Consider the following 115,343-nt stretch of genomic DNA (forward strand, 5'->3'; position numbering starts at 1 on the left):
CCAAACCCGGCCAATGCGATGTCTTTGACGATGTAATCCGTGCCCATTGGCAACTCCATTCTGGCTCAGCCTCAACTTGGCCACGCACTTAACACCGCAACGCTTTACAAGCAATGAAACCACCCAGAGCAGAGGGTTGCCCCGGACCAAATGCCACGCAATTCAGGATTTGCACGCTGGGTGCCAAGCGGCTAGGCACAGGTAAAACCTCTGTAAGAGCCGGACCCGACCGATGCCTCCAAAACCTGCCCGCGCCTGGCAACGCATGCTGTCAGGGCGCCGACTGGATCTTCTGGATCCCACGCCCGTCGACATTGAAATCGAGGATATCGCCCATGGGCTGGCCTTTGTGGCGCGCTGGAACGGGCAAACCAAGGGTGATTTCGCCTATTCGGTGGCCGAACATTCGCTGCTGGTCGAGAGCTTGTTCACCCGTCTTTATCCCAAGGCGCCCGTTAAATGGCGCCTGGCCGCGCTGCTGCATGATGCCCCGGAATATGTGATAGGCGACATGATATCCCCGGTGAAGGCAGCAGTCGGTCCCGGGTATGAAGATCTGGATCAGCGGCTGACTACGGCCATCCATGTCCGTTTCGGCCTGCCCGCCGCCCTGCCAAAAACCATCAAGTCCAAGATCAAGCGCGCCGACAAGATCAGCGCATGGATGGAGGCGGTGCAGATCGCCGGGTTTTCGGAGACGGAGGCCAACAAGTTCTTTGGCCGCATCGACCCGCAGATCACGGGCGATCTGTCTATCGACCTGCGCCCGCCGGTCGAGGTGCGCCGTGATTTTGTCAGCCGCCATGCAGATTTGCTGGCGCAGCTTTAGGCCACTACCTCAGGCGTTGGCGGTTTTGGCCGCCCGCCTGGCCCGACGGGCGCGGCGCATTTCGCGGATCCGCTGCTGTTTGAATTCGGGCGATTCCACGAAACGGTCGCTGCCGCCAAGCCCCTTTTCGACAAGGATCTGTTGCCGCTGATCGTCGCTCAGCACCGGCCAAGTCGCATCAGCAGAGATGAATCCATGCGTGGCAAGAGCCCGGCCGATCACCGAATGGTCGATCTCGCCAAAGCTGTTGCGGCTCGACTTTGGCTTGTTGACCGGCACCCATTCAGTGCGAAGCGCGCCAATCACCAGCGGATTGCATTTGCAGAAATGCGCTACATTCATCGCCAGCAGATTATTGGCGCCGGACTGGCGCCGCAGGATCATCGCAACCTTCTGATCGGGGCGCCCCACCATGGCAAAGAGATGCAGTGCCGAACCATCCGCCGCGATCACCTGCCGCGCCGCCTTGTAGCGGGCCAGTTGCTCGGTCAGGCTGTGGTCCTGCGGGTGGAAGATCTCATAGCCTTCGGCCTGAAGCAGCTCTTCCATCTGCTCTTCGCCCAGAAGACCGCCCTTGCTGAGGCCCAGTTTCGAACGGGAGATATAGAGCTTTTCAGGGCCTTCAGGGGTCACATCCCGGGCAAAGCGGCTGTGCACCGCATTGCGGAACTTGCGGGTGCCCCGGGTGATATGGCCAAGGCCAAACCCCTGCCCTGGCACCACCAGTTCCTCAACCCGGGTCGGTTCAGCCGCAACCCGGATTGGCAGGCCGGGTGCAAAAAGATTGATGAACTCGCGCTGAAAGCCGCGCGTTTCATCGCCCACGGCAGGGCGTTTGGGGATGAACAAGATGCCGTCCACCGGCTGATCCAGATGCGGCAGCGCCCAGAGCCGAGACGAGCTTTCCACCAGAAAATGCCCGAAATGCGCCCAGAGCACCCCGCCCCAGAGCCAGCGCCCCGGCAGGGTTGCGTTGACCTCACTCGGCGGGTCGGGCTGCACGGTGATCGGGCGGTATTTGCGCCAGAGCGCGGCCTTGGCGCAGTAATCACCAGAAGCGGTCAGAACACCGGCCTTTTGCACCAGCGCACTGTCGACCGGCGGGATCACGCAGGCATCGCGCAGGGTCTCAATCTCCTCGGACCAGCCCCCTTCGGGCAACGGCTGATCTTCGGGTCCGGCGCCATGCTCTGTCATGTGTGGTCCTCGCCTGGGGGTTGCCTTTACTTGGGGCTGCGTTTGGCAAGGATCCGCTGCAAGGTCCGCCGGTGCATGTTCAGCCGCCGAGCGGTTTCGGACACGTTGCGGTCGCAGAGTTCATAGATGCGCTGAATATGCTCCCAGCGCACGCGGTCCGCGCTCATCGGGTTTTCCGGTGGCGGCGGCAGTTCATCCGCCGACGCCAAGAGCGCATTGGTGATATCGGTCGCATCCGCCGGTTTTGACAGGTAATCGGTGGCGCCGATCTTCACCGCAGCAACGGCGGTGGCAATGGCGCCATATCCGGTCAGCACCACAACCCGGCTGTCGGGACGTTTTTCTCGGATCACCTCGACCACATCCAGACCGTTGCCATCCTCCAGCCGCAGATCGACAACCGCATAGGCTGGGGGCCGGGCGGTGGCGATGGCGCTGCCGGCGGCGACGGATCCGGCGGTCTCAATCTCGAAACCGCGCTTTTCCATCGCTTTGGCCAGGCGGCGCAGAAACGGTTCATCATCATCGACCAACAAGAGCGATTTGTCGGGTCCGATGTCCCTTTGCGTCGCTTCGACCATGCCCGCTCCTCCGCGTTCGTTCAGCAAATTTTTGTTTTGGATATTAAACGCCGGGTGGCAAAGGTCAAATGCCAGACACCGTTACATGTTATCAATGAAACAGCCGATCTTGTCTGCCACCTGCTCGGGCGTCTCATCGCGGCGGAAGAATTCGACAAACCCGTCTTCCGGCAGCACCAGATAGGCAAAGGTGGAGTGATCGACCAGGTAATAGTCCTCATCCCCGTCCTGTTTCTTGTAATAGGTCTTGTAGGCCTGGCTGGCCGCCTTGACCTGCTCGGCCGACCCGGTGAGACCGATCATCTTTTCATGCATGTTGTAGGCAAAATCGCCAACCACCCCGGGGGTGTCGCGGTCCGGGTCGATCGAGATGAACACCGGTGTCACGCTGTAACCGCGTTCATCCAGCACATCGATGGCCTCGGCGTTGCGGGACACATCCAGCGGGCAGACGTCGGGGCAGAAGGTGTAGCCAAAGTACAGCAGCGATGGTTCGGTAATGACATCCTTGTCGGTGACCGTCTCACCCTTGGAATTGACCAGTTCGAACGGCCCGCCAATGGTATCGGCGCCACCGGCAATCTTGCTGCTGCGACACTGGGCGAATTTGTCATCGCTGTCCCCTGGGCGGGTCAGGAACCAGGTGCCGCCGGCAAGAGCAGCAATGAACAGGGCAGCAAGAAGGGCATATAGGCGGGTCATGTGATCACACTTTGCGAACGGGAAGGGTTGTTGATCGTTTCGGGCGCGAGACCTATCAAGAAACTCAGCCGATGCAACTGCACACGGCGTCACACCGCCGATCGGCGCGGGAACGTGATAATGCGCCGCAGATCAGGAGGCCCAGATGAGCGAGACCCAATTCGGCCTGATGCATGGCCAAGAACGCAGCCACTGGATCCGTTTGCGGACCCTGATCCTGCTGCGCTGGGTGGCCATCGCCGGGCAGATCATTGCGATCCTGGTGGCGCAGTACATGTACAATCTGCAACTGGTGCTGCCGCTATGTTTTCTGGCGGTCGGCATCGCGGTCACCGGAAATCTTGTCGCCACCCTGATGTTCCCCGAGAACAAGCGCCTATCGGAATTCGAAAACTTCCTGATGGTTCTGTTCGATCTGATGCAGCTGGCGTTTTTGTTGAGCCTGACCGGCGGTCTGCACAATCCCTTTGCCCTGCTGGTTCTGGCGCCGGTGACGATTTCCGCTGCCATGATGGGGCTGCGCTCAACCCTGATCATTGGCGGTACTGCCATCATGCTGGTGACTCTGATGGCAGAATTCCATATTCCCCTGCGCACCGAACAGGGGTTCCTGCTGCGGGTTCCGGATGTCTTTGTCTTTGGCAATTGGACCGCCATCGTCATCGCCATCCTGTTTATCGGGTTCTACTCCTTCCGGATCAGCACCGAGATCCGCAGCATGTCGGACGCGCTTTCTGCCACCCAACTGGCCCTGTCGCGTGAGCAAAAGCTGACCGACCTTGGCGGCGTGGTCGCTGCCGCCGCGCATGAACTTGGCACACCGCTGGCCACCATAAAACTGGCCAGTGCCGAACTGTTGGATGAATTGGACGACCGCCCCGACCTGCGCGAAGACGCCGCCCTGATCCGGGAACAGGCGGACCGCTGCCGCGATATCCTGCGCAGCATGGGCCGGGCCGGCAAGGACGACTTGCATCTGCGCCAGGCGCCGCTCTCGACCGTCATCCACGAGGCAGCCGAACCGCATATGGACCGCGGCACGACGGTCGTGTTTCACGAAGCCCCGCTGGAGGACGGCAGCCTGCAGCAACCCACCATCCTGCGCAAACCCGAGATCATCCACGGTCTGCGCAATCTGGTACAGAACGCGGTGGATTTCGCAGGCAGCACCGTCTGGATCGACGCCGCCTGGGACGACGAAAAAATCGAAGTCAGGATCAGCGACGACGGGCGCGGGTTCCCCTCTCAGATGCTGGGCCGGATCGGCGATCCCTTCATGAAACGGCGGCGCAGTGGATCTGATCGGCGCAAACGCCCCGGTTACGAAGGCATGGGGCTGGGGCTGTTCATTGCCAAAACCCTGCTGGAACGCAGCGGCGCCAACCTGCGGTTTACCAATGGATCGGCCCCGCTTCCCGGACTAATACTGCCAAAAGAACGCCGGGGTGCCATCGTCGAAGTCTCATGGCCGCGTGACAAAGTCGACGCGCTCAAGGGCGAAAATGCCGTTCCAACCGGGAAAAACCAGAGAATTGAAATTTAACTGTTCACTTTTTAGCAACCAATTAAACTTCATTTAACCATTTTTAAGCAACCATTGATAAAGCGATACGCGAGCAAGGCAGGACAACATGCAGAACATCGTTTCAATCGAATGGCTAATCTTGGCAACCCTCTGCGCCGCCACAGCCGCGGCCGCTGTGTGGTGGCTGTCTCCCGGCGCGCGCTCCAAATCGCTGGAGCAGGATCTGCTGTCCAGCGACGGGCGTACTGATGCGGTCTTCCTGTTTGACGACACCAACCTGATCGGCTGGTCCTCGGGCGCGCGCAAATTCATTGGCGAACACGCCGAGGCGTTCAGCTGGAACATGCTGCGCGACCAGCTGGCGCGCAATTACCCCGGCCTGCCGCAATCGCCCGGATTTCTGAAAGATGTCGGTCCCCTTGTCCTGTCGGGTACCGAATCCGCCGAAAGCCGCGAAGCGCATTGTGAATGGATCGACGGTATTACCCGCGTGCAGCTGCGCCGCTCGACTCTGGAAGAGCAGAACAGGTCGCAAGATCAGGAACTGACCACCCTGCGCGCAGCCGTGCATCAGGCCCCTTATCCGGTCTGGCTGCAATCGGATGAAGGCGCGATCACCTGGTCCAACCTGGCCTATGACAACCTTACCCATAAAATCCGCGGTCGCGACGTGGATGTGTCGGTGCCCCTGTTCACCGATCTTGAAGAACCCAAATCCAGCGGCAAACCGGAACGGATTTCCATCCCGCTGCCCGACAGCAACAAGCAGCTGTGGTACAATATCTCGACCACTCAAACCGAAGCCGGCTGGCTGTGTCACGCTGTTGATGTGAATGCGGTGGTGGATGCCGAAATCGCCCAGCGCAACTTTGTGCAGACTCTGGCAAAAACCTTTGCCCAGCTGTCCATTGGTCTGGCCATCTTTGATCGCAACCGTCAGCTGGTGCTGTTCAACCCTGTGCTGATCGACCTGACCGCGCTGCCGCCCGATTTCCTCAGCTCCCGTCCCAACCTGATGAGCTTTTTCGACCGTCTGCGCGACCAGCGTATGATGCCTGAGCCCAAGAATTACTCCAGCTGGCGCCACCAGTTCGAAGACCTGCTCGAGGCCGCTGCTGAAGGCCGGTACAAGGAAACATGGTCGCTGCCCTCGGGTTCGGTCTATTCGGTCTCTGGCCGCCCGCATCCCGATGGTGCCATTGCCTTCCTGTTCGAGGACATCACCGCCGAAGTGACCCTGACCCGTCAGTTCCGCTCTGAGCTGGAAATGGGCCAGTCGATCATGGACCAGATGGACGAAGCCATCGCCGTCTTTGCCAATGATGGCAGCATGACTTTCTCGAACGCAGCCTATCATCAGATGTGGAAAATGGACCCAGACGCCAGCTTTGCCAAAGTGTCGATCATGGATGCCAGCCGCGTCTGGCAGGACACCTGCGCCCCGACCCCGGCCTGGGGAGAGATCCGCGATTTCGTCGCAGCCAGCGATGCGCGCGACCCCTGGTGGGCAAATGTGAAACTGCGCGACGGCGCGCCGCTGATGTGCAAGGTCACCGGCATCCAGAACGGCGCCACCATGGTCAGCTTCTGCAATCCGCAGACCAGCCTGCCCTGCGCCGAACAGGAACGCTTTGCCATCTCTGATCACAGCTGAGCAGGGCAGCAAGCCGGGCACCCCCAAAGGCAATCCCGCTTGCAGCGCATGACGCCTGACGCCATTGTGGCGCCATGATCAAAAGTCCTCATTCCTGCACTCTGGCTTCGGCCGAAGACACCGCTGATCTGGCACAGAAAATCGCCGGGGCCCTCTGCCCGGGCGATTGCCTGCTTCTGGAAGGTCCCATCGGCGCCGGCAAGACGCATTTCGCCCGCCACCTGATCCAGTCGTTGCAGGACATCCCCGAAGATGTCCCCTCTCCCACCTTCACGTTGGTCCAGACCTACGAGGTCCCGGCGGGTGAGCTGTGGCATGCGGATCTTTACCGCCTGTCGTCGCTTGATGAGGTCGAAGAACTGGGGCTGCTCGCCGCCTTTGACACCGCGATCACCCTGGTCGAATGGCCCGACCGACTGGAGGAGCTGGCGCCGCAGCACGCTTTGCACCTGACATTTGCACTGGACCCCGATAGCGAAGATGCCCGTCTGCTGACCCTGCGGTGGAGCGATGACAGATGGCAGCCCCTGATGGAGCAAGTTTTTTCATGACAGACCGAACAGAGCTGATCTCCGCCTTTTTGTCGGGCGCCGGATACGGCAGCTGGGAACGCCGCCCGTTGGCCGGCGATGCCTCGATGCGCCGCTATGAACGGCTGATCGGCCCACACGGCGGCTCTGCGGTGCTGATGGATGCCCCGGCAGAGAAGGGCGAGGATATCCGCCCCTTCGTTCAGATCGCCGAATACCTGCACGAACAGGGCGTGAGCGCGCCCGAAATTCTGGCTGAGGACGCAGAACACGGCTTCCTGCTGATTGAGGACCTCGGCGACGGGCTGTTCAGCAGCGTGATCGAACAGGATCCCAGTCAGGAAATGTCCCTCTACCGGGCCGCAACCGATCTTCTGATTGCGCTGCATCAGGCACCGCTGCCCGATCTGGAGCCGCTTGGTCCGCGTGTCATGGCGGAAATGGCCAGCCTTGTGATGACAACCTACCGAAGCGGCATTACAGGGCAGGAGGACAGCGTGCTGACCAATCGGTTCGAGGATCAGTTCGAAGACATCCTGCGCCACAGCGTCAAGGGCGATGCCGTCTTTGTGCACCGGGATTTTCATGCCCAGAACCTGCTGTGGCTGCCAGATCGGGACGGAATCGCCCGCGTCGGCGTCATCGATTTTCAGGACGCCCGCACCGGTCATCCGGCCTATGATCTGGTCTCGCTTCTGCAGGACGCCCGCCGCGATGTGCCCGCCGGAGTCGAGATGCAGATGATCGATCACTACATTGAGGTCACCGGGGTCGATCCCTCCGGGTTCCGCACCGCCTATACGGTGATCGGCGTGCAGCGAAACCTGCGCATCCTTGGCATTTTTGCGCGGCTGTCGCAGGAAGGCGGCAAGCCGCAGTATCTGGATCTGATCCCGCGCGTCTGGGGCCATGTCATGCGCGGGTTGGAGCACCCCGCCCTTGCGCCGCTGGCGGATTGGCTGCGCAGTGATCTACCCCCACCCAGCCCCGAAAACCTGGACAGGCTGCGATAATGGCGGCGCTATCCCCCGAAGCCGTAATGATCTACGCGGCCGGCTTTGGCACCCGGATGAAGGCGCTGACCCGGGATCTGCCGAAACCGATGATCCCGGTTGCCGGGCGACCCCTGATCGACCACACGCTGGATCTGGCCCACGCGGTGCAGCCCGCGCGGATCGTGGTCAACACCCACTACAAGGCAGAGATCCTGCAGGAGCACCTGAAACCGCAAGGCGTTCTGATCAGCGATGAACAGCCGGAGATCCTGGATACCGGCGGCGGGCTGCGCCATGCGCTGCCCCTCTTGGGCGATGGTCCCGTTTACACCTCGAATTCCGATGTGATCTGGGCCGGGCCGAACCCCTTTGAAATGCTGCGCGACGCCTGGGATCCGGCGCAGATGGATGGCCTGATGCTTTGCGTGCCGCTGGCGCGCGCTGTGGGGCGGCAGGGCGGCGGTGATTTCTCGGCCGATGCGGCCGGGCGCATTTCATGGGGCGGCGATCTGGTCTGGGGCGGTGTGCAGATCCTCAAGACAGACGGATTGCAGAGCATCAACGAGGCCTCCTTTTCCACCCGCCTGCTATGGAACCCGATGATCGAGGAAAAACGGCTGTACGCCCTCGAATATCCCGGCCACTGGTGCGATGTGGGACACCCCGAAGGCATCACCCTGGCGGAGCAATTGCTGGCACATGACGATGTTTGAACCACAGGACAAACCGCGCCTGTTCGCCCTGCCCTGCGGTGTCGATTTCCCGCGGGCGCTGGTCAACGGCCTAATCGCGCGCAGCGCTGGCCTCCCGCCCGAGGCGCTGGCCCGCGCCGAGGTGATCGTCAACACCGCCCGCATGCAGCGCCGGGTGCGCGACCTGTTTGACGTCGGCCCCACCCTACTGCTGCCACGCCTGTCGCTGCTGACCGATCTGGCACAGCGCGCCACCCTGCACGGCCTGCCGCCTGCTCTGCCCACGCTCAGGCGCCGGTTGGAACTATCGCAGCTGATCGCGAAACTGCTGGACGCGCAGCCGGATCTCGCGGCGCGGGCCTCGCTTTTTGATCTCTCCGACAGTCTGGCGGCGTTGATCGATGAAATGCAGGGCGAAGGCGTCAGCACCGACACCATCCGCAATCTTGATGTCTCGGACATGTCCGGGCATTGGGCGCGCGCGCAGGCCTTCATCGGGATCGCAGATGATTTTGTTGACCGCCACGACGATGCCATGGACAAGGAAGCCCGCCAGCGGCAGGTGGTTCTGAACCTAATCGACCAGTGGCAGAGCGCACCGCCGCAACACCCGGTGATCCTGGCCGGCTCCACCGGCTCGCGCGGTACCACGCTGATGCTGATGGAAGCCATCGCTCGCCTGCCGCAGGGGGCGGTGATCCTGCCGGGGTTCGATTTCGACCAGCCCGATCACGTCTGGTCCGGCCTTGATGATCCGCTGATCTCCGAAGACCACCCGCAGTACCGGTTCTACCGGCTGATGAAGGATCTGGAGCTCACGCCGCGTGACGTGGACCCCTGGACAGATGAAACCCCGCCCTATCCGGCCCGCAACCGGCTGGTGTCGCTGGCGCTGCGCCCTGCCCCCGTCACCGACGCCTGGATGAGCGAAGGACCCAAGCTGACCGATATCGACCGCGCTGCCGAGACCATCACCCTTGTCGAAGCGCCAAGCCCCAGATCCGAGGCGCTCACCATCGCTTTGCGTCTGCGGCAGGCCGCCGAGGATGGCCAGACCGCGGCGCTGATCACCCCCGACCGGATGCTGACGCGGCAGGTGTCGGCAGCGCTGGACCGCTGGGACATCCTGCCGGATGATTCCGCCGGTCAGCCGCTGCAACTTTCTCCGCCGGGCCGTTTCCTGCGCCACGTGGCCGAGCTGTTCTACCACGTGCTGACGCCGGACATGCTGCTGACGCTGCTGAAACACCCGCTGACCCATGACGGGCCAGAGGCTGCGCGCGGCGAACACCTGCGCCATACCCGCGATTTCGAACTCGAGCTGCGCCGCAATGGCCCGCCCTTCCCCGATGCAGACAGTTTTGCCGCCTTTGACGCCACGCGCGATCTGATCCCCGGCTGGATCGACTGGCTGACGACACAATTTGCCGATCAGGTCACCCCGGGCAACCTGTCCCTGACGGATTGGATCACCCGCCTGCGCGCCCGCGCCGAAGGCATTGCCTCTGGCAGTCAGCTGGGCGGCAGCGGCACGCTCTGGGACAAGAAAGCCGGCCAAAAGGCGCTGAAGGTGATCACCGATCTGGAAGAGAACGCGCAATTCGGCGGCGAGATGAGCGCCCGCGACTTTGCCGATCTTCTGGGCGCGCTGCTGGCGCAGGAAGAAGTGCGCGACCGCGACGCGCCTTATGGGTCGATCATGATCTGGGGTACGCTAGAGGCCCGTGTTCAAGGCGCCGATCTGGTCATTCTGGCCGGCCTCAACGAGGGTAGCTGGCCCGAGGCCGCCAGCCCCGATCCCTGGCTGAACCGCCAGCTGCGCAATCAGGCCGGTCTGTTGCTGCCCGAACGCCGCATCGGTCTCTCTGCGCATGACTTCCAGCAGGCCGTGGCCGCGCCTGAGGTCTGGTTGACCCGTGCCAAACGCTCGGAAGAGGCAGATACCGTACCCTCGCGCTGGCTCAACCGGATGATGAACCTGTTGCGCGGCCTGCCGGAACAAGGCGGGCGCGCCGCGCTGGAAGCAATGCGCGCACGCGGGCAGACATGGTTGGATTGGTCAACAGCGCTGGAGGTCCCGCTGCCGAGCGAGCCGGCCAGCCGCCCTGCCCCGCGCCCGCCGGTTGCCGCCCGTCCGCGACAGCTGTCGGTCACGGAAATCCCGCGCCTGATCCGCGATCCCTATGCGGTTTACGCCAAACATGTGCTGCGCCTGAAGCCGTTGAACCCGCTGATGCGGGAACCGGATGCGCTGCTGCGCGGGATCGTGGTGCACAAGGTGTTTGAGGATTATATCCGCGATAGCCGCGACAACCCGGAGCTGCTGACCCCGGAAGAGCTGATCGCGCGCACCCGCAGCCAATTGCAGGCAGAGGTCCCCTGGCCGGTCGCCCGCAGCCTGTGGCTGGCGCGCATTGTCCGCATTGCCGAAAGCTTTGTCGCGGGGGAACAGACCCGCCGCGCCGCTGCGCGCCCCTCTGGGTTTGAAATCAGCGGAGGAGTTCGCCTTGCGCCGCTCGATTTCCAGATCACCGGACAGGCCGACCGGATCGACGTCGATGAACGCGGTTGTCTGCATATCTTTGACTACAAGACCGGCGACCCACCGACCGACAAACAACAGCGCGCCTTTGACAAACAACTGCTGATCGAAGCCGCCATGGCCGAACAGGGCGCTTTTGAGGACTACGGCGCGGCGCGGGTCGAGCACGCGACCTTCATCGGCCTGAAATCCCCGATCAAGGAAGTGCCCGCGCCGCTGGCGGATGAACCCCCGGCCAAGGTCTGGGCTGAGCTGAAGAAACTGATCGAAGCCTATTTCGACCCCGAACAGGGCTATAGCAGCCGTCGCATGATGCACCGGGACGATTTTGCCGGCGACTACGATCATCTGGCGCGCTTTGGCGAATGGGACCGCAGCGACATGCCAAAGCCGGAGGATCTGACATGACCGCCCCCCGCGATGCAGCATCTGAGGCGCAGTTTCGCGCCGCGCGGCCCGATGCCTCGACATGGCTGGCGGCCAATGCCGGATCGGGCAAGACCAAGGTGCTGACCGACCGGGTGGCGCGGCTGTTGCTGAAAGGCGTGCAGCCGCAGCACATCCTCTGCCTGACCTATACCAAGGCCGCCGCCAGCGAGATGCAGAACCGGTTGTTCCAGCGGTTGGGCGAATGGGCGATGCTGGGCGATGACAGGCTCAGCGCGGCGCTGGAGGATCTGGGCGCCGGCGACGTGGCCCGGGGCGAGGGACTGGAGCAGGCGCGCACGCTCTTTGCCCGCGCGATTGAAACGCCCGGTGGCCTCAAGATCCAGACGATCCACTCTTTCTGTTCCTCGCTGTTGCGCCGTTTCCCGCTGGAGGCTGGCGTCAGCCCGCAATTCGCCGAAATGGAAGACCGCGCCGCCACCCTTTTGCGCGCTGAAATCGTCGAGGACATCGCCAACGGCCCCGAGGCGCATCTGGTCGAGGCGCTGGCCCGGCATGTTGCAGGCAGCGATTTTGACGATCTGACCGCTGCCATCTGCCAGCGCCGCGCCGAATTTGCCCAGCCTCTGGACCGCGCGGGTCTGCTGAAACTGTTCGACCTGCCCGAAGGGTTTGACGCTGCCGCGCTGGAGGCGTTGGTGTTCCTTGGTGGAGAAGATGAGCTGCTGAGCCGCACCCGCGATATGCTGGCAACCGGCGGCACCAACGATCAGAAAGCTGCCGCGAAACTCGCCGGGATCGACACACCGAAGATAGCCGATCTGCCCGTGTTAGAGTCGGTTTTCCTGACTGGCGCCGGCGCCAAAGCGCCCTTCACGGCCAAGGTCGGCAGCTTTCCGACCAAGAAGCTGCAAAAGGACAACCCCGATCTGATGGATCGGCTGGAGCCTTTCATGCTGCGGGTCGAGGACGCCCGTGCCAAACGGCTGGCGCTGGCAGCGGCGCAGAAATCCGAGGACCTGCACGCCTTTGCCTCCGTGTTCCTGCCGGAATACGAGCGGCGCAAACAGCTGCGCGGCTGGCTCGACTTTGATGATCTGATCCTCAAGGCGCGGCTGCTGCTGAACGATCCGGCGGTGGCGGCCTGGGTTCTCTATCGGCTGGATGGCGGCATCGATCACATCCTGGTGGACGAAGCGCAGGACACCAGCCCGGTACAATGGGACGTGATCGAAAAACTGGCGCAGGAATTCACATCAGGGATCGGCGCGCGGTCGGATGTAGAGCGCACGATCTTTGTGGTCGGCGACAAGAAACAATCGATCTATTCCTTTCAGGGCGCCGACCCGGATGCCTTTGACCGCATGCAGGAAGAATTCGGTCGCCGTCTGGCCGAAACCGGCGCGGCGCTTCAGAATGCGGCGCTGGAGTTTTCCTTCCGCTCCTCTGCGGCGATCTTGCGGCTGGTCGATCTGGTTTTCAAGGACAGCCCCCGCGCCGGCTTTCACAAGGACGCGTTGCACCGTGCCTTTAAATCCGATCTGCCGGGGCGCGTGGACCTCTGGCCTGCGGTGGAAAAGCTGGATGATGAGGAAGACCGCGACTGGACCGATCCGGTGGACCGGCCCGGCGCCCGTCATCACACGGTGATCCTGGCCGAACGCATCGCCCGCGAGATCAAGCGGATGATCGACGACAAGGTCACCATCCCCGAGGACGGCCCGACCCGCGGCACCTTTCAGCGCCGCCCGGTACATGCCGGGGATTTCCTGATCCTGGTGCAGCGCCGGTCCGAGCTGTTTTCCGAAATCATCCGCGCCTGCAAGGCCGCCCGCTTGCCCATCGCGGGTGCCGACCGGCTGAAGGTGGGTGCCGAACTGGCGGTCAAGGATATCGCCGCGCTCTTGTCGTTTCTGGCAACGCCCGAGGATAGCCTGTCGCTGGCCGCCGCGCTGAAATCACCGCTTTTTGGCTGGTCGGAACAGATGCTGTTCGACCTTGCCCACCGGCGCAAAGGCGGCAACCATCTGTGGGCAGCGCTGCGTGATCGGGCCACGGAATATCCCGAAACGATGCAGGTGATCGACGATCTGCGCAGCCAGACCGATTTTCTGCGCCCCTATGATCTGATCGAGCGGATCCTGACCCGTCACAGGGGCCGCCAGCGGCTGCTGGGCCGCCTTGGCCCAGAGGCAGAGGACGGCATCAACGCGCTCCTGTCCCAAGCGCTGGCCTATGAACGCACCGATATTCCAAGCCTTACCGGGTTTCTGGTCTGGATGCAGACCGACGATCTTGAGATCAAGCGCCAGATGGGCGCCGCCGGGGATATGATCCGGGTGATGTCGGTGCATGGCTCCAAGGGGCTGGAGGCGCCGATCGTGATCCTGCCAGATACCGCCAAACGCAAGCCGCCCAGCGATGCCGAGATCATCGTGGCCGAAGGCGCGCCGCTGTGGCGCGTGCCCAAGGACCAAATGCCCGCCGCCATGCTCACCGCGCGCGAGGCCGCGCAGGAGAAACAGCAGAACGAAAGACTGCGCCTATTGTATGTGGCGTTAACGCGGGCAGAGAAGTGGCTGATCGTCGCCAGTGCCGGGGAGCTGTCGAAAGAGGGTGACAGCTGGTACCAGATGGTCGAACGGGCTCTGAATGACGGCGGCGCCGCCGAAACGGACCTGCCCGGTGGGCCGGGCCTACGGCTGCAGCATGGCGATTGGGACGGGCTGGAGTTTGTCGACCACGACGCCCCCGAGCCAAAGAAAGTGACCCTGCCGCAGGTCTTTACACAGCCTGCCCCGGCCTATGTCGCGCCGGAACCGACGCTCAGCCCATCGGACCTGGGCGGCGCCAAGGCGCTGCCTGGCGATCAGGGTCTGGACGAGGAGGCTGCCAAGGCGCGCGGCACCAACCTGCACCTGCTGCTGGAACATCTGCCCGCACAGCCAGAGGACCGCTGGCCGGATCTGGCCCGGGCGCTGCTGGCGGGATGCGAGGACCAAGGGGAACTGCTGCAGGAGGCAAGCGCCGTATTGCGCAATCCCGATCTCGCGCATGTCTTTGCCCCCGGCACCCTGTCCGAAGTGGCCGTGACGGCCGATCTGGATGGCATCCGCCTGCACGGGGTGATCGACCGGCTGATCGTGGAATCTGACCGGGTTCTGGCGGTGGATTTCAAATCAAACGCAACCGTTCCGCAATCGGTAACCGAATGTCCCGACGGGCTGCTGCGGCAAATGGGCGCCTATGCGCTGGCGCTGGGGCGCATCTACCCCGGCAAAACCATCGAAACGGCGCTGATATGGACCCGCAACGCAGCCCTGATGCCCCTGCCGCACGAAGTTGTGACGCCGGCCTTCCAGCGTCACGGGGAACCTTGACGAGTCCTTAAGCCCTACCTAGGTTCAGCATCCAGTTGCCACTCATCTCAGGAGACATTTCCATGTCCACCGTAGCCGTCACCGACGAAACCTTTGACGCCGAAGTCAAGAACTCCTCCGTTCCCGTTGTCGTAGACTTCTGGGCCGAATGGTGCGGCCCCTGCAAGCAGATCGGCCCCGCTCTGGAAGAGCTGGCCGCCGAATACGGCGACAAGGTGAAGATCGCCAAGGTCGACGTTGACAGCAACCCGAACGCTGCTGCCGCCATGGGCGTGCGCGGTATCCCGGCGCTGTTCATCTTCAAGGACGGTCAGGTTGTCTCCAACCGCGCCGGCGCCGCACCCAAGGCTGCGCTGCAAAGCTGGATCAACGAAAGCATCTGATCCGCTTGGATCTGAAGCGAGAATTTTTGAAGGGCGCCCCGGTGGCGCCCTTTTTCATGTCGGCCCGCAATAAAACCCGTCCGGTGATCTGCGCCTATTTGGGTGCGCGCGTGAACACCATCTTCTGGTTGGCTAGTTTCTCCTGATCGCCAACCCAAGCGTAGCAGAGCAGCGACGGGTTATGATCCGCCACGGTGATGCGGTGCAGTTGCCCCGGCGGATTGAAGATCAGCGACCCCGGCGCATAGACTCCCTGATCATTCTCCGACACGGCGCCAGAGAGACAGATATAGCTCTCCGAGATGCCATCATGGGAATGGGCCGGATAGGTGCAGCCCGGCGCGAAGAGGACAAGACCCAGGATCACCTCGTCGGTCATCACCGGGCCGGTGGGACCAGCCAGTTCGGCATAGGCATATTTGCGCTCCAACCCGCGCGGTACCTTTTCATAACCGTATTGCCAGACCAGATGCTGCCGCACCGCCTCGATCGCGCGGATAAAGGCGCCGTGGCGTTCCTGCCGTCCGTTGTCGAGCGCCCGCTGCAGATGCGCCGTCACAGGTTTATCAACGCTGGCACCGGCGCGAACCTCGGCATTGGATTTCAGAACCCGGCTGATGCGTTCACGGACCATGCGCTGATGGCTGCGGATCTTGACGCTGCCGCCCGCAGGCAGGCGGCGGTAGAACTCATAGAAATCCCGCAGCAGATAATCCCACTCGGGGCTATCTTTCAGACGCGTGTGTTCTGTCATGTCGGCGCCCTCCTCTGACGGTTGCCCAGCTTGTCTCCGCATGCTGCGGTTCGCTCTAGCGCCACAGCGACGGGATGGAGTCGCAATTGCAGCTCCCGCAGGCACCGGACCCTGAAAGGCGCCCCTTTTCCTTGCCTCCGATCCCCGTCAAAGTGGCCGCAAACAGACAGGAGGACCGTCATGGCCAAAACGCGGGTACTGGTGGAATTCGGCATGGGCACATCCCTGCGCCGCGCCGATTACACCGAAGCGGCAAAACGCGCGATCAGGGATGCCCTGTGGCACAATTCGGTCAACATGGCCGAACTGTTCGATTTCCCGAAGGAAGCCATGATCATCGACGCCGAAATCGGGGTGCAGCAGCCGGACTCCGTGGATGCCGATGCGCTGAAGGAGATCTTTCCCTATGGCCGCCCCGACATCCGCATCACCAAAGGTGGTCTGGATATCGACAAACCGGGTGGCGGTAAGACGGTCATCGCCAATGCCGCCGTCATTGTCTCTTTTGAAATGGAGGCGGTGTGATGACGGAGAAACGTATCATTCTGGAAATGGGCACCGGCAACGATCTTTATGGGCAGGACTACACCAAGGCGGCCCGGCGTGCGGTGCAGGATGCGCTGCATCATTCCTCGATCACCCTGTTTTCCGAACTGGGCATCGATCATTCCGAAATGCGGGTGGAGGTGACCATCGCCGTGCAAAAGCCCGAAGCGGTGGACTGTGATCTGGTGGCCGCCGATCTGCCGCGTGGCCGGGCAAAAGTGCGGGCCGTCTTCGGGGGGCTGGATGTGGCGGGTGTGGATGGCAAGGCGCCGCATGTCATCGCAACGGCTGCGATCGAGGCCTGGCTGCCCGATCTGGCCGGACGCTACAGGTGGTCGGAATAAAAGCCCCCTGAAATGCACAAAGCCGTCCGGGTTCGGACGGCTTTGCTAGCTGTATAAGGTCATGTGAAGGTCTGCCTATCAGATCTTCGAGATGTCTTCGCGGGTCAGACCGATATCGGCCAGCTGGACGTCGGACAGACGGTACAGCGCACGGCGGGTGATGCGGGCTTCACGGGCTTCTGCGAAGGCAGCTTTTGCGTTCAGAACGGTGTCGACGATGCGGAGGACGGCAACCGCACCGAGGGGTGCATGGATATTTGCTGTTGTGGCCATTTTATGGGTCCTGTAACAAAACAACCGGCCCCATGCCGGTGTTAACGCCCATGTAGGAGAGGCGGGTGAGTCTCACAATTGCCCGTTTGACAGCCCCGATCTGCGCCTATTGCATAACAAATGAACAGTTTGTTAACGCCGTGATCCGCTCTTCTAATACAGTGCAAGGGGCGCATCAGCGGGTTTGATAACGGCCGTTGATCGGCACATTTGCCCGGGGCCGAACGCCGATCCATCCTTTGGCATGCTTTGCCGTTTCATCGCCTGGCTTGCAATCATTTGATAACGCATGGTTTTGCCCTGCATCTCTCATAGTTTTCGGGTCAGGAACCCCGTCAACAGCCCCCTGCCCGCCAGATGGATCAACGCAAGTTGAAGGCTAGGCACGGCATTAGATTGGGCAAAGGCAGCCGCAGGTCAGATACCCGGTTGAGCAATAAGGACCCAACGCCCATATATGGCTGCAACAACACTGGAGGCATGCATGGCAGACGATCAATTCCCCGGCTGGCACGGGACCACCATTATCGGTGTCAAGAAAGACGGGCTTGTGGTGATTGCCGGTGATGGGCAGGTGTCGCTGGGCCAGACCGTGATCAAGGGCAGCGCCCGCAAGGTTCGCCGCCTTTCCCCCGGCGGCTATGACGTGGTCGCGGGCTTTGCCGGCTCCACCGCCGATGCCTTTACGCTGCTGGAGCGGCTTGAGGCCAAGCTGGAAGCCACACCGGGCCAACTGGCGCGCGCCAGCGTCGAACTGGCCAAGGACTGGCGCACCGATAAATATCTACAAAAGCTCGAAGCGATGCTGATCGTCAGCGATGGAACGGACCTTCTGGTCATCACTGGCGCCGGCGATGTGCTGGAGCCGGAACATGACGTAGCCGCCATCGGTTCGGGCGGCAATTTCGCCCTCGCGGCGGCCCGCGCGATGATGGACAGTGACAAATCGGCGGAAACCGTGGCCCGCGAATCCATGGCGATCGCCGCCGATATCTGTGTTTATACCAACGGCAGGCTGACCGTCGAAACCATCAGCCCGGAGAAATAGGGTGTCCGGCATCGACCGCGATGATCTGCGCGCCGCCGTGGGATCGGGCCTGCTGAGCGAGGCGCAGGCTGCCTCGCTGCTGGCGCTGGCCGACAGCCGCCGGGGCGCGCGTGAAAACCTAGCCGAAGGCGATGAACCGTTTGAGCTATTCAAGGGCTTCAACGAGATCTTCATCGTCATCGGGCTGCTGATCCTCGCCTCTGGATGGGCTGCGGTCACGGCGGCGATGCTGGCGGGCAGCCTGGGCGGATATCAAAGCAAGACGGTCACCGCCGCGGTGATCGGCGCCGCGGTTCTGTGGGTGCTGTCGGAATATTTCATCCGCCGCCGACGTATGGTGGCGCCGGCCATTGCGCTGTCCGTGCTCTGGGCGGTGAATGCCGGGGCAGGGCTGTCGGCGCAGTTTTCCCAGCCCTTCATGATTGCCCAGACCGATTATTCCAGCATGCAGCTGCCATTCGCGCTAACCACGGTCGCCATCGCCATCTACTGGCTGCGGTTCCGGGTGCCCTTTGCCATGGCCCTGATCGCGCTTGGCGTTTTTGCACTGGCGCTGCTGATGGGGGCGATCCGCATGGGCACCCCAGCCGATATCGGCGATTTCTTCCTACTGTCGGCCAGCGGTCCCTTCGCCTGGATCACGCTGTTGGTGGGGCTTGCGGTCTTTGTCGTGGCGATGGTCTTCGACATGAGCGATCCGCACCGGGTCACCCGGCGCTCAGCGCAGGGGTTCTGGCTGCACGTCGTCGCCGCCCCGGCACTGGTCAATACCATCGCGCTCAGCCTGCTGGAAAACGGCAGCAGCGGCGCGCATCTGCTGCTGCTGGCCGTGCTGTTGGCCTTTGCCTTTGTTGCCATCGTGATCGACCGGCGGTCATTCCTGATTGCCGCGATCGGCTATAGCGTGACCCTGGCCGGAACGGTGTTCGACGGCGAAGGCGCCGCATCGACCATTCTGGTTCTGGGCGTATTCCTTGTGGCGCTGGGGGCCTTCTGGACCCGCATCCGCGCCGCGCTTCTTTCACCCTTGTCCGGGCTGGTGCCGCTTCACCGGCTGCCGCCCTCTCATTGATACGGGAAATCCCATGACTGACCTGACACCCCGCGAAATCGTTTCCGAACTGGACCGGTTCATCATCGGCCAGAAAGACGCCAAACGCGCCGTCGCCGTCGCCCTGCGCAACCGCTGGCGGCGCAAGCAGCTGGGCGATGACCTGCGCGACGAGGTTTACCCCAAGAACATCCTGATGATTGGCCCCACCGGCGTCGGCAAGACCGAGATCAGCCGCCGTCTGGCGAAACTCGCCCGCGCGCCCTTTATCAAGGTCGAAGCCACCAAGTTCACCGAGGTCGGCTATGTTGGCCGTGACGTCGAACAGATCATCCGCGATCTGGTGGACACCGCGATCATGCAAACCCGCGAATTCATGCGCGAAGACGTCAAGGCCAAGGCCCACAAGGCCGCCGAGGAGCGCGTGATCACCGCCATCGCCGGCACCGAGGCCCGCGACAGCACTCGCGAAGTGTTCCGCAAGAAACTGAAATCTGGCGAGCTGGACGACACCGTCATCGAACTGGAGGTCACCGATACCTCGAACCCGATGGGCGGCATGTTCGATATTCCCGGCCAACCCGGCGGCGGCATGGGCGGCATGATGAACCTGGGCGACCTGTTCGGCAAAGCCATGGGCGGGCGCACCGTGAAGAAGCGCCTCACCGTCGCCGAAAGCTATGATGTGCTGATCGGCGAAGAGGCGGACAAGCTGCTGGACGACGAGACGGTCACCCGCGTTGCCCTGGAATCGGTGGAGCAGAACGGCATCGTCTTCCTGGATGAGATCGACAAGGTCTGCGCCCGCTCCGATGCCCGTGGTGGCGACGTCAGCCGCGAAGGCGTGCAGCGCGATCTGCTGCCGCTGATCGAGGGCACCACCGTCAGCACCAAACACGGGCCGGTCAAGACCGACCATATCCTGTTCATCGCTTCCGGCGCTTTCCACATTGCAAAACCGTCAGACCTGCTGCCGGAGTTGCAGGGCCGTCTGCCGATCCGGGTGAACCTGCGCGCACTGAGCGAGCAGGATTTCATCCGCATCCTGACTGAGACAGACAATGCGCTGACCCGCCAGTACACCGCCCTGATGGGCACCGAGGAGGTCGAGGTCACCTTTACCGAAGAGGGTATCGCGGCGCTGGCGAAAATCGCGGCCGAGGTGAACCAGTCGGTGGAAAACATCGGCGCGCGGCGCCTTTACACGGTGATGGAACGGGTGTTCGAAGAGCTGTCCTTTACCGCGCCGGACCGGGGCGGCGAGGCTGTTGTGGTTGATGCTAAATTTGTCTCCAAGAACCTTGGTGAGCTGGGCGGCTCCAACGATCTGAGCCGCTACGTCCTGTAAACAACACCGCCCGGTTGCGGCTGGTTCTGCCAGTTGGAACCGGGCGGTTTCCGGTATATCCAAGGCGTGAAACAGGTTGGATATTTGGCATGTTGTTTTTCCGGAAGGTTTTGTTTCTATCCCTTTTTGCCGCTGCCGCCTGTGGCATTCGGCCGTCGACACCGACCATCCCCGAAGCGCTGGAGATCGGAACGCCAAAGACGATCTTTGCCGCCACGATCCGTGACCCGCTGCCCGAAGGCGGGTTTGGCAATGGAAGGACCGAAGACTATCACCTGCTGGAACTGACCGTTTCTATCCCGCCCAACCACCAGCCCGGGCAGCTGCTGTTTGCCTATGACACACCGGACCCGAAGACCGAGTTCACCATGGCCGCCCGGCGGAAGATCGAAACTCCCGCGGTTTTCATGGATCGGTTGAACAGTGAACTGGCTAAATTTGAACCGGACGAGCGTGACATCACCGTCTTTGTGCATGGGTTCAATTCCACCCAATCCGAAACCGCCTTTCGCGCGGCGCAGCTGACCCATGATACCAAGGTTCCCGGTGCCACCGTGGTCTATTCTTGGCCCAGCCTCGGCAGTCCGCTTGGCTATGCTTATGATGCCGACAGCGTGATGTTTGCCCGCGACGGGCTGGAACGGCTGCTGAAACAACTCAGCAAAAGCAACGCGCGGCGGATCGTTCTGGTGGCGCATTCCATGGGGTCGATGCTGGCGATGGAGACATTGCGCCAGATTGAAATCCGCACACCCGGTTGGTCCGACAGGAACCTTGACGGCGTGGTGCTGATGTCCCCGGATCTGGATCTGGACGTCTTTCGCAGCCAGATGAGCCGCCTCAACCCGGTTCCGCAGCCATTTCTGGTTTTCATTTCCCGCAAGGACAAGATTCTGACCCTGTCGCAACGGCTGCGGGGCACGTCCAGCCGCGCGCGGCTGGGTAATCTGGGATCGACCGATGGTCTGGAGGATTTGCCGATCAGCATCATCGACACCACCGATTACGCCGATTCCGCCAGCTCTGGCCATTTGGTTGCTGGCACTTCGCCCGCGCTCCTCGCGATCCTCAGTTCGGCGCGGCAATCATCGCAAGCGTTTTCACGCAAAGGGTTGATTTTTGATGGGGTGCTGCCGCCACCGATGGTGGAGAAAAAGCAGATTCAGGATCTGTCGCTCATCGATATCACGGACAGCCAGCGATAACCGCGCGACGATCAGCGTCCGCGCCGCAGATAGACGTAATAGGCACCCTCGCCGCCATGGCTGATATGGGCCGGCGTCACCTGCAACACCGCCTGCGACAACGGCGGCAAGGCCAGCCATTGCGGCACCCGGTGACGCAGCACGCCGCGCGGGGTGGGGATCGGTCCCGGCTCATCCCGATCCTTGCCCTTGCCAGTCACGACCAACACCAGCCGCTTCCCCGAGGCCTGCGCCGACAGAATGAACCGGGTCAGGGCAGGGTGCGCTGTATCCACCCGCATGCCATGCAGGTCCAACTTGCCTTCGGGGCGCAGCTTGCCGCGTTTCATCCGTCGAAACGCCTTTTCATCCATCTGCACCGGCGCCGAAGACAGCGATTGCGCCACAGGTTTCTTCAGATCGTGTTTGTTAGGCTTTGACGGCGCGCGACTGCCCAGGCGGAAGGCTTCGATCTGGGGTTCGGAGTGCGGATGCGGTGTCTTTTTCGGCTTGGGCTTGGGCAACGGCAAATCAGGCGGCGTCGTATGACTGCCCGGATGCAGACGCTCCGCGTGTTTGACGACCTTGTGCCAAAGATCGATTTCATCCGATGTCAGTTTGCGCCGGGTCATCAGAAATCTTCCGGTAACATCGCATAGGCGCGTTGAATGGGCAGGAAAACGATCATCCGCCCCGGATCCCGCAGACGGCCGGCCGCCTCGCCGGCGCCATCCCCGGTGCCAAAGAATATATCCGCCCGCTGCGCGCCCTTGATCGCCGATCCGGTATCCTGCGCGATCATCAGGCGGCGCATCGGCTCCGCGCCGTCCTTTTCCACCCAGACCGGCGCCCCCAGCGGCGTGTACTTCGGATCCACCGCGATACTGCGCATCGCCGTGACCGAACGGTTCATCGCCCCCAATGGCCCCTTCGACGGGTGCACTTTTTTCACCTCGCGGAAGAACACATAAGACGGGTTGTGCATCAGCAGCTCATGACCCGCTATGGGATTGCGCCGCACCCAGGCCTTGATCACCTGGGCGCTGACCTGATGCGCCTTGTAGATGCCGCGCCGGACCATTTCAGCGCCAACCGATTTATATGGGTGCCCATTGGCCCCCCCATAGCCGACGCGAACCGAAGCACCATCGGGCATCTTGATCCGGCCGGACCCCTGAATTTGCAGAAAGAACAGCTCAACCGGGTCATCGACCCAGGCGATTTCCAGCCCGCGCCCGTCCATGACACCACTCGTCAGGATATCGCGGCGCGGCAGCCACAGGTTGGTCTGGCGCGCTTCGTTTGGCATTTTGTAGACAGGAAAACGAAACCGGTCCGTCCGATAACGCGACCCCTGCAATTCCGGTTCGAAATAGCCGGTGAACAGGGGATCTGCGCCGTCCTCGATCAGAACCGGGCGAAAGAACAGCTCGAAGAATTGCTTGGCCCCGGCGGGCGTCTGCGATTGCGCCAGCGCGCAAAGGCTTTGCCAATCGGGGTCATCAAGATCGGGACAGGTCCCCAGAAACACCTCAAGCGCCTCTGCGTGGTTGTCGCTGTCCCAGCCGTCCAGCTGTGAGAAATTCAATATGGAATAGGCAGTCTCGCCGGATGCGCCCGAAGCGGTCATGGCAGCACCAATAATGGCTGCTGCCCGGAATGCCGCCCGTAGCGCCCCAATCATGCGTCCGTGGCCACCAGTTGCCAGTTCGGATCGTCGGTGCCCATCGAACGGGCAAAGACCCAGGTATCCTTCTGGCGTTTTACGGCCTTGGGATCGCCTTCGACGATTTCACCTTCGCTGTTGCGCACGACCGAGGTCAATTCAGCCACGAACCGCATGGTGATTTCGGCAGTGCGGGTGCTCTCATCGAACCGCGCATCCGCAAGGGTCGTTTCACGCACCCCGATGAATTCGGCCTCAATGGTCAGGCCCTGATCTTCGCGGTGCGCCACGGCATCGACAAAGCTTTCGTAGACGTCGCCAGCCAGCAGCGGCTCCAGATCGTCGAGTTCGCCGTTTTCAAAGCCCATCAGGATCATCTCATAGGCGCCGCGTGCACCGTGTACGAAGTCCTGCACCTGGAACGACGGCTCTGCCCGCTTCATCGCGGCCAGCGCGTCGGCCTGGGGCGAACCTTCAGCGACGTAATCAGTGATATCCAGATCCGGGCCGCCTTCGATCACTTCGAAGTCGGGGCGGCGTTTTTCTGCCGGAGCCTGCTGCGGCTGGGTGGGCTTTTCGAACCCTTCACGGGTGCCCAGAACGTTTTTCAGGCGCAGGATCAGAAAGACGGCGATGCCGGCCAAAACCAAAATCTGAATCAAGGGCGACTCCATGTGAACCTCGTGCTAGGCATTAGTGCCTTGTTTGAAACCAAAGCGGACTGCTCTTATGTAGGTGACGGGTGGGGCCAAGTCCACCGTTCAGCGCAAGATCCAAGGACCCCAAAATGTATCTTTTTCTGGCCTTTCTGATGGTGCCACTGGTTGAAATCGCCCTGTTTGTACAGGTTGGCGGGATGATCGGACTGTGGCCAACGCTGGCCATCGTGGTGCTGACCGCCATTCTGGGAACCTCGCTTGTGCGCTCGCAGGGGCGGCTGGCCATGGGGCAGTTGCGGTCCTCGTTCCAGACCCTGTCGGACCCGGCTGAACCGCTGGCGCATGGGGCGATGATCCTATTCGCCGGCGCCTTGCTCCTGACGCCCGGGTTTTTCACCGATGCGGTCGGTTTTGCACTGCTGATGCCGCCGGTGCGGCTTGCGATGTTCCGCTACATCAGCAAACGGGTGACCGTCGCACGGTTTGAAATGGGCGCCGGAATGGGACCTGGACAGGCGCGGCCCGGTTCGCACGGCCCCCATGGCCATGCGCAGCATCCCGGGCAACGGCGTCCGGGGCAGCCCGGCGATGTGATCGATGGCGAATACGAAGATGTGACGCCCAGACGCCCCGGGGATGGCCCCTCCGGCTGGGTCAAAGGCCCGGAAGACGGCCCAAAATAGGGCACAGTCAAAGCCTGTTGCGCCACGCTGTTTGCCACGGTTGGACAGACCGTTGAGATACCCGCGCCAAGCTGCTAAGCAATCGGCAAAGATATATTTTCAGGAGTATCTCCATGGCCGAAAACGACACCCCAGAGGGCGCAGCAGCAGCCCCGCAGCAGCCCCAGGTCCAGATGAACATTCTGGGTCAGTTCATCCGCGACATGTCGTTCGAAAACGTGATGGCGCAAAAGGGTGCTGCCGGTGAAGTTCAGCCCGACGTGAACGTTCAGGTCAATCTGGACGCCAAGAAACGCGCGGCGGAACACCAGTACGAAGTTATGACCAAGCTGACCGTCGAGTCCAAAAACAAGGACGGTGGTGAGGTTCTGTTCGTTCTGGAGCTGGAATATGTCGGCGTCTTCAACATCCAGGGTGTTCCGGACGATCAGCTGCACCCCTTCCTGCTGATCGAATGCCCGCGCATGACCTTCCCATTCCTGCGCCGCATCGTGTCCGACGTGACCCGCGACGGTGGCTTCCCGCCGCTGAACCTCGATAACATCGATTTCGTTGCGATCTACCGCAACGAGCTGGCACGCCGTCAGGCCGAAGCCCAGCCGACGCAATAAGTCACGCTATTGCTTTGAAAATTCAAACGCTGTCGGTCAGACCGGCAGCGTTTTTTGTTTGTCGGGACAATATGTCAGGACTGTGCCGAGACCCAAAGTGCGTCTTCGCCCAGTTTTTCCACAAAGGCATCATGGGCAGCTTTTTCCTCGGCCGTCAGGCGCGAGGGCAGGGGGGTCGGCCGTGGTTCCGGGCTCCAATTGCTGTCTACCGCTGCAGTATCCGATCCGCTGCCGCTGCTGGACAGAGCGAAATCGGGCTGGCGGCCGCCGATCAGCTCCAGATAGACCTCGGCCAGAATTTCCGAGTCGAGAAGCGCGCCGTGCAGGGTTCGGTTGGAGTTATCGATGCTGAACCGGCGGCACAGGGCATCCAGTGTTGCCGGTGAGCCGGGAAACCGTTTGCGCGCCATGGCCAGCGTGTCGATCGCCTGTTCCATCGGCAATTGCGGCAGGTTCATCCAGCCCAGTTCCGCGTTCAGGAACTTCATGTCAAAGCTGGCATTGTGGATCACCAGCCGCGCATCACCTACGAAATCCAGAAACCCCTGACCGATCTTGGCGAACACCGGTTTATCGCGCAGCGTGACCGCCCCCGGTGCCGGCGTCTGCGGCGGGCTCAGCAGGTCCGGACCGATGCCGTGCACGCCAAAAGCCTCTTCGGGCATGTCGCGCTCGGGGTTGATGTATTCGTGATAGGTCCTGCCGGTGGGCATGTGATTATAGAGTTCCACCGCACCGATTTCGACGATCCGATCCCCGGAAAACGGATCAAACCCCGTGGTCTCGGTATCCAGAACGATCTCACGCATCTGCCATCTTTCTCCTGGTCTCGGCCAGGATCTGTTCCACCTGCGCGCGGGCGTGCTCCAGCGTGTCAGTCTCGATCACGTAATCGGCGCGGGCGCGTTTCTCTTCGATTGGCATCTGTTTCTGCAGGATCTGCTCGAATTGCTCAACCGTCATTGTGCCACGGTCCAGAACCCGCTGTTTCTGGGTTTCCGCATCCACGGTGACGCAGGCCACCGCGTCCATCGCAGCCTCACCGCCGGTTTCAAACAACAGCGGAATATCGAAGACGAGGATATCGCTGGCAGCAGTACGGCGAAATTCGGCACGATCTTCCCCGACCAGCGGATGCACGATCTTTTCGATCCGGGGCAGGGCAGAGGGGTCGCGGGCAATGATGTCCTTCAGCGCACTCCGATCCACCGCACCGTCGACAATTGCCTCCGGGAATTGCGCCTGCATCGGTGCGACAGCAGCGCCGCCTGGCGCATAAAGACGATGCACCGCCGCATCCGCATCCCAGACCGCGCAGCCCAGTTCGGCAAAGATCTTTGCCGTGGTGCTTTTGCCCATTCCGATGGAGCCGGTGAGACCCAGTTTAAACGTCATGCCAGTGCTGCCGCCCGTGTTTCCTCATCCACTTCGGGCCGTTTGCCAAACCAGCGTTCAAAGCCCGGAACAGCCTGGTGCAGCAGCATGCCGAGACCGTCGACAACGGTGCAACCTGCGTCCTCTGCGGCTTGTAGCATATCTGTTTTCAACGGGGTATAGACCAGATCGGTCACAACGCAGCCCGGGCGCAAACCGTCCATCGGCACCCTCAGGCGCGGCTTCCCTTCCATCCCGAGTGAGGTGGTATTCACCACCAGCGCGGCTTCTTCGACGATATTGCCGGCCAGAACCCAATCCACGACCTTGATACGTTTGCCGAATTCCTTGTGCAGCTTGTCCGCCCGTTCGCGGGTTCGGTTGGTCAGCATGATCTCGGTCACGCCAGCCTCGATCAGCGAGGCAACCACCGCGCGGCAGGCGCCACCGGCGCCCAGAACCACCGCAGGGCCCGCGTCCGGTTTCCAATCCGATGCGCCCTGATGCAGATTGGTGATAAATCCGTAACCATCTGTATTATCAGCCAGAACCGATCCATCTTCGCGGAAGATCAGCGTGTTCGCCGCCCCCATCAGCGTGGCACGATCCGTAACCTTGTCGGCGATTGTCATCACCGTTTCCTTGTGTGGTAAGGTCACATTAGCCCCGACAAAGCCCGCCTTTGGCAGCGCGCGGATCACGGTTTCAAGATCCTGCGGTTCCACGTGCATCGGCACATAATGTCCGGCGATTCCGTATCTGCGGAGCCAATGGTTCTGGATCTGCGGCGAACGTGAATGGGCCACCGGGCATCCAATGACCCCGGCCAGAGGTATCTTCACGGCATTCATTGATCGATAATCCCCTGCAGTCCAAGGTAGTTAATAAGTTCAGTCAGCGGCAGGCCCAAGACATTAAAATAGCTACCATCGATACTGGCGAACAGCCGCACGCCTTCCTCTTCCAGTTTGTAGGCGCCAACGGCGTGGCGGATGCTGTCCCAGTTGCGGTCCACATAATCACGCAGATACTCATCCGAGGCTTTGCGCATCAGCAACCGGACCTGACCAACGTGGCGCCACAATGGTTCTCCATCGCGGTAGATCACCGCCGCGGACAATAGCATATGCCGCTGTCCGCGCATCTCACAAAGCTGCGACAGCGCCTCTTCGGCAGAACGCGGTTTGGACAGAAGTTTTCCCTTGAAATCAAGTACCTGATCGCAGCCGATCACCATCTGACCAGGATGTTTACTGCTGATCTTGCGGGCTTTTGCCTCGGCCAGGGCATCGGCGATATCCCGGGGCGGCGCGCCCTCTGCCAGCAAAGCCGCCTTGATGCTATCTTCATCAAGACGCGGTACATCTGTTTCAAAGGGAATGCCTGCCTGCCGCAGCAGCTGGGCCCTGATACTGGACCCGGAGGCGAGCACGATGTGGGCAGTCATGTGGAAAACCCCGTGGGAAAGCGGTTCGGAAGTTAAGGACGTTTTGTATGGTTTTCCCCAGTTTTGGCAAGCCCACAGGCAAAGCCCGGATTCCATCCCAGTTTCACCCGCATCCATCCCGCGTGGATTGGGATAACTTCAAATCCGGGGATATCCCAGAACTTCACAATCGATCCCTTAGTTATCCCCACGATACTCAAGGTTAAGGATCACTTAACGATCCATAAAACAAAGGTCGTTAAGGATTCTTATACCCTTTCAAGCCGCCAGCTGGTGGAATCTTGTCCACGCTGGGGATAAGGGGAGGAAGCACTCAGTAATCCACGGAAAACAGGGGGCCCTACAAAAACATCATCCTTTAAATCTTTCTTATTTATTTTAGGGTGACCCAAACGAACGGCGGAGAAGACACGCATGGACCTGACAGACTGGATGTACACCCTGTACCCCTATGCAAAGTCGCTCCATATCATGGCCGTGCTCAGCTGGATGGCCGGTCTCTTCTATCTCCCACGTCTGTTCGTGTATCACGTGGAGCAGGCTAAGAAGGTGCCAGAGACGGGTCCGGTGTTCCTGACCATGGAACAGAAGCTCATGAAGGTGATCATGCGCCCTGCGATGCACACCGCCTGGCTCGCCGGCCTTTTCATCGTCTTTACGCCAGGGATGATCGACTGGTCCTATATATGGCCTTGGACCAAAGGCGCCTGTGTAATCGGTATGACGCTGTTTCACACCTGGCTTGTCTGGCGCATCAAGGATTTCGAAGCCGGGCGGAACCGCCTGACGGGAAGACAGTTCAGGATGGCAAACGAAGTGCCGACGCTCCTGATGGTGGTCATCGTCATATCGGTCATTTTCAAGTTCTGAGGCCGATCTTACGCCCCTGACAGGGTCGGGCGTACCACAGTTGTAAGCATTGCCTCAGGCGGCCTCTGAGGCGGTATTTGACTCATCGTGGACATGCCCCTATGTATGGCCCTCAACGGGCCCGTCCGGGCATTCGTGTCTTCCGATTTGATAATGACACCTCTCCCCGATGCCGGGGACGCAAAGGCTGTATGTAGATGACCGTCCAATCCCTGAATCTTTCCGATCTGAAAGCCAAAAGCCCCAAGGACCTTTTGTCCATGGCCGAAGATCTGGAGATCGAAAACGCCTCGACCATGCGCAAGGGCGAGATGATGTTCCAGATCCTGCGTGAACGCGCAGATGAAGGATGGGACATTGCCGGCGACGGCGTTCTGGAAGTTCTGCAAGACGGATTCGGTTTCCTGCGCTCGCCTGAAGCGAACTACCTGCCCGGTCCCGATGATATCTACGTCTCGCCCGACATGATTCGTCAGTATTCTCTGCGCACTGGCGATACCGTCGAAGGGCAGATCAAGGCGCCACTGGAAAATGAACGCTATTTCGCGCTGACCAACGTCACCAAGATCAACTTTGAAGATCCTGAAAAGGCCCGTCACAAGATCGCGTTCGACAACCTGACGCCGCTGTACCCGGATGAGCGGCTGAAAATGGAGGTCGAAGATCCCACGATCAAGGATAAATCCGCCCGTGTGATCGACCTGGTCGCGCCCATCGGTAAAGGTCAGCGCTCCCTGATCGTGGCGCCGCCTCGGACTGGTAAGACCGTGATTTTGCAGAACATTGCGAACTCGATTGAGAAGAACCATCCGGAATGCTACCTGATCGTCCTGCTGATCGACGAACGCCCGGAAGAGGTCACCGACATGCAGCGTTCGGTCAAGGGCGAGGTCGTTTCCTCCACCTTTGACGAGCCGGCAACGCGCCACGTGGCAGTGTCGGAAATGGTCATCGAAAAGGCCAAGCGTCTGGTTGAGCATAAACGAGATGTTGTGATTCTCTTGGACTCGATCACAAGACTTGGTAGAGCCTTTAACACCGTTGTTCCGTCCTCGGGGAAAGTTCTGACCGGCGGTGTCGACGCCAACGCCCTGCAGCGGCCGAAACGCTTCTTCGGTGCTGCCCGGAACATCGAAGAAGGCGGATCGCTGACCATTATCGCAACCGCGCTGATCGACACCGGCAGCCGCATGGACGAGGTCATCTTCGAAGAATTCAAAGGCACCGGTAACTCCGAACTGGTCCTGGATCGTAAAATTGCCGACAAACGCGTCTTCCCGGCGATCGACATTCTCAAGTCGGGCACCCGGAAGGAAGACCTGCTTGTCGACAAGGGGGATCTGGCTAAGACCTTTGTTTTGCGGCGAATTCTCAATCCGATGGGTACCACGGACGCCATTGAATTCCTGCTGTCGAAACTGAAACAAACCAAATCCAACTCTGAATTCTTCGATTCGATGAACACCTAGAACCCGGCGGCTCAGGAAAGGACGGCCACACATGGATACGATCTTTGCGTTGGCCTCTGCTCAGGGGAAGGCCGGGGTATCGGTTATTCGTGTCTCTGGCCCACAGGCGCTGGAGGCGATGAACGCGCTTTGCGAAACTGCGGTGCCGGTTCCTGGACGGGGACTGCGGGTGCTGACGGATGCGGCAGGTGATCCTCTGGATGAGGCGCTGGTACTGAGTTTCGCCGCACCGCATAGCTTTACCGGTGAAAATGTCGTTGAATTTCAGGTGCATGGCAGTACGGCAGTGGTTTCTGCTGTGTTGGATGCGCTTGGCGAAATCGACGGATTGCGTCAGGCAGAACCGGGTGAGTTTACGCGTCGCGCGCTGGAGAACGGACAGCTGGATCTGGCGCAGGTCGAGGGTCTTGCCGATCTGATCGATGCCGAAACCGAGGCGCAGCGCAAACAGGCCCAGGTAGTGCTGTCTGGGGCAATTGGGCAACTGGCCGAACGGTGGCGGAGCGATCTGATCCGGGCAGCCTCTTTGATCGAAGTCACCATTGATTTCGCGGATGAAGAGGTTCCGGTGGACGTTACGCCCGAGGTATCGAGCCTCCTCGCAGGCGTTCAAAAGGATTTGGAAACCGAGGTCGCCGGCGTCAAAATCGCCGAACGCATCCGCTCTGGGTTTGAGGTGGCCATCGTTGGTGCTCCAAACGTCGGGAAGTCGACACTGCTGAATGCGCTTGCGGGACGTGAGGCAGCCATTACGTCGGAATACGCTGGCACCACGCGGGATATTATCGAAGTGAAGATGGATCTTGCTGGCCTTCCGGTCACACTTCTGGATACAGCCGGCCTGCGCGATACCGAGGATCACGTCGAAAGCATTGGTATTGCCTTGGCGCGGAAGAGGGCTGAGAATGCTGATATCCGTGTATTTCTCGCAGAAGCTAGCGAAACGCCTGACGTGGAAATGCAGGACGGAGATATTCGCCTGCTGCCAAAAGCGGATGCTCGGGATGATGCGGAAGATGCAATTTCCGGGAAAACGGGGCAGGGGATCGATAGGCTAGTTGAGCACATTGCGACGGTTTTGAAGTCGCGCTCGGCTCATCCAGGGATCTCCACCCGAAATCGCCACAGGGAGGCTTTGTCTTCCGCGTTGAAGAGCTTACATCAGGCGCAATCGGTTCTCGAGCTGGGACCGGAGCACTATGATCTTGCGGCTGAGGATATGCGATCAGCAATCCGATCGCTTGAACTGTTGGTTGGACGTGTCGGAGTTGAAAATCTCCTGGATGAGATTTTTTCGAGCTTCTGCCTTGGAAAATGAGGAGTGTTTCACGTGAAACATTCAGCCTATGACGTTGTTGTAATCGGCGGTGGTCACGCCGGCACCGAAGCTGCTCATGCGGCGGCTCGGATGGGTGTAAACACCGCGCTGATCACGTTAAAACGCGAAGGCATTGGTGTGATGTCCTGTAACCCGGCTATTGGCGGTTTGGGCAAAGGCCACCTCGTGCGGGAAATTGACGCTCTTGACGGCGTCATGGGGCGTGTTGCCGATCTTGCCGGCATTCAGTTCCGACTCCTGAATCGGCGGAAGGGACCAGCCGTCCAGGGCCCTCGCGCCCAGTCCGACCGAGCAATCTATCGTCGGGAGATGCTCAAGCTTACCGAACAGCAGGACTGTCTCGACGTTATCGAAGGAGAAGCGACCGACTTTATCATGTTCGGCCAATCGGTAACCGGCGTCGTCTTGGCAGATGGATCTCAAATCCCGGCGAAGGCTGTCATTCTTACCTCAGGAACGTTCCTCCGTGGTGTTATTCATATCGGAGATGTGTCGCGACCCGGTGGCCGTATGGGCGACAAGCCGTCGGTCAGCCTGGCAGAGCGTCTCGATAGCTTCGAATTGCCATTGGGACGCCTCAAGACCGGTACGCCGCCTCGGTTGGACGGAACAACGATTCGTTGGGATGAATTGGAATCGCAGCCCGGGGATGATGATCCAACGTTCTTTTCCTTTACAACCACGCAGGTGACCGCAAAACAGGTGTCCTGCGGCATCACGCACACCAACGAAAAGACGCATGAGATCATTCGGGAAAACCTTGAACGATCTGCTATGTACGGCGGTCATATCGAAGGGGTCGGACCGCGGTATTGCCCCTCGATTGAAGATAAGGTCGTCAGGTTTGCCGATAAAACATCGCACCAGATCTTTCTGGAACCAGAGGGCGTCGACGACAACACCGTTTATCCAAACGGGATTTCGACGAGCCTGCCGGTGGATGTGCAAGAGGACTACGTGCATTCGATCTTTGGCCTGGAAGACGCCAAGATTATTCAACCCGGATATGCCATTGAGTACGATTACATTGATCCGCGGGCGCTTACACTGGGTTTGGAACTCAAGGAAGTTTCCGGCTTGTTCTTGGCTGGACAAATTAACGGTACAACCGGATATGAAGAGGCCGCTGCACAGGGCCTGGTCGCAGGCCTCAATGCTGCGCGGCGGAGCAGAGAGGAGGACCCGATTATCTTTGGTCGCTCCGGCAGCTACATTGGGGTTATGGTCGATGACCTGACCACGAACGGCGTGACGGAACCCTACCGGATGTTTACTTCCCGAGCGGAATTCCGTTTGTCCCTTCGGGCCGACAATGCGGATCAACGGCTCACGCCTCTGGCGATTGAGGTTGGCTGCGCGGGGCAGGCCCGCAAAGAAATGTTCCAAAAGAAGATGGAGCGCTTGGATGCTGCGCGTGGTGTTCTGACTAAGTCGGTGTTCACTCCAAAACAGGTTTCCGAGGCTGGTATCCGCGTAAATCAGGATGGCAATAAACGGACCGGCTTGGACGTCCTGGCGTTTCCCGATGTGTCGTTCGAAGATCTTTTTCCTTTGCTACCTGAACTCGCGAACAGCGATACCACAACACGACGTCAGTTGGAGCGTGACGCGCTTTACGCAAATTACATCGACCGGCAGGAGCGGGAGATCGCAGCGCTAAAGCGGGATGAGAGCTACCTAATCCCGAGGGATTTTGAATACATCGGGATCGAAGGTCTTTCCAACGAGTTGCAACAAAAACTGGAGCGAGCCCGGCCTGAAAACCTGGCGCAGGCAGCACGTCTGGATGGGATGACGCCGGCTGCACTGGCCCTGCTTTTGGCAAGGTTGCGGAAGAGTTCCACCCAACGGAGCCGTACTGCATGACGACCGAAGCTTTGTTGGAACGGCTGAATGTTTCACGTGAAACACTCGACCGGCTGAAAATATTCGAACAAGTTTTGCAAAAATGGAATCCGAAGATCAACCTAGTTTCCCGGAACAGCCTGGATGACCTTTGGACCCGTCATATCATCGATTCGGTCCAGGTTTTCCGATGTGTTTCTCCGCCAAACCACTGGGTTGATATGGGAAGTGGCGGCGGCCTTCCAGGTGTTATCGTCGCCATTATGGCGGCAGAGGAATCTCCGAATACCAAGGTTACGCTGATCGAATCGGATCAACGAAAGTCGGCTTTCCTGCGTACGGCGGCACGGGAGTGCGGGGCGAAACTTACAGTAATTTCAAAGCGAATAGAGCAGGCGGACCCGCAAAATGCGGATGTTCTGTCTGCGCGAGCGCTTGCGGATCTGTCGCTCCTACTGGAATTTTCCGAACGCCATCTGAGCCCGACTGGCACCGCCTTGTTCCCAAAAGGTGCAAACTGGAAAAAAGAAGTGGATAACGCGCGGCAACGATGGCGATTCGATTTCGAACCGATTACAAGTTTAACTGAACCCGACGCGGTCGTACTGAAAATAGAGGGAGTTGCTCGTGTCTGACTTATCCCGCCCGGATGGGCCACGTATCATCGCGGTTGCTAATCAAAAGGGTGGAGTAGGTAAGACAACGACGGCAATAAACCTCGCCGCGGCCCTAGTCGAAGGCGGATTGCGCGTCCTGGTCGTTGATTTGGACCCGCAGGGGAATGCATCCACCGGCCTGGGAATTGAGGCCGATGATCGGGATTACACCACCTACGATCTTTTGGTTGATGATGCGCCGCTGTCCGAGGTTATTCGGGCAACTGAGATCGAGGATCTCTGCGTTATTCCGGCGACGGTAGATCTGAGTTCCGCCGATATCGAACTGGTTTCCAACGAAAAGCGCAGCTTCCTATTGCATGACGCCCTGCGACAGACGGCGATGGACGAATACGAATGGGATTACATCCTGATCGATTGCCCGCCTTCGCTGAACCTGCTTACGGTGAATGCCATGGTCGCCGCGCATTCGGTTCTTATCCCGCTGCAAAGTGAGTTCTTCGCGCTTGAGGGGGTATCGCAGTTAATGCTGACGATCCGCGAGGTACGGCAGGCGGCAAACCCAGATCTTAGGATCGAAGGTGTGGTGCTAACGATGTACGACCGTCGCAATAATCTGTCGCAACAGGTTGAACAGGATGCGCGCGACAACCTGGGTGAGCTGGTCTTCCGGACTGTGATTCCCCGGAACGTACGGGTGAGCGAGGCGCCGTCCTATGCGTTGCCGGTCCTGAACTACGATACGAATTCGCTGGGGGCGCGGGCGTACCGGGCACTGGCAGAAGAAATAGTCGCCAATCATCAAAGACTGGCAGCATAAAGGGGAGGGCACCATGACAGAAAAAAAGAACAAACCTCGCGGGTTGGGACGTGGATTGTCGGCGCTGATGGCCGATGTGAACCCGGAACCCGTTAGCACCCAAGCCGAAGCACCCCGCAATGCCGAAGTATTGGTGCCAATCGAGAAGGTTACCGCCAACCCTGATCAGCCCCGTCGGCAGTTTCTTCAAGAAGATCTGGATGACCTGACGGCCTCTATCAAGGAAAAGGGCGTCTTGCAGCCGCTGATCGTGCGTCCGCGCGATGGCGGTATGTACGAGATCGTGGCTGGTGAACGGCGCTGGCGGGCCGCGCAGGCGGCGCAGTTGCATGAGGTTCCGGTTCTGATCCGGGACTATGACGACGTTGAAATGCTCGAAGTCGCCATCATCGAAAACATTCAGAGGTCAGATCTGAATGCGATGGAAGAGGCGCAGAGCTATAAGCAGTTGATGGAAAAGTTCGGCCACACCCAGGAAAAAATGGCTGAGGCGTTGGGCAAGAGCCGTAGCCATATTGCCAACCTTGTGCGGCTTCTTCACTTGCCTTCCGACGTGCAACAGCTTGTTCAGGAACGGAAATTGTCCGCGGGCCACGCGCGGGCGTTAATTACGTCGGACCATGCATCGGAACTGGCCAAGAAGATCGTCAAAGGCGGGCTGTCCGTCCGCGCAACCGAGAATCTGGTGAAAAAGGATGCTGCGGGTACCACAACGAGCGCGTCTCCGAAAAAACCGCGCAAAGAGGTGGAGAAAGACGCGGATACCCGCGCGCTTGAAGGCGATCTATCAGCGATGCTGCGGATGAAGGTTTCGATTGATCACATCGCGGGCGGGGAGAGCGGCTCGGTGACGATCAGTTATGAGACGCTTGATCAGCTTGATGAGCTTTGCAATCTGCTCAGCCGCTAGGGCGCGACCAGATAAAGGTCAGCACGCCTGACAGAACCACCGCCTGAATAATCAGGATGTGGGAGGGGGCGCCCAGCATCAAAGACAACAGAAAGACGGCGGCAATCGATCCGGTTGCCGCCTTTTTTGCGGTTGGTCGGATGGCGCCGTTTTCGCGCCAATCCAGGATCATTGGCCCGAAGATGTTGTGAGAGATGATCCAGTCGTGCAGCCGCTCCGAAGAGTTTGCGAAAAAGAATGTTGCCAGAAGCAAGAAGGGCACGGTGGGGAGCAGGGGAAGGATAACCCCGACGATTGCCAATGCTACGCAACAAATCCCTAGTCCGGCGTAGATATAGCGCATTGGGTCAGTCCACCAAGAGATCGCGAAGGATCGCGTTGAGCACCGCACGTCCCTTGTCTGTGGCATGCAGTCTTTGTCCTGAGATAGAGATCATTCCCATCTTGGCAAGGTCCTGCAGCTTGTCAGCGTTCAGCGGCGTGCCAGAGAGTTGTGCGTAGCGCTCCATATCCAGCCCTTCCCGCAGGCGCATCCCCATCATCAGGCATTCGACAGCTGCATCCTCGCGCTCCAGGGCTTCCCGCAGGTTTTCGCCGGAACCTTTGGAGACCGCCTCCAGCCAGGCACCGGGGGCGCGGTGGGTTTCGGTGGCATAGCGGGTGCCATCCAGCGTGATGCGCCCATGGGCGCCGGGGCCAATGCCCACATAGTCGCCATAACGCCAGTAGATCAGGTTGTGGCGGCTCTCCGCGCCGGGAACCGCATGGTTGGAAACCTCATAGGCGGGCATGCCATGGGCGGCGCAGATGTCCTGTGTCAGCTGGTACATGTCTGCGGCGCTGTCATCGCTGGGCAGGTCCCGCAGCTTGCCCCGGGCATAGCGGTCGCCAAAGGCGGTGCCTTCTTCGATCGTCAGCTGATAGAGCGACAGGTGGTCGATGGACATCGACAGCGCCTCGGTCAGCTCAGCCTGCCAGTCCTGCGGCGTCTGACCTTGACGGGCATAGATCAGGTCGAAACTGACGCGGTCAAAACAATTGCGCGCAATGTCAAAGGCGGATTTGGCCTCGGCCACGGAATGGATACGGCCAAGGCGGCGCAGGTCGGTGTCGTTGAGCGCCTGAATACCCATCGAGATCCGGTTCACTCCGGCGTCGCGATAGCCTGCAAATCGGCCAGCCTCGACCGATCCTGGGTTTGCTTCGAGCGAGATTTCGATGTCATTGGCGAAGGGCCAGATATCCCGTGCGGCCTCGATCACGGCGGCAACGGTGTCTGGATGCATCAGCGAAGGGGTACCGCCACCAAAGAAGATCGAATTCAACACGCGGCCCTGAAGCTGCTCGGACACACGTGCCAGCTCAGATTGATAGGCTTTGACCCAGACGCTTTGGTCTATATTTGCAGTGACGTGGCTGTTGAAATCGCAATAGGGGCATTTGGCCTGACAAAAGGGCCAGTGCACATAGAGGCCAAAGCCCCCATTGCGCCAGTCATCCACGGGATGGGTCATTCCCCGAAACACCCTTTGATGAACTTGGCCACGGCGTTTGCGCGATGGCTGATCTTGTTCTTTTCCCAGCGGTCCATCTCGGCAAAGGTCACGTCAAAGCCATCAGGTATGAACATCGGATCATAGCCAAAACCGGCCTCGCCGCGGATTGGCCAGATCAGATGACCGGGGGCAATACCTTCGAAAACCTCGTCATGGCCATCGGGCCAGGCCAGAACCAGCGTGCAGCGGAACTGCGCGGTACGCGGGTGGGGGGCGTTCTTGGCTTCCAGCTCGTTATGGGCGCGGGTCATGGCCATCATGAAGTCGCGGCCATTGCCGGTTTCCGCCCAGTCTGCGGTATAGACGCCCGGCGCCCCATCTAGGGCGTCGATGGTGATCCCGGAATCATCGGACAGGGCAGGGAGCCCGGTCGCCTTGGCCGCGGCATGCGCCTTGATCCGGGCGTTGCCGACAAAGGTGTCCTCGGTTTCCTCAGGTTCTGGCAGATCCATTTCGGCGGCGCCGACAACGGAGACGCCAAAGGGCTTGAGGAGATGTGCCATCTCCTTAAGCTTGCCTTTGTTATGCGTGGCGATCAACAGCCGATGGCCTTCAAACTTACGGCTCATGCGCAGGCTGCCTTTTGCATTTCTGCCAGTTCGGCGGTGCCTTTTGCGGCCAGATCCATAAGGGAATTCATCTGCTCGCGCGAGAACATCGATCCTTCGGCGGACATCTGCACTTCGATCAGTTTGCCGGATCCGGTCATGATGAAGTTGCCATCGACGCCGGCTTCGGAATCTTCGGGGTAGTCCAGATCCAGAACCGGCTGGCCGGCATAGATCCCGCAGGATACGGCTGCCACTGGATCGACCAGCGGATCGATGCTGACATCGCCGGCCTTCATCAGTTTGTTGACTGCGAGACGCAGGGCTACCCAGCCACCGGTGATCGAGGCGCAGCGGGTGCCGCCGTCGGCTTGCAGCACGTCACAATCGATGCTGATTTGGCGTTCTCCCAAGGCCACGCGGTCCACACCAGCGCGCAGGGCACGGCCGATCAGGCGCTGGATTTCGACGGTACGGCCGCCTTGCTTGCCAGCCGAGGCTTCGCGGCGCATCCGGGTGTTGGTCGCGCGGGGCAGCATGCCGTATTCCGCTGTCACCCAGCCAAGGCCGGATCCCTTGATAAAGGGTGGCACGCGGTCTTCGATGGTGGCGGTGCACAGAACATGGGTGTCGCCAGCCTTGATCAGGCATGATCCCTCGGCATGTTTGGTGAATCCGGTTTCGATGGAAATCGGGCGCATCTCGTTCAGTTGTCGTCCAGAGGGTCGCATGAGTAATCCTTTTTTTGCTGGCCTTCGGATAGCCCTGCCTGCGCGCGGTATGCAAGCATGATTGACCTTTGCGTGTGGGCCTCTTTAATGGCAATCCGGAAAAGCCTTCCTATCTATGTAGCGTGTAACCGCTGAAAATGCTCATGACAGACGCAAACAATATCCTGAAAGACATGAACGACCGGTCGCGGGATGTGTTCCGGGCGGTCGTGGAATCCTATCTGGAAAGCGGCGATCCCGTCGGCAGCCGTACCCTGACCCGGTCGCTGAGCGAAAAGGTCAGCGCGGCGACGGTGCGCAACGTGATGCAGGATCTGGAGTTTCTGGGCCTGCTCGACAGCCCGCATGTCAGCGCCGGACGGGTGCCGACGCAGCTGGGTCTGCGGATGTTCGTCGATGGCCTACTGGAGGTCGAGGATCTGAAGGCGCAGGACCGCGAAAAGATCGATGCCACCCTGGGTCGCAATTCCGGCGATGTGAGCGGTATGCTCGACCGTGTCGGGGCGGCGCTTTCCGGGGTGACACAAGGGGCCTCGTTGGTGCTGACGCCAAAGCATGAGGCTGAGATCCGCCACATCGAATTCGTCTCGCTTGGTCATGACCGGGCGATGGTGGTGCTGGTGTTTTCCGACGGGCACGTGGAAAACCGGCTGTTCACGCCGCCGCCGGGACAGACCCCCAGTTCCATGCGCGAGGCGGCCAATTTCCTGAATGCCCTCGTCGAAGGGCGCACGCTGAGTGACGTGCGCCTCGACATGCAGGAAGAGATCGCCACCCGGCGGCAGGAGATCGACAACTTGGCGCATCAGCTGATCGAAAGCGGTCTGGCTGCCTGGGAAGAAGACGGCAGCGATCAGGCGCGCCTGATCGTGCGGGGGCGTGCGAATCTGCTGGCGGACAATGGCGTCACCGAAGAGCTGGACCTGATCCGTAGCCTGTTCGACGATCTGGAGCGCAAGCAGGATATTGCCGAATTCCTGGAACTCACCGAAGAGGGCGAGGGTGTGCGCATTTTTATTGGCTCGGAGAACAAACTTTTCTCACTTTCGGGTTCCTCTTTGGTGGTGTCTCCTTATATGAACACGGATCGAAAGGTGATTGGCGCGGTGGGGGTGATTGGCCCGACCCGCCTGAACTACGGACGGATTGTGCCCATCGTGGACTATACGGCGCAACTGGTCGGCAAATTGCTGTCAGACCGGAGTTAGAGGTGAAAAATGGCAGAGCCCAAGAACGACGATTTTCTCGACGATATCGCAAATGCCGAAGCAGAAGAGCTGGCGGCACAGACCGAAGAATTTGATGACGCGGCGCTGGAGCTGGATGCCCTGCGGGCGGAACGTGATGAGCTGAAGGACCGGTTCATGCGCGCTCTGGCGGATGCCGAGAATTCGCGCAAGCGGGGCGACAAGGCCCGCCGCGAAGCCGAGCAATATGGTGGCTCGAAGCTGGCCCGTGACATGCTGCCGGTGTTCGACAACATGAAGCGCGCGGTTGAATCGGTAACCGACGAACAAAAAGAGGCGGCCTCGGCCCTGATCGAAGGTGTTGAGCTGACCATGCGGGCGCTGCTGGGCGTGTTTGAAAAGCACGGCATCCGCGTTGTCTCGCCCGCAGTGGGTGACAAGTTTGACCCGCAGGTGCACGAAGCCATGTTCGAAGCCCCGGTGCCCGGCACCAAGGCAGGCGAAATTATTCAGGTTTCCGCCGAAGGTTTCATGCTGCACGACCGCCTGCTGCGGCCGGCGCAGGTCGGGGTCTCCTCGACACCAGCATAAGGTTGCCGGGGTTATTGGTGTAAGTCGCCTCGGACCCTGCATTCAGAATTGAAAAAGGCGACCCTTGCGGGTCGCCTTTTTTGCATTAATACGGCTTTGCATTTACGCAGTAGCGTCTTTCAGACGGTAGAGCGCCTCCAGCGCCTCGCGCGGGGTCAGATCGTCGGGGTGGATACTCTCCAGCAATTCCTCGACAGGTGACGGACCTGCGGCGGGTTTGGGTTGTGGCGGCGGGGCAGCAGCAAAGAGCGGCAGATCGTCGATCTGGATCTTTGCGCCAGCGCCTTCGCGGCTGCCTTGTTCAAGCATATCCAGCACATCGCGCGCCCGTGCCACAACCGAAGCTGGCAGGCCGGCAAGCTGCGCCACCTGCACCCCGTAGGAGCGGTCGGCAGCGCCTTTTTTGACCTCGTGCAGGAAGATCACCTCTCCCTCCCACTCCTTGACGGTGACGGTGGCGTTTTCGACGCCTTCCAGCTTACCGGCCAGTTGGGTCATCTCGTGATAGTGGGTCGCGAACAGGGCGCGGGCCTGGTTCACCTCGTGCAGGTGTTCCAGCGTGGCCCAGGCGATGGACAGCCCATCATAGGTCGCGGTGCCGCGCCCGATTTCATCAAGGATCACCAGAGCACGGTCATCGGCCTGGTTCAGGATTGCGGCGGTTTCCACCATTTCAACCATGAAGGTGGAGCGTCCGCGCGCCAGATCGTCCGAGGCCCCGACACGGCTGAACAGCTGGCTGATCAACCCTATATGCGCGGCTTCGGCGGGAACATAGCTGCCCATCTGCGCCAACAGCGCGATCAGCGCGTTCTGCCGCAGGAAGGTCGATTTACCGGCCATGTTGGGACCGGTCAGCAGCCAGATCGCGGCGCCATCCCCGGCCGAGAGATCACAATCGTTGGCGACGAAGGTATCGCCGCCCTGTTGCCGCAGCGCCTGTTCCACCACCGGATGGCGTCCGCCCTCCACGTGAAACGCGCGGGAGGCGTCCACCTTTGGCCGGGTCCAGTTTTCACCGCGGGCCAGATCGGCCAATGCGGTCACCAGATCCAGCTCTGCCAACCCTTTGGCAGCGGTATTGAGACGCGCAGCGGTGTCCAGAATGGCGGTAGAAAGCCTTTCATAGAGCCGCTTTTCGATCTCCAGTGCTCGGTTCCCTGCATTCAGGATCCTGGTTTCAATCTCGCTCAACTCCACCGTGGTGAAACGCACCTGATTTGCGGTAGTTTGACGGTGTATGTAAGTTTCGGACAGCGGCGCTGACAACATTTTCTCCGCGTGGGTCGCGGTGGTTTCGATGAAATAGCCCAGCACGTTGTTGTGCTTGATCTTCAGCGAGGTGATGCCGGTGTGCTCCGCATATTTCTGCTGCATCCCGGCGATGATCGAGCGTCCCTCATCGCGCAGGGTGCGCGCCTCATCCAGTTCGGGATCATAGCCGGTCGCGATGAACCCGCCGTCACGGGCCAGCAGCGGCGGATCGGCCACCAGGGATGCATCCAGCAGCGATAGAAGATCATCAAAGCCAAGAAGGTCACGAACGGCACCGCCGATCAGTTCGGGAAGATCCTGACCTTCGCACATCTCGGCGATGGTTTCGGCCTGCACCAGCCCGTTGCGGATGGCGGCAAGATCACGCGGACCACCGCGTTCCAGCGCAAGGCGCGACAGGGCGCGGTCCAGATCCGGCGTCTTGCGCAGCGCCGCGCGGATATCCTGCGAAAGCTGCGTCGCCTCGACCGCAAAATCCAGGGCTGCCAATCGCGCGCTGATCACATCCAACGTGCGCGAGGGGCTTGCCATACGTTGTTCCAAAAGACGGGCACCGCCCGGCGTCACGGTCCGGTCCACCACAGACAACAGCGATCCGGCGCGCCCGCCCGACAGGGATCGGGTCAGTTCCAGGCTGGCGCGGGTCGAGGCGTCGATCTGCACCACGCGATCCTGCGCCTCCTGTACCGGGGGCTGCAACAGCGGCAGTTTGCCCTTCTGCGTGATTTCCAGATAGTCGATCAGCGCACCCATGGCCGACACTTCGGCGCGGGTGAAGGTACCGAACCCATCCAGTGCACCGACATTGAACAGGGTACAGATGCGTTTTTCTGCGGCGGTGCTGTCGAAACTTGCCTTGCCGAGCGGGGTGAGCGGGATCTTGTATTCGTCTGCCAGCGGGCGGGTGGCGTCAAAGGACGCGCCATCGGCAACGATCAGTTCCGAGGGTGCCAGTCGCGCCAGTTCCGGCGACAGGCGCACGCGGGCGATGGGCATCACGTGAAACGCGCCGGTGGAAATATCCGCCCAGGCCAGCGCCGCCTCGTCCCGCAACTCGGAATAGGAAACCAGGAAGTTGTGACGTCGCGCTTCGAGCAGGGAATCCTCGGTCAGCGTCCCGGGGGTCACCAGCCGTACCACATCCCGCTTCACTACCGATTTGGAGCCGCGTTTCTTGGCTTCGGCCGGGCTTTCCAGCTGCTCGCCCACGGCGACGCGGAACCCCTTGCGGATCAGGGTCAGCAGATACCCTTCGGCGGCATGCACGGGAACGCCGCACATGGGAATATCCTCGCCGTCGTGTTTGCCCCGTTTGGTCAGGGCGATGTCCAGCGCCTCGGCGGCATTGACCGCGTCGTCAAAGAACATCTCGTAGAAATCGCCCATCCGATAAAAAAGCAACGCATCGGGATGCGCTGCTTTTATCTCAAGATATTGCGCCATCATGGGCGTAACGGTCATGCGAGCTCCCCCGGGGTTATTTGCCCGACATTTACAATGCGGACGGTCCAAGGAAAACCCGATTACCCGGATTTGCAATCTGTTGCTCAGCCCCTTGCGGGGCGGCGTTGATCAGAACAGCACGCCGATTGATTGCGGGCTGTAGTTCGCAATCGACAAAGAGGTGGTGCCCAGCTGCTTTTGCACATCAAGCGCAACCAGCCGCGCCGCGGATTCCTCGATATTGGCATCCACCAGGGCGCCGATCCCCTTCTTTGTGGCATCAGCAAGGTTCTGCACGGTCTTGTTCTCTTCTGCCAGTCCATTGGCCGAGGCCCCAAGTGCAGCGGCACCTTCGATGGCAAAGCGCAGGAAACCGGTAATCTCGCTCAGCGCGGTTTGGGCGCTTGCCTGATCCGTGACCTGGGTGCGGTTGTTGATATCGAACAGCGGGTCGCTTTCGAAATCGACACCATCCACTGTCAGCAATGACAGGTCTGCTCCGGTTGGAATACTAAGGCCGGTTGCGCCATTGCCGTCCACATTTGTGGCCAGCAGGTTGGCACCGTTGAACTGGGAGGAAGAAATGATCGAATTGATTTCCTCCGTCTTCTGGGCCAGCTGCGCTTCGATCTTGGAATAGTCAACAAGGCCGCTGCTTGCCGTAAGTGCCAGTTCCTTCATTTCGATGACAGCTTCGGAAATCCGTTCTGCACCAGCCGAGGCGACGGCGACGGTGGACTCACCCAGCGACAGCGCATCAGAGGTTGCCCGCAGCCCGGAGACATCGGCCTCCATGATCTGGGAAATCGCCCAAAGCGCGGCATTGTCTTTGGCGGTATTCACCTCTTTTCCGGTTGCGACCTCGTTCTGGACGGTTTCCAGCTGCTGTGTCGTCCCTCCTAGCAGGTGTAGCGCCGTGGCAGCGCCGGTGTTGGAGTTGATACTTGTCATATCGTGCATCCCAAATTTACCCTGCCCGCCGGTATTGCGGCGGCGGGTGTGACTTTTTCAGAAATGGTCGTATGCCGTTCTGACATGTGCTGTTCTGGCGCCGGTTTGCGGCCTTATAGCCACGCGTCACACAGAAGCTGTTAAGCATTATTAACGGAATGTAGCACGGATCGGTCGAGATTGTGGCGAAAAGCCGACGGAATCTATCAGGTTTTATTTGAAATATTATTGCTTTTTAGGGGTCGTTTTCTTTCCGGATCGGATTGAGAGGGACGCAGGGCTGGGATAAGACTGTGCCCGATTAGGAGAGGACACCTACAGCCCATGCCCAAAGCGAAGATCACAAACGAAGAGGCGCTTGCCTTCCATCTGGAGCCGACACCCGGCAAATGGGAAATCAATGCGACCGTCCCGATGACCACGCAGCGGGATCTCTCCCTGGCCTATTCCCCCGGTGTTGCGGTGCCATGCGAAGCGATCGCGGCGAATCCGGAAACCGCCTATGATTATACCAACAAGGGCAACCTGGTGGCTGTCATCTCCAACGGGACGGCGGTTTTGGGGCTTGGAAACCTGGGCGCGCTGGGATCGAAACCGGTGATGGAGGGGAAATCTGTCCTGTTCAAACGCTTTGCCGATGTGAACTCGATCGATATTGAGCTCGACACCGAAGATCCGGACAAGTTCATCGACGCGGTCAAGCTGATGGGCCCGACCTTTGGCGGCATCAACCTTGAAGACATCAAGGCGCCCGAGTGTTTCATCATCGAGCAGCGCCTGAAGGAAGAGATGGATATCCCCGTCTTCCATGACGACCAACACGGCACCGCCGTGATCTGTGCGGCGGGCCTGATCAATGCGCTGCATATCTCGGGCAAAAAGATCGAAGACGTGAAAATCGTGCTGAACGGCGCGGGCGCGGCGGGCATCGCCTGTATCGAGCTGCTGAAATCCATGGGCGCGCGGCACGACAATTGCATCGTCTGTGACACCAAGGGTGTGATCTATCAGGGCCGTACCGAAGGTATGAACCAGTGGAAGTCGGCCCATGCGGTCAAGACTGAGCTGCGGACGCTTGAGGAAGCAATGGAAGGCGCCGATGTCTTCCTTGGCGTGTCGGTCAAAGGCGCGGTGACGCAGGAGATGGTTGCCTCCATGGCCGACAACCCTGTGATCTTTGCCATGGCAAACCCGGATCCCGAAATCACCCCGGAAGAGGCACATGAGGTCCGCGTCGACGCCATCGTCGCCACGGGCCGCTCGGACTATCCCAACCAGGTGAACAACGTTCTGGGCTTTCCCTACTTGTTCCGCGGGGCGCTGGACATCAATGCGCGCGCCATCAACGACGAGATGAAGATCGCTTGCGCTCATGCGCTGGCCGCATTGGCGCGCGAGGATGTGCCGGATGAGGTGGCGCTGGCCTATGGCAAATCGCTGACTTTTGGTCGCGATTACATCATCCCGACACCCTTTGATCCACGTCTGATCCACCGGATTCCCCCAGCCGTGGCCAAGGCGGGCATGGACACGGGTGCCGCGCGTCGTCCCATCATCGACATGGAAGCCTATGAGATCAGCCTGAAAAGCCGGATGGACCCGACGGCCTCGATCCTGCGCGGCCTCAACGCCCGCGCGCGCTCGGCCCAGTCGCGGATGATCTTTGCCGAGGGCGACGATCCCCGTGTGCTGCGCGCTGCCGTTACCTATCAGCGGTCCGGCTTTGGCAAGGCGCTAGTCGTTGGCCGTGCCGATGATGTGAAGGCCAAGCTGGAGGCCGCCGGCCTTGGCGATGCGGTGCGCGAACTGGAGGTGGTCAATGCCGCCAACACCCAGCATTTCGACACCTACAAGGATTTCCTGTTCAACCGCCTGCAACGCAAGGGCTTCGACCGTAAGGACATCCACCGTCTGGTGGGCCGTGACCGGCACGTCTTCTCGGCGCTGATGCTGGCGCATGGGCATGGCGATGGTCTGGTCACCGGTGCCACCCGGAAATCCGCGCATGTTCTGGATCAGATCAACCACGTCTTTGATGCCGATGCCAAACACGGCGCGGCCGGAGTAACGGCGCTGCTGCATAAGGGCCGGATCGTGCTGATTGGCGATACGCTGGTGCATGAATGGCCGGATGAGAACGATCTGGCGACGATTGCCGAACGCGCTGCTGGTGTGGCCCGGCACATGGGGCTGGATCCCCGCGTGGCCTTTGTCAGCTTCTCGACCTTTGGTTATCCGGTGTCCGAGCGGGCGGAAAAGATGCATATCGCCCCGGGTGTTCTGGACAAGCGCGGCGTCGATTTTGAATACGAAGGCGAAATGACCGTGGATGTGGCGCTGAATGCCAAGGCGCAGGAGAATTACCCGTTCCAGCGTCTGTCGGGCCCCGCGAATATTCTGATCGTGCCTGCCCGGCACTCGGCCTCCATCTCGGTCAAGCTGATGCAGGAAATGGGCGGTGCCACCGTGGTTGGCCCGATCCTGGCGGGCGTGGATAAGCCGATCCAAATCTGCTCGACCACCTCGACCGCTAATGACGTGCTGAACATGGCGGTTCTGGCTGCCTGCAACATCGGCTAGGCGGTAACGATGGCAATCTGGAACCTGGGCTCGATCAACGCTGACATGGTCTACGCGCTGCCGCATCTACCGGTGGCGGGTGAGACATTGGCAGCCTCGGGTCTGGACCAGTTTCTGGGCGGCAAGGGGGCCAATATGTCGGTCGCCGCCGCCCGGGCCGGTAGCCACGTCTGCCACATCGGTGCTGTCGGCGCTGATGGCAGATGGGCGGTGGACCGCCTGCTGGAGTACGGCGTCGACACCCGCCATATCGCGCAGATCGACACGCCCACGGGCCATGCCATCATTGCCGTGGATCAGGACGGCGAAAACCAGATCATCCTGTTTCCCGGAGCCAACCGCGCGATCAGCCCGGATCAGATCGGTCAGGCCCTGTCGGCTGCCTCTGCCGGGGATATTCTGGTGATGCAGAACGAAACCAACCTGCAGGTCGATGCAGCGCGGATGGGCCGTGATCTGGGGCTGCGGGTGGCCTATGCGGCGGCGCCTTTTGACGCGGCAGCGGTTGCAGCGGTCTTGCCGCATCTGGATCTTTTGTTCCTGAATGCGGTCGAGGCGCGTCAATTGCAGGAGGCCACCGGCAAACCGCCCGAGGCGCTGGGCGTTCAGGACGTGATCGTTACCCTCGGGGCAGAGGGCGCGCGCCATTTCCATGGCACCACAGGCGCGGTGCAGGATATTCCAGCCATGCCGGTCACCCCGGTCGATACCACCGGGGCAGGAGACACCTTTACCGGTTATGTCCTTGCCGGTCTGGATCGCGGAATGCCGATGGCGCAGGCCATGGCGCAAGCCTCCCGCGCGGCGGCCCTGATGGTGACTCGCCATGGCACCGCCGATGTCATTCCTGATCTGAAAAAGGTTCAGGACAGTCGGCTTTGATGCCTCCCCGGACCCGTACTGAGCCCACCGAACGGGTAGAATTCTAACGCCGGTCGATCCGGTTTCTCTTGTTATTCTCGGTGATTTAATCGGGCGATATTCTGGTCTGCCGATGCCTCCACGATCCGTCCGCCAATGGTTCTGAAATCGTAACTTATTCGAATAAATGCTAAATATGGATCCAAGGTTCAGGCGGTTTCCCAATACCCGTAGGTGCGAAAAGATCAACATGTCGTGATTTAAGTATGCAAATTCTTAAGCCTCTCCGCGCTAGGAAAAGACTCTGTTGATAGGAGTTTTTAACGATGTCCCTCAGAATGCGGATTGTTGTTGCGCTGTTGGTCAGTTCTTTGGTTGCGATCGCGATTGTCACTGTGCCTTTGTTCATGGGCCTGGGGACAGTCTCGGATGAGGGAACACTCCGCGAGCTGCGTCAGTTCGAGGCCCGTGTCAGTTCCGAGATCGAAGGGCGCCAGCGGCTCGCCTTGACCACGGCCCAGACCGTGGCTGCCATGTCGGACGTGCAGCGCGCCGTGGCAGAGCAGGACCGAGACACGCTTGACCGGATTTTTGCCCAAAACTTCAAAGGACTGGCAACGAGTGCCGGGATCGCTCAGTTCCAGTTTCACACTCCAGAAGCGCTGTCTCTGTTCCGGGTGCACAAGCCCGAGAAGTTTGGCGATGACCTATCCGGGTTCCGCCATTCCGTTGTTGCCGCGAACAAGACGCAGGCACCAGTTTCAGGCCTTGAACGGGGACGCGCGGGCATCGGTATCCGCGGCATCGCCCCGATCAGCCATGATGGCAGCCACGTGGGCAGCGTCGAAATCGGCCTCAAATTCGACAGCGCCCTGGTTCAAAGCCTGACCGAAGGAGGCGATTCCGCGCTTGAAATCTATCTGTTGCCAGACAGCGATATCAGTTCGTTCTCCAGCACTGGCGAAGAGATCCGCCGACTGACCGGAAGTTACGACGGTCCCGCGCTTCTGGATGCGGCTGCCATTGCAGGTTTTGTGAAAGGCGAGGCGGCAGAGACGTCGGACTATGACCTTGGCGGCCATGCCTATGCGGGCAGCCCGTTTGAAATCCGTGATTTCTCCGGAAATCTGGTTGCCGTGGGCAATGCGCTTGTCCCCTTGGATGCGATCACGGCGATCACCAATACGATCCGCAACACCGGTATCGGCGCGGCCATCGTGGCGATGGTTCTGGCCGGCGCCATGGCGCTGGGTCTGGGGAAATGGCTGTGTGGTCTGCTGAACCGGATCAGCAACCGGATGATTTCCCTGTCCGAGGGCAATCTGAACATCGAGATGACAGGCCTGCCGGACAAAGGCGAAATCGGCGACATGGCCCGCAGTCTGGGCGTTTTCCATGCGGCCCTCGTCCGCCAGCGTGAGATGGAGCAGACTCAAAAGGCACATAGTGAAAATCAGGCCAAGGTCGTTGCCAGCCTCGGCGCGCGTCTGTCGGAACTTTCAAGCGGTGATCTGACAACCCGCATATCCGACCGGTTCCCCGAGGATTACGAACAGCTGCGTCTGGATTTCAACCGGACCGTCGAAAATCTGAACGGCACGGTGACGAAAGTGGTGGAATCCGCCTCCAGCATCCGCAACGGCGCGGCTGAGATCAGCCAATCTTCGGATGATCTGTCACACCGCACCGAGAGCCAGGCCGCAACGCTCGAAGAAACCGCTGCTGCGCTGGATGAGTTGACCGCATCGGTCAAATCCGCTGCCGATGGCGCCCGCAGCGTTGAAAACATCATGAACGAGGCCAAGAAAGAGGCCGAGAACAGCGGCGTCGTGGTTCAGAGCGCGGTTTCGGCGATGACCGAGATCGAGCAGTCCTCGACTCATATCGCCCAGATCATCAGTGTCATCGACGACATCGCTTTCCAGACCAACCTTCTGGCCCTGAATGCGGGGGTCGAGGCCGCCCGTGCTGGCGAAGCAGGCCGAGGCTTTGCAGTGGTCGCCTCCGAAGTGCGGGCTTTGGCGCAGCGGTCCTCCGATGCGGCGATGGAAATCAAGACGCTGATCGGCGATAGCTCAAGACAGGTGGAACGTGGTGTGGATCTGGTTGGCAAGGCCGGGGAGGCGTTGCAGAACATTGTCGAGCGGGTGAACCATATCTCTGGTCTGGTCACCGATATCGCCGAAGGCGCTGTGGAGCAATCCACGGGCCTTGGTGAGATCAACACCGGCGTGGTGCAGCTGGATCAGGTGACTCAGCAGAACGCCGCCATGGTGGAAGAGGCCACCGCAGCAGGGCACATGCTGAACAGCGACGCCACCAAACTGGCCGAACTGGTTGCTCATTTCAAAATCGCAGGCGGTGGCAATATCACGGCAATGCCCAGCACCCCTGAAGCAGCGCCAAGCATGCCAACGGCCCATGGGGATGCGGACTGGGACTTCAGCGACGCGACACCTGCCGCTGCCACGGATGGCAACGCGGCCCTCGACAAGTGGCAGGATTTCTAAAGCCGGAAGCAGGGCTGAATATCAGTCTGAGCCAAGAACAAGACATCACTCAAGGGCGCCCTGTGGGGCGTCTTTGAACATCTGAAACTGTAGGGGGTTCCGACAAAGGATTATGGTGCCCAGGAGAGGACTCGAACCTCCACGTCCATACGGACACTAGCACCTGAAGCTCTTGGTTCGGAGGGCGTCCCTCCTCCCTAAACCTATAAAATCAAACAGATTTTAAAGGCTGCGCGATCCACCATCAAACTGTTGCAGTCTTGCAGGAATATAGCCGAGAGACCCTAACAAGACAAGGTAAGGGTGCGTGTATACCAATAAGTGTACACAAGAATCAGTGGTCACTTCTGCTCCTAAGAAGAAAGACAAAAACAGAATATTTAAAGCAAAAACAACCACTTACCTCACATTGCGGGGTGGCCTTCTCGGTCACAAGTTCAATGATAGTAGCGAGTAACGCCTAAGAGACCCCGGGGGAGGGGGGCATACTGCCCCTTGTGTCTTATTGAACCACACCCAAAGATTTTCTCGTCAACTTTTCAGCTAGAGAACCTTGGGGGAACGGCCCAGAGGGCCGCCCCCTTTTGTTTCGCCCGTTTACTCAAGAACAGGCAGGACACTTCCGGTTGGTAGCCCTTGCCTCCCCAAGCGAAGCTGAGCAACTTTACCTTGACCCGGATTGTCGTTTTCCAACAGCTCCAACTCGACTGCCCGGTGTACGTTCCGGCTTACAACGCTTGGATCAACTCCCATGTAGTTCGCTAGCTCCCGTTGACTGACAGAGAAGCATCCTAGAGGATTACTAGATGCTTGCTCCATCTCACGAAGGGCTTCCACTACTCCTCGAACACCCGAAGAAACCGAGACCTCAAGACCATGTGATAGCGTATCTTCGACCAGATGCCTCACCTGTTCATAGTCCTCAACAGTCGCGACCACCGCTCCGCTTTCATCCCTCTCCCTCCTTTCTGAGCGCAACAGTGCAACAGTCTTGACCAAGGTGATTACCTTCGGGAAATCCCTCAGGATTCTTGGATGCGAAGCAGGAAGCACTGCCCCAACTTCATGGAGGAACGGAATAGCAACTTCCAACGGGTTTTCTCTCATCTCCCGGTACTTATCATGGAAAGGTTGCAACTCCTCGGGCGTTGGCTCCGTTGCCCCTGCGCCTGATGCCTGAGCCAACAGCACCGCTCTGATTTGCTCCGAGCCTTCCTCGATATTGTACGTCAACATTCGAGATTGATCCTCATGATGGATTCTTGTTGCTGTGGTCGTCATGATCAGACCGCAAGGCCCCTCAACAACTGGCAATTCAGCACCCTGTAGCCCGTCACGGGTACTCTGCACCGTGGCATATCGGATCTGTCCCTCGGTCAGCAGTTGCCTAAGGAATGCACGCCCCGTCCCGCCAGACATCCCAGCGGCTTCTTGAATGACCAAGGTCTTATGTCGCAGGTCGAGTTGCTCCCCCATGTAGACTAGAGCCCGTTCCGACATACCCTCAAATTGCTCGTAGGCTTCCGTCTGGACATACCGTTGCGCACATGCGAGACCATATGATTTACCGCTACTGGCTGGCCCCATGATCAAAAGGGAAACCGGCTTATCCTGTAGCGCTGACAGAAGGGACAAGTAGGCCAGAACCGGCAGTTTCGTGTCGCCAATGTAACCATGCTTCCGCAGGCTTCGCTCAAGTTCTTCGATCAATTTTCTCTCCATTTTTCAATGAGTTAAGGGGCGCAGGATCGCAACCCCTACATTAATGATCCCATGAAACAGAGGAGACAAAAACGGAGATGAAATGGCAGGAGTTTTATCCTTTAATCCGTCTCTGAGCGCACAGGTGTGCGTACCATCTGGAAGAATTAAGGACCCAGATCAGTTCAGAACAATGCGCGATAGGCGACGCCAGCTAGAGCGGCAATTGAGAATATGCCCACGAAGAATGCTGCCAGCCCAGCAAATTTCCATTTATCATAGATGTAGACCAGTGCCGCCAGAAAGATGAAGCCGAAGATTAGATCAAGAAACCCAATGCCTTCACCTTGCTCATATCGACCCCATGGCTCTCCATTTAGCGCCCAGTTATCTTGGGCATGGCTGAAGTCAGGGGGCAAAATAACAGTTATTATGGTAATCAGGAGGGCAATACTTGGAACAAAGTTAAGCTGCTCATTTCTTTCATCCTTGCCCTGCACATCTTTCTCCGAGTTTCCCGCCTATGCTACGATATGCGCCCAAAGGCTTCCTCTCTGCTGTCGTCTTCGTCAATTTTAGTATCATGTCCATCGACCGTTTTTTAGCCTAAACCAAAGCCAAGCCGACGCTATGGCGACAATTGCCCCTACTGCCCCGAGGTCGAAAACAAGGGATGCCTTCCACTGGCAAAGATTGCCGAAATTATTGAACGCATGGAGCAACTGTTCTTTTTCCGTCCCGTCGGGCGACGCGCAATCAGCCCGAAAGAAACCGAGAGCTGTACGTCTAGGGAGTAAAAATCCACCAGTAAATAGAAGTTCGTCAAAGAGCCAGATGAAGGCCCCAGTGATAGAAATAGCGGCTAAGACAATACTCTCTCGCTTTCTCAAACTACGCGTCTCCTCACTCGGACAATACTAGAATAGATGCAACCTTAGTAGCTGGTTGACCAAAATGGCTGTCGTGAATGAGGCTCCCGCAAAAATGAAAACCAACCTCCCCAAAATCATGAAGGCTAAAAAGTGAACAAGAAAGAAGCCCCCCGGCCCGGATATCCACAGGATCCAAACCGAAAATGCGGACCACCCCAAGCACAGCTTGGCAAGCCCCCAATAACCTTCAAACCAGTCTGAACCACTCTTCAAGACGCCTCCACCATCACTCACCCCGTATCGCGTTTCAGGAAATATCCATTCATACTGTTTGGGCGGCATGATACCCTTACCCGGAGTTTGTTGAGCGCCTTGACCTCAACATTGGGGTAGCCTTCAAGCTTTGCCTGCGCATCTTCGAAGCTGGCGGCTACATAGAGATCGACCCTTGGCTCATCATCCCAGCCGCATACTCCGACAACCTCCACCCCAGCGGCCTTAATGCTCTCGTCTTCCGGTATGACAAAACACCCATCGCTTCCACCCAAATGTAAGGTAGCACTATCATTCATGAAGACATGCTCCCGCATTCCAACTTCCACAACCGACTGAAAATCCGGCGGCTCCTCACACATCAAGATACTCAGGATCAGTTCCAACATAAGCTTACACAGGCTCAACCCATACTATCATTCATTCTTCCCCAGAGCGCCTCAGCTGCCTGTACTCCACCCTGATAATTTTCTCGATTGATTTAACTTGGATCATTCCCAACCCCTTTTCTGACATCCATTCACTGAGCTGTTTGGCTTGTTCGGAAACCCTACCAGCAAGCTCATCGCGTTCTGCCCTTAAACGCAACTCCGCAAGGATATCCTCCTTGTTTGAGGGTCGGCCCCTCGGTCTTACTGGCGGTGCCTGATCAGGGAACCAGAAGCGTGGCAAGGGCCAGCCCTGCTTAATCGCAAACTCTTCCAACCAGTCTTTTGTAACGTCTGTTTCAGGCGCGGGGAGCGATGTTAAGTCATCGACGTCGCCTACAGGAACAAAACCTTCTGTCCTCCAATTTCTTCCCGGTGCAAGATTTACATGTGCCCTTTGCAGCTCCGCCTCAATCACCTTCTGGGGAAGCCCCACTGTGCGCTCCCGATACCATTCTTGTGCAATGACGTTGATCGGCAGAATCCTCACATTCCTATAAGGGTCGGTTGGCAAATCTTCACTCTCTCCAAGTATTCTCGCTTGCGCTCCAAGTTAAAGCCACGTCCGTAGCGTGTTCCAACGCCTCCAACGCTGCTCCACCCGCCGATGTTGTCGATAAGCTCCAATGGGGCACCAACGTCCCTCAGGCGGTCCCTCATTGTATGCCGGAAACAATGGCAGGTTAGGTGATCGTAGGACTTTGAAAGGTGTTTGTTAAGCGTGTTACTCGCATGGGTAGCGACGAAGCCGGTCTCCTTCTTCCAACGAGGGAAGACAAAAGCCTGCTTACCAGTCCTCTCTTGAAGCATATGCATCGCCTCAAGGGCAGCCCCAATTAGCGGAATCTCCCGCTCAGAGTTTCGTGTCTTGAGCCTCCTCAGCGGGTGGGGAGTGATACGCATTACCGCTTCACCCAAACAAACGTCCTCCCACCGCAAGCCAACGACCTCAGCCAGCCGCGCACCTGTCTCCCCGAGGATCGGCAGAACCAATCTTGTGTCTTTCCCAGACGCCAGAGCCTCTTTGTACATCGAGGCTAGTTGCTCGCTTGAGAATACAGATCTACGGGTGGCGTCTTTGCCTTCGTGCGGGATGTTCAATCGGGCAAAGGGGTTTCGCTTATCCTCTTCCTGTTCATGAAAGCCGAACTCGAACACTGCATGAAGTGACTGGATGCGACGCCTGACTGTTGCACTCTTGTTCCCTTTTTCGAGAAGGGCCTGAACCAGTAGCCTTGCTTCTGCCCTTGTGTACTGAGCGATATCCTTGTTCCCGCAGATATCCAGAAGCGCCGCCACAGCTAGGCGGACAGGACGTTCACAGATATCCCTGAGGGCAAGATACTGTTCGAGACAAGCGGCAAGGTCCATCGACTTTGGTGATAGGCTCTGGGCAAGCCTCTGCACATCAACGGGGACCACGTTGTCAGAAGACCATAGTACATCGAGTTTGGAACTTAGAACACTGCTTGTCTTTGCTGCCTTGTCTTCGTCACGTCCAAGGTTCACTCGAACCAGAGTGCAGCCGAAAGCTTCCGCCACCCCCTTTGGCACCCTGCGATTGTAGTAAAAAGTCTCCCCACGTCTAACCATGTGACGCAATTTGTGTACCATCTGAAACTCCAAGCTTTGAATAAGACTCGGACAACAAACAGCTTTTTGGGGGATTATGGTGCCCAGGAGAGGACTCGAACCTCCACGTCCATACGGACACTAGCACCTGAAGCTAGCGCGTCTACCAATTCCGCCACCTGGGCAGGTGTCGTGCAGCGGCGTATACGCACCGGCGGCGGGAGCGTCAAACGGATTTTTGCATCCGGTGGCAATTTGCAGCCGGATTCCGGGCCCCGCGGCCGGGACCCCGTGAAGGCCGGGGCCTGTGGCGGCGGTAAAGCCAGCGATTTATCATGAAACTGTGGGTCCGGACACGATTTTGCGCCTTGTTTGAAACCCGCTGGCCCGGTAGATCGGGTCAAGAGCTAACTGCAGGAGCCAAAAGATGTCCAAACTGGTCACGATCTATGGCGGATCTGGTTTTGTCGGTCGATACATTGCGCGCCGGATGGCCAAGGAAGGCTGGCGGGTCCGGGTCGCCGTGCGCCGCCCGAACGAGGCGATGCACGTAAAACCCTACGGTGTGCCCGGTCAGGTTGAGCCTGTCTTCTGCAATATCCGCGACGATGCCTCTGTCGCGGCGGTAATGCAGGGCGCGGATGCGGTTGTGAACTGCGTCGGCGTTCTGAACGAGCTGGGCAAGAATACCTTTGATGCCGTCCAGGCCGAAGGCGCGGGCCGCATCGCCCGGATCGCTGCCGGACAGGGTGTCCAGCAGCTGGTACATATCTCTGCCCTTGGCGCCGATGCCGAAAGCGACAGCGAATATGCCCGCAGCAAGGCCGCAGGCGAAGCCGCCGTTCAGGAGGCTTTCCCGGCTGCAGTGATCCTGCGTCCCTCGATCATCTTTGGCACCGAAGATCAGTTCTTCAACCGCTTCGCCTCGATGACACGGCTGTCGCCTGTGCTGCCGATTGCCTGCGGCAAGACCCTGTTCCAGCCGGTCTATGTGGATGATGTGGCGCGCGCCGCCGTTGCCGGTGTGCTGGGCCAGGCCGAGCCGGGTATCTACGAGCTGGGCGGGCCGGAAGTGAAGAGCTTTGCCGCACTGATGCAAGAGATGCTGTCGGTCATCCATCGCCGTCGTTTGGTGCTGTCGCTGCCGCGATTTGTTGCCGGTATCGTGGCTTTCGGGTTTGACGTGCTTCAGGCCGCCAGCTTCCAGCTGATCGAGAACAAGGTGCTGACCCGCGACCAACTGAAGAACCTGCGCCGCGACAATGTGGTGTCCGAGGGCGCCAAAGGGTTCGCCGATCTGGGGATCGAGCCGGAACTGATGGGGCCGATCCTGCCGGATTACCTGTGGAAATTCCGTCCCTCCGGGCAATACGACGTGATGACCGCTTCGGCCCGCAATCTGAAGGGCGACGCCTGATCGCATTGGCGGCAGGTCCATATAAGATCATGAAGCGCGGTCCATCTGGTGCCGCGCTTTTTCTTTGTCTGATCGGTGCAGAGGGATCTCAGCTATAGGCGACGATCAGCAGCACAACGCCCAGAACCACCCGGTAGATCACATAGGGGGTGAAGCTGACCGATCTCAGCAGCCGCATCATCAGGCTAAGGGCTGCAAGGGCCGAGACCAGCGCCAGCACGGCGGCGATGGCGGCGTCGCGCATCAGGGCGGTATTTGCCTCGACCGCGACTTCAGCCCCCAGCAGAACGCCCGAGGCGATAATGGTGGGGATCGACATCAGCATGGCAATCCGTGCGCCCTCGGTGCGGGTATAGCCCAACTGCCGGGCACCGGTGATGGTGATGCCGGACCGCGAGGTGCCGGGGATCAGCGCGATCATTTGCCACAACCCCATGATCAGCGCATCACGCAGGCCCCAGTCTTGTGCGGATTTAAGGCTCGCGCCCTTCTGATCGGCGACATAAAGGACAATGCCAAAGATCAGCATGGTCCAGCCGATGACCGCAGTTGAGCGTAGCGCGTCGCTGAAGCCGGTGAAATGCAGGGCGGCGCCGAACAGGACCGTGGGGATTGTTGCGACGATCAGCCCCAGCGCCAGTCGGGCACCTTCGGTGTCTACATGTCCGCAGGCCAGACGCGGCAACCCCATCAAGCCGGTGCGCACATCTTTCCAGAAATAGATCACCACGGCCGCCAGTGTGCCGAGGTGAACGGCCACGTCGATCACCTGCCCCTGATCGTCCAGCCCGGTCAGCGCAGGCAGCAGAATCAGGTGCCCGGAGGAGGAAATCGGCAGGAATTCGGTGATGCCCTGAATGAGGGCGACCAGGACGAGTTGAAAGAGAGGCATGGCCGGGCGCTCCTGTATCGGACCGGAGGGGTCCTAAGCGGTCAATTTTCTTTAGTAAATTTGCGCCCGGATGGGAAGCGCAGCACTTAGGTCCGATTCGGATCTAAAATCACTGTACTTTTTTGCTCCAGCGGGTATCAGAAAGCGAGAACTGACAAAATAGGTCAGTACAGTTGACTTTTAATCCGCCGCGCTTCGATCTATGACGACCGGAGCAAGCTAAAAATGGAGTCCCCCCGTGGCCAAGCAACCAATGCTCAAATTCGTGCAGATCGAACGCGACATGCCCGAGAAGCGGACCGCGGAAGCGCGCAAGGAAGATTTCGACGAAATCTATGCGGAGTTCGCCCAGGCGAAGGCAGAAGAGCAGGCCAGCCGCTGCAGCCAGTGTGGCGTGCCCTATTGCCAGTCCCATTGTCCGCTGCATAACAACATCCCCGACTGGCTGCGTCTGACCGCGACCGGCCGCTTGGAAGAAGCCTATGCCACCAGCCAGGCGACCAACACCTTCCCCGAGATCTGCGGCCGCATCTGCCCGCAGGACCGCCTGTGCGAAGGCAACTGTGTCATTGAGCAATCCGGCCATGGCACGGTCACCATCGGCGCGGTGGAGAAATACATCACTGACACCGCCTGGGAAAACGGCTGGGTTAAACCCTTTGCGCCGCTTCATGAGCGTAGCGAAAGCGTTGGCATCATCGGTGCCGGCCCCGGTGGTCTGGCAGCTGCGGACATGCTGCGCCGCGCGGGCGTGCAGGTCACCATCTATGACCGCTATGATCGGGCCGGCGGGCTGCTGACCTACGGCATTCCCGGCTTCAAGCTGGAAAAAGACGTGGTGATGCGCCGCAACAAACTGCTCGAAGACAGCGGCGTTACCTTCGTGATGAACTGCAACGTGGGCGAGGACATTTCCTTTGCCGATCTCCGGGCCAAGCATGACGCGGTGATCATTGCCACCGGCGTCTACAAATCCCGCGATCTGGCCATGCCGGGCAGCGGCGCGGCAGGCATCGTCAAGGCGATCGACTTCCTGACCGTTTCCAACAAGCGCAGCTTTGGCGACACGGTTGCCGAATTCGACAGCGGTGAGCTGAATGCCGAAGGCAAGAAGGTCGTCGTGATCGGCGGCGGTGATACCGCGATGGACTGCGTGCGGACCTCGATCCGCGAAGGCGCGACATCGGTGAAATGTCTCTACCGCCGCGACCGTGCCAACATGCCCGGTTCGCAGCGCGAAGTGCAGAACGCCGAGGAAGAAGGCGTCGTCTTCGAATGGCTGTCGGCGCCCAAGGGATTTGCCGATACGGATGGCAAGGTGACTGGCGTGATGGTGCAGAAAATGCGCCTGGGTGCCCCCGATGCCACCGGCCGTCAGGCCCCCGAGGTGATCGAAGGTGCCGACTATGTCGAAGAGGCCGATCTGGTGATCAAGGCGCTGGGCTTTGAACCCGAAGATCTGCCTACCCTCTGGGGCCAGCCCGAATTGCCGGTCACCCGCTGGGGTACCGTCAAGGCCGAGTTCAAATCCGGCGCAACCGATCTGCCCGGCGTCTATGCCGTGGGCGATATCGTGCGCGGTGCGAGCCTGGTGGTCTGGGCCATCAAGGATGGCCGTGACTGTGCCGAGGCGATCCTGGAGCGGTTCAACGCAAAGGCAGCCGTCGCAGCTGAATAACCAAAGACTTCGGTCCCACGCGGATGCGCGCCCCTGAAACAGGCGAGGCGCCCCCGCCAGGCAAAGGAAAATGACATGACGAAATATGATGCAGAATGGGTCCGCGCCGAAGAAGCCAAGCGCAAGTGGATGGCAGAAAACGGTCTCTATTCCGAGGAAGAAGAGCATTCTTCCTGCGGTGTGGGTCTGGTCGTCTCGCAGGATGGCAGCGCCAGCCGCAAGGTGGTCGAAGCCGGTATCAACGCGCTGAAGGCGATCTGGCACCGCGGTGCGGTCGATGCCGATGGCAAGACCGGCGATGGTGCGGGCATCCACGTGCAGATCCCGGTTCCCTTCTTCTATGACCAGATCAAGCGCACCGGCCACGAGCCGCACACCGATCAGCTGATCGCGGTTGGTCAGGTCTTCCTGCCGCGTACCGATTTCGGGGCTCAGGAAACCTGCCGGACCATCGTGGAAACCGAAGTTCTGCGCATGGGCTATTACATCTATGGCTGGCGCCACGTGCCGGTGGATGTGACCTGCCTGGGTGAAAAGGCCAACGCCACCCGCCCCGAGATCGAGCAGATCCTGATCTCCAACTCCAAGGGCGTGGACGAAGACACCTTTGAGCGGGAGCTTTACGTGATCCGTCGCCGGATCGAGAAAGCAGCTGCCGCTGCCGGGATTGGTGGTCTTTATATCGCGTCGCTGTCCTGCCGGTCGATCATCTACAAGGGCATGATGCTCGCCGAACAGGTTGCGGTTTTCTATCCCGACCTGATGGACGAACGCTTTGAATCTGCCTTTGCGATCTATCACCAGCGCTATTCCACCAATACCTTCCCGCAGTGGTGGCTGGCACAGCCGTTCCGCATGCTGGCCCACAATGGTGAGATCAACACGCTGAAGGGCAACGTCAACTGGATGAAGAGCCACGAGATCCGCATGGCCTCCTCCACTTTTGGCGACTACGCCGAGGACATCAAACCGATCATCGCGGGCGGGTCTTCCGACTCGGCGGCGCTGGATTCGGTGTTTGAGGTTCTGGTGCGCGCGGGCCGCTCCGCCCCCATGGCGAAAACCATGCTGGTACCCGAAAGCTGGTCGAAACAGGCGGTCGAACTGCCCGAAGCCTGGCGCGACATGTATTCCTACTGCAACTCCGTGATGGAGCCCTGGGATGGCCCGGCCGCGCTGGCAATGACAGATGGTCGCTGGGTCTGCGCCGGTCTGGACCGTAACGGCCTGCGCCCGATGCGCTATGTCGTCACTGGCGATGGTCTGGTGATCGCGGGGTCCGAAGCGGGCATGGTTCCGATCGACGAAGCCAACGTGGTGGAAAAGGGTGCGCTTGGCCCTGGTCAGATGCTGGCCGTGGACATGAAAAAGGGCAAGCTGTTCCACGACACCGAGATCAAGGACAAGCTGGCCGCCGCGCTGCCGTTCGGCGAGTGGGTTGAAAAGATCAACGATCTGGACGAGTCGCTTGCCACGGTGACGGAAAAGCCGCTGTTCCAGGGCGAAGAACTGCGCCGCCGCCAGATTGCTGCCGGTTACACCATCGAAGAACTGGAACAGATCCTTGCGCCGATGGCTGAGGACGGCAAGGAAACCCTCGCTTCGATGGGCGACGACACCCCGTCGGCGGTTCTCTCCAAGAAATACCGCCCGCTGTCGCATTTCTTCCGTCAGAACTTCAGCCAGGTGACCAACCCGCCGATCGACTCCCTGCGTGAATACCGGGTTATGTCGCTGAAAACGCGGTTCGGGAACCTCAAGAACGTTCTGGATGAGGACAGCAGCCAGACCGAGATCTTCGTTCTGGAAAGCCCCTTTGTCGGCAACGCCCAGTGGGACAAGCTGATGGAGAGCCTCAACGCGCCGCTGGTCGAGATCGACTGTACTTTCGTGGCAGGCAAAGGCTCGCTGAATGCGGCGCTCCAGCGCATTCGCGCCGAGGCTGAAGAGGCAGTGCGCTCCGGCTCTGGCCATATCGTTCTGACCGATCAGCATTCGAATGCGGACAAGGTTGCAATGCCGATGATCCTGGCGACCTCCGCCGTGCATTCGCATCTGACCCGCAAGGGTCTGCGGACCTTCTGTTCGCTGAACGTGCGTTCGGCCGAGTGTATCGACCCGCATTACTTTGCGGTGCTGATCGGCTGTGGCGCCACCGTGGTGAACGCATATCTGGCCGAGGATTCGCTGGCAGACCGTATCGAACGCGGCCTCTTGGACGGCAGCCTGACCGAGAACGTCAGCCGCTACCGCGAAGCCATTGACCAGGGCCTTTTGAAGATCATGGCCAAGATGGGCATCTCGGTGATCTCTTCCTATCGGGGCGGTCTCAACTTCGAGGCCGTAGGCCTGTCCCGCGCCATGTGCGCCGAATACTTCCCGGGTATGACCAGCCGGATTTCCGGCATCGGTGTGTCGGGTATCCAGGTCAAGGCCGAGGAAATCCACGGCACCGCATGGGCAGAGCAGCAGAACGTTCTGCCGATTGGCGGCTTTTACAAGGCGCGTAAATCGGGTGAGACCCACGCCTGGGAAGCCAGCTCGATGCATATGCTGCAGATGGCCTGCAACAAGGCGTCCTACGAGATGTGGAAGCAGTATTCGGCCAAGATGCAAAGCAATCCGCCGATCCATCTGCGTGACCTTCTGGACATCAAGCCGCTGGGCAAGCCGGTTCCGTTGGAGGAAGTGGAAAGCATTACCGCGATCCGTAAACGCTTTGTGACGCCGGGCATGTCGCTGGGGGCGCTGTCGCCCGAGGCGCATAAGACGCTGAACGTCGCAATGAACCGCATCGGCGCCAAATCGGATTCCGGTGAGGGTGGCGAGGATCCGGCACACTTCGTGCCGGAGCCCAATGGCGACAACCCGTCGGCCAAGATCAAACAGGTGGCTTCGGGCCGTTTCGGTGTCACCGCCGAATACCTGAACCAGTGTGAAGAGCTGGAGATCAAGGTCGCTCAAGGTGCCAAGCCGGGTGAAGGTGGTCAGCTGCCGGGGATGAAGGTCACCGACTTGATTGCCCGCCTGCGCCATTCGACCAAGGGCGTGACGCTGATTTCGCCGCCGCCGCACCACGATATCTACTCGATCGAGGATCTGGCGCAGCTGATCTATGACCTGAAACAGATCAACCCGCGCTGCAAGGTGACGGTGAAACTGGTGGCTTCCTCTGGTGTTGGCACCATTGCTGCTGGCGTTGCCAAGGCGAAGGCCGACATCATCCTGATCTCGGGCGCCAATGGCGGCACCGGTGCTTCGCCCGCGACCTCGATCAAATTCGCGGGTCTGCCCTGGGAAATGGGTCTGACCGAAGCGCATCAGGTGCTGGCGATGAACAACCTGCGGGGCCGCGTGACTCTGCGCACCGATGGTGGTCTGCGCACGGGACGCGACATCGTCATGGCCGCGATGATGGGCGCCGAGGAATACGGCATCGGTACCGCCGCGCTGATCGCGATGGGCTGTATCATGGTGCGTCAGTGCCAGTCGAACACCTGCCCGGTGGGCGTCTGCACCCAGGACGAAAGCCTGCGTGACAAGTTCACCGGCAACGCCGACAAGGTGGTGAACCTGATCACCTTCTACGCGCAGGAAGTGCGGGAAATCCTCGCTTCCATCGGTGCGCGCAGCCTGGATGAAGTGGTTGGCCGTGCGGATCTGCTGGCGCAGGTCTCCCGTGGGTCGGCGCATCTCGATGATCTCGACCTCAACCCGCTGCTGATCACCGTCGATGGCTCTGCCAGCATCGTCTACAACCGCGACAAGGACCGCAACGCGGTGCCGGATACGCTGGATGCGGAAATCGTGCGCGATGCGGCGCGGTTCCTGCAGGATGGCGAAAAGATGCAGCTGTCCTATGCGGTGCAGAACACCCACCGCACCGTGGGTACCCGCACGTCGAGCCATATCGTGCGCAACTTCGGCATGCGCAATTCCTTCCAGCCCAACCATCTGACGGTGAAGCTGCAAGGCTCGGCCGGTCAGTCCCTGGGGGCCTTTGCGGCGCCGGGTCTGAAACTGGAAGTGTCCGGTGATGCCAACGACTATGTCGGCAAGGGCCTGTCGGGTGGCATGATCGTCGTGCGTCCGCCGATGGCCTCGCCGCTGGTGGCAAGCGACAACACCATCGTTGGCAACACCGTGCTTTATGGCGCTACGGACGGTTACCTGTTCGCAGCGGGCCGCGCGGGCGAGCGTTTCGGGGTCCGCAACTCGGGCGCCAAGGTGGTGATCGAGGGCTGCGGCTCCAACGGTTGTGAGTATATGACCGGCGGTGTTGCGGTGATCCTGGGTTCGATCGGCGCCAACTTTGGCGCCGGCATGACCGGCGGCATGGCATATCTCTATGACCCCGAGGGCAAGGCCGAGACCATGATGAATATGGAATCTCTGGTCACCTGCCCGGTCACCGTGGCGCATTGGGAAGCGCAGCTGAAAGGCCTGATCGAGCGTCATCTTGAGGAAACCGGAAGCCGCAAGGCCGCGGAGATCCTGCAACACTGGGACATCGAGAAGGGTAATTTCCTGCAGGTTTGCCCCAAGGAAATGCTGAACAAGCTGGCGCATCCGATCTCGGAAGAGCAGGCTGCCGTTCCCGCCGAATAAGCCGAACGAAAACAACGCTATCAAATTGTCCCGCAGGCGACCCGCCTGCGGGGCTTTTTCTTTTTTGGGGAGTGTTTCTCCGAGTCACCCGAGCAGCAAGCCCCGGCGCCTACATCGCCTGACCCCTGCCTGTCCCGGGACAGGACCGGTTCAAGCACAATGGCGGTTTCCCCGCCTGCGGCGCGGAGCCTCCGCAATTCTGCCTGAGCCGTCCCTTTGTCCCGTGCCCGTTTTGGGCATGCGATGAGGGCTCCGGAGCAGCAGGCGGATTTCACGGTGGCAGCCACGGGTGGCTCTGCCGTATAGAGGGGGTATGGCGAAGGCAGCGAAGAAAAAGCCGGGCCCGCGCAGTGCGTCTCTGCTGCGCCGGATGACCTGGCCCTTGAGGTGGGTGCGCAAATGGGTTCTTAGAGCCTTTTTTGCGGCTGCCCTGCTGGCTGTGGCGTTGGTGGCGCTCTATTCGGTGGTGAACCCGCCGATCACCCATACGATCTGGAGCGAACAGCGCAGGCTGGGTGAGGTGGATCGGGAATGGGTCCCGTTTGACCATATCGCACCGGTCATGGCGCGCTCCGTCGTAGCGGCGGAAGATGCGCGGTATTGCCAGCATTGGGGTATTGATGTCACCGCGATCCGTGCGGCACTGGCTGAGGGCGGTCAGCGTGGCGGGTCGACGATTTCCCAGCAGGTGGTGAAGAACGTATTCCTCTGGCAGGGACGCAGCTGGATCCGCAAGGCGCTGGAAACACTGATGACTCCGCTGGTCGAGGCGATCTGGAGCAAGCGGCGCATTCTGGAGGTCTATCTGAACGTCGCGGAGATGGACGAAGGCGTCTTTGGCGTTGAGGCGGCGGCGCGGCAGTATTTCGGCGTCGGCCCTGATGCTTTGTCCGCGCGTCAGGCGGCGCTGATCGCGGCGGTGCTGCCGGATCCCAAGGGTAGATCGGCGTCGCGGCCGTCAAAATTCGTCCGTCAACGGGCGGCACAGATCCGGGATGGGGCGGCCACCATCCGCGCAGATGGACGATCAGCCTGTTTCGAGGATTGAAACTTTTGCCGCAAGCGGGCATTGCTGGTTCTATCCCGCACGCTTCAGGAGACTCCACCCGCCAATGGCACGCCTGTATCATGTCCCGCTCTCACCGTTTTGTCGCAAGGTCCGCTTGTCGCTGGCGGAAAAGAAGATCGAGGTCGAACTGGTCGAAGAACGCTATTGGGAGAAAGATCCCGATTTCCTGCGGCGCAACCCGGCGGCCAAGGTTCCGGTGGTACGTCTTGATGGCAAGATGATGTCGGAAAGCGCGGCGATCTGCGAATACTTGGAGGAAAGCCGCCCCGAACCGTCGCTGATGCCCTCTGATCCCGATGGCCGTTATGAGGTGCGCCGTCTGGTCAGCTGGTTCGATGACAAGTTCCACCACGAGGTGACCTCGAAACTGCTGTATGAGCGGGTCAACAAGAAGGTCACCGGCGAAGGCTATCCCGACAGCCGCAACGTCAAGGCTGGCGCCCGGGCGATCAAGTATCACCTGGATTACATGGCCTGGCTGCTGGACCACCGGCGCTGGCTGGCGGGGGACAGCATGACGCTGGCGGATTTTGCTGCCGCCGCGCATCTGTCATCGCTCGATTATATCTCCGATGTGGATTGGAACCGCTCTGCCGCCGTGAAGGATTGGTATGCCAAGATCAAGTCGCGCCCGGCATTCCGGTCGATCCTGGCTGATCAGATCCCCGGCTTCCGGCCGCCGCCGCATTATGCCGACCTCGATTTTTGATCTGCGCCTGCCGGTGTTGGCATGAGCGCTGCCCTGAAGGAAAAGCTGATCCGCCAGGCGCTGGACGAAGGGTTCGTCGCCTGCCGGATCTGCCGCCCGGGGGATGTGCCCGAGGTGCCCGCGCGGCTGCAGGCCTTTCTGGAGGCGGGGTATCACGGGCAGATGGGCTGGATGGCGGAGCGTAGCCATTGGCGCGGTGATCCGGCGCAGCTGTGGCCCGAGGCGAAATCGGTGATCATGCTCGCCGAAAGCTATACCCCCGACGAAGACCCAATGGCGGTTGTGGACCAGCCTGACCGGGGCGCGGTCTCGGTCTATGCGCGTGGCAAGGATTACCATGATCTGGTCAAGAAACGCCTGAAACGTCTGGCCCGCTGGCTGATTGCCGAGGCGGAGAAGGCGGGCGATCCTGCCGAGGTGAAGGTTTTTGTCGATACTGCGCCGGTGCCGGAAAAGCCGCTGGGGCAGGCGGCCGGGCTGGGCTGGCAAGGTAAACATACCAATCTGGTCAGCCGGGATTGGGGCAACTGGGCCTTCATAGGCTCTGTTTTTACCACGCTGGAGCTGCCGGTCGATGCGCCAGAGCGGGATCATTGCGGGTCTTGCCGATCCTGTCTTGCGGCCTGTCCGACAGATGCCTTTCCCGCGCCCTATCAACTGGATGCACGGCGCTGCATTTCCTATCTGACGATCGAGTACAAAGGCCCGATCGACGAAGAGCTGCGCGGCAAGATGGGCAACCGGATCTATGGCTGTGACGATTGTCTGGCCGCTTGCCCGTGGAACAAATTCGCGGTTGCAGCCAGCGACATGCGTTATGCCGCCCGCGAGGGGCTCAGCGCGCCGCGTCTGGCCGATTTGGCGGCGCTGGACGATACGGCGTTCCGGGCGATGTTCTCGGGCTCGCCGATCAAGCGGATCGGGCGGGATCGGTTTGTGCGCAATGTTCTATATGCCATCGGCAATTCTGGCGATCCCGCCCTTGGCCCGGTGGCGGCGCGGCTGACCGAGGATGCGGATCCCGTGGTCGCCGATGCCGCGCGCTGGGCGGTGCAGCGCATCAAAGGGAGTTGAAGCTTTTCACGCCTGTCGCCTCCGCGGCAGGCACGCGTCCGCCCGCCGCATGGCGGGCGATTAGGTGACATGCCTCAGTTGATCCATTGTTTCAGGCTCAGCCCGAAAAGCTTTAGCGGCCTTTCCAGACCGGATCGCGTTTTTCGGCAAAGGCGCGGGCGCCTTCCATCTGGTCTTCGCTGTCATAGAGCACATCGACCGAGCGCAATTGCCGCTGGGTGATCCGGTTCATCGCGTCCTGGAACTTGGAATCTTCGGCATCGCGCACGATTTCCTTGATCGCCGCATAGACCAGCGGCGGCCCCGAGGCGAGCAGCCGAGCCAGTTCCCAGGCACGGTCCATCAGCTGATCGGCGGCGACGATTTCATTCACCAGACCCCAGCGGTTCGCCTCTTCTGCGTCGAACCAGCGCCCGGTGAGCAAAAGCTCCATGGCGATGTGATAGGGGATGCGTTTGGGCAATTTGATCGAGGCCGCGTCGGCCACTGTTCCCGAGCGGATTTCCGGCAGGGCAAAGGTGGCGTGATCGGCAGCAAGGATCATGTCCGCCGACAGCGCCAGTTCCAGCCCGCCGCCGCAGGCAATGCCGTTCACGGCTGCGATCACCGGCTTGTTCATCTCGCGCATTTCCTGCAGGCCGCCGAAACCGCCAACGCCGTAGTTGCCATCGACGGCATCGCCATCAGCGGCAGCCTTCAGATCCCAGCCGGGACAGAAGAACTTGTCACCGCCACCTGTCACGATGGCCACGCGCAATTCGGGATCATCGCGGAATTCGCGGAACACCTCGCCCATGACAACACTGGTCTTCAGGTCGATGGCGTTGGCCTTTGGTCGGTCCAGCGTCACCTCAAGGATGGCGCCTTCGCGGCGGGTTTTGACGGGGCTCTGTGCGGTATCTGTGTCGGTCATCTCATCCAGTCCTTTCTGCGCATAAGCGCATCCGCCGCGATGGCATCGTCGGCGGTACAAATCAGCGGGTTGATCTCAATCTCTTCCAGTCCTTCGGCGTGGTCCAGCACATAAGAGCCGACCGCGCGAACGGCGCGCAGGATGGCCGCGCGGTTGGCGGCGGGTCTGCCCCGATAGCCGTCGAGCACCTGGGCGATCCGCAGGGAGCTGAGCGCAGCCTCGATGGCCGTGTCGCTGGCGGGCAGCAGCAGCGAGACGCTGTCCTGCATCAATTCGGTCAGGGTGCCACCAGCAGCCAGGGTCAGGACAAAGCCATGTGCAGGATCCTTCACCACGCCGATCAGCAGTTCGGCCACCGCATCCGTGATCATTTCTTCGACCAGGAAGGAGGAGGCAGGCATCTGCTCGGCGGCCGCGCTTACGGCGCCGCCGGACATCAGATTCAGAACCACGGCGCCCGCCTCGGTCTTGTGGGCAACGCCTTCACCTTTCAGCGCTACCGGGTAGCCAATGTCGGCTGCGCTGGCGCGCGCTGCGCCCGGTGTTTTTGCGCGATGGGATTTCGGGATGCGCAGTCCGTAATCCGCAAGGCACCGCTTGGCTTCGGCCTCAGGGATCAGATCGGGATCCACCGTCGGCGTGGGCAGCAACAGCGGCTCGGCAGCGGGCAGAGGGGATCCTGCGGCGGCTTCGCAGGCGATGATCGCTTCGCGTAATCCGCAGAAGGGCACCACGCCTGCCGCCATCAGCTGCGCCGCGACCTCCTCGGGCAGCAATTCGGGCAGGGAGGCTACCATCCCCACATTGGCGCCAGTCTGCTGGCGGGCGCCAATCGCGGCCTCAATCGCGCAGTCCCAGTCCGCGGCCGAGCAGCGATCGGGACGCGGGAAATCGACGATCAGCAGGGTCATCGCCAGCGATGGGTCCATCATCGCGGAAAAGGCGCGGGTCATCGCATCGACGTCGCGCCAGATATAGGTGTGGTAATCCAGCGGGTTGGCCAGTGCCACCATCGGTCCCAGCGCCGCGCGCAGGTTGGTCGTCTGGCGCTCGTTCAGCGGCGGAAAGACCACATCAAGGTCATGGGCCGTATCCGCCGCCAGACTGGCCTCGCCGCCAGAACAGCTGATCGAGGCGATCCGGTTTGAGGTCAGAGGCCCGGTGACGTGCAGCAGTTTCAGCGTCTCAAGGAAAGAAGAGAGATCATCGAGCCGCGCAATGCCAAGGCGGGCGAGCAGCGCCGCAGCCCCTGCATCCCCCCCGGCGACCGATGCGGTATGGGAGACGGTCGCTGCCTGGGCCTCGGCTGATTTTCCAACCTTGAGGGCAACAATGGGTTTGCCCAGCTCCCGGGCACGCTGGGCGAGGGCCTCGAAGGCCCGCAGATCGCCAAAGCCTTCGATATGCAGACCAAGGGCCGTCACCCGGTCGTCTTCCAGCAGGGCGGCGCCAATGTCGGCGATGCCGGACTGGGCCTGATTGCCCGCTGTCACCACATAGGCAAGGGGCAGACCACGTTGCTGCATGGTGAGGTTGATGGCGATGTTCGAACTTTGGGTAACGATGGCCACACCGCTGTCTGTGGGTTGCCCGCCATGCTGGTCCGGCCACAAAAGCGCGCCGTCCAGATAGTTGATGAAGCCATAGCAGTTCGGTCCGAGAATCGGCATCTCGGCTGCGGCCTCCAGCAATCGGGCCTGCAGGTCAGCGCCTTCGGCATCCTCGGCTTGGGCCTCGAGGAAACCGGAGGCGAAACAGACCGCGCCGCCGGCATTCCGGGCGGCAAGGTCGGCGACGATATCCACGGTGGCAAAGCGGTTCACCCCGATGAAACTGGCATCCGGTGCAGCGGGCAGATCCGCCACCGATGCATAGGCGGGCAGACCTGCAATCTCTTCGGCCTTGGGGTGAACCGGCCAGATCTGGCCAGCGAATCCCATCGACCGGCATTGCTCAACCACCAGCCGACACCAGTCGCCGCCGCCAATGACGGCGATTGTTTCGGGCCGCAACAGTCGTGACAGGCGCGGAGTCATGCTGAAACCCCATGCAAACTGAAAAATTTTGGGCCAAGGGCGGAATTATAGCCGCGCTGATAATGTTTCATTAACGAAATGATCCCTTTATGGTTGTGCGGATTGAGTAGGGATGCTTTAGACCGCGATTTCAGAACGCCCCCCGGTTCCTTTTGGGTCCGGGGGGTTGTCGTTTTTGAACTGCCTTTTTTCCCGGGAGATCGCTGCACTTTGGTTGCACAGGAACCCGACGGTATCAGGTCTGCGACAGAGGCGTACCGTAAACAGGTCGCGAAATCTGACCCAAATCCGGTGCTCATCCAATGAGTGAAAAACGGCCGGTAGCAGGGAAATATGGTCTTCACCACCGGGGGTTACCCGCCCAGAGGACGCAGCAACTCCCGGCTGATGATGTGGCGCTGGATTTCGCTGGTGCCTTCCCAGATCCGTTCAACCCGGGCATCGCGCCAGATACGCTCAAGCGGCAGTTCGTCCATCAGGCCCATGCCGCCGTGAATCTGGATCGCCTCATCCGCGACCATGGCCAGCATTTCAGTCGCCTTCAGTTTCGCCATGGACATGTCGCTTTCGGTGACGCTGCCCTGATCGAATTTCCAGCCTGCCTCCCAAGTCAGAAGGTTTGCTGCCTTCAGCTCGGTCGCCATATCCGCCAGTTTGAAGGACACGCCTTGGAATTTGCCGATCTGCTGGCCGAATTGCTTACGCTCGGCGGAGTATTCCACCGCGTGCTGCAAGGCGCGTTCAGCGCGGCCAAGGCAGGTGGCCGCAACCTGCAGTCGCGTTGCGCCTAGCCAAGTGTTTGCAACCTCAAACCCCTTGTCCACCTCACCCAGAATGGCGGATTTCGGCAGGCGGCAATCGTCGAATTCCAGCACCGCGTTGGTATAGCCGCGGTGACTGACATTGCGGTAGCCGTCGCGCACGCTGAAGCCCGGCGTGCCCTTGTCGACGAAAAAGGCGGTGATCTTCTTTTTCGGCCCGCGCGGGGTATCCTCTTCACCCGTGGCCATGAAGACGATGGCGAAATCGGCAATATCGGCGTGGCTGATGAAATGCTTGGTGCCGTTGAGGATGTAATCATCCCCATCCGCCCGCGCCGTGGCGGTCATGCCGCGCAGATCGGACCCGGCGCCCGGCTCTGTCATTGCCAGACAATCCCATTTTTCGCCCTTCATGCAGGGGTAGAGGTACTTTTCCTTCTGCTCATCCGTGCCGGCCAGCAGGATGTTCGACGGGCGCGCAACGCAGGTCCAGTGCAGCGCGTAGTTGGCGCGACCCAGTTCCTTTTCGTACATCAGCCAGCTGAGCGTATCGAGCCCGGCGCCACCCACCTCTTCCGGCATGTTGGCGGCATAAAGACCCGCTTCCATCGCCTTGGCCTGCAGCTCCTTGATCAGCTCCATCGGCAGATGACCGCTGCGCTCCACCTCAAGCTCATGCGGGTACAGCTCTTTTTCGACAAAGGCGCGGGTGGTGTCGACGATCATCGACTGTTCTTCGGTCATCCCAAACTGCATCTGCGGAATCCTTCTTGTTCGCTTGTCCGGGAGACTACGCGGAGTATAGGTAGGTTTCATGCGTAAATGGAGAAAACCATGCAAAGTTGGGTGAAAGATCGCGCCGCACCGCAGCAGGTGGATGTGCTGCTGTTTGATGATTTCTCGGGTCACTGTTTGGCCAATACAGTCGAGCCCATGCGCGCGGCCAATACGCTGGCCGGGCGGCAGATCTACGATTGGCGCTTTTTGACGCTGGAGGGCGGCACGGCGGTGTCGTCGGCGGGGATGGAGGTCAACGCGCGCGGGCGGCTCGCTGAATACGGCGGCGACATGCTGATCGCCATGCCCAGCTATCATTACCGGCCATTGGCCACCGATAAGGCGCTGCGCGGGCTGCGGGCAGCGGCGCGGCGCTACACGGTGATGGCGGGGTTTGATGCCGGGGCCTGGCTGCTGGCATCTGCGGGGCTATTGGACGGGCACCGGGCCACCATCCACTGGGAAGAGTTGCAGGGTTTCACCGAGGCCTTCCCCTCGGTCGATGCGCAGCGGCTGCGTTATGTGCGGGACGGGGATCGGGTCACCTGTTCTGGCGCGCTGGCTGCCTTCGAGCTGATGCTGGATCTGATCGCGGAACGCCACGGCCAAGCGCTGCGGCTGGAGCTTGCGGCGCTGTTCATGAGCCCGGAGGCCACTGGCGGTCAGGTTATCCCACTGGCCCGCAGCCGGTCGTTGGTGCGGGCCATCGACTTGATGCAGGCGAATCTGGAGATGCCGTTGCCCATCGGAGAGGTCGCCCGCCGGGTGGGCCGCAGTCAAAAGGATCTGGAGGCGCGGATGAAGGCGGAACTGGGCGCGCCGCCGCAAGCGGTCTATCGCAGGCTGCGGCTGATACAGGCGCGCAAACTGGTGCTGGAAACCACGCTCAGCGTGGCCGAGATTTCCCTGCGCTGCGGCTATGAGGATCCCAGCGCCATGACACGTGCCTTCCGGCAGGAATTCGGCAGCACCCCGCGCCAGATGCGCCGGGGGTAGGGGTCACGGGGCCGCTTGCCGGGCAGTGATCCACAGGTTCAGCCGCCAGATCCCCCAGGCCAGCGGAACCGCTGCCAGCCCGCCGATCACATAGGCCAGCGGTTCATCGGCAAAGCTCTCGAACAGTTGGGTATAGGCGTGGATGCCGCCAAAGGTCAGCGACGCATTGAACAGACCGCGTTCGTTGCGCATCGCCGCCCAGACCACCATGCCCGCCAGCGCCAGTGCCCAGAGGATGGAATAGAGATTGGCCGACAGCTCCAGCGCAGTGTCCCGGAACGCGGTGCGCGCGGCATTGAAGCTGTCCCAGTCCTGATGAACGCTGCCGTAATAGCGTCCCGGCCCCCAGATGGTTTCGCCCACGAAATCCCCCCAGAGCGAACCGACCAGCGCACAGAGGTTGGCCACCACAAAGGCCAGCATGACAAGAATGCGCAGATGCCGCGCAATGCGTTCCGGCTGGCTGCGGGTGAGCCACAGGCACAGGGCGATCAGCGCAGACATCTGCAGAATCGATAGGGTAGGTTCCGGGGAATAGAACACGTAGGCGGCGTGGAAATAGGCGCTGCCCGTTTCCAGCGCCTGAGCAAAAGGCGCCAGAGCAAAAGCGGTGACCAGCCGCACGTCGATCAGCGCGCCGATCCCCGCCAGCAGCGCCGCATAATACAGCATCTCAAAGTTGCGCAGCGGAGAACCGATATCGTGTTGTCTGCTCAGCGCTTCGATCCCGATGATATGGACGGCCAGCGCCATCAGGATCAGTGCCCCCAGCACGAAATGCGACGACAGCCCGCCGCGCCAGTACCGCAGGGCAAGAACTGCCAGCAGCAAACCACCCACGGGCCACAGGACCCAGCCCGCGATCTCTTCGTAATTGTCCATCAGTTCCAGCGTGGCGCCACCGATCAGCATGCCTGCGCCGATCAGCGTGGCAGCATTGCCGAACATGTGGAACATCTCGCCCCCCCGGGCCAGGATCGCCAGCCCGGTGAGGGTCATCAACAGGCCCGCAATCGCCACCGGCAGCGGGTCGGCCAGCCAGAAGATGAAGCCGCCCGTCGCCGCGAGGATCCCAAGGCACAGGATCACGTTGACCCCGAGGGTGATCATCGCTTCGCGGGCGCGGCTTTCGATGATGCGGGCCTGATCGGCGGTGATCACGCCCTCTGCCGTCAGACGGGTGGTATCGGCAATCGCATGCATCGGGCAGCCCTCATCAACAACTCATGCGGGGACAGGCCCCGCCTCAGCTTGCGTAAGTTGCCCCCTCGCTGTCCAGTACCGCCTTGATCTCGCGCATGTGCGCTTCGGCCTGACCGGGATAGGCGTCCAGCTCGGCGGCGGTCTTTTCGGCGACTTCGTCCGACAGATAGCGCAGCGGCTGGCCGGTCTGCAGGGCGCGGATATAGGTCTCGGCCGCGCGTTCGAAATAGTAGAGCCGGTTGAAGGTATCGCCGGGCGTGTCGCCGATCACCAGAACGCCATGGTTGCCCATGATCATCACCTTCTTCTTGGGATCGGTGAGCATGGCGGCGCAGCGGGCGCCTTCATCCTCGAAGGCAAGACCGCCATAGCCATCGTCGATCACGTAACGGTCGTAGAAGGTCGCGGTGTTCTGGTCGATGGCAGGCAGGTTGCTGTCGGCGAGAGAGGCCAGAACCGTGGCAAAGATCGAATGCACATGCATCACGCAGCGCGCGTGCGGGCACAGGCGGTGGATCGAGCCATGCAGCCCCCAGGCGGTGGGATCGGGTGCATCGGGCCGGTTCATCGTGGCCGGATCATCCGCATCCAGCAGCAACAGGTTCGAGGCGGTGATGCGGGCAAAATGCATCTGGTTGGCGTTCATCAGGAACCGCGTGCCTTCGGGGTTCACCGCGAGGCTGAAATGGTTCGCCACCCCTTCGTGCATATTGAGCCGCTCGGTCCAGCGGAAGGTCGCTGCAAGGTCCACCCGCTCCTGCCAGTGTTCTATATTCTGCCGGTCGACATCGGGGCGCAGATCCGTGACGGTCATGGGAACCTCTTCATATATCCAAATTAGAGCCTGTTTCAGGGCTCATTGATCATCCTGCCCCAGCCTCCTCCGCCGACAGGGAAGTGGCAAGGGGGATTTTTCGCTTTGTGCAGAAGGTGATCCTTTGATGACAGGATGCCTTCGGCCCTTGCACTTGTGAGCGCAATCAGAACAATTGGCGCATGACACAGACCGCATTTCCCAACTGGCCCGATTCCGCCCCGAAACTGATCGAAGTCGCCGCAGGCCGCGCGCCCGCAGATACGGTGATCCGTCAGGGCAGATGGGTGAATGTCCACACCCGTGAAGTGCTGGACGGGCACGACATCGCCATCGTCGCGGGGCGCATTGCCTATGTCGGGCCGGACGCCTCTTACTGCACCGGACCGGAGACAGAGGTGATCGAGGCCAACGGTCGTTTTATGGTTCCCGGCCTGTGCGATGCCCATATGCATATCGAATCCGGCATGTTGACCCCGGCGGAATTTGCCCGCGCGGTGATCCCGCATGGCACCACCTCGATGTTCACCGACCCGCATGAGATTGCCAATGTTCTGGGCCTTGATGGCGTGCGTATGATGCATGACGAGGCGCTGATGCAGCCGGTCAATATCTTCACCCAGATGCCCAGCTGCGCGCCGTCGGCGCCGGGGCTGGAAACCACCGGATATGAGATCACCGCCGAAGACGTGGCCGAGGCGATGACATGGCCCGGCATCATCGGTCTGGGTGAGATGATGAACTTCCCCGGCGTCGCCAACGCCGATCCCAAGATGCTGGCGGAAATCGCCGCCACCCAACGGGCAGGTAAAACAGTTGGCGGGCATTATGCCTCTCCCGATCTGGGACCGGATTTCGCGGCCTATGTGGCAGGTGGCCCTGCAGACGATCATGAAGGCACCTGCGAAGCGGACGCCATCGCCCGGGTCCGTCAGGGCATGCGGTCAATGATGCGGCTGGGCTCGGCTTGGTATGACGTCGAAAGCCAGATCACCGCTGTGACGGAAAAGGGCCTCGACCCGCGCAACTTCATTCTCTGCACCGATGATTGCCATTCCGGCACGCTGGTGCACGATGGCCATATGAACCGGGTGGTGCGCCACGCCATCGCCTGCGGCTGCGATCCGGTAATCGCGCTGCAGATGGCCACCATCAACACGGCGACGCACTTTGGGCTGGAGCGCGAGCTTGGCTCAATCACCCCTGGGCGGCGCGCGGATGTGATCCTGACCTCGGACCTGCGCGAATTGCCCATCGAACTGGTGATCGCGCGCGGGCAGATCGTGGCAGAAAACGGCTCTATTACTGTTGAATGCCCGCACTATGACTGGCCAGAGAGCGCCACCGGCACGGTGCATCTGGGCCACGCGCTGTCGGCGGGTGATTTTGAACTGAAGGCGCCGGAGGGGGCGAACTCGGTTACCGCCAATGTGATTGGCGTGGTGGAGAACCAGGCCCCGACCAAGGCGCTGAAGGCGGAATTGCCGGTGGTCGACGGGTTGGTCCAAGGCACCGGCGAGGTCTGCCAGATCGCGCTGGTCGAACGCCATCAGGCCACGGGCGGCGTCACCAATGCCTTCGTCTCGGGCTTTGGCTATCAGGGGTCCATGGCGATGGCTTCGACCGTGGCGCATGACAGCCACCACATGATCGTGGTTGGCACCGACCGGGAGCAGATGGCGCTGGCCGCAAATCGCCTGGCCGAGGTTGGCGGCGGTATCACCCTGTTCCGCGACGGAGAGGAGCTGGCGCTGGTCGAATTGCCCATCGCGGGCCTGATGTCCAGCAGCCCCGCGACCGAGGTTGCCGCCAAGGCGCAGAAGATGGTCGAGGCGATGGAGGCCTGTGGCTGCAAGCTGAACAACGCCTATATGCAGCATTCACTGCTGGCGCTGGTGGTGATCCCGGAACTGCGGATTTCGGACCTGGGGCTGGTGGATGTGCGTACATTCAAGAAAATCCCCGTGTTAGAGCCGATTTCATGACCACCATTCGCCTGCCTGAACATCCCGCCCCCGAGACATTCACCGACGCGGCGCAGGCCGTGGAGCGGCTGGAGCTGCTCTATCGGCAGGCCACGGAATTCCTGTGTGATGCCTTCCTTTCTGTGATGTCGGACACGGGACCGCAGGATCAGCGCATCCGCGCCTTCTATCCTGAAATCCGCTTTACCACTTCTTCCTTTGCGCAGGTGGATTCGCGGCTCAGCTTTGGCCACGTGTCGATGCCGGGCACCTATGCCACCACGGTGACGCGCCCGGATCTGTTCCGCAATTACCTGATCCAGCAGATCGGGTTGTTGATCAAGAACCACGGACAGCCGGTGACAATTGGTGCCTCCGATACGCCGATTCCAGTGCATTTCGCGGTGGCTGCACGTCCCGATCTGACGGTGCCGCAGGAAGGCGCCGCCGGGTTTACCCTGCGCGATGTGTTCGATGTGCCGGATCTGTCCACGACGAATGATGACATCGTCAACGGCACCCATCAGCCCGCCAATGGCAGCGGCCCCCTGTCGCTGTTCACCGCCCAGCGTGTCGATTATTCGCTGGCGCGGCTGGCCCATTACACGGCAACTGATCCGTCCCATTTCCAGAACCACGTGTTGTTCACCAACTACCAGTTCTACGTGGCCGAGTTCGAAGCCTATGCGCGCGCGCAGCTGGCCGATCCGGCCTCGGGCTACAGCAGTTTTGTCAGCACCGGCGATCATGAGATCACCGATGCAGATGCCGACATTCCAGCCATCGCCAAACTGCCGCAGATGCCGACCTACCATCTGAAACGGGCGGATGGCAGCGGCATCACGCTGGTTAATATCGGCGTTGGCCCGTCCAATGCCAAAACCGCCACCGATCATATCGCGGTGCTGCGGCCGCATGCCTGGCTGATGGTTGGCCATTGTGCCGGCCTCAGGAACACGCAGGCGCTGGGCGATTTCGTTCTGGCCCATGCGTACCTGCGCGAGGATCACGTGCTGGATGATGACCTGCCTGTCTGGACCCCGATCCCGGCGCTGGCGGAAATCCAGATCGCACTGGAACAGGCCGTGGCCGAAGTCACCGAGTTCGAAGGCTACGATCTGAAGCGGATCATGCGCACCGGCACCGTCGCCACCATCGACAATCGCAACTGGGAACTGCGCGACCAGTCCGGCCCGGTGCAGCGGCTCAGCCAGTCGCGCGCTATCGCGCTGGATATGGAAAGTGCGACGATCGCCGCAAATGGCTATCGCTTCCGGGTTCCCTATGGCACATTGCTCTGTGTCTCGGATAAGCCGCTGCATGGCGAGCTGAAGCTGCCCGGCATGGCGTCGGACTTCTATCAGACCCAGGTTGCGCGCCATTTGCAGATCGGAATTCGGGCAATGGAGCAGCTGCGCGGCATGCCATTGGAGCGGCTTCACAGCCGAAAACTGCGCTCTTTTGATGAAACGGCCTTCCTCTGAGGCTAGTTTTCCCCAAATTTCTGCGGAAATTCGCTTGTTTTCACGATCTTTGCTATCGCTACGCGTTGTGTTACCGCACAACATAACGATAATGTCACGCAATGAGGCCCCACAGTTCGGGCAGTTTTAAGGAGAGCTAAGAATGTCCAAACCGATGACCAAAACCCAGCTTGTCGCAGCGCTGGCTGAGGAAATGGGCAGCGATAAGAAAGCAGCTGGTGCCGCTCTGGACGCCGTCTGCGCGCTGATCACGCGTGAAGTTTCCAACGGCGGCGCCGTGACCCTGCCCGGTGTCGGAAAGATCTATTGCCGCGAGCGCCCCGAGCGCGAAGTGCGCAACCCTGCCACTGGCGAAAAGTTCATGAAAGAAGCCGACAAGGTTGTCAAAATGACCATCGCCAAGGCTCTGAAAGACAGCGTCAACGAAGACGCATAAGTCTCGGACCGGATTCTTTGGATCTGACAGGAATTTGGGTCGCCCTCGGGCGGCCCTTTCTTTTTGGGCCCAAGACCAGCCGGGATGTCTCACTGTGATGTGAGCGGGCCTTGCGCCCCGGCGCCATTTGCGGGACTGTCCGGGCAATTCAGGGGAGGATCAGCTTTGGACATTCGTGCAATCGCCATGGGGCTGACCTTTGCCCTGATGTGGTCCTCGGCTTTCACCTCTGCGCGGATCATCGTCGTGGATGCTTCGCCCCTGTTTTCCCTGGCGGTGCGGTTCCTGATCTCGGGCCTGATCGGAATTTCTATCGCGCTGGCTATGGGACAGACGTGGCGGCTGACCCGTGGTCAGTGGCGCGCGACCATCATTTTCGGGATTTGTCAGAATGCGCTGTATCTGGGGCTGAACTTTGTCGCCATGCAGACGATCGAAGCGTCGCTGGCGGCGATCATCGCCTCGACCATGCCGCTGCTGGTTGCGCTGGCCTCCTGGCTGGTGTTCCGGGAACGTCTGAAACCCCTGGGTATTGTCGGCCTTCTGGCCGGTGTTGTCGGCGTTGCCCTGATCATGGGCACCCGTATTAGCGCCGGGGTCGATCTGTTCGGCATGGCGCTTTGCGGTGTCGGCGTTCTGGCCCTGACCCTGGCAACCCTGGCCCTGCGCGGGGCCACATCGGGCGGCAATTTCATGATGGTGGTCGGGTTGCAGATGCTGATCGGATCGGCCTGCCTGTTTATCGCGGCGCCGCTGTTCGAGGATATCTTTGTAAATCCGACCCTGCCGCTGGCACTGGCCTTTGCCTATACTACGCTGGTGCCGGGGCTTGCCGCGACCTTTATCTGGGTGCTGCTGCTGAACCGCATTGGCGCGGTGCGTGCGGCCACCTTCCACTTTCTGAACCCGGTCTTCGGGGTGGCGATCGCCAGCCTTCTTTTGGGTGAAAAACTGGGGCCGCAAGATATTGTCGGGGTGCTGATTGTCACCGGCGGCATTCTGGCGGTGCAATTGTCCCGTCAGCCGGGCAGAGCGGCCAAAGTCGCAGCGAAACCCGCGGAATAGATTTCTGTTATCGCGGCAGGTTGGCTTCGACGGCGCGGGTGATCTGTCCCGACAGGGGCCGCGCAACCGATCCCCAGGTGCCCGCAACCGTGCCATCGGGGGCGATCAGGATCTTGTTGAAGTTCCAGCCCGGCTCAAATCCGGTTTCCGCCCGCACCGCCCGGAAGAACGGATGCGCCCCATCGCCCTGCACCGGGGTGATATCGGTCATCGGCAGGGTCAGATCATAGTTCAGGGCGCAGAATTCCTTGACCTCTTCGGCGCTGGACAATTCCTGTTTGAAATCATTCGACGGCACCGCCAGCACCACAAGGCCGCGGTCCTTGTATCGGTCATAGAGCGTTTGCAGCCCGTCGTATTGCTTGGTGAAGCCGCAGCGCGAGGCGGTGTTCACCACCAGAACCGGCTGCCCCCGGAAGGATGATATGTCGATTTTACCGCCATCGATGGAGGCAAAGACGCCCCCGACTGGTGCCGCCTGCACCATCTGCCCCACCATTAACAGCGCCGCCAATACCCACATTCGAACCATTTTCACTCTCCACTGTTGTTATCAGGGCTACGGAACGGGCACCGGTTTGGATCATTCCGGGATGCCCCGCTGCCGCACAAGAGCGCGAGATGGGCAATAATCGCTTTGCATTTCCGCTGCATCAGCCCATGTACTGACTCACCACGATTTGCCGGAGACCCGACATGACGCGATACACCAAAGATCCAGATGCCATTGCCGCCCTGTCAGACGAAGAGTACTACGTCACGCAGAAATCCGGCACCGAACGCCCCGGCACGGGTAAGTTGCTGCACAACAAGGCGCCAGGCATCTATGTGGATATCGTCTCGGGGGAGCCGCTGTTCGCATCGTCCGACAAATATGAATCCGGCTGCGGCTGGCCCAGTTTCACCAAACCCATCGAACCGGCGCATGTGGCCGAACTGGAAGACCGCTCGCTGGGCATGATCCGTACCGAGGTCCGCTCGGCGCATGGTGACAGCCATCTGGGCCACGTGTTCCCGGATGGCCCGCTGGACCGGGGTGGCTTGCGCTATTGTATCAACTCGGCGTCACTGCGCTTCGTTCCTCTCGACGAGATGGAGGCCGAAGGCTATGGCGACTATATCGACCAAGTGGAGGATAACAGATGAGCAATCCTGAACGTGCCGTCCTGGCCGGCGGTTGTTTCTGGGGCATGCAGGACCTGATCCGCAAACGCCCCGGGGTGATCAAGACCCGTGTCGGCTATACCGGCGGCGATGTCCCCAACGCCACCTACCGCGATCACGGAACCCACGCCGAAGGGATCGAGATCCTGTTTGATCCGGAAAAGACCTCTTACCGGGAACTGCTGGAATTCTTCTTTCAGATCCACGATCCGACCACGGTGAACCGGCAGGGCAATGACATCGGGATGAGCTACCGCTCGGCCATCTACTATGTGGACGAGGCGCAAAAGGCCGTGGCCGAAGATACCATTGCCGATGTGAATGCCTCGGGCATCTGGCCCGGCAAGGTGGTGACGGAACTGGAACCTGTCGGTGATTTCTGGGAGGCAGAACCCGAGCATCAGGACTATCTGGAGCGTCTGCCGAATGGCTATACCTGCCATTTCCCGCGCCCCGACTGGGTGCTGCCAAAACGGGCCGATGCTGCGGAATAGAGCCTGATATCATCGGAATATAAGGTGCTGAACCCGTCCTTGCTGCCGCAAGGGCGGGTTCCTTATTTCTGGGTATCAGCCCAGTGCCACACGCGGACGGCCGCTGGCCTCGGCGGTGATGAAGGCTTCGACGAAGACCTCGCGCGCCTCGACCTGGGCGGTGCGGATGTCCCGTTCCACATGCACATGGATATCCTCGGCCCCTGCCGCGCGGGCCTCTTTCTCTGCCTCTTGGCTCAGATGGGTTTCAAGCAAGGCCAGCGCGTCCTCTGAGGCGCTGAAATCCTGCGGCCCATCCTCCAGATGTACCCGGAATTTCCCCTCGGCAGGGGAAGTCACGGTGCCGCTGCGACGCAGGGTGACGCGGCCGACGACGGCGCCGATGGCATTGGCGACCCCGGCGTGTTCGGGCAGGATCATCCGGCAATGCAGGCGCTCTCCCACCGCCGGATAGTAACTGGGGGCCGAGGCACCAAGCCCCACCACATCCACGTTCAGTGCCGCGCTGAGCGACAGCATGCCCCGGTGATTTTCCAATCCCCTGCGCAGCAGGATATGGCGGGCCAGCTGATCTGCGGGCAATCCGAATGTGTCTCCTTCCTCGGAAAAAGCAGTCTCTAACAAGGCCAATGATGTCTGTTCTGTCAGTTGGTCGATGATCATTCGGGCCAGGGTTTCGGCATCGGGGGCGAGCGGATCGCCGCTGCCAATGCGGCGGCGGGCAAAGATGGTCAGCGCCTTTTCCGCGGCCGTGCTGTCCCAATCGTTCAGACGGCCCAGTACATGGGAGGCATCCGACGGGGTTACACCAGCCAGCTGTACCAATCCGCGATCCACCAGCCGGTTCAGGGCGCCTTGCTCCATCCGGGTGCGCAGCACGGCGCCAAGGGGGTGAACATCGGTGCCGATCCGCTCCAGCAGCGCTGCTTCCCGCTCGCCAAGGCCGCTTGTCGGCTGACCTGGGATCGCCCGGACAAATCTGCCGTCGTGTTCCCCGACAACCGTTGCGTTGACCTGCCGGTCCAGCGCCGCATGCACCACCTCCGGCGCCTGATGGGCGATGAGGGAGACCGGGACCACCCGGCGCGGACCCAGGGTCACCCCGCCGTTCAGCCCTTCGCTCTGGATATGCACCTGGCTGTCGCCGCCCAGACCGGTTGTGCGCATGGCGACGGCCTCGACCATGGTTCGGTAATCTCCGACCCGTGCCCCGGCAGGGTCGATGGCCGGTTTGCCGTCCCGGATCAACGCCACATCGGTGGTGGTGCCGCCGATATCGCTGACCAGCGCGGTGTCGACCCCGGTCATCCAGCGCGCGCCGACGATCGAGGCTGCCGGGCCGCTGAGGATGGTTTCGATGGGGCGTTCCCGCGCCTGTTGTGCCGACATCAGGGCGCCATCACCGCGCACGACCATCATCGGCGCCGTGATACCAAGATCCGCCAATGTGTGTTGCGCCCGCCCGATCAGCCGGTCGATCATCCCGATCAGCCGCGCGTTCAGCACCGCCGTCAGCGCCCGTTTCGGCCCGTTGAGTTTTGCCGACAGCTGATGCGAGCAGGTGACTGGCGCGCCGGTTGCTTTGGTGATGATCCGGGCAGCCTCCAGCTCATGCGCGGGGTTGCGGGTGGCAAAGACACCGGCCACGGCATAGCCGCTCACCCCTGCCGATTCAGTCTCTAAAAAGGCCATTAACGCGTCTGTATCAAGCGGCGCAGCCTCGCTTCCGGCATGGGTATGCCCTCCCCCCAACACCAGCGCCGGATCGCCTTTCAGCGCATCGCGCAACCCGTGACGTTCCAGATCTTCGGGGGCAAAGCCGATATAGACCAGCGCCACCCGCCCACCTTGCCCTTCGACCAATGCGTTGGTGGCCAGAGTGGTGGACAATGCCGCCAGCGAAATCTCCTGCGGCGCGACGCCGGACTGGTCCAGCACCGCCCGCACCGCACCGCCGACGCCGATGGCCAGATCGTGGCGGGTGGTCAGAGATTTGGCCGATGCGATCACCTCTTCCTCGTCGCGGATCAGCACCGCATCCGTATAGGTCCCGCCCGTATCCACACCGAGTAGCAGCGCCATCGTCTGATCCTTTTCCGTTCGCTGCCTCCGGTTTAGCGCCGTTTTCGCCCCGGTCCATCCCGTTTGCGTCATCGCGGATATTTCCGCCCTTGCCGGGCGGCCCTCTGCGACGCATCTATTGGGGCATGACAAAAACACTTCTCTGTATCGGATATGGCTACTCAGCCCGGGCACTGGCGCGGCGGATGCTGGCGCGGGGCTGGCGGGTGATTGGCACCACGCGGGATCTGGATGAGGCGCAGCCCGATGAGGGCGTGGAGCTGCAGCAATGGCCCGGCGCATCGATTCCGCTCGATGGCGTCACCCATGTGCTGTCCTCGGTTGGTCCGAATGAGGGCGGCGATCCGGTGATGGAGGCGCTGCGGGAGGAACTGGCGGCGCGCGCTGCGTCCGGACAGTTCGATTGGGTCGGTTATCTATCCACCACCGCCGTCTATGGCGATCAGGGCGGCGCCTGGGTGGATGAGGACACGCCCGTTGCCCCCTCCAGCCGTCGCGGCAACTGGCGCGCGCAGGCCGAGGCGGCATGGCAGGCGATCCCGGATCTGCCGCTGCATATCTTTCGTCTGGCCGGCATCTACGGTCCCGGCCGCGGTCCCTTTGCCAAGCTGATGGCGGGAAAAGCGCGGCGCATCGTGAAGCCGGGACAGGTGTTTTCCCGTATTCATGTGGAGGATATCGCGACGGTGCTGGAGGCCTCGATCGACCGACCCAATCCGGGTGCGATCTACAATGTCTGCGATGATGAACCCGCTCCGCCGCAGGATGTGCTTGGTTACGGCGCCGAGCTGCTGGGCCTGCCGGTGCCTGCCGAGGTGCCCTTTGACGAGGCCGGAATGACCCCCATGGCGCGCAGCTTCTACGGTGAGAACAAGCGCGTTCGGAATACCCGCATCAAGGAAGAACTGGGCGTGAGGCTGGCCTATCCCGATTACCGCACGGGCCTGCGCGCGGTGAAATTGGCTGAGGATCTGGAAAGTTACACGCCCCCGGCGGATCCGCCAGCCTTGTAGTACGACCAATCGGCCGGGGCGCTTGCGGCCCGGCCTGCGCCTGCCTACCCCTTGGCAGGCGCATTCGCGTCTCCCCAGGCAGTCACAGGCTTATTGACGGCGTGTTAAGCCCGCTTTTCCCCAATCGTCGCGATACCCAGGACCTCCAGCACCTTGGCTTCGATCTGCGGGGCGTTCATGGCGGCGGTATCGTACATATCTGCAGGGCTGGCCTGATCGATGAAAGTATCGGGCAACACCATCGAGCGGAACTTCAGGCCGGAATCAAAGACGCCTTCTTCGGCGAGGAGCTGCGCAACGTGGCTGCCGAAACCGCCCACTGCGCCTTCCTCGATGGTGATCAGCGCCTCGTGACCTTCGGCCAGCTGCAGGATCATCTCGCGGTCCAAGGGTTTGGCGAACCGCGCATCCGCGATAGTGGGCGTGATCCCCTTGGCAGACAGGGACTCGGCCGCCTTTTTCACCTCACCCAGACGGGTGCCGAAGGAGAGGATCGCAACGCGGGCGCCGGTCTGGATCATCCGGCCCTTGCCGATTTCCAGAACCTCTGCCTCTTCGGGCATATCGACGCCTTCGCCCTCGCCGCGGGGATAGCGGAAGGCGATGGGGCCGTCATCGTGGGCTGCGGCGGTGGCGACCATATGCTTCAGCTCGGCCTCGTCTGCGGCGGCCATCACCACCATGCCGGGCAGGTTGGCCATATAGGCAATGTCGAAGCTGCCCGCGTGGGTGGCGCCATCAGCGCCGACCAGACCAGCGCGGTCGATGGCGAAACGCACCGGCAGGCGCTGGATCGCCACATCGTGCACCACCTGGTCATAGCCGCGTTGCAAGAAGGTGGAATACATCGCGCAGAAGGGCTTCATCCCCCCGGCAGCCAGTGCGGCGGCAAAGGTCACGCCATGCTGTTCGGCAATGCCGACGTCAAAGGTGCGCGAGGGGTAGCGTTCGGCCATCAGGCCAAGACCAGTACCATCGGGCATGGCAGCGGTCACTGCGCAGATCTTGTCGTCCTTCGCAGCCAGTTTCACCAACTCGTCGCCAAAGACCGATGTATAGGACGGCGCGTTCGACGGCGGCTTGTTCTGCTTGCCGGTGATGACGTCAAAGGTCGCCGTGGCGTGGCCTTTGTCATCGGCGCGCTCGGCGGGGGCGTAGCCCTTGCCCTTCTTCGTCAGCACATGGATCAGGATTGGCCCCGATGCCCGTGCCTTCACGGTGCGCAGCACCGGCAGAAGCTGGTCCATGTCGTGACCGTCGATGGGTCCGAGGTAGGAAAAGCCCAAGGATTCAAACAGGGTGCCGCCGACGGCCATGCCCTTCAGCATGTCCTTGGCGCGTTTGGCACCTTCGCGGAAGGGTTCTGGCAGCAAGGAGGCAGCGCCCTTGGCCACGGCCTTCAGCTCCTGAAAGGGTTCTTCGGCGTAAAGCCGCGACAGGTAGGAGGACAGCGCGCCCACAGGCGGCGCGATCGACATTTCGTTGTCGTTGAGGATGACGATCAGGCGTTTGCCCAGATGGCCCGCGTTATTCATCGCTTCAAAGGCCATGCCGGCGGACATGGCGCCGTCGCCGATCACCGCGATGGCATCGCCCAGCCCTTCGGGCACGTTGCCACCCAGATCGCGGGCGACGGCGAACCCCAGCGCCGCGCTGATCGAGGTGGAGCTATGGGCGGCGCCAAAGGGGTCGTAAGGGGATTCGACGCGTTTGGTGAAACCGGACAGCCCGTCCTTCTTGCGCAGGGTGCGGATGCGGTCGCGGCGCCCGGTCAGGATCTTGTGCGGATAGCTTTGGTGCGAGACATCCCAGATCACCTTGTCGCGCGGCGTGTCGAACACCGCGTGCAGCGCCACCGTCAGCTCCACCACGCCAAGGCCTGCGCCCAGGTGGCCGCCGGTTTCGGAAACGGCCGAAACGGTCTCCTGGCGCAGCTCGTCCGCGACCTGCGTCAGCTGGCGGTCGCTGAGGCCTTTCAGATCCGCCGGGCGGGCGATCTGATCCAGTAGCGGGGTATGGGGCCTCTCAGACATGGCTCCTCCTCGGGAGTGGCGCAGCAAATGGTGCGCAGGTTAGCTATCGCGCGCAATAACGAAGCGGGCGGCGTCCTTCAAGATTGCAGCCTCTTCCCCATAGGAAGAAAGCGCGGCACAGGCGGTGTCGCACAGCTCTTCTGCGCGGGCTTTTGCCGGTTCCAGCCCCAGCAGGGAGACAAAGGTGGCCTTGCCAGCGGTTTCGTCCTTGCGCAGGGCCTTGCCGACCTTGCTGGCATCGCCTTCAACATCCAAGATGTCGTCAGCGATCTGAAAAGCAAGCCCTAGCGCCGAGGCGTAGGCCTGCAAAGGCCCGGTATCCGCGTCGGCCAGAACCGCACCGGCGGTGGCGGACCATTCGATCAGGCAACCGGTCTTGCGGGCTTGCAGCCGGGTGATTTCGTCAAGTGTCAGCGGCGTGCCTGCGGTTTCCGCGGCGATGTCCATCATCTGCCCCGAAACCATGCCATCCCTGCCTGCCGATTGCGCCAGCGCCCGGATCAGCACCAGCGCCTGCGGGCCGATGTGATCGGCGGCCAGAAGTTCAAAGGCAAATGTCTGCAAGGCATCCCCGGCGAGCGTCGCCGTGGCCTCGTCCCATTTGCGGTGCAGGGTCGGCTGACCCCGGCGCAGGTCGTCATCGTCCATGCAGGGCAGATCGTCGTGTACCAGCGAATAGGCGTGCACGCACTCAATGGCCAGCGCCGCATCCAGCGCGGCGGTTGCATCGACACCATGCAAGCGGGCGCTTTCCAGCACCAGAAATCCGCGCAGCATCTTGCCACCGACCATGGCATAGCGCATGGCATCGTGCAGCCGGTCGGTGCCGCTCAGCCGCATGTCCATATGGGCGGTGATCCGGGTCTGGGCATCCAGCAGCGCCGCCTGAAAGGCGCGCGTGTCCGCCTGCATCTCCGTGGTCATGCCCTCAGCCCGCATCCAGCGGCTGGGTGCCGGTCGGGGTGCCATTTGCATCCAGTGTGATGGCGGCGACCTTTTCCTCGGCGCGCTTCAGCTCGTCCTCGCAGCGTTTCTTCAGCGCCGCGCCGCGTTCGTACAGCGCGATCGAGGCATCCAGCGCCACATCGCCGCGTTCCAGCTGATCCACCACGCGTTCCAGCTCGTGCATGGCCTGTTCAAAGCTCATCTCTTCGACGGGGGTCTGGGTCTCGGTCATCTGGCTGCCTCTGTCAGTTCTTCCACATGCGCCCGGGCGGAGACGGGCAGGGCGTTCAGATCATATCTGCACGTCAAAGTCGAGGTGTGAGAGCGGCATAAACGCGCCGTGGAAAGGCGGCAGCTTTACCGGTCTGGGGCGGGGCCGGGGGGCTCAGTCTGGCGCCAGCATATAGCCCGCACCGCGCACGGTTTGCAGGTATTGCGGTTGTTTCGGGTTGGGTTCGATCTTGCGGCGCAGGCGGGTGATCTGCACGTCCACGGCGCGTTCTTGCGCCTGGCCCCGGTCGCGGCCCAAATCCTCGACCAGTTTTGCCCGGCTGATCGGCTCTCCGGGCTGGGCAGAAAAGATCTTCATCAGCTGGCTTTCGGTGCCGGTGAGGCGGATCAGCTCGTCTCCCTGCCACATCTCGCCCCGTTCGATGTCATAGCGGATGGCGCCGAGGTGCAGAACCTTGGGAATGCTGTCCTCGGCCACGGTATCGGGCATCCTGCGCAGGATGGCATTGACGCGCAGCAGCAGCTCCTTGGGCTCAAACGGTTTGGACAGGTAATCGTCGGCCCCGGCCTCGAGCCCGGCGATACGGTCATCGGTCTCGCCCTTGGCGGTCAGCAGCAGGATTGGCGTGGACATGGTTTCGCGCAAGGCGCGGGTCAGGCTGACGCCATCCTCGCCCGGCATCATCACATCCATGATGATCAGATCGAAATCGAGCCCGGCCAGCAGACGCCGGGCATGGGCGCCATCGCGCGCGGCGGTCACAAGGAATCCGGCCCGCATCAGGAACTTCTTCAACAGGCTGCGGATGCGCTCATCATCATCCACGATCATCAGATGTGCGTCGTTGGTGCTCATGATCCGGTTTCCCGCAGCTTGGCATAGACCCGGCGCATATCCGCATCCATCATCGCCTCCAGCACCTTCTTGAAGCCCTGTACCGCCTCGGGGCCGGCTTCTTTATAGGCGCTGCGCATGCGGGCGCGCTGGGCATCGGACAGTGCCGTTTCCAGGGCCACGCCCTTTTCGGTGAGGTAAAGATGCCGTTCCCGCTTGTCGGCGGTGCCGACCCTGCTTTCGACCAGCCCGTCTTCGATCAGGGTGCGCAGTACCCGGTTCAGAGATTGCTTGGTGACGCCCAGAATGGTCAGCAGGTTGTTGACCGTGGTGCCCGGCGCCCGGTTGATAAAGTGGATCGCCCGGTGATGCGCCCGGCCATAGGCCATTTCAGCGAGGATCCGGTCGGGATCTGCGGTAAAACCCCGGTAGGCAAAGAACACCGCCTCGATCCCCTGGCGGAGCTGTTCGTCCGTCAGAAACAACAGGCTTTCGCCGCCAAAACCCTGTCCTGAACGCCCTTCCGGCATGGCTGTCCCCTCCACTGCTCTCACAGGCAGTTTAAGTCAGCGTTATTGACATTCCAAGGGTGAAGATGTATCGAATCGCAGCTTTGGCGCAACAATATGTCCGCTCCGGTCATTTCGAGCGCAACTTATGAAAACATCGATGGATTTAGTGGAGGTGCGGCATGGCCGGATATGATGACCGTGACGGATTGATCTGGATGGACGGGGAGATGGTCGAATGGCGGGATGCCAAGGTGCATATCCTGACCCATGCGATGCATTATGCGTCTTCCGTTTTCGAGGGCGAGCGCGCCTATAACGGCAAGATCTTCAAGAGCCGCGAACACTCCGAGCGCCTGATCGCCTCGGCCGAGGCGCTGGACATGCCGATGCCCTATACCGTGGATCAGATCGAAGCCGCCAAGGAAGAGACCCTGAAGGCCTCGGGTCTGACCGACGCCTATGTGCGGGCGCTGGTCTGGCGCGGCGCCGGTGAGGACATGGGCGTGGCTTCGGCCAAGAACCCGGTGCGGATGGCGGTCGCTGTCTGGGGCTGGGGCGCCTATTACGGTGACGCCAAGATGCAGGGCGCCAAGCTGGACATCGCAGAATGGAAACGCCCGAGCCCGGAAACCATCCCGGTACACGCCAAGGCGGCCGGCCTTTACATGATCTGCACCATCTCCAAGCACAAGGCCGAGGCCAAGGGCTGCTCGGACGCGCTGTTCATGGATTACCGCGGTTACGTGGCCGAGGCGACCGGCGCCAATATCTTCTTCGTGAAGGATGGCGAAGTGCATACGCCGCTGCCCGATTGCTTCCTCAACGGTCTCACCCGTCAGACCGTGATCGGCATGCTGAAGGACCGTGGCATCACCGTGCACGAGCGCCACATCATGCCCGAGGAAATGGAAGGCTTTGAACAGTGCTGGCTGACTGGCACCGCTGCCGAGGTCACCCCGGTGGGCGAGATCGGCCCCTACACGTTCGAAGTCGGCGCGCTGACCCGCGAGATCGCCGAGGCCTATGAGGCGCTGGTGCGCAGCTGATCCGTCAGATCTGTTGGTAAGATGCAAAAGCGCGGACCGATTGGCCCGCGCTTTTTCTGTTTCAGCACCTGCGGTGCAGTGGGCGCCCGGTGGCGGGGCTGTCAGACCACCTCGGTGGTGACTTCAATATTGCCGCGGGTGGCGTTGGAATAGGGGCAGATGGCGTGGCCCGCATCGGCGATGCGTTGGGCTTCGACCTTGTCCACACCGGGCATGGAGACCTTGAGGTTCACCGAGAGGCCAAAGCCGCCTTCGGCGCGCGGACCGATGCCAACCGCGGCATCGACAGAAACATCGTCGGGCACCTTGGCCAGGGATGTGTCCTGGGTCGTGGCGAATTTCATCGCACCGATATAGCAGGCCGCATATCCGGCGGCGAAAAGCTGTTCCGGGTTGCTGCCTTTACCGCCGCCGCCCATTTCGCGGGGCGGATCCAGATCGAAATGAACCTCGCTGCCGTGGATGCTGGCCTTGCCGTCGCGGCCGCCGGTTGCAGTGGCGCCTGCGGTGTAGATCGGGGTGATGGACATGTTGCCTCCTTTTGAATCGTGTACGATTGTATCGTGCACGATATAAATAGACGCTTCGGGCCGAAAATCAACCGCTTGCGATTAAAGCGTGCGCGACATAAATCATGAAGACATGGACCGGACCCTGAAAATTGACGATCTTCTGTGCTTCTCGCTCTATTCGGCGAACCACGCGCTGACGCGGCTGTACCGTCCCCTGCTGGCGCCCTTGGGCCTGACCTATCCGCAGTATCTGGTGCTGGTGGCCCTGTGGGAGCAGGACGAACAGAAGGTCAGCGATCTGGGCAAGCGGCTGGATCTGGAAACCAATACGCTGACGCCGCTGTTGAAGCGGATGGAAAGCGCAGGCTACCTGACCCGCCGCCGCAATCCCGAGGATGAGCGCAGCCTGATCGTGTCCCTGACCGACAAGGGGCAGGCTCTGCAGGCCAAGGCGCAGGAAATTTCCACCTGCGTCATCGAGGCGATGGGCGGCGATCTGAACGAGCTGATCGAGTTGCGCGAACGGGTAAACGCCCTGCGTGCGCGGCTGGACTCCGCCTGACCTGGCCAGCCCGTCCTTTCACCGCGCGGGCAGGGGGTCACAAAACGTTCGTCAAAGTTTCATTTTGAGCACGGAAAGATTTTACATTGGCGCGGTCTGTCTGGCGCCACCTATCCAATGTAACAGACAGGGGAATCTCATGTCTTCTCATCGCTTTATGCGCCCCAGCCGCCGGGCTTTCCTGGCGGGCGGTACCGCTTTTGCTGCCTCGCTGGCGGCGCCCTCGATTTCGCGTGCTTCGGCGCGCCCGGTCTTTACGCACGGCGTTCAGTCCGGCGACGTGGACACCATGTCCGGCATGATCTGGACCCGCACCGACCGCCCCGCGCGGGTGATGATGGAAGTCTCCACCACCGAAAGCTTTGCCAATGCGCGCCAGCTGGCGCCGCTGACCGCAGGCCCCAGCAACGATTTCGCCGTCAAGCGCATGGTCGATGGCCTGCCGTCGGATCAGGATATCTTCTACCGCTTTGTGGCGGCGGATCTGAACGATCTGCAGGCGACATCTGACCCCATCGTCGGCCAGTTCCGCACCGCGCCGACCGCGCGCCGCGATGTGCGTTTTGCCTGGTCCGGCGACACCGCCGGTCAGGGCTGGGGCATCGATGACGAAGGCATGCGCACCTATGCGACCATGGCCCAGCACCGCCCCGATTTCTTCATCCACTCGGGCGACACCATCTATGCCGATGGCCCGATGCAGGACGAGGTCGAAAAGGACGGTCAGCTGATCTGGAAGAACGCCACCCTGATCGACGAAAAGCGCAAGGTCGCCGAGACCCTCGACGAATTCCGCGGCCAGTGGAAATACAACATGATGGACGAGCACGTGCGCGAAATGAACGCCCTGTGCCCGACCTTCTTCCAGTGGGACGACCACGAAGTTGTCAACAACTGGTCCGACGCCAAGGATCTGAGCGGCGACGACCGTTACACCGAGAAGAACGTGCATGTGCTGGCGGCCCGCTCGGCCAAGGCCTTCCACGAGATGACCCCGATCAGCTACACGCCCGCCGAGCCGGGCCGGGTCTACCGCAAGATCGGTTACGGCCCGATGCTGGACGTCTTCTTCCTGGATTTGCGCAGCTATCGCGCGGGCAACAGCCTGGGTCTGCAGGAAAACCCTGCGGATGAGGCAACCACGCTTCTGGGCGCCGAGCAGATCGCATGGCTCAAGCGTGAGTTGGTGAACTCCTCCGCGACCTGGAAGGTCATCGCCTGCGATATGCCCATCGGTCTGGTCGTGCGCGACGGGGAGCGGGTCGAGGCGATCTCGAACGGTGACGATGGCAGCGCCAAGGGCCGCGAATTCGAAATCGCCGACCTGCTGCGCTTCATCAAGACCGCCAAGATCGACAACACCGTCTGGTTCACTGCCGATGTGCACTACACTGCGGCGCATTACTACAACCCGGACAAGGCCGCCTTCCAGGACTTCGAACCTTTCTGGGAGTTCGTCTCAGGCCCGCTGCACGCCGGCACCTTTGGTCCGAACGCGCTGGACGGCACCTTTGGCCCCGAAGTGAAGTTCGTGAAGGCCCCGACCGAGGAGCAGGGGGCCAACCTGCCGCCCTCGATGGGTCTGCAGTTCTTCGGTCTGGTGGACATCGACGGCGCCACCCAGCAGATGACCGTGCGCCTGATGGACCGCGCCGATCAGGAGTTGTGGAAGATCACCCTGGATCCCAAGGGTGCCAGCATCTGATCCATCTGCCCGTAAGGACAGAGGCAATCAAAGAACCGATGGCCCGGGGCGACGTCCCGGGCCAATTTCCCAATTTCATTGTCTTGCCGTTTGACCCGCCAATGAAATGCGCCTTAGCTCTGCGGGGTGTCGAGGCGGAATTTCAGGAAACGGGTGCCATCGTAGTCGATCTCTTCCAGAAACCGCGCGCCCAGCCGGGACAGCGCGCCCAGTGATTTGCGCGAAGGCGGCAACAGGAAGGTGACATAGGGAATGCGCGCATCATGCCGCGCAAACTCCAGCAATTGCCGCGATATGCGCGGCCCAAGGCCAAAGTTATCCGGCCGCAGAACCAGCCCAAGATCCCATTCGGTTCCTTCCTTTTCAAATCCGCCCCATCCGACATAGGCGCCATCAGCCAGAAACGCCCAATGGCCCAACCCGTCTTGCTGCCAGCGCGCCTCTTTCATCTCAATGAATTGGCGCACCATCGCGGCATCCCAGCCTTCGGTCATCAAGGGCAGATGCGTCGCCACGCGGGGATCGGACATATGCGCCAGGATCTGCTCGGGCGGTACGTCGGTCAGACGCGCCAGCGTGATTGCGGGCGGGAGGAAACTGGGGGAAGTCTCGGTCAAGGCGGCGGTCCGTAGAGGGTATCGTCAATCCCCGCATAGTGGCGCCATGCAGGGCGTCCGGGCCAATCACATTGCCGTGGCTGCCTTGCCCTTATCCCCCCTTGGGATCGGTGACCGCGCGCGCCTTGCCGCGTTCCAGCCCCAAGCGGCTTTCGCGCCAGATCACCAGCCCATTGCCCGCGATTACCAGCGTCGCACCGGCCAGCATGACAAAGGTCGGCAGCTCGTCGAACCAGAAATAGCCAAGCAGAATCGCAAAGATCATCGAGACATAATCATAGGGCGCCAGCATAGATGCGGGCGCAAAGCGATAAGAAGAGGTCACGAGGATCTGCGCAATCCCGCCAACAAGGCCAGCCCCGATCAGCATCGCCAGAATCTCGGCGCTGGGCATGACCCAGCCAAAGGGCAGCGTCAGCAGCGACAGCGCGGATGCGGTCAGCGAGAAATAGAACACGATGGCGGCGGTCGGCTCGGTCATCACCATGCGGCGCACGTGGATCTGGACAAAGCCCCGTGCGATGGTCGCCCCAAGCACCAGAAGCGCGCCCAGGGTGGCCCCGTCCGCCAGATCCGCACCAGAGCCAAGCCGTGGCCAGATCATGATCATCACCCCGATGAGCCCGATGGCCACCGCCGATATCCGCACCATGCGGATCGTCTCGCAAAGGAAAATCGCCGCCAGGATCAGCGTGAAGATCGGCGTGGCATAGCCGATGGCTGTCACCTCGGGGAGGGGCAAGAGGCCAAGGCCCAGAAACGTCATCCCCATCGCAGAGGTTCCCACCAACCCGCGCCAGACGTGTACCATCGGGTTCTTCGTCTTCAGCCCATCACGCAGATCGCCGCGCAGGGCAAGCCAGACCACGATCACCGGGATGGCAAAGAAGGAACGGAAGAACACCGCCTCACCTGTCGGAACCTCTTCTGATACCGCCTTGATCAAGGCCGACAGCATGGTGAACAGACCGATGGCGGCGACTTTCAGCAGGATTGCCAGAATCGGTCGATGCGATGTTAAGGGTTTTGTCATGGCCGGGAACCTGCGCCCCTGCGCGGCAAAGATCAATGGCTTGATTTTCCGCCCCGCTCTGGCGCAGATACCTGCGTTGATGAAGGAGCCAGCCGATGTATGATGCCAACCACCTGATTTCCCGGCTGCGGGCCGCCTCAGTTGGCCACGAGACGCGCAATTTCGCCACTTTCCCGGCACGGGCCAGCATGACATTCGGCGAGTTGTTCGCCGGCGCCGAGCGCAACGCGGCAGCGCTGGTGGCGATGGGAGTTCAGCCCGGTGACCGGGTGGCGGTGCAGGTGGAAAAGACCATCGAGGCGATCCAGCTTTACCTTGGCACGGTGATGGCAGGGGGCGTCTTTCTGCCCTTGAACACCGCCTATACGACGCCCGAGGTGGCTTATTTCCTCGGCGATGCCAGCCCCCGCGTGGTGGTTTACGACCCTGCGCGCGAAGATGACATTGCTGAAATCGCAGGTGACGCCCGCGTGGTGACGCTGGATGGCAAGGGTCTGGGCAGCCTCACCGATGCCGTTGTGGGGCGCGGCGGCTTTGATCCGGTGCCGCGCGGACCGGATGATCTGGCGGCGATCCTTTATACATCGGGCACCACGGGGCGCTCCAAGGGAGCGATGCTGAGCCATGAGAACCTTGCGTCGAACTCGCTCATGCTGCGTGACTACTGGCAGTTCACCGATCAGGACGTATTGATCCACGCGCTGCCGATCTTTCACACCCATGGGCTGTTCGTGGCCACCAATGTGGCGCTGCTGGCCGGGGCGCGGCTGGTGTTCCTCAAGGGCTTCAACGCAGACGAGGTCCTCGACGCCATGCCGCGCGCCACGGCGCTGATGGGGGTCCCGACCTTCTACACGCGCCTCTTGGCGGATCCGCGCCTGACGCGCGAACGCGCCGAGAACATGCGCCTTTTCATCTCCGGCTCGGCGCCTTTGTTGGTGGACACGCATGAGGATTGGGAGGCCCGCACCGGGCACCGCATCCTCGAACGCTATGGCATGACCGAAACCAATATGAGCACGTCGAACCCCTATGACGGCGAACGTCGTGCAGGGACCGTGGGCTTTCCCCTGCCGGGTGTCGAGGCGCGGATCATGGCGGATGGTAAAGAGGTGGCGCAGGGCGAGACCGGCGTCCTTCATGTGCGCGGGGCCAATGTGTTTCAGGGCTACTGGCAGATGCCGGAAAAGACCGCCGAGGAGCTGCTGCCTGATGGCTGGTTCATCACCGGCGACATGGCCCGCATGGACGAAGACGGCTATGTCACCATCGTCGGCCGGGAAAAGGATCTGGTGATCACCGGCGGCTTCAACGTCTACCCCAAAGAGGTGGAAAGCCTGATCGATGATCTCCCCGGCGTCTTGGAAAGCGCGGTGATCGGCGTGCCGCATCCTGATTTCGGCGAGGCAGTGGTGGCCGTGGTTGTCCCCACGGGCGAAGGCACCAGCCCCGAGGCGGTGAAAGCCGCACTTTCGGGGCAGCTGGCGAAGTTCAAGCAGCCCAAAGAGGTGATCCTGCTTGATGCCCTGCCGCGCAACACAATGGGCAAGGTGCAGAAAAAGGCCCTGCGCGAAGACTACGCCGGGCTGTTTGCCTGAGTTTCGCCCGGCCGATAGGTCGGGCTGCGCCTGCCTGCCCCCCGGCAGGCGCATATGCGCCTCCCCAGGCAGGCACCGCCCTAGTCCTTAGTGCTGATGCGCCAGATCCTCGCGGCGTTCCTGAATGGCCTGCACCAGGATCTGCCAGGCGGAATTCAGGAACAGCCCTGCCATGATCCCGGCGACGATCAGGTCCGGCCAGCCGGTGGCTGTCCCCCAGACCCCCAGCGCCGCAATCATCACCGCCACATTGCCGATGGCGTCGTTGCGCGAGCACAGCCAGACCGAGCGCACATTGGCATCCCCGTCCCTATAGGCCGCCAGCAAGAGGACCGAGGTCACATTGGCCGCCAGGGCCATAAAGCCGATGACGCCCATCACCTCGGCCTGGGGAACGCCCAGCACAAAGACATGGTAGAGGGTCGACCCAAACACCCAAATCCCCATCAACAAGAGGCTCACCCCCTTGGCCAGCGCCGCCAGCGCGCGGGTGCGCAAGCTGGCACCGATGACGGCGAGTGAGATCCCGTAAGTCAGCGCATCGCCGAGGAAATCCAACGCGTCCGCCTTCAGCGCCTGACTGCCTGCCATCTGGCCTGCGCCCATCTCGACCGCAAACATGCCCGCGTTGATCGCGATCACGACCCAGAGGCGCCGTTTATAGGCGGCCGAAACCCCGTCGAACCGCGCCTCATGCCCGCAACATCCTGCCATTACCCTTGTCCTTTGTTCCGATTCGATCTCAACCTAATGTCTCTAGTCACTAGAGGTTCAAGAGGGGGCTAAAATGTTTTCCATCGGCGCGCTGTCCAAGGCAACGGGGGTCAAGGTGCCCACCATCCGCTACTACGAGGAGATCGGCCTGCTGCCGCCTGCCGGGCGGAATGCGGGCAATCAGCGCCGCTATGGTCAGGACGGCCTTGAGGCGCTGGGCTTTATCAAACACGCCCGCGACCTTGGCTTTGCGCTAGAGGATATCAAGGTGCTGATGGCGCTGGACGGGGAGCTGGGTGAGGATTGCGCCGAGGCCAACCGCATCGCCCGCGCGCAGCTTGATCAGGTGCGCGCCCGCATTGCACGGTTGCAGCAACTGGCGAGCGAGTTGGAACGTATTTCCCATCTGTGTGACGGGGGCAATGGCGGTCATTGCAAGGTGCTGACGGCGCTTGGCGATCACAGCCAATGCGCCGCCGATCACGGGCCTGTTCGCAGGGTTGATTAGACCCTAACCCGTGACAATCGCGCGCTGCGCGTCATCGCCCATGGAGATCAGGGAGGGCGCCTTGGCCTGCTGTGCCTTGAAATCAGCCTTGCCACTCATACCCTGCCAGCCCGTATGCACCAGCGACTGCGCCACCGCGCCGCCCAGCGTGGTGCCTGGGCCGGTGACGATGAACAGATCCGGTGCGAATTCCAGCGCCGCGTTCTGCACCGCACGGGTGAAATCGTAAGGCTCCACCACCTGATGCCCCAGCGTGTAGTCCCACAGCGCCTGCGTATCGGTGGCGCCGGGCCACCAGACATGACCGCGACCGTCGATCAGCGGCACCTTGGGCTGGGTGAACATGCCCGCAGCCAGACGTTTGCGCCCCTCGGCGGCGACAGGTGCCTGAAGGGCGGTGTGGAACGCCGCGTGATTGGCCAGCCGCATGGGGAAACGCTCCTCGACCACAGGCACGGCAGCCTCAAAGGCAGACAGGCCCGCCTCGTTCCCGGCCAAGACCAGCATACCGCCCAGATCGATCGATAGGGCCAGGTCGTGACCAGCACGCGCGTCGATCTCGGCCACGATCGCAAGCAGCTCTGCCTTGCGGGCGGGATCGTTCTGCCAGTCATCACCTGCGAAAGGATAGACCAGCTGCCCGCCGATCAATTGCTCCTGCATCAGCGTGCCCATGGTGTTGACCACGGTAAAGCCGTCCTCGGCGCTGAGCGCCCCGGCGGCGGCCAGGGCAATGTACCAGCCCATGGAATTTCCGGTGACCGCGACCACTTCGATATCACTCGCCAGCGACTGCGCATCGGCCAGCGATGCCGCATAGATCAGCGGCGATGCGATATCTCCGCGGGAGTATTTCGAGACCGAGAACCGGGTGGCCCCGTCAAGCGCGGTAACCTCTTCCTGCCCTGCGGCGGTGCGCTGGGCGTCAAAGCCCGCAAACAGCGCGGCCTTGTCGCCATGGTGGCGGTGCAGGTAGCCGAGTTCGGGTTTGTTGTAGGTTCCCCGTCCGGGGCAGATCAGTACGGCCTTGCGGGTCATTTTGCACCTCCGGTCAGGTCCAGCGCGGCAGCCAGAATGCTATCCTTGGACGGCAGAGTGGCCGCATAGGCAGGTCCGGTCGCGATAAAGCAATCGCCTGCTGCATGGCGGGCGAGCGACGTGACGCCGTTTTCGGTGAACAGCGCCATCAACCCCTCGGACTGGCTGCCGGTGGTGCGGCATTCATCGACGATCAGCACATTTTTGCAGCCTTTGGTGGCCTCCAGCAGCGCCTCCGCCGGGAGCGGTGCGAGCCAGCGCAGATCGATGATGCGGGTCTTGATGCCTTTGGATTCCAGCTCTGCCTTGGCTTGGGTCGAAAGATACCGCCCGTTGCCATAGGTCACGATGGCCAGATCGGTGCCGTCGCCGTCAACGCCCACGTCTCCCAATGCGATCCGTTGATCCGGGGCAGGGTAGCTCCGCATCCAGCCGCCGTCCTTGGCCTCATGCAGGTCGCGCATTGGATAAAGCGCGATCGGTTCGACAAAGACCACAACCCGCTGTTCCTCGCGCGCCAATCGAACTGCTTCGCGCATCATCATCGCGGCCTCGGCCCCGTCCGAGGGGCAGGCGATGACGATCCCTGGAATGTCGCGCAGCACGGCCAAGGAGTTGTCGTTGTGGAAATGCCCGCCAAAGCCCTTTTGATAGCCAAGCCCGGCAATACGCAGCACCATCGGGTTCGCGAACTGCCCGTTCGAGAAGAACGGCAGCGTCGCCGCCTCGCCGCGGATCTGGTCTTCGGCATTGTGCAGATAGGCGAGGAACTGGATCTCTGGCATCGGCAGGAACCCGTTGTGCCCCATGCCGATGGCCAGCCCGAGGATCGATTGTTCGTCCAAGAGCGTGTCGATCATCCGGTCGGGGCCGAACCGCTGGTGGAGTTTCTGGGTCACGCCATAGACGCCGCCCTTACGGCCCACATCCTCGCCCATCATGACGATTTCGCCATGCTCCAGCATCAGATCGGTTAGTGCCCAGTTGATCAGGCGCGACATCGGCTGCGGCTCGTCCATGGCGCGCATGTCGCTGCCAAAGGTCTCGGCGCGTTTTTCCGGTGGCACGCCATTGGTCGGTGCGCAGGCCCGCGCGGGCGGGATCAGGCTGGCGGCCACATCGGCGCCGGTCTTCAGGTGCGGGCGGGTGACCGCCTCGGTCCGGATGCGTTCGACGCGGTCGCAGGTGTCGTTATAGATCTTCAACGCCTCCTGCGGCTCCAGCGCGCCTGCCTCGGCCAGAAGGCGCACGGAGTGCAGCAGCGGATCGTTCGCCTCATCGGCTTCGACCTCGGCCTTTGCCAGATAGGTGGTGGGCACATCGGCGCCCGCATGGCCGTAAAGACGCACGGTGCGCAGGTGCAGGAAGGCGGGCTTGCGCCGGGTGCGCACGTATTCGGCGGCCTCCAGCGCGGTGGCGTAGGCCTCGTAAAGATCCAGCCCGTCGGTCTTGAAATACTTGATGCCGGGCCGCCCCGCCATTGACGCTTCGATCCAGCCGGTGGGCGTCTTGGTGGAAATGCCGATCCCGTTATCCTCGCAGACGAACAGAAGCGGCAGCGGGATCGACTGCACGGAGGTCCAGCCCGCCGTGTTGATCGCGCCCTGCGCGGTGGAATGGTTGGCCGAGGCATCGCCAAAGGAACACATGACGATACTGTCATCGGCCAGCACCTGATGTTCCGGGCGATGGCGCCGGGCCGCACCCACCGAATAGGCGGCGCCGACCGCCTTGGGCAGATGGCTGGCGATGGTGGAGGTCTGCGGCGGGATCATCAGTGCCTTGGAGCCCAGAACCTTGTGCCGTCCGCCCGAGGTGGGATCCTCGGAAGAACAGGCAAAGGACAGCAGCATGTCCCAGGCGATGCGCTGCCCCGGCACCTGGTCGGCGCGGGCAATCTGGAAGGCGGCGTCGCGGTAATGGAGGAAGGCCATGTCATCGGCGCGGAGGGCACAGGCGACGGCGGCCATGCCTTCGTGGCCGGAGGAGCCGATGGTATAGAACCCCTCACCGGCCTTCTGCATGGCGCGGCTGGTCAGATCCAGCGCCCGGCTCAGCACCTGGGCGCGGTAGACCGCGACGGCTGTTTCCGGGGCAAGCCCGCTGCGCGGTGAAGCACCGGCTGGCAGCTGTCCGGCTGCAACCCGGTCCAGAAAATTCTGATGCACGATCTGGGCGCGATCCATCTGATGTCCTCATGTCAGTGTCCGGTTGGGGTTATCCTCCAGATGGGGGCGGATTTCCAATGAGTATGCAAGCTCAATTCATGACGCAATGGAATGAGTGAGCGTGTGTCAAAGGCGATTTGGAAAGGATTAAGGTTGGGTTTCTACGGGGGAACGCCCCCAGGTCGGCCCCATCAGGGCGCAATTGTCGAGGTTTCCACGATCAAAAGCTTTGTTTTTCATGCAACCTTTGGGAAGGTTGGTTGAGCTAGGTCAAAGCCCGATACATTTCGCCCTGCGAATGTGTCGGCCAAAGCTTTCGGTGCGGAACCAGTCATGTTGCGCGACCCCAAGCCCTGAAGAGGAACGAATATGCGCTTTTCGCCCCGAGCCTTGCCGCTCCGAATTTCATCACTGCGTGCCTTGCTGCCGGTGATCTGCCTGCTGGCCTCAAACGGGGTCCATGCGCAGGCTTTTGATGTTGAGATGACCGAGGTCTCTGACTGGCGGCCTGTGTTCGGCAAGGTCGAAAGCGTGAAACGCGCCCTGGCCCGCGCCCGCCTGTCCGGCAACCTGTACGAGCTGAGCGCGGAGGAAGGCGACAGCGTCGCAAGCGGCGAGACCCTGGCGCGGATCGTCGATGAAAAGCTGGCGCTTGAGATCGCCGGGGTCGAGGCCGGCATCCGGGCGCTGGAGGCGCAGATCGCCCTTGCGCGGATTGATCTGACCCGCGCCTTGGAGCTGCGCGAGCGGGGGGCTTCGCCCAAGACGGCGGTGGATCAGGCGCAGACGGCGCTGAACGTGGCCGAGGAAAATCTGGCCGCCCAGCAGGCCCAGCGGGATTTGTTGCAGGCGCGTCAGGCCGAGGGGATCGTGCTGGCGCCCGAAGCGGGTCGGATCCTCAGCGTGCCGGTGGTGGATGGCATGTTCGTCAATCCCGGCGAAACCATCGCCACCATCGCCACCGAGAATTTCGTGCTGCGCACCGAATTGCCGGAACGCCACGCCCGCTATCTGGAAACCGGTGAAACCGTGCGCATTCTGGCGCGCGGCGCGCTGACCAACACCGAGGTGCAAAGCGACGGACGCGTCGCCAAGATCTATCCCGAGCTGGTGGCCGGTCAGGTCGTGGTCGATGTGGAGGCCGAGGGGCTGGGCGATTTCTTTGTCGGGGAACGGGTGCGGCTGCTGATCGCCACCGGGCAACGTCCGGCCATCGTGGTGCCCGAAGGGTATCTGCAGCAGCGCCATGGCGTCACCTTTGCCCGGCTCGACAGCGATGCCGAAGTGGTGGTGCAGCCTGGCGTGCGTGTCGATGGCGGGATCGAGGTTCTGGCGGGGCTGAAGCCCGGCGACCGGCTGACCCCCTATGAGGCGGCGCAGCAATGAGCACAACACCCAACACCGACGCGCGCACCGATGACGGGGCCGGGGAATCGCTGGGCATTGCGGGTTCCATTTCACGCGCCTTTATCAACTCACCGCTGACGCCGCTGCTGCTGATTGCGGCTCTGATTCTGGGGTTCGTGGCCCTGTTGATGCTGCCGCGCGAGGAAGAGCCGCAGATCTCGGTGCCCATGGTGGATGTCTTCATCCAGGCCAACGGGTTGGCCGCCGATGACGCGGTGGAGCTTGTCGCCAAGCCGATCGAGGCACTGCTGCAGCGCCTGCCCGGCGTCGAGCACGTCTACAGCCAGAGCTTTGACGACCGTATCATGGCCACCGCCCGGTTCGAGGTGGGCGTTCCCGAGGATGACGCAATCCTCCGCGTTCATTCCGAAATCCGAGCCAATTTCGACCAACTGCCCATCGGCATTCCGGAGCCTCTGATCATCGGGCGCGGGGTCAACGACGTCGCTATTCTGGTTCTGTCACTCGCCCCGCGCGCGGATCTGCCGCGCGATGAGGCAGAGCGGTGGGACAGGGCCAACCTGGGCGAAGTCGCCTCGCAGCTGATGTCGGAACTGTCCAAGGCCGAGGACGTGGGACGCACCTATATCGTTGGTGACAGCCGCACGGAAATCCGGGTGGAGCCGGACACGGCGGCGCTGGCCCTTTTTGGTGTCACGCTGGAGCAGCTGGCCGAGAAGGTGCGCAATGCCAACCGGTCCGAGTTGTTGGGCCGGGTGCGCCAGACCGGTGCCTCCCGCGATCTGCTGAGCGGGCAGAGCCTGGTTGGCCAGCCCGATCTGGGCCTTTTGCTGGTCACCACCCGTGACGGGCGTCCTGTCTATGTAAAGGACGTCGCCCGCGTCAGCATTGCGCCCGCCGATGCGGACAACCGCGCTTGGACTCTGCACCCTGGAGAGGCCACACCACGACCGGCGGTCTCGCTTGCCTTTGCCAAACGCGAAGGCGCCAATGCTGTCAACGTGGCCAAGGAGCTGCTGCAGCGGCTGGAGATTGCCGAACGCGATTTCCTGCCCGATGCGCTGGAGGTTGAGGTCACCCGCAACTACGGTGAGACGGCGCAGAAGAAATCGGACGAGCTGTTCTCGCACCTTGCGGGGGCCAGCGTGTCGATCTTCCTGATGATCGTGGTCTTCATCGGCTGGCGTGAGGGGGTGGTGACGCTGATCATCATTCCCGCCACCATCCTGATGACCTTTGCCGCCTCCTACCTGATGGGGTTCACCATCAACCGGGTGTCGCTCTTCGCGCTGATCTTCTCGATCGGGATCCTGGTCGATGACGCCATCGTGGTGGTGGAAAACATTGCCCGCCATTGGCGGCTGGATCCCAATGGCGACAAGACCAAGGTCGCCCTGCGCGGGGTAGCCGAGGTGGGCAATCCGACCATCATCGCCACGCTCACCATCGTTTTTGCCTTGCTGCCGATGCTGTTTGTCTCCGGCATGATGGGCCCCTACATGAGTCCAATTCCCACCAATGCCTCGGCGGCGATGATCCTCAGCTTTTTCGTGGCGGTGATCTTTGCGCCCTGGATCATGCTGCGGCTTCAGCGGCGGAAACCGGGCGCTGTTGCGGCTCATGGGGCAGAGGATGGTCACGGCGAGGATTCCCGCATGGCCCGCATCTATCGCGCCATTGCCCGGCCCTTGCTGGCCAGCCGCAGCGGCGCGGCCATTTTCCTGATCCTCGTCTTTGTGGCCACCGGGGCCTCGGTCACCCTGTTCGGTACCCAGTCGGTGGTCGTGAAACTTCTGCCCTTTGATGACAAGTCCGAAGTGCAGGTGATCGTCGACCTGCAGGAAGGCGCGACACTGGAAGACACCGAGCGCGCCCTGTTCGCACTGTCGCAGGCGGCCGCCGAAATCCCCGAGATCGAAAGCATCCAAGCCTATGCAGGCACGGCGGCGCCGTTCAACTTCAACGGCCTCGTGCGGCATTACTTCGTGCGGCAGAACCCGGAACTGGGCGATCTGCAGATCAACTTGGCCGACTCCGAAGAGCGTGATCGCCAAAGCCATGCCATCGCGCTGGACCTGCGCGCGCGGCTGGCCGAGGTGGATCTGCCCGCAGGCACATCGGTCAAGGTGGTCGAGGTGCCGCCCGGACCGCCGGTTCTGGCGACGCTGCTGGCCGAGGTCTATGGCCCCGATCCTGAAACCCGCCGCGAGGTGGCCACCGGCCTGCGCGAGATCTTTACGGACGTGGATTTCATCGTCGATGTGGACGACAGTTTCGGTCACCCGCCCGAACGGCTGCGGATCGAGATCGATCAGGCCAGCCTTGATTTTCACGGGGTGGAGCAAAGCGCGGTCTATGACACGCTGTCGCTGCTGTTCCATGGCACCACTGTTGGTTATTCCCAGCGCGGCGGCGGGGTGCGGCCCATTCCGATCAGTCTGAAGCTGAGCGAGGAACGCCGTCAGGTCACCGAAGCGCTGCTGGCGACACCCTTGCCCGCCCGTGGTCCCGCCGGCATCGGTCAGGGCAACGTGGAACTGGGCGAGGTGGTACGCGTCTCGGTCGAGCAGGGGTCCTGGCCGGTGTTCCGCAAGAACGGTCTGGATCTGGAGATGGTCACCGCCGATCTGGCGGGTCGGTTCGAGGCACCGATTTATGGCATGATCGCGGTGCAGGAGGAGATCGACGCCCGCGATTGGCCCGAGGGGATGAAGCCCGAGGTCACCCTTTACGGTCAGCCGATGGATGAGAGCAATCCGACCTTGTTGTGGGATGGCGAGTGGGAGGTAACCTATGTCACCTTCCGCGATATGGGTGCGGCCTTTGGTGCGGCGCTCATCGGGATCTATTTCCTGATCGTTGGCCAGTTCCGCAGCTTTAAGCTACCGCTGGTGATCATGACGCCGATCCCGCTGACTCTGATCGGGATCACCCTGGGCCACTGGGCGATGGATGCGCCCTTCACGGCGACATCGATGATCGGTTTCATCAGTCTTGCCGGGATCATCGTGCGGAACTCGATCCTTTTGGTGGATTTCATCCGCCGCGAACAGGACAACGGGCGATCATTGCATGATGCGCTGCTGGCGGCGGGGGGCGTGCGCTTCCTGCCGATCTTCCTGACGGCGATCACGGCGATGTCGGGCGCGGCCTTTATTCTGGTCGATCCGATTTTCCAGGGGCTGGGGATTTCACTTCTGTTCGGGCTGGCGACCTCTACCGCGCTGACGTTGCTGGTGATCCCAGCGATCTACTGGGCCTTCCGTGGTGGCCGCGACACGGCATAACGCACCAGCTCGGCGGGGTTTGCTCCGCCGGGCCGCTATCGCCGGGCGTTCCCAAGCGGCAGGAAAAGCGCCGCGCTTTGATCCTGATCATCTGCGCGGGCTGCTTTGCCACCTATGATTGTCAAAGACGCGCCCCGCCGTGGCGCGGCAAGCGGAGGGGAGGATCACCATGGCGACAGCGCCGATCACAAAACCGGACAGCGTCAGGGCCGCTGCCAATATGACCGATTACGATACCCTCAGCGCCGGGTTTTCCTGGGACGACGCGCAGGCGCTGATCGATGGGTTGTCCGATGGCAGGATGAACATCGCGCATGAGGCCGTGGACCGCCACGTGGCATCCGGCCATGGGGAGCAGCTAGCGCTGCGCTGGATTTCAAAATCAGGCTCGCAGCAGGATTTCACCTACGCCGCGCTACAGATGGAAACCAACCGCTTCGCCAATATGCTGCGCAGTCAGGGTCTGCAAAAGGGTGATCGGGTCTATGCCTTGCTGGGGCGGGTGCCGGAGCTATACATCGCCGCCCTTGGCACGCTGAAGGCAGGTTGCACCTTCTGTCCGCTGTTTTCGGCCTTTGGCCCCGAGCCGATCCGCTCACGGATGGAGATCGGCGGTGCCAATGCGCTGATCACCACCGCGCGGCTTTATAAGCGCAAGGTGAAAGCCCTGCGCCCGGATCTGCCGGATCTGCGGAAGGTCTTTGTCATTGATGAGGCGACAGAGGATACCCTGCCGCTGACCGACCTGATGGCGGATGCCTCGGAGGAGTTCACCACCGAAGCCATGGACCCCGAGGACACTGCCCTTTTGCATTTTACCTCGGGCACCACGGGTAAGCCGAAGGGCGTCGTGCATGTGCATCAGGCGGTGGTCGCCCACAACTGGACCGGGCGCATCGCGCTGGATCTGCGGGCGGGCGATACCTATTGGTGCACCGCCGATCCGGGCTGGGTTACCGGCACGTCCTACGGGATCGTCGCGCCCCTGACCAACCGCGTTTCGATGATCGTGGACGAGGCCGAATTCGACGTTGCCCGCTGGTATGACATTCTGGAAGGCGAGGGCGTCAACGTCTGGTACACCGCGCCAACGGCCATCCGCATGCTGATGAAGGCTGGCACTGGGGCGCTTCAGGGGCGTGATTTCCCGGACCTGCGGTTCATGGCCAGCGTCGGCGAGCCGCTGAACCCCGAGGCGGTGATCTGGGGAAACGCGGCCTTTGGTCAGCCGTTCCACGACAATTGGTGGCAAACCGAAACCGGCGGGATCATGATCGCCAATTATGCCGCGATGGATGTGAAACCCGGCTCAATGGGAAGGCCGCTGCCGGGGATCGAGGCGGGAATCGTCGAAATGGACCCGGAAGGAGATGCCCTGCGCGCCCTGACCGAGCCGCAGGCGATGGGAGAACTGGCCCTGCGTCCCGGCTGGCCGTCGATGATGCGTGGCTACCTGCATGAACAGGCGCGCTATGACAAATGCTTCCGCGATGGCTGGTACCTGACCGGTGACCTCGCGATGCGCGATGCGGACGGGTATTTCTGGTTCGTGGGCCGCGCCGATGACCTGATCAAAAGCGCCGGGCATCTGATCGGCCCGTTTGAGGTCGAAAGCGCCCTGATGGAGCATGAGGCCGTCGCCGAGGTCGGCGTTATAGGCATTCCCGATGAAACCGCGGGTGAGCTGGTGAAGGCCTATGTGGCGCTGAAACCGGGGTATGAGCCGGATGAGGATCTGCGGCTTGATCTGCTGGGCCATGCCCGCAAACGGCTGGGACCTGCGGTCGCCCCGAAAGAGATCGCCTTTCGCAAGAACCTGCCCAAGACCCGCAGCGGCAAGATCATGCGCCGCCTTCTGAAGGCGCGCGAGCTGGGCCTGCCCGAGGGCGATATCTCAACCCTGGAAAGTGACGAGACATGAGCATCGACCATGTGAAACCCCGCCTAGACCACGCCCATGTCCGCGAGCTGCTGAAGGCGATGATCCGCATCCGCCATTTCGAGGACAAATGCGCCGAGCTGTATTCCCGCGAAAAGATCCGCGGGTTCCTGCATCTCTATGACGGGGAGGAAGCGGTCGCGGCCGGTATCATCCCGCTGCTCAGCCCGCAGGACCGGGTGGTCGCCACCTATCGCGAACACGGGCATGCGCTGATGCGCGGGGTGCCCATGGGGCGCGTCCTGGCGGAAATGTACGGCAAGGCCGAAGGCTGCGCCGGGGGGCGGGGCGGCTCAATGCATATGTTCAGCCGCGATCATAATTTCTACGGCGGCAATGCCATCGTCGGCGGTGGGTTGCCTCTGGCCGCTGGCCTTGCGCTGGCCGACCGGATGCAAGGGGCCGAAGCCGTGACCGCCTGTTTCTTTGGCGAAGGCGCGGTGGCCGAAGGCGAGTTCCACGAAAGCCTGAACCTTGCCGCGCTCTGGAATCTGCCGGTTTTGTTCGTTTGTGAAAACAACGGCTATGCCATGGGCACGGCGCTGGACCGCTCGGAATCGCAGACCGACATTCACGCCAAGGCGGCCAGCTATGGCATCGACAGCCACGTGGTCGACGGCATGGATATCGTCGCCGTTGAAGGCGCTGCGCGGAAGGCTCTGAAGGCCATCGCCGACTCCGGCAAGCCGCAATTTCTGGAATGCCGCACTTACCGTTTCCGCGCTCATTCCATGTTCGATGCCCAGCTTTACCGCCCCAAGGAGGAAGTCGCCGACTGGCGCGCCAAGGGGCCAATCGTGCGCTTCCAGACCTGGGCCGAGGAAAATCATCTGCTGCACGTGGGCGAAGTGGATGACATCACCGCCGAGGTTGACGCCGAGATTGCCGAGGCCGTCGCCTTTGCCGAAAGCAGCGCCGAAGAACCCGTGGCAGCTCTTACCCGTTACGTGATGGCGCCGGACCGCCCCGCGCCGCCCGAGGTACCGCCGCCGGGCAAACCCGTCACCACCACCTACCGCGCCGCAGTGCGCGCGAGCATCATCGATGCCATGACCCGCGATCCCCGCGTCTTTCTGATGGGAGAGGACGTGGGGCGCTATGGCGGCTGTTATGCGGTCTCCAAGGGGCTGCTCGATCAGTTCGGTGAGGACCGCATCCGCGACACGCCGCTGTCGGAATCCGGTTTTACCGGTGCCGGGATTGGCGCTGCCATTGCCGGGATGCGGCCCATTGTCGAGGTGATGACCGTCAACTTCTCGCTGCTGGCGCTGGATCAGATCCTCAACACCGCCGCCACCTTCCGCCATATGTCGAACAACCAGTTCGGGGTGCCGGTGGTGATCCGCATGGCCACCGGCGCGGGGCGGCAACTTGCGGCGCAGCATTCGCACTCTTTGGAAGGCTGGTACGCCCATATCCCCGGCCTGCGGGTGCTGGCGCCTGCCACGGTCGAGGACGCCCGCGGTATGCTCTGGACCGCGCTTGAGGATCCCGACCCGGTGCTGATCTTTGAAAACGTCATGCTTTATAACCGCGAGGGGGAGCTGGCCGAAAACGCTGGTCCCGTGGATATCGACCGTGCCGTGGTCCGGCGGGCGGGCACGAATGTCTCGCTGATCACCTATGGCGGATCCCTGTTCAAGACGCTGGAGGCGGCCGAGGCGCTGGCGCAGGAGGGCATCGACGCCGAGGTGATCGATCTGCGCTCTCTGCGGCCTCTGGACCGGGAGACGATCCTGTCCTCGGTGCGCAAGACCCGCCGCGCGGTGATGGTGGATGAGGGTTGGAAAAGCGGCAGCCTGGCCGCTGAGATCGGCATGATCCTCGCGGAAGAGGCCTTTTGGGATCTGGACGCCCCCTTGGCCCGGGTGTGCAGCGCCGAGGTGCCGATCCCCTATGCGGCGCATCTGGAACAGGCGGCGATCCCGCAGGTGGCAGAGATCCTCGCCACCGTTCGCCGGGTGATGGGGGCGACCCCATGAGCGATTTCCTCATGCCCTCGCTTGGGGCGGATATGGAGGCGGGCACCCTGATGGAACAGGTGGTGGCCGTGGGCCAACCCGTCACGCACGGCGATATCATAGCCGTGGTGGAAACCCAGAAAGGCGCCATCGAGATAGAGTGCTACGAGACCGGAACGGTGACGGAATGGCTGGTTGGCATCGGGGAGAGCGTACCCGTAGGAACGCCGCTGGCACGGATCGATACCGGGGAGACAGCAGATGGGCGGACTGCTGAATCTGCGCCTGTGCCAGAGTCCGAAAAGCCCAAACTCCGGGCGGTCGCAGAGCCTCCGCAACCGGCACCATCTGTTCCCACCGGTACACGCATTGTCGCTTCTCCAGCGGCACGACGCTTGGCGGCCGAAAAGGGTGTGGACCTCAGTGCAATCTCGGTGCCATCCGGCCAGCCGATCCGCCACACAGATGTCGCCGCCCATATCACGGCAGGCGGCAAGACTGCGCCGCAGGACACCGGCCTCAGCGCCATGCGGCAGGCGATTGCCGCCGCGATGTCGCGCTCCAAACGGGAAATTCCGCATTTCTACCTCACCCATCAGGTGGATCTGACCACGCTTGATGACTTCATCACTGAGATGAACGAAACCCGCGCGCCCGAGGACCGTGTGCTACCGCCGGTGTTCTACCTGCGCGCCATGGCGCGGGCGCTGAAGAAATACCCCGAGTTCAATGGCCATTTCGAAGGTGGCACCTTCATCCCGGCCAAGGAGGCCCATATCGGTCTTGCCATCGCCCTGCGCGGTGGCGGGCTGGTGGCGCCCGCGCTGTTCGATGTGGCCGCGCAGGAGCGCGACGGGTTGATGGCGCAGATGCGCGATCTGATCGGGCGGGTGCGCGCGGGCCGCTTCAAGGCGCGCGAATTGTCGGATGCCACCATCACCCTCACCAGTCTGGGTGACCGCGGCATCGACGGGCTGTTCGGGGTGATCTACCCACCACAGGTGGCCATCGTCGGCATCGGTACGCCCGCGCTGCGCCCCTGGGTGGTGGACCGCAAGGTGGTGCCGCGCCAGATCGCAACCCTGACATTGGCCGCAGACCACCGCGTCAGCGATGGCCATCGCGGCGCGCTGTTCCTGCGCGCCATCGACCGATTTCTACAGGAGCCCGAAACCCTATGACCCGCACCGAGATAGAACAGGCCCTTGGCGAAGAGCTGACCCGGATCGCGCCGGATATTCCGCTGGACGACATCGACAGCAGCGCCGATCTGCGGGATGAGTTCGACATCGATTCAATCGATTTCCTGAACCTCGTCACCGCGCTGGGCAAACGGTTCGCTCTGGAGATGCCCGAAGCGGATTATCCCCAGATGGACAGCTTCGATCATCTGGTGGAGTATCTCTCCGCCAGGGTGTCCTGACTAAAGCAGGGCCCGGCCCAAGCCGATAAGACACAGCGCCAGAAGCAGCCACAGCACGATGCGGCGAAAACGCCTGTCGTGGCTTCCATAGCGGGCAAAACAGATTGAGCCCAGCCACAGGCCGATGAACAGCAGGGGCAGGGCGGCTGCGATATGCCAAAGGATCTGCCCGCTGTAATGACCGGATACCGTCAGAAGCGCGCCGGCCCAGAGATCAGTGAAGAAGAAATAGGCGATCATTGTCGCCCGCATGGCCCGTGAACTGATCACGGTGGTGGTGAAGAAGAGGCCCAGCACCAGCCCGCTCATTGCGGTGGCGCCATTGACCACACCGGCAACGAAGCCGGCGAGGGACAGAACCACTGCGGTTGGAACTGTGGGCCGGATGGGCCGCAGCAGCAGCGTCAGCACCGCGCCGATGATCAAGAGGTGCACGCCGATCCGCATCGCCTGATCCGGTACATGATCCAGCAGTGCCACCCCGATCGGATTGCCGATCAACCCGGCCAGCAGCAGATAGGCAAGGGCGCGGCGTTCCACATCCCTGAGCACGCTGCGCGATTGTCCCAGCGATGCGATGATCTCAAGCGCGATGGACATCGGCGCGATCTGGCTGGCAGGCAGCCAGAAGATCAGTCCGGCCATCAGGACAGTCGAAAAACCGAACCCCGAATAACCACGCAAAAAGGCCGCTGTGAAAACCACGGATCCGGCCAGAAGCAGATCAACCGCGTTCAACGTCGCGCCCCCGAAGGCTGGCCCGGCCTGACGGCTGCGTTCCCTGCTCGCGGTCATGTCCCGGTGTGAGGTTGAACAACAGCAGGATCTGCCCGGCAATGAACGGCACCAGGCTGAGCGCTGCAGCCAGACCCAATCCCGACAGGCCGGGGTCGGGAAGATCCAGCAGCGCCGACAGCGACGGCAGCCACAACGCCAGTGCCACCAGACCAGCACAAAGGGCCAGCGCTGCCCAAATGTATGGGTTCCCCGTCACGTCGTTGACCAGTTGTCGCCCGCTGTCCCCCCGCACATTGAAGACATTCCACAGCTGCGCCAGGGCCAGAGTCACAAAGGCCACCGTGATCGCCTGCCCGGTCTCAAGCCGTAGCCAGTAGAGCGCCAGAGCAAACCCCGACAGTGTCGCGCCGGTGATCAGCAGGCTGAGAACACCGATCAACGCCCATTCCGGCCGTCCGGCAATGGGCTCCGAGGGATCGCGGGGCGGCCGGGACATGATCGTTCTGTCTCCTTTGCCCAGCCCCAGTGCAAAGGCCGGGAATACATCGGTCACGAGGTTCAGGAACAGGATCTGCAAGGGCAGAAGCGGTGCGGGCAGACCGGCGCCGACGGCGATGCCGACAACCAGCACCTCGCTGACGTTGCAGGACATCAGGTAGACGACGAATTTGCGGATATTGTCAAAGATCACCCGCCCCTGCCACATGGCCTCAATCAGGGTGCCGAAGGCATCGTCTTTCAGCACTACATCGGCCGCCTCGCGCGCGACCTGTGTACCGCGTTTACCCATGGCGATGCCGATGTCCGATTTCTTCAGCGCCGGGGCATCGTTGACGCCATCGCCGGTCATGGCAACCACATGCCCGGCCTGCTGGAACAGGCGCACAAGTGTCAGTTTCGTTTCCGGCGCCACACGGGCAAAGACATCTGCCGCCAGCACCCTGTCACGCAAGGCGAAATCCGCCGTCTCAGGGTCGAAACCTCGCAGATCATCGCCTTCGATCACGGTGAGATCGCCCAGAGTTAAACCGGCGTCCCGGGCAATTGTTGCCGCAGTATCTGCATGATCGCCGGTGATCATCGCGACCCGCACCCCGGCCGCCAGGCTGGCGCGGATCGCATCGGGCACATCAGCGCGCAGCGGGTCAAGGAAACACACCAACCCGACCAGCGTCAGGCCCTGATAGGGATTTTCGTCGGGTATTTCGGAGTGTTTGATTGCAAGCGCCAGCAGCCGCAACCCCTCGCGCGCGGCGGCGCTTTGCCGGGCTGCCCATTCCTGCCGTGCCGGACCATCCAGCGGCGCCGGACCATCCGGCAGCAAGTGAGTGTCGCAGGCTTCGATAACCGCTTCGGGGGCGCCCTTGATGGCGAAGATGAACCCGTCTTCTCCGTCGCGGTTGACGCTGGCCATCATCTTGCGTGCGGGGTCAAAGGCGTGTTCGGTCACCTGGGGGAATTCTTGCTCAAGCTCCGCTCGGGTCATCGCGGCTCCTTCGGCGGCGTGCAGCAGGGCGACCTCCATCGGCTCACCGCTGGCACCGTCGCCGGTGGCCGGATTGCCGGTTTCGGCATTGTTGCACAGAACCCCGATCCGCAGCGCCAGATCGAAGCGGTTGTCAGCCGGTGCGGCGGCATTTTTCGCGGGCCGGACCTCGGCGCCTTCGAACAGGTAGCGCACCGCCGCCATTTTGTTCTCTGTCAGTGTGCCGGTCTTATCAGTGAGGATCAGCGTCGTTGCCCCCAGAGTCTCTACCGAGGACAACCGGGTGATCAACGCATTGTGCGCCGCCATGCGCCACATGCCGCGCGCCAGACAGAGGGTGGCGACGATCGGCAGGCCTTCGGGCACCGCCGCTACCGCCAGCGCCGTACCGGTGCGGATCATGTCGATCAGCGCGTGACCGCGCAGAACGCCCGCTGCAATCATCAACGCGGCCAGAGCCAGCGTCAGCCAGACCAGCCGGTGGCCGAGCCTGTCCAGCCGCCGCTCCAGTGGCGATATCTCGGCCTCGGCGGTTTCTGTCAGGGCACTGATCTGGCCAATTTCGGTTGTCATCCCGGTGGCCACGACGATGGCCTCTCCGGCGCCGCGGGTGATCGCGGTCCCCTTGAACACCATGTTGTGACGGTCCGGGATCCCGGCCTCCGGGGCGACCGGGTCGATACTCTTGGAAACGGGCAGGGATTCCCCGGTCAGGATCGATTCATCGCTTTGCAGGTTCGAGGCCTGCAGCAGACGGAGATCGGCGGTGACGATGTCTCCGGCATCAAGGATCACGATATCTCCCGGAACCAGCGCGCGGGCATCGATCCGGCGCACTCTGCCGTCGCGGCGCACCAGCGTCCTGACCTCGGCAATGCGCAGCAATGCCTCCATCGAGCGGACCGCGCGCAATTCGGTGAAAAACCCGATGGCGCCGTTGAACAGGATCACCACCAGGATCGCCAGACCTTCTGGAATGTCACCGAAAGCAAAGGACAGCCCGGCTGCCATGGCCAGCAGCCAGATGATGATGCTGCGGAACTGATGCGCCAGAAGCAGCAGCGCGCTTTGCGGCTTTTGGGCCCGCAGCTGGTTTCTGCCGTGGCGGGCGCGGCGGGCGGCAACTTCGGCGGCGTTCAGGCCGCGGGCCGGATCGCAGGCCAGCGCCGCAGCGACATCCGCTGCAGGCAGGGCGAAAGGCAAGGCGTCTGGTGCTGTGCCCGTCACCGGTGCCATATCACTCTCCGTCACGCGGTGCGGGACAACCTCGAAACTGCCCATCCGGAAATGTCAGGTGGCGGCCGGGTCACACCGGAATTGCGTGGCCGTGCTCTGCATCCTCCACCGCAGCGGAGACCGAATCCAGCGTTTCCTTGTTGGCGCTGACTTCACCGGCGGTGACATACTCTGCACTGCGGGTGCAGAAATCGACCCATTCCTGGACGTCTTCGGCCACCCGCTCGGCGGATTGCATCTGCCAGTCGTGCAGCACCTTGGCCGCCGCACCCGGATCGACCGGAGCAGTGCCGAACAGCTCTGCCGTGGCCTGCAATGCGGTGCGGGCCGCCGTGTGGCGGCGGTCAAACCAGTGTTTTGAAAATTGTTCGGCCTCTTGCAGGATCTTTTCCTGGACTTCCCAGAATTGATGCGCCTGCGGGCCCAGCAGAGGATTGGCGGAAAACAGAGCCTGCGCCGCCTGATCAAAGCCGCCGGAGGTTTTCGATTCAGATTGAGTTTTGGCCATGGGACACCTTTGGTTGTGCGTCATAAGACAAACACCGGGTGCAGCGGATCCGCTCCGCCCGGGTGCGGAAATCATAGGCAGAATAGTCTGATTCCCGTGTCATTGAATTGACTCCAATCAAGGTGAATGCGCCGATGGGTCATAATATCAGCACCAAACGCCTGTTTCTGATAGGCTTGCAGCACAGGTGCAACAAAAGGATCCGACGTGTCCGACAGCGCATCCATTGGCCATATCACTGCCATCGAGGGCAGCATCGCCGATGTCCGGTTCGCAGCAGAGCTGCCTGCAATCGGCACTCGTCTGGTCACCCTGTCCGATCCCGCGATCACCATCGAGGTCGCCAGCCTGCCGGGGCGGGAGACTGCGCGCGGGCTCATCCTGAACCCCAACACGGAGCTGCGCCTTGGCATGCCGGTGCGCAACACCGGTCTGCCGCTCTCGGTGCCGGTGGGGCCTGCCCTGCTGGGGCGCATGGTCAACCTGTTCGGCGATCCGATTGATGGCCGCCCGCTGCCCGGTGACATGCCGCGCCGGTCGATCCATGGCACGCCGGTACCCCTGTCCCGGCGCCGGGCCGAGGGTGAGTTGTTTGAGACGGGGATCAAGGCGATTGACCTGCTCAGCCCGCTGGAGCGGGGCGGCAAGGCCGGGTTGTTCGGTGGTGCAGGCGTCGGCAAGACCGTTCTGATCACCGAGATGATCCACAATATGGTCGCCGAATACGAGGGTATCAGCCTGTTCTGTGGCATCGGGGAACGCTGCCGCGAAGCCGAGGAATTGCATCGCGACATGGAGGAGGCCGGGGTGCTGGACCGCACCGTGATGGTCTTTGGCCAGATGAATGAAACCCCCGGCGTGCGGTTCCGCGTCGGCCATGCAGCCCTGACCATTGCCGAGTATTTCCGCGACGACCTGAACCGCGATGTTCTGGTGCTGATCGACAATATCTATCGTTTCGTGCAGGCCGGCTCTGAGGTTTCGGGCCTTCTGGGGCGGATCCCGTCGCGGGTGGGTTATCAGCCGACGCTGGGCACCGAGCTGGCCGATCTGGAAGAGCGGATCTGCTCCACCAGCCGGGGCAGCATGACCTCGATTCAGGCGGTCTACGTGCCGGCAGATGATTTCACCGACCCGGCGGCGACGCATACGTTTTCGCACCTGTCAGCCTCGATCACCCTGTCGCGCAAGAAGGCCTCCGAAGGGTTGTATCCAGCCATCGACCCGCTGAAATCCTTTTCCCGGATGCTGACGCCGGGGGTTGTCAGCACCCGCCACTACATGATCGCCAGCGCGGTGCGCAACACGCTGGCCGAGTACGAGGATCTCAAGGATATCATCGCCATGCTGGGGCTGG

Annotated in this window: 100 protein-coding genes and 1 tRNA gene (1 of these 101 running past the window's edge); 55 read left to right on the forward strand and 46 right to left on the reverse strand. The window is 61.3% G+C overall.

Annotated features, from left to right (window positions below; all coding sequences use genetic code 11):
* Positions 1–232 precede the first annotated feature (232 nt).
* Positions 233–829, forward strand: a complete 597-nt coding sequence (locus SM763_RS08580) for an HD domain-containing protein (RefSeq protein ID WP_368998233.1) — start codon at positions 233–235, stop codon at positions 827–829.
* Positions 830–838: 9 nt separating this feature from the next.
* Here SM763_RS08580 and SM763_RS08585 read toward each other — a convergent pair whose 3' ends face one another.
* The 3 genes from SM763_RS08585 to SM763_RS08595 form a co-directional block, all read right to left on the reverse strand.
* A complete protein-coding gene (locus tag SM763_RS08585; protein ID WP_368998235.1) occupies positions 839–2,026 on the reverse strand; it encodes a glycosyltransferase family 61 protein in 1,188 nt (395 codons plus the stop codon).
* Between the two features lie 26 nt (positions 2,027–2,052).
* Positions 2,053–2,607, reverse strand: a complete 555-nt coding sequence (locus SM763_RS08590; protein ID WP_065272028.1) for an ActR/PrrA/RegA family redox response regulator transcription factor — start codon at positions 2,605–2,607, stop codon at positions 2,053–2,055.
* Between the two features lie 81 nt (positions 2,608–2,688).
* Complete coding sequence (locus SM763_RS08595) at positions 2,689–3,309, reverse strand: SCO family protein (RefSeq protein WP_368998237.1); 621 nt, start codon at positions 3,307–3,309, stop codon at positions 2,689–2,691.
* A 145-nt stretch (positions 3,310–3,454) separates the two neighbouring features.
* On the opposite strand from SM763_RS08595, the gene regB reads away from it, so the two are divergent.
* The 8 genes from regB to trxA all read left to right on the forward strand — a co-directional run bounded on the left by regB (position 3,455) and on the right by trxA (position 15,397).
* The gene (gene regB / locus SM763_RS08600; protein ID WP_065272026.1) at positions 3,455–4,852 is read left to right on the forward strand and encodes a sensor histidine kinase RegB; all 1,398 of its coding nucleotides are present in this window, start codon (positions 3,455–3,457) and stop codon (positions 4,850–4,852) included.
* Between the two features lie 88 nt (positions 4,853–4,940).
* Positions 4,941–6,488, forward strand: coding sequence for a PAS-domain containing protein (locus SM763_RS08605; RefSeq protein ID WP_368998238.1), 1,548 nt, complete (start codon positions 4,941–4,943; stop codon positions 6,486–6,488).
* 74 nt (positions 6,489–6,562) lie between these two features.
* The gene (gene tsaE, locus SM763_RS08610; RefSeq protein ID WP_368998239.1) at positions 6,563–7,039 is read left to right on the forward strand and encodes a tRNA (adenosine(37)-N6)-threonylcarbamoyltransferase complex ATPase subunit type 1 TsaE; all 477 of its coding nucleotides are present in this window, start codon (positions 6,563–6,565) and stop codon (positions 7,037–7,039) included.
* The gene (locus SM763_RS08615) at positions 7,036–8,031 is read left to right on the forward strand and encodes an aminoglycoside phosphotransferase family protein (RefSeq protein WP_368998240.1); all 996 of its coding nucleotides are present in this window, start codon (positions 7,036–7,038) and stop codon (positions 8,029–8,031) included. The genes tsaE and SM763_RS08615 overlap by 4 nt, the downstream gene beginning before the upstream one ends.
* Positions 8,031–8,726 (forward strand): nucleotidyltransferase family protein, encoded by a 696-nt coding sequence (locus SM763_RS08620; RefSeq protein WP_368998241.1) that lies wholly within the window; start codon positions 8,031–8,033, stop codon positions 8,724–8,726. The genes SM763_RS08615 and SM763_RS08620 overlap by 1 nt, the downstream gene beginning before the upstream one ends.
* Entirely contained in the window at positions 8,719–11,655 is a 2,937-nt protein-coding gene (gene addB / locus SM763_RS08625; protein ID WP_368998410.1) for a double-strand break repair protein AddB, read from the forward strand. The genes SM763_RS08620 and addB overlap by 8 nt, the downstream gene beginning before the upstream one ends.
* On the forward strand, positions 11,652–15,014 hold the full coding sequence (gene addA, locus SM763_RS08630) for a double-strand break repair helicase AddA (RefSeq protein WP_368998242.1): 3,363 nt from the start codon (positions 11,652–11,654) through the stop codon (positions 15,012–15,014). Before addB ends, addA begins: the two co-directional genes overlap by 4 nt.
* A gap of 62 nt (positions 15,015–15,076) precedes the next feature.
* Complete coding sequence (trxA, locus tag SM763_RS08635; protein WP_065272019.1) at positions 15,077–15,397, forward strand: thioredoxin; 321 nt, start codon at positions 15,077–15,079, stop codon at positions 15,395–15,397.
* Positions 15,398–15,491: 94 nt separating this feature from the next.
* On the opposite strand, the gene SM763_RS08640 is transcribed toward trxA, so the two are convergent.
* Positions 15,492–16,151: a dimethylsulfonioproprionate lyase family protein gene (locus tag SM763_RS08640; RefSeq protein WP_274830006.1), complete on the reverse strand. Its 660-nt coding sequence runs from the start codon at positions 16,149–16,151 to the stop codon at positions 15,492–15,494.
* A 180-nt stretch (positions 16,152–16,331) separates the two neighbouring features.
* Between SM763_RS08640 and SM763_RS08645 the strand changes: the two genes are divergently transcribed.
* Together SM763_RS08645 and SM763_RS08650 are read left to right on the forward strand one after the other, a co-directional pair.
* The gene (locus SM763_RS08645; RefSeq protein ID WP_065272017.1) at positions 16,332–16,676 is read left to right on the forward strand and encodes a Lin0512 family protein; all 345 of its coding nucleotides are present in this window, start codon (positions 16,332–16,334) and stop codon (positions 16,674–16,676) included.
* Positions 16,676–17,041: a Lin0512 family protein gene (locus SM763_RS08650; RefSeq protein WP_065272016.1), complete on the forward strand. Its 366-nt coding sequence runs from the start codon at positions 16,676–16,678 to the stop codon at positions 17,039–17,041. Before SM763_RS08645 ends, SM763_RS08650 begins: the two co-directional genes overlap by 1 nt.
* Before the next feature lie 78 nt (positions 17,042–17,119).
* Here the strand turns inward: SM763_RS08650 and SM763_RS08655 are convergent, their stop codons facing one another.
* Positions 17,120–17,314 carry a DUF1127 domain-containing protein gene (locus SM763_RS08655; RefSeq protein WP_065272015.1) on the reverse strand — a complete coding sequence of 65 codons (195 nt, stop codon included), beginning with the start codon at positions 17,312–17,314 and terminating at the stop codon, positions 17,120–17,122.
* Positions 17,315–17,798: 484 nt separating this feature from the next.
* Between SM763_RS08655 and hslV the strand changes: the two genes are divergently transcribed.
* From hslV to SM763_RS08675, 4 genes are all read left to right on the forward strand, one after another.
* Positions 17,799–18,362, forward strand: coding sequence for an ATP-dependent protease subunit HslV (gene hslV / locus SM763_RS08660; protein WP_065272014.1), 564 nt, complete (start codon positions 17,799–17,801; stop codon positions 18,360–18,362).
* Position 18,363: 1 nt separating this feature from the next.
* A complete protein-coding gene (locus tag SM763_RS08665) occupies positions 18,364–19,434 on the forward strand; it encodes a hypothetical protein (RefSeq protein WP_368998243.1) in 1,071 nt (356 codons plus the stop codon).
* Positions 19,435–19,447: 13 nt separating this feature from the next.
* Complete coding sequence (gene hslU / locus SM763_RS08670; RefSeq protein WP_368998244.1) at positions 19,448–20,761, forward strand: ATP-dependent protease ATPase subunit HslU; 1,314 nt, start codon at positions 19,448–19,450, stop codon at positions 20,759–20,761.
* An 89-nt stretch (positions 20,762–20,850) separates the two neighbouring features.
* The gene (locus tag SM763_RS08675; RefSeq protein ID WP_368998245.1) at positions 20,851–21,966 is read left to right on the forward strand and encodes an alpha/beta hydrolase; all 1,116 of its coding nucleotides are present in this window, start codon (positions 20,851–20,853) and stop codon (positions 21,964–21,966) included.
* Positions 21,967–21,977: 11 nt separating this feature from the next.
* On the opposite strand, the gene SM763_RS08680 is transcribed toward SM763_RS08675, so the two are convergent.
* From SM763_RS08680 to SM763_RS08690, 3 genes are read right to left on the reverse strand one after another with little or no spacing between them, the layout of a single operon-like run.
* On the reverse strand, positions 21,978–22,577 hold the full coding sequence (locus SM763_RS08680) for a Smr/MutS family protein (RefSeq protein WP_368998247.1): 600 nt from the start codon (positions 22,575–22,577) through the stop codon (positions 21,978–21,980).
* Entirely contained in the window at positions 22,577–23,629 is a 1,053-nt protein-coding gene (gene mltA, locus SM763_RS08685) for a murein transglycosylase A (protein WP_368998248.1), read from the reverse strand. The genes SM763_RS08680 and mltA overlap by 1 nt, the downstream gene beginning before the upstream one ends.
* Positions 23,626–24,285 carry a Tim44/TimA family putative adaptor protein gene (locus tag SM763_RS08690; protein ID WP_274830000.1) on the reverse strand — a complete coding sequence of 220 codons (660 nt, stop codon included), beginning with the start codon at positions 24,283–24,285 and terminating at the stop codon, positions 23,626–23,628. The genes mltA and SM763_RS08690 overlap by 4 nt, the downstream gene beginning before the upstream one ends.
* A gap of 113 nt (positions 24,286–24,398) precedes the next feature.
* On the opposite strand from SM763_RS08690, the gene SM763_RS08695 reads away from it, so the two are divergent.
* Both SM763_RS08695 and secB read left to right on the forward strand, forming a co-directional pair.
* On the forward strand, positions 24,399–24,953 hold the full coding sequence (locus SM763_RS08695; RefSeq protein ID WP_368998249.1) for an FxsA family protein: 555 nt from the start codon (positions 24,399–24,401) through the stop codon (positions 24,951–24,953).
* A gap of 113 nt (positions 24,954–25,066) precedes the next feature.
* Positions 25,067–25,564 carry a protein-export chaperone SecB gene (gene secB, locus SM763_RS08700; protein ID WP_274829998.1) on the forward strand — a complete coding sequence of 166 codons (498 nt, stop codon included), beginning with the start codon at positions 25,067–25,069 and terminating at the stop codon, positions 25,562–25,564.
* Positions 25,565–25,638: 74 nt separating this feature from the next.
* Here the strand turns inward: secB and dnaQ are convergent, their stop codons facing one another.
* The 4 genes from dnaQ to SM763_RS08720 are packed head-to-tail and all read right to left on the reverse strand — an operon-like array spanning position 25,639 to position 28,385.
* Positions 25,639–26,373 carry a DNA polymerase III subunit epsilon gene (gene dnaQ / locus SM763_RS08705; RefSeq protein WP_368998250.1) on the reverse strand — a complete coding sequence of 245 codons (735 nt, stop codon included), beginning with the start codon at positions 26,371–26,373 and terminating at the stop codon, positions 25,639–25,641.
* On the reverse strand, positions 26,366–26,959 hold the full coding sequence (coaE, locus tag SM763_RS08710) for a dephospho-CoA kinase (RefSeq protein WP_368998251.1): 594 nt from the start codon (positions 26,957–26,959) through the stop codon (positions 26,366–26,368). Before coaE ends, dnaQ begins: the two co-directional genes overlap by 8 nt.
* A complete protein-coding gene (locus tag SM763_RS08715) occupies positions 26,956–27,789 on the reverse strand; it encodes a shikimate dehydrogenase (protein ID WP_368998252.1) in 834 nt (277 codons plus the stop codon). Before SM763_RS08715 ends, coaE begins: the two co-directional genes overlap by 4 nt.
* A complete protein-coding gene (locus tag SM763_RS08720) occupies positions 27,786–28,385 on the reverse strand; it encodes a Maf family protein (protein ID WP_065272002.1) in 600 nt (199 codons plus the stop codon). The genes SM763_RS08715 and SM763_RS08720 overlap by 4 nt, the downstream gene beginning before the upstream one ends.
* 414 nt (positions 28,386–28,799) lie before the next feature.
* Here SM763_RS08720 and SM763_RS08725 point away from each other — a divergent pair, with 414 nt between their 5' ends.
* The 7 genes from SM763_RS08725 (at position 28,800) to SM763_RS08755 (ending at position 36,255) form a co-directional block, all read left to right on the forward strand.
* Positions 28,800–29,255 (forward strand): CopD family protein, encoded by a 456-nt coding sequence (locus tag SM763_RS08725; protein ID WP_368998253.1) that lies wholly within the window; start codon positions 28,800–28,802, stop codon positions 29,253–29,255.
* Between the two features lie 197 nt (positions 29,256–29,452).
* Positions 29,453–30,724: a transcription termination factor Rho gene (gene rho, locus SM763_RS08730; RefSeq protein ID WP_065272000.1), complete on the forward strand. Its 1,272-nt coding sequence runs from the start codon at positions 29,453–29,455 to the stop codon at positions 30,722–30,724.
* Between the two features lie 31 nt (positions 30,725–30,755).
* Positions 30,756–32,042: a tRNA uridine-5-carboxymethylaminomethyl(34) synthesis GTPase MnmE gene (gene mnmE, locus SM763_RS08735; RefSeq protein ID WP_368998254.1), complete on the forward strand. Its 1,287-nt coding sequence runs from the start codon at positions 30,756–30,758 to the stop codon at positions 32,040–32,042.
* Positions 32,043–32,054: 12 nt separating this feature from the next.
* Entirely contained in the window at positions 32,055–33,929 is a 1,875-nt protein-coding gene (gene mnmG / locus SM763_RS08740; protein WP_368998255.1) for a tRNA uridine-5-carboxymethylaminomethyl(34) synthesis enzyme MnmG, read from the forward strand.
* A complete protein-coding gene (rsmG, locus tag SM763_RS08745) occupies positions 33,926–34,543 on the forward strand; it encodes a 16S rRNA (guanine(527)-N(7))-methyltransferase RsmG (RefSeq protein ID WP_368998256.1) in 618 nt (205 codons plus the stop codon). Before mnmG ends, rsmG begins: the two co-directional genes overlap by 4 nt.
* Positions 34,536–35,345, forward strand: a complete 810-nt coding sequence (locus tag SM763_RS08750) for a ParA family protein (RefSeq protein ID WP_274829989.1) — start codon at positions 34,536–34,538, stop codon at positions 35,343–35,345. The genes rsmG and SM763_RS08750 overlap by 8 nt, the downstream gene beginning before the upstream one ends.
* Before the next feature lie 13 nt (positions 35,346–35,358).
* A complete protein-coding gene (locus tag SM763_RS08755) occupies positions 35,359–36,255 on the forward strand; it encodes a ParB/RepB/Spo0J family partition protein (protein WP_368998257.1) in 897 nt (298 codons plus the stop codon).
* On the opposite strand, the gene SM763_RS08760 is transcribed toward SM763_RS08755, so the two are convergent.
* Genes SM763_RS08760 through rph form a run of 4 tightly spaced genes read right to left on the reverse strand, consistent with a single transcriptional unit; the run spans position 36,245 to position 39,090 of the window.
* A complete protein-coding gene (locus SM763_RS08760) occupies positions 36,245–36,598 on the reverse strand; it encodes a YbaN family protein (RefSeq protein WP_274867859.1) in 354 nt (117 codons plus the stop codon). The two genes, SM763_RS08755 and SM763_RS08760, sit on opposite strands and share 11 nt — an antisense overlap.
* 4 nt (positions 36,599–36,602) lie before the next feature.
* Positions 36,603–37,757, reverse strand: coding sequence for a radical SAM family heme chaperone HemW (gene hemW, locus SM763_RS08765; protein WP_368998412.1), 1,155 nt, complete (start codon positions 37,755–37,757; stop codon positions 36,603–36,605).
* 8 nt (positions 37,758–37,765) lie between these two features.
* A complete protein-coding gene (rdgB, locus tag SM763_RS08770) occupies positions 37,766–38,380 on the reverse strand; it encodes an RdgB/HAM1 family non-canonical purine NTP pyrophosphatase (RefSeq protein WP_368998258.1) in 615 nt (204 codons plus the stop codon).
* Positions 38,377–39,090 (reverse strand): ribonuclease PH, encoded by a 714-nt coding sequence (gene rph, locus SM763_RS08775; protein ID WP_065271994.1) that lies wholly within the window; start codon positions 39,088–39,090, stop codon positions 38,377–38,379. The genes rdgB and rph overlap by 4 nt, the downstream gene beginning before the upstream one ends.
* A gap of 143 nt (positions 39,091–39,233) precedes the next feature.
* On the opposite strand from rph, the gene hrcA reads away from it, so the two are divergent.
* Positions 39,234–40,298: a heat-inducible transcriptional repressor HrcA gene (hrcA, locus tag SM763_RS08780; protein ID WP_368998259.1), complete on the forward strand. Its 1,065-nt coding sequence runs from the start codon at positions 39,234–39,236 to the stop codon at positions 40,296–40,298.
* Positions 40,299–40,307: 9 nt separating this feature from the next.
* Positions 40,308–40,868 (forward strand): nucleotide exchange factor GrpE, encoded by a 561-nt coding sequence (locus SM763_RS08785; RefSeq protein WP_065271992.1) that lies wholly within the window; start codon positions 40,308–40,310, stop codon positions 40,866–40,868.
* 102 nt (positions 40,869–40,970) lie between these two features.
* Here SM763_RS08785 and mutS read toward each other — a convergent pair whose 3' ends face one another.
* Together mutS and SM763_RS08795 are read right to left on the reverse strand one after the other, a co-directional pair.
* The gene (gene mutS, locus SM763_RS08790; RefSeq protein ID WP_274867861.1) at positions 40,971–43,604 is read right to left on the reverse strand and encodes a DNA mismatch repair protein MutS; all 2,634 of its coding nucleotides are present in this window, start codon (positions 43,602–43,604) and stop codon (positions 40,971–40,973) included.
* A 111-nt stretch (positions 43,605–43,715) separates the two neighbouring features.
* Entirely contained in the window at positions 43,716–44,537 is an 822-nt protein-coding gene (locus tag SM763_RS08795) for a flagellin N-terminal helical domain-containing protein (protein ID WP_065273645.1), read from the reverse strand.
* Between the two features lie 324 nt (positions 44,538–44,861).
* Here SM763_RS08795 and SM763_RS08800 point away from each other — a divergent pair, with 324 nt between their 5' ends.
* The 3 genes from SM763_RS08800 to SM763_RS08810 all read left to right on the forward strand — a co-directional run bounded on the left by SM763_RS08800 (position 44,862) and on the right by SM763_RS08810 (position 50,488).
* Complete coding sequence (locus tag SM763_RS08800; RefSeq protein WP_065271990.1) at positions 44,862–47,117, forward strand: NADP-dependent malic enzyme; 2,256 nt, start codon at positions 44,862–44,864, stop codon at positions 47,115–47,117.
* A gap of 9 nt (positions 47,118–47,126) precedes the next feature.
* Positions 47,127–47,999 (forward strand): ribokinase, encoded by an 873-nt coding sequence (locus tag SM763_RS08805; protein WP_368998260.1) that lies wholly within the window; start codon positions 47,127–47,129, stop codon positions 47,997–47,999.
* Between the two features lie 305 nt (positions 48,000–48,304).
* The gene (locus SM763_RS08810; RefSeq protein ID WP_274829984.1) at positions 48,305–50,488 is read left to right on the forward strand and encodes a methyl-accepting chemotaxis protein; all 2,184 of its coding nucleotides are present in this window, start codon (positions 48,305–48,307) and stop codon (positions 50,486–50,488) included.
* A gap of 597 nt (positions 50,489–51,085) precedes the next feature.
* On the opposite strand, the gene SM763_RS08815 is transcribed toward SM763_RS08810, so the two are convergent.
* From SM763_RS08815 to SM763_RS08840, 6 genes are all read right to left on the reverse strand, one after another.
* Positions 51,086–52,198 (reverse strand): hypothetical protein, encoded by a 1,113-nt coding sequence (locus SM763_RS08815; RefSeq protein WP_368998261.1) that lies wholly within the window; start codon positions 52,196–52,198, stop codon positions 51,086–51,088.
* 176 nt (positions 52,199–52,374) lie between these two features.
* Entirely contained in the window at positions 52,375–52,689 is a 315-nt protein-coding gene (locus tag SM763_RS08820; RefSeq protein ID WP_368998262.1) for a hypothetical protein, read from the reverse strand.
* Positions 52,690–53,351: 662 nt separating this feature from the next.
* Positions 53,352–53,723: a hypothetical protein gene (locus tag SM763_RS08825; protein ID WP_368998264.1), complete on the reverse strand. Its 372-nt coding sequence runs from the start codon at positions 53,721–53,723 to the stop codon at positions 53,352–53,354.
* A 31-nt stretch (positions 53,724–53,754) separates the two neighbouring features.
* Positions 53,755–54,252 carry a hypothetical protein gene (locus SM763_RS08830; protein WP_368998265.1) on the reverse strand — a complete coding sequence of 166 codons (498 nt, stop codon included), beginning with the start codon at positions 54,250–54,252 and terminating at the stop codon, positions 53,755–53,757.
* Positions 54,249–55,376, reverse strand: coding sequence for a tyrosine-type recombinase/integrase (locus tag SM763_RS08835; protein WP_368998266.1), 1,128 nt, complete (start codon positions 55,374–55,376; stop codon positions 54,249–54,251). Before SM763_RS08835 ends, SM763_RS08830 begins: the two co-directional genes overlap by 4 nt.
* 56 nt (positions 55,377–55,432) lie before the next feature.
* A tRNA-Leu gene (locus SM763_RS08840) sits at positions 55,433–55,519 on the reverse strand.
* 242 nt (positions 55,520–55,761) lie between these two features.
* Here SM763_RS08840 and SM763_RS08845 point away from each other — a divergent pair.
* Entirely contained in the window at positions 55,762–56,751 is a 990-nt protein-coding gene (locus SM763_RS08845) for a complex I NDUFA9 subunit family protein (protein ID WP_368998267.1), read from the forward strand.
* Between the two features lie 88 nt (positions 56,752–56,839).
* On the opposite strand, the gene SM763_RS08850 is transcribed toward SM763_RS08845, so the two are convergent.
* A complete protein-coding gene (locus SM763_RS08850) occupies positions 56,840–57,643 on the reverse strand; it encodes an undecaprenyl-diphosphate phosphatase (RefSeq protein WP_368998268.1) in 804 nt (267 codons plus the stop codon).
* Between the two features lie 238 nt (positions 57,644–57,881).
* Here SM763_RS08850 and SM763_RS08855 point away from each other — a divergent pair, with 238 nt between their 5' ends.
* The 5 genes from SM763_RS08855 (at position 57,882) to queG (ending at position 66,781) form a co-directional block, all read left to right on the forward strand.
* Positions 57,882–59,321 carry an NAD(P)-dependent oxidoreductase gene (locus SM763_RS08855; protein WP_274829981.1) on the forward strand — a complete coding sequence of 480 codons (1,440 nt, stop codon included), beginning with the start codon at positions 57,882–57,884 and terminating at the stop codon, positions 59,319–59,321.
* 75 nt (positions 59,322–59,396) lie between these two features.
* Positions 59,397–63,929: a glutamate synthase large subunit gene (gltB, locus tag SM763_RS08860; protein ID WP_274829980.1), complete on the forward strand. Its 4,533-nt coding sequence runs from the start codon at positions 59,397–59,399 to the stop codon at positions 63,927–63,929.
* Between the two features lie 313 nt (positions 63,930–64,242).
* Complete coding sequence (mtgA, locus tag SM763_RS08865; RefSeq protein ID WP_065271983.1) at positions 64,243–64,977, forward strand: monofunctional biosynthetic peptidoglycan transglycosylase; 735 nt, start codon at positions 64,243–64,245, stop codon at positions 64,975–64,977.
* A gap of 64 nt (positions 64,978–65,041) precedes the next feature.
* A complete protein-coding gene (gene fzlA / locus SM763_RS08870) occupies positions 65,042–65,707 on the forward strand; it encodes an FtsZ-binding protein FzlA (RefSeq protein ID WP_065271982.1) in 666 nt (221 codons plus the stop codon).
* A gap of 21 nt (positions 65,708–65,728) precedes the next feature.
* Positions 65,729–66,781, forward strand: coding sequence for a tRNA epoxyqueuosine(34) reductase QueG (gene queG, locus SM763_RS08875; protein ID WP_368998269.1), 1,053 nt, complete (start codon positions 65,729–65,731; stop codon positions 66,779–66,781).
* A 112-nt stretch (positions 66,782–66,893) separates the two neighbouring features.
* Here queG and SM763_RS08880 read toward each other — a convergent pair whose 3' ends face one another.
* From SM763_RS08880 to SM763_RS08890, 3 genes are all read right to left on the reverse strand, one after another.
* Positions 66,894–67,694, reverse strand: coding sequence for a carnitinyl-CoA dehydratase (locus SM763_RS08880; protein ID WP_065271980.1), 801 nt, complete (start codon positions 67,692–67,694; stop codon positions 66,894–66,896).
* Positions 67,691–69,730 (reverse strand): acetate--CoA ligase family protein, encoded by a 2,040-nt coding sequence (locus SM763_RS08885; protein ID WP_368998270.1) that lies wholly within the window; start codon positions 69,728–69,730, stop codon positions 67,691–67,693. Before SM763_RS08885 ends, SM763_RS08880 begins: the two co-directional genes overlap by 4 nt.
* Before the next feature lie 353 nt (positions 69,731–70,083).
* Positions 70,084–71,247, reverse strand: a complete 1,164-nt coding sequence (locus tag SM763_RS08890) for an acyl-CoA dehydrogenase family protein (RefSeq protein ID WP_065271978.1) — start codon at positions 71,245–71,247, stop codon at positions 70,084–70,086.
* A 78-nt stretch (positions 71,248–71,325) separates the two neighbouring features.
* Between SM763_RS08890 and SM763_RS08895 the strand changes: the two genes are divergently transcribed.
* Positions 71,326–72,264, forward strand: a complete 939-nt coding sequence (locus SM763_RS08895; RefSeq protein ID WP_368998271.1) for a GlxA family transcriptional regulator — start codon at positions 71,326–71,328, stop codon at positions 72,262–72,264.
* Between the two features lie 3 nt (positions 72,265–72,267).
* On the opposite strand, the gene SM763_RS08900 is transcribed toward SM763_RS08895, so the two are convergent.
* Both SM763_RS08900 and SM763_RS08905 read right to left on the reverse strand, forming a co-directional pair.
* Complete coding sequence (locus tag SM763_RS08900) at positions 72,268–73,467, reverse strand: hypothetical protein (RefSeq protein ID WP_368998272.1); 1,200 nt, start codon at positions 73,465–73,467, stop codon at positions 72,268–72,270.
* Between the two features lie 43 nt (positions 73,468–73,510).
* The gene (locus tag SM763_RS08905; protein ID WP_368998273.1) at positions 73,511–74,281 is read right to left on the reverse strand and encodes a class II aldolase and adducin N-terminal domain-containing protein; all 771 of its coding nucleotides are present in this window, start codon (positions 74,279–74,281) and stop codon (positions 73,511–73,513) included.
* Between the two features lie 182 nt (positions 74,282–74,463).
* On the opposite strand from SM763_RS08905, the gene ade reads away from it, so the two are divergent.
* The 4 genes from ade (at position 74,464) to SM763_RS08925 (ending at position 79,230) form a co-directional block, all read left to right on the forward strand.
* Positions 74,464–76,266: an adenine deaminase gene (gene ade / locus SM763_RS08910; RefSeq protein WP_368998274.1), complete on the forward strand. Its 1,803-nt coding sequence runs from the start codon at positions 74,464–74,466 to the stop codon at positions 76,264–76,266.
* Positions 76,263–77,729, forward strand: a complete 1,467-nt coding sequence (locus SM763_RS08915; RefSeq protein WP_274838057.1) for an AMP nucleosidase — start codon at positions 76,263–76,265, stop codon at positions 77,727–77,729. The genes ade and SM763_RS08915 overlap by 4 nt, the downstream gene beginning before the upstream one ends.
* 142 nt (positions 77,730–77,871) lie before the next feature.
* Entirely contained in the window at positions 77,872–78,165 is a 294-nt protein-coding gene (locus SM763_RS08920; RefSeq protein WP_065271973.1) for an HU family DNA-binding protein, read from the forward strand.
* Positions 78,166–78,330: 165 nt separating this feature from the next.
* Entirely contained in the window at positions 78,331–79,230 is a 900-nt protein-coding gene (locus tag SM763_RS08925; protein ID WP_368998275.1) for a DMT family transporter, read from the forward strand.
* A gap of 7 nt (positions 79,231–79,237) precedes the next feature.
* Here the strand turns inward: SM763_RS08925 and SM763_RS08930 are convergent, their stop codons facing one another.
* Entirely contained in the window at positions 79,238–79,762 is a 525-nt protein-coding gene (locus SM763_RS08930) for a glutathione peroxidase (protein ID WP_490363272.1), read from the reverse strand.
* A gap of 164 nt (positions 79,763–79,926) precedes the next feature.
* On the opposite strand from SM763_RS08930, the gene msrB reads away from it, so the two are divergent.
* Entirely contained in the window at positions 79,927–80,376 is a 450-nt protein-coding gene (gene msrB, locus SM763_RS08935; RefSeq protein ID WP_065271970.1) for a peptide-methionine (R)-S-oxide reductase MsrB, read from the forward strand.
* A complete protein-coding gene (gene msrA / locus SM763_RS08940; RefSeq protein ID WP_274835181.1) occupies positions 80,373–80,888 on the forward strand; it encodes a peptide-methionine (S)-S-oxide reductase MsrA in 516 nt (171 codons plus the stop codon). Before msrB ends, msrA begins: the two co-directional genes overlap by 4 nt.
* Positions 80,889–80,963: 75 nt before the next feature.
* Here the strand turns inward: msrA and SM763_RS08945 are convergent, their stop codons facing one another.
* The gene (locus tag SM763_RS08945) at positions 80,964–82,970 is read right to left on the reverse strand and encodes a hydantoinase/oxoprolinase N-terminal domain-containing protein (RefSeq protein ID WP_368998276.1); all 2,007 of its coding nucleotides are present in this window, start codon (positions 82,968–82,970) and stop codon (positions 80,964–80,966) included.
* Between the two features lie 125 nt (positions 82,971–83,095).
* Here SM763_RS08945 and SM763_RS08950 point away from each other — a divergent pair, with 125 nt between their 5' ends.
* Positions 83,096–83,983, forward strand: coding sequence for an SDR family oxidoreductase (locus tag SM763_RS08950; RefSeq protein WP_368998277.1), 888 nt, complete (start codon positions 83,096–83,098; stop codon positions 83,981–83,983).
* Positions 83,984–84,087: 104 nt separating this feature from the next.
* Here the strand turns inward: SM763_RS08950 and dxs are convergent, their stop codons facing one another.
* The 5 genes from dxs to SM763_RS08975 form a co-directional block, all read right to left on the reverse strand.
* Entirely contained in the window at positions 84,088–86,016 is a 1,929-nt protein-coding gene (dxs, locus tag SM763_RS08955; protein WP_368998278.1) for a 1-deoxy-D-xylulose-5-phosphate synthase, read from the reverse strand.
* Positions 86,017–86,055: 39 nt separating this feature from the next.
* Positions 86,056–86,940, reverse strand: coding sequence for a polyprenyl synthetase family protein (locus SM763_RS08960; protein WP_490363273.1), 885 nt, complete (start codon positions 86,938–86,940; stop codon positions 86,056–86,058).
* Between the two features lie 4 nt (positions 86,941–86,944).
* Positions 86,945–87,193 (reverse strand): exodeoxyribonuclease VII small subunit, encoded by a 249-nt coding sequence (locus tag SM763_RS08965; protein WP_065271967.1) that lies wholly within the window; start codon positions 87,191–87,193, stop codon positions 86,945–86,947.
* A gap of 153 nt (positions 87,194–87,346) precedes the next feature.
* Positions 87,347–88,048, reverse strand: a complete 702-nt coding sequence (locus SM763_RS08970; protein WP_368998279.1) for a response regulator — start codon at positions 88,046–88,048, stop codon at positions 87,347–87,349.
* Entirely contained in the window at positions 88,045–88,557 is a 513-nt protein-coding gene (locus SM763_RS08975) for a MarR family winged helix-turn-helix transcriptional regulator (RefSeq protein WP_065271965.1), read from the reverse strand. The genes SM763_RS08970 and SM763_RS08975 overlap by 4 nt, the downstream gene beginning before the upstream one ends.
* Before the next feature lie 161 nt (positions 88,558–88,718).
* Between SM763_RS08975 and SM763_RS08980 the strand changes: the two genes are divergently transcribed.
* The gene (locus SM763_RS08980) at positions 88,719–89,585 is read left to right on the forward strand and encodes a branched-chain amino acid aminotransferase (protein ID WP_274829965.1); all 867 of its coding nucleotides are present in this window, start codon (positions 88,719–88,721) and stop codon (positions 89,583–89,585) included.
* Positions 89,586–89,686: 101 nt separating this feature from the next.
* Here the strand turns inward: SM763_RS08980 and SM763_RS08985 are convergent, their stop codons facing one another.
* The gene (locus tag SM763_RS08985) at positions 89,687–90,115 is read right to left on the reverse strand and encodes an organic hydroperoxide resistance protein (RefSeq protein ID WP_065271963.1); all 429 of its coding nucleotides are present in this window, start codon (positions 90,113–90,115) and stop codon (positions 89,687–89,689) included.
* A gap of 112 nt (positions 90,116–90,227) precedes the next feature.
* Here SM763_RS08985 and SM763_RS08990 point away from each other — a divergent pair, with 112 nt between their 5' ends.
* Together SM763_RS08990 and SM763_RS08995 are read left to right on the forward strand one after the other, a co-directional pair.
* Complete coding sequence (locus SM763_RS08990; protein ID WP_368998415.1) at positions 90,228–90,659, forward strand: MarR family winged helix-turn-helix transcriptional regulator; 432 nt, start codon at positions 90,228–90,230, stop codon at positions 90,657–90,659.
* A 139-nt stretch (positions 90,660–90,798) separates the two neighbouring features.
* Positions 90,799–92,364, forward strand: coding sequence for an alkaline phosphatase D family protein (locus tag SM763_RS08995; RefSeq protein ID WP_274829962.1), 1,566 nt, complete (start codon positions 90,799–90,801; stop codon positions 92,362–92,364).
* A gap of 113 nt (positions 92,365–92,477) precedes the next feature.
* On the opposite strand, the gene SM763_RS09000 is transcribed toward SM763_RS08995, so the two are convergent.
* A complete protein-coding gene (locus SM763_RS09000) occupies positions 92,478–92,894 on the reverse strand; it encodes a GNAT family N-acetyltransferase (RefSeq protein ID WP_368998416.1) in 417 nt (138 codons plus the stop codon).
* Between the two features lie 178 nt (positions 92,895–93,072).
* Entirely contained in the window at positions 93,073–94,014 is a 942-nt protein-coding gene (locus tag SM763_RS09005) for a DMT family transporter (RefSeq protein WP_368998280.1), read from the reverse strand.
* 95 nt (positions 94,015–94,109) lie between these two features.
* Between SM763_RS09005 and SM763_RS09010 the strand changes: the two genes are divergently transcribed.
* Positions 94,110–95,612, forward strand: coding sequence for a malonate--CoA ligase (locus SM763_RS09010; protein WP_368998281.1), 1,503 nt, complete (start codon positions 94,110–94,112; stop codon positions 95,610–95,612).
* An 87-nt stretch (positions 95,613–95,699) separates the two neighbouring features.
* Here the strand turns inward: SM763_RS09010 and SM763_RS09015 are convergent, their stop codons facing one another.
* The gene (locus SM763_RS09015) at positions 95,700–96,326 is read right to left on the reverse strand and encodes a cation efflux transmembrane domain-containing protein (protein ID WP_368998282.1); all 627 of its coding nucleotides are present in this window, start codon (positions 96,324–96,326) and stop codon (positions 95,700–95,702) included.
* A gap of 73 nt (positions 96,327–96,399) precedes the next feature.
* On the opposite strand from SM763_RS09015, the gene SM763_RS09020 reads away from it, so the two are divergent.
* Positions 96,400–96,834 (forward strand): MerR family transcriptional regulator, encoded by a 435-nt coding sequence (locus SM763_RS09020; protein WP_368998283.1) that lies wholly within the window; start codon positions 96,400–96,402, stop codon positions 96,832–96,834.
* A gap of 3 nt (positions 96,835–96,837) precedes the next feature.
* On the opposite strand, the gene SM763_RS09025 is transcribed toward SM763_RS09020, so the two are convergent.
* A complete protein-coding gene (locus tag SM763_RS09025) occupies positions 96,838–97,872 on the reverse strand; it encodes an ACP S-malonyltransferase (protein ID WP_368998284.1) in 1,035 nt (344 codons plus the stop codon).
* Positions 97,869–100,058 carry a dehydrogenase E1 component subunit alpha/beta gene (locus SM763_RS09030; protein WP_368998285.1) on the reverse strand — a complete coding sequence of 730 codons (2,190 nt, stop codon included), beginning with the start codon at positions 100,056–100,058 and terminating at the stop codon, positions 97,869–97,871. The genes SM763_RS09025 and SM763_RS09030 overlap by 4 nt, the downstream gene beginning before the upstream one ends.
* A gap of 351 nt (positions 100,059–100,409) precedes the next feature.
* On the opposite strand from SM763_RS09030, the gene SM763_RS09035 reads away from it, so the two are divergent.
* The 6 genes from SM763_RS09035 to SM763_RS09060 all read left to right on the forward strand — a co-directional run bounded on the left by SM763_RS09035 (position 100,410) and on the right by SM763_RS09060 (position 110,018).
* On the forward strand, positions 100,410–101,426 hold the full coding sequence (locus tag SM763_RS09035; protein ID WP_082996059.1) for an efflux RND transporter periplasmic adaptor subunit: 1,017 nt from the start codon (positions 100,410–100,412) through the stop codon (positions 101,424–101,426).
* The gene (locus SM763_RS09040) at positions 101,423–104,695 is read left to right on the forward strand and encodes an efflux RND transporter permease subunit (protein WP_368998286.1); all 3,273 of its coding nucleotides are present in this window, start codon (positions 101,423–101,425) and stop codon (positions 104,693–104,695) included. Before SM763_RS09035 ends, SM763_RS09040 begins: the two co-directional genes overlap by 4 nt.
* A 169-nt stretch (positions 104,696–104,864) precedes the next feature.
* Complete coding sequence (gene acsA, locus SM763_RS09045; RefSeq protein ID WP_368998287.1) at positions 104,865–106,616, forward strand: acetate--CoA ligase; 1,752 nt, start codon at positions 104,865–104,867, stop codon at positions 106,614–106,616.
* Positions 106,613–108,616, forward strand: a complete 2,004-nt coding sequence (gene pdhA / locus SM763_RS09050; RefSeq protein ID WP_368998288.1) for a pyruvate dehydrogenase (acetyl-transferring) E1 component subunit alpha — start codon at positions 106,613–106,615, stop codon at positions 108,614–108,616. The genes acsA and pdhA overlap by 4 nt, the downstream gene beginning before the upstream one ends.
* Positions 108,613–109,776: a dihydrolipoamide acetyltransferase family protein gene (locus SM763_RS09055; protein WP_368998289.1), complete on the forward strand. Its 1,164-nt coding sequence runs from the start codon at positions 108,613–108,615 to the stop codon at positions 109,774–109,776. Before pdhA ends, SM763_RS09055 begins: the two co-directional genes overlap by 4 nt.
* Positions 109,773–110,018 (forward strand): acyl carrier protein, encoded by a 246-nt coding sequence (locus SM763_RS09060; RefSeq protein WP_274829950.1) that lies wholly within the window; start codon positions 109,773–109,775, stop codon positions 110,016–110,018. Before SM763_RS09055 ends, SM763_RS09060 begins: the two co-directional genes overlap by 4 nt.
* On the opposite strand, the gene SM763_RS09065 is transcribed toward SM763_RS09060, so the two are convergent.
* From SM763_RS09065 to SM763_RS09075, 3 genes are all read right to left on the reverse strand, one after another.
* On the reverse strand, positions 110,019–110,756 hold the full coding sequence (locus tag SM763_RS09065) for a TSUP family transporter (RefSeq protein ID WP_368998290.1): 738 nt from the start codon (positions 110,754–110,756) through the stop codon (positions 110,019–110,021).
* On the reverse strand, positions 110,743–113,478 hold the full coding sequence (locus SM763_RS09070; protein WP_368998291.1) for a cation-translocating P-type ATPase: 2,736 nt from the start codon (positions 113,476–113,478) through the stop codon (positions 110,743–110,745). The genes SM763_RS09065 and SM763_RS09070 overlap by 14 nt, the downstream gene beginning before the upstream one ends.
* Before the next feature lie 70 nt (positions 113,479–113,548).
* The gene (locus SM763_RS09075; protein WP_065271946.1) at positions 113,549–113,986 is read right to left on the reverse strand and encodes a hypothetical protein; all 438 of its coding nucleotides are present in this window, start codon (positions 113,984–113,986) and stop codon (positions 113,549–113,551) included.
* Positions 113,987–114,193: 207 nt separating this feature from the next.
* Between SM763_RS09075 and atpD the strand changes: the two genes are divergently transcribed.
* Positions 114,194–115,343, forward strand: the 5' portion of a protein-coding gene (gene atpD / locus SM763_RS09080; protein WP_274833145.1) for a F0F1 ATP synthase subunit beta. The gene runs 251 nt beyond the window's last position; only the first 1,150 of its 1,401 coding nucleotides appear in the window; it begins with the start codon at positions 114,194–114,196; its stop codon lies beyond the right edge, outside the window.

Source organism: Pseudophaeobacter sp. C1-32P7 (genome assembly GCF_041008775.1).
Lineage (GTDB): Bacteria > Pseudomonadota > Alphaproteobacteria > Rhodobacterales > Rhodobacteraceae > Phycobacter > Phycobacter gallaeciensis_A.

Bases quoted from the DNA above. Each gene is read 5' to 3' on its own strand.
- SM763_RS08945 (WP_368998276.1), bottom strand. From the start codon at position 82,970: ATGGCGCTGCTACTCGGTGTGGATACGGGCGGGACCTATACGGATGCG.
- SM763_RS08760 (WP_274867859.1), bottom strand. From the start codon at position 36,598: ATGCGCTATATCTACGCCGGACTAGGGATTTGTTGCGTAGCATTGGCA.
- ade (WP_368998274.1), top strand. From the start codon at position 74,464: ATGACACAGACCGCATTTCCCAACTGGCCCGATTCCGCCCCGAAACTG.
- SM763_RS08695 (WP_368998249.1), top strand. From the start codon at position 24,399: ATGTATCTTTTTCTGGCCTTTCTGATGGTGCCACTGGTTGAAATCGCC.
- SM763_RS09005 (WP_368998280.1), bottom strand. From the start codon at position 94,014: ATGACAAAACCCTTAACATCGCATCGACCGATTCTGGCAATCCTGCTG.
- SM763_RS08715 (WP_368998252.1), bottom strand. From the start codon at position 27,789: ATGAATGCCGTGAAGATACCTCTGGCCGGGGTCATTGGATGCCCGGTG.
- SM763_RS08785 (WP_065271992.1), top strand. From the start codon at position 40,308: ATGGCAGAGCCCAAGAACGACGATTTTCTCGACGATATCGCAAATGCC.
- SM763_RS08885 (WP_368998270.1), bottom strand. From the start codon at position 69,730: ATGACTCCGCGCCTGTCACGACTGTTGCGGCCCGAAACAATCGCCGTC.
- SM763_RS09055 (WP_368998289.1), top strand. From the start codon at position 108,613: ATGAGCGATTTCCTCATGCCCTCGCTTGGGGCGGATATGGAGGCGGGC.
- regB (WP_065272026.1), top strand. From the start codon at position 3,455: ATGAGCGAGACCCAATTCGGCCTGATGCATGGCCAAGAACGCAGCCAC.
- SM763_RS08975 (WP_065271965.1), bottom strand. From the start codon at position 88,557: ATGCCGGAAGGGCGTTCAGGACAGGGTTTTGGCGGCGAAAGCCTGTTG.
- SM763_RS08585 (WP_368998235.1), bottom strand. From the start codon at position 2,026: ATGACAGAGCATGGCGCCGGACCCGAAGATCAGCCGTTGCCCGAAGGG.
- SM763_RS08650 (WP_065272016.1), top strand. From the start codon at position 16,676: ATGACGGAGAAACGTATCATTCTGGAAATGGGCACCGGCAACGATCTT.
- SM763_RS09060 (WP_274829950.1), top strand. From the start codon at position 109,773: ATGACCCGCACCGAGATAGAACAGGCCCTTGGCGAAGAGCTGACCCGG.
- hslV (WP_065272014.1), top strand. From the start codon at position 17,799: ATGGCAGACGATCAATTCCCCGGCTGGCACGGGACCACCATTATCGGT.
- SM763_RS08680 (WP_368998247.1), bottom strand. From the start codon at position 22,577: ATGACCCGGCGCAAACTGACATCGGATGAAATCGATCTTTGGCACAAG.
- SM763_RS08675 (WP_368998245.1), top strand. From the start codon at position 20,851: ATGTTGTTTTTCCGGAAGGTTTTGTTTCTATCCCTTTTTGCCGCTGCC.
- SM763_RS08795 (WP_065273645.1), bottom strand. From the start codon at position 44,537: ATGACAAGTATCAACTCCAACACCGGCGCTGCCACGGCGCTACACCTG.
- SM763_RS08930 (WP_490363272.1), bottom strand. From the start codon at position 79,762: ATGGTTCGAATGTGGGTATTGGCGGCGCTGTTAATGGTGGGGCAGATG.
- SM763_RS08985 (WP_065271963.1), bottom strand. From the start codon at position 90,115: ATGTCCATCACCCCGATCTACACCGCAGGCGCCACTGCAACCGGCGGC.
- SM763_RS08880 (WP_065271980.1), bottom strand. From the start codon at position 67,694: ATGACCGACACAGATACCGCACAGAGCCCCGTCAAAACCCGCCGCGAA.
- SM763_RS08720 (WP_065272002.1), bottom strand. From the start codon at position 28,385: ATGACTGCCCACATCGTGCTCGCCTCCGGGTCCAGTATCAGGGCCCAG.
- SM763_RS09015 (WP_368998282.1), bottom strand. From the start codon at position 96,326: ATGGCAGGATGTTGCGGGCATGAGGCGCGGTTCGACGGGGTTTCGGCC.
- mltA (WP_368998248.1), bottom strand. From the start codon at position 23,629: ATGATTGGGGCGCTACGGGCGGCATTCCGGGCAGCAGCCATTATTGGT.
- SM763_RS08965 (WP_065271967.1), bottom strand. From the start codon at position 87,193: ATGACCGAGACCCAGACCCCCGTCGAAGAGATGAGCTTTGAACAGGCC.
- hrcA (WP_368998259.1), top strand. From the start codon at position 39,234: ATGACAGACGCAAACAATATCCTGAAAGACATGAACGACCGGTCGCGG.
- SM763_RS08990 (WP_368998415.1), top strand. From the start codon at position 90,228: ATGGACCGGACCCTGAAAATTGACGATCTTCTGTGCTTCTCGCTCTAT.
- SM763_RS08755 (WP_368998257.1), top strand. From the start codon at position 35,359: ATGACAGAAAAAAAGAACAAACCTCGCGGGTTGGGACGTGGATTGTCG.
- rho (WP_065272000.1), top strand. From the start codon at position 29,453: ATGACCGTCCAATCCCTGAATCTTTCCGATCTGAAAGCCAAAAGCCCC.
- msrB (WP_065271970.1), top strand. From the start codon at position 79,927: ATGACGCGATACACCAAAGATCCAGATGCCATTGCCGCCCTGTCAGAC.
- trxA (WP_065272019.1), top strand. From the start codon at position 15,077: ATGTCCACCGTAGCCGTCACCGACGAAACCTTTGACGCCGAAGTCAAG.
- dxs (WP_368998278.1), bottom strand. From the start codon at position 86,016: ATGTCTGAGAGGCCCCATACCCCGCTACTGGATCAGATCGCCCGCCCG.
- SM763_RS08905 (WP_368998273.1), bottom strand. From the start codon at position 74,281: ATGACCGTCACGGATCTGCGCCCCGATGTCGACCGGCAGAATATAGAA.
- tsaE (WP_368998239.1), top strand. From the start codon at position 6,563: ATGATCAAAAGTCCTCATTCCTGCACTCTGGCTTCGGCCGAAGACACC.
- SM763_RS08920 (WP_065271973.1), top strand. From the start codon at position 77,872: ATGTCCAAACCGATGACCAAAACCCAGCTTGTCGCAGCGCTGGCTGAG.
- SM763_RS08805 (WP_368998260.1), top strand. From the start codon at position 47,127: ATGGCAATCTGGAACCTGGGCTCGATCAACGCTGACATGGTCTACGCG.
- SM763_RS08615 (WP_368998240.1), top strand. From the start codon at position 7,036: ATGACAGACCGAACAGAGCTGATCTCCGCCTTTTTGTCGGGCGCCGGA.
- SM763_RS08620 (WP_368998241.1), top strand. From the start codon at position 8,031: ATGGCGGCGCTATCCCCCGAAGCCGTAATGATCTACGCGGCCGGCTTT.
- addA (WP_368998242.1), top strand. From the start codon at position 11,652: ATGACCGCCCCCCGCGATGCAGCATCTGAGGCGCAGTTTCGCGCCGCG.
- SM763_RS08890 (WP_065271978.1), bottom strand. From the start codon at position 71,247: ATGCAGTTTGGGATGACCGAAGAACAGTCGATGATCGTCGACACCACC.
- msrA (WP_274835181.1), top strand. From the start codon at position 80,373: ATGAGCAATCCTGAACGTGCCGTCCTGGCCGGCGGTTGTTTCTGGGGC.
- acsA (WP_368998287.1), top strand. From the start codon at position 104,865: ATGGCGACAGCGCCGATCACAAAACCGGACAGCGTCAGGGCCGCTGCC.
- queG (WP_368998269.1), top strand. From the start codon at position 65,729: ATGAGCGCTGCCCTGAAGGAAAAGCTGATCCGCCAGGCGCTGGACGAA.
- SM763_RS09000 (WP_368998416.1), bottom strand. From the start codon at position 92,894: ATGTCCGATCCCCGCGTGGCGACGCATCTGCCCTTGATGACCGAAGGC.
- pdhA (WP_368998288.1), top strand. From the start codon at position 106,613: ATGAGCATCGACCATGTGAAACCCCGCCTAGACCACGCCCATGTCCGC.
- SM763_RS08900 (WP_368998272.1), bottom strand. From the start codon at position 73,467: ATGCATGCGATTGCCGATACCACCCGTCTGACGGCAGAGGGCGTGATC.
- dnaQ (WP_368998250.1), bottom strand. From the start codon at position 26,373: ATGCGTGAGATCGTTCTGGATACCGAGACCACGGGGTTTGATCCGTTT.
- SM763_RS08850 (WP_368998268.1), bottom strand. From the start codon at position 57,643: ATGCCTCTCTTTCAACTCGTCCTGGTCGCCCTCATTCAGGGCATCACC.
- SM763_RS08645 (WP_065272017.1), top strand. From the start codon at position 16,332: ATGGCCAAAACGCGGGTACTGGTGGAATTCGGCATGGGCACATCCCTG.
- SM763_RS08980 (WP_274829965.1), top strand. From the start codon at position 88,719: ATGGCCGGATATGATGACCGTGACGGATTGATCTGGATGGACGGGGAG.
- SM763_RS08835 (WP_368998266.1), bottom strand. From the start codon at position 55,376: ATGGTACACAAATTGCGTCACATGGTTAGACGTGGGGAGACTTTTTAC.
- SM763_RS08690 (WP_274830000.1), bottom strand. From the start codon at position 24,285: ATGGAGTCGCCCTTGATTCAGATTTTGGTTTTGGCCGGCATCGCCGTC.
- SM763_RS08595 (WP_368998237.1), bottom strand. From the start codon at position 3,309: ATGACCCGCCTATATGCCCTTCTTGCTGCCCTGTTCATTGCTGCTCTT.
- SM763_RS09040 (WP_368998286.1), top strand. From the start codon at position 101,423: ATGAGCACAACACCCAACACCGACGCGCGCACCGATGACGGGGCCGGG.
- mutS (WP_274867861.1), bottom strand. From the start codon at position 43,604: ATGACCGTTACGCCCATGATGGCGCAATATCTTGAGATAAAAGCAGCG.
- SM763_RS08580 (WP_368998233.1), top strand. From the start codon at position 233: ATGCCTCCAAAACCTGCCCGCGCCTGGCAACGCATGCTGTCAGGGCGC.
- SM763_RS09025 (WP_368998284.1), bottom strand. From the start codon at position 97,872: ATGACCCGCAAGGCCGTACTGATCTGCCCCGGACGGGGAACCTACAAC.
- SM763_RS08655 (WP_065272015.1), bottom strand. From the start codon at position 17,314: ATGGCCACAACAGCAAATATCCATGCACCCCTCGGTGCGGTTGCCGTC.
- rsmG (WP_368998256.1), top strand. From the start codon at position 33,926: ATGACGACCGAAGCTTTGTTGGAACGGCTGAATGTTTCACGTGAAACA.
- SM763_RS08995 (WP_274829962.1), top strand. From the start codon at position 90,799: ATGTCTTCTCATCGCTTTATGCGCCCCAGCCGCCGGGCTTTCCTGGCG.
- mtgA (WP_065271983.1), top strand. From the start codon at position 64,243: ATGGCGAAGGCAGCGAAGAAAAAGCCGGGCCCGCGCAGTGCGTCTCTG.
- coaE (WP_368998251.1), bottom strand. From the start codon at position 26,959: ATGACGTTTAAACTGGGTCTCACCGGCTCCATCGGAATGGGCAAAAGC.
- rdgB (WP_368998258.1), bottom strand. From the start codon at position 38,380: ATGAGCCGTAAGTTTGAAGGCCATCGGCTGTTGATCGCCACGCATAAC.
- SM763_RS09010 (WP_368998281.1), top strand. From the start codon at position 94,110: ATGTATGATGCCAACCACCTGATTTCCCGGCTGCGGGCCGCCTCAGTT.
- SM763_RS08915 (WP_274838057.1), top strand. From the start codon at position 76,263: ATGACCACCATTCGCCTGCCTGAACATCCCGCCCCCGAGACATTCACC.
- SM763_RS09070 (WP_368998291.1), bottom strand. From the start codon at position 113,478: ATGGCACCGGTGACGGGCACAGCACCAGACGCCTTGCCTTTCGCCCTG.
- SM763_RS08960 (WP_490363273.1), bottom strand. From the start codon at position 86,940: ATGACCACGGAGATGCAGGCGGACACGCGCGCCTTTCAGGCGGCGCTG.
- secB (WP_274829998.1), top strand. From the start codon at position 25,067: ATGGCCGAAAACGACACCCCAGAGGGCGCAGCAGCAGCCCCGCAGCAG.
- SM763_RS08605 (WP_368998238.1), top strand. From the start codon at position 4,941: ATGCAGAACATCGTTTCAATCGAATGGCTAATCTTGGCAACCCTCTGC.
- SM763_RS08590 (WP_065272028.1), bottom strand. From the start codon at position 2,607: ATGGTCGAAGCGACGCAAAGGGACATCGGACCCGACAAATCGCTCTTG.
- SM763_RS08725 (WP_368998253.1), top strand. From the start codon at position 28,800: ATGGACCTGACAGACTGGATGTACACCCTGTACCCCTATGCAAAGTCG.
- addB (WP_368998410.1), top strand. From the start codon at position 8,719: ATGTTTGAACCACAGGACAAACCGCGCCTGTTCGCCCTGCCCTGCGGT.
- SM763_RS08970 (WP_368998279.1), bottom strand. From the start codon at position 88,048: ATGAGCACCAACGACGCACATCTGATGATCGTGGATGATGATGAGCGC.
- hslU (WP_368998244.1), top strand. From the start codon at position 19,448: ATGACTGACCTGACACCCCGCGAAATCGTTTCCGAACTGGACCGGTTC.
- SM763_RS09020 (WP_368998283.1), top strand. From the start codon at position 96,400: ATGTTTTCCATCGGCGCGCTGTCCAAGGCAACGGGGGTCAAGGTGCCC.
- SM763_RS08950 (WP_368998277.1), top strand. From the start codon at position 83,096: ATGACAAAAACACTTCTCTGTATCGGATATGGCTACTCAGCCCGGGCA.
- SM763_RS08810 (WP_274829984.1), top strand. From the start codon at position 48,305: ATGTCCCTCAGAATGCGGATTGTTGTTGCGCTGTTGGTCAGTTCTTTG.
- SM763_RS08800 (WP_065271990.1), top strand. From the start codon at position 44,862: ATGCCCAAAGCGAAGATCACAAACGAAGAGGCGCTTGCCTTCCATCTG.
- SM763_RS09035 (WP_082996059.1), top strand. From the start codon at position 100,410: ATGCGCTTTTCGCCCCGAGCCTTGCCGCTCCGAATTTCATCACTGCGT.
- fzlA (WP_065271982.1), top strand. From the start codon at position 65,042: ATGGCACGCCTGTATCATGTCCCGCTCTCACCGTTTTGTCGCAAGGTC.
- gltB (WP_274829980.1), top strand. From the start codon at position 59,397: ATGACGAAATATGATGCAGAATGGGTCCGCGCCGAAGAAGCCAAGCGC.
- SM763_RS09075 (WP_065271946.1), bottom strand. From the start codon at position 113,986: ATGGCCAAAACTCAATCTGAATCGAAAACCTCCGGCGGCTTTGATCAG.
- SM763_RS08895 (WP_368998271.1), top strand. From the start codon at position 71,326: ATGCAAAGTTGGGTGAAAGATCGCGCCGCACCGCAGCAGGTGGATGTG.
- mnmE (WP_368998254.1), top strand. From the start codon at position 30,756: ATGGATACGATCTTTGCGTTGGCCTCTGCTCAGGGGAAGGCCGGGGTA.
- SM763_RS08640 (WP_274830006.1), bottom strand. From the start codon at position 16,151: ATGACAGAACACACGCGTCTGAAAGATAGCCCCGAGTGGGATTATCTG.
- SM763_RS09030 (WP_368998285.1), bottom strand. From the start codon at position 100,058: ATGGATCGCGCCCAGATCGTGCATCAGAATTTTCTGGACCGGGTTGCA.
- SM763_RS08825 (WP_368998264.1), bottom strand. From the start codon at position 53,723: ATGTTGGAACTGATCCTGAGTATCTTGATGTGTGAGGAGCCGCCGGAT.
- SM763_RS08845 (WP_368998267.1), top strand. From the start codon at position 55,762: ATGTCCAAACTGGTCACGATCTATGGCGGATCTGGTTTTGTCGGTCGA.
- rph (WP_065271994.1), bottom strand. From the start codon at position 39,090: ATGCGACCCTCTGGACGACAACTGAACGAGATGCGCCCGATTTCCATC.